The organism is Kribbella sp. VKM Ac-2569 (genome assembly GCF_004216905.1).
Lineage (GTDB): Bacteria > Actinomycetota > Actinomycetes > Propionibacteriales > Kribbellaceae > Kribbella.
Map to the genome: position 1 here is coordinate 1259302 of NZ_SGXJ01000001.1, position 112174 is coordinate 1371475.

At 67.9% G+C, this 112174-nt stretch carries 118 protein-coding genes and 3 tRNA genes (2 of these 121 running past the window's edge); 51 read left to right on the plus strand and 70 right to left on the minus strand.

Annotated elements, in window-relative coordinates; all coding sequences use genetic code 11:
• Positions 1-99, plus strand: partial view of a hypothetical protein gene (locus tag EV649_RS41075; protein WP_198682321.1) — the 3' portion only. Its footprint begins 147 nt before the window's first position; 99 of the gene's 246 nt are visible here — the last part of the coding sequence; its start codon lies off the left edge, out of view; it ends in the stop codon at positions 97-99.
• Between the two features lie 320 nt (positions 100-419).
• On the opposite strand, the gene EV649_RS05770 is transcribed toward EV649_RS41075, so the two are convergent.
• Positions 420-989: a TetR/AcrR family transcriptional regulator gene (locus tag EV649_RS05770; RefSeq protein ID WP_130381205.1), complete on the minus strand. Its 570-nt coding sequence runs from the start codon at positions 987-989 to the stop codon at positions 420-422.
• 84 nt (positions 990-1073) lie between these two features.
• Here EV649_RS05770 and EV649_RS05775 point away from each other — a divergent pair, with 84 nt between their 5' ends.
• The gene (locus EV649_RS05775; protein ID WP_130381207.1) at positions 1074-1997 is read left to right on the plus strand and encodes an SDR family NAD(P)-dependent oxidoreductase; all 924 of its coding nucleotides are present in this window, start codon (positions 1074-1076) and stop codon (positions 1995-1997) included.
• A gap of 422 nt (positions 1998-2419) precedes the next feature.
• Here the strand turns inward: EV649_RS05775 and EV649_RS05785 are convergent, their stop codons facing one another.
• On the minus strand, positions 2420-2836 hold the full coding sequence (locus EV649_RS05785) for a hypothetical protein (RefSeq protein WP_241997739.1): 417 nt from the start codon (positions 2834-2836) through the stop codon (positions 2420-2422).
• Between the two features lie 202 nt (positions 2837-3038).
• On the opposite strand from EV649_RS05785, the gene EV649_RS05790 reads away from it, so the two are divergent.
• Positions 3039-4190, plus strand: a complete 1152-nt coding sequence (locus tag EV649_RS05790) for an AAA family ATPase (RefSeq protein WP_130381211.1) — start codon at positions 3039-3041, stop codon at positions 4188-4190.
• Here the strand turns inward: EV649_RS05790 and EV649_RS05795 are convergent.
• From EV649_RS05795 to EV649_RS05865, 14 genes are all read right to left on the minus strand, one after another.
• Positions 4187-5023 (minus strand): hypothetical protein, encoded by an 837-nt coding sequence (locus tag EV649_RS05795; protein WP_198682323.1) that lies wholly within the window; start codon positions 5021-5023, stop codon positions 4187-4189. The two genes, EV649_RS05790 and EV649_RS05795, sit on opposite strands and share 4 nt — an antisense overlap.
• Positions 5023-5745 (minus strand): CDP-alcohol phosphatidyltransferase family protein, encoded by a 723-nt coding sequence (locus EV649_RS05800; protein WP_130381213.1) that lies wholly within the window; start codon positions 5743-5745, stop codon positions 5023-5025. The genes EV649_RS05795 and EV649_RS05800 overlap by 1 nt, the downstream gene beginning before the upstream one ends.
• 174 nt (positions 5746-5919) lie before the next feature.
• Positions 5920-6360 (minus strand): nitroreductase family deazaflavin-dependent oxidoreductase, encoded by a 441-nt coding sequence (locus tag EV649_RS05805; RefSeq protein ID WP_130381215.1) that lies wholly within the window; start codon positions 6358-6360, stop codon positions 5920-5922.
• 48 nt (positions 6361-6408) lie between these two features.
• Complete coding sequence (locus EV649_RS05810) at positions 6409-6828, minus strand: SRPBCC domain-containing protein (RefSeq protein WP_130381217.1); 420 nt, start codon at positions 6826-6828, stop codon at positions 6409-6411.
• A gap of 17 nt (positions 6829-6845) precedes the next feature.
• Positions 6846-7307, minus strand: a complete 462-nt coding sequence (locus tag EV649_RS05815) for a hypothetical protein (protein WP_241997741.1) — start codon at positions 7305-7307, stop codon at positions 6846-6848.
• Between the two features lie 11 nt (positions 7308-7318).
• Positions 7319-7930 (minus strand): class F sortase, encoded by a 612-nt coding sequence (locus EV649_RS05820; protein WP_241997743.1) that lies wholly within the window; start codon positions 7928-7930, stop codon positions 7319-7321.
• Between the two features lie 62 nt (positions 7931-7992).
• Positions 7993-8982 (minus strand): hypothetical protein, encoded by a 990-nt coding sequence (locus EV649_RS40740; protein ID WP_157996184.1) that lies wholly within the window; start codon positions 8980-8982, stop codon positions 7993-7995.
• A 180-nt stretch (positions 8983-9162) separates the two neighbouring features.
• The gene (locus EV649_RS05835; protein ID WP_241997745.1) at positions 9163-10173 is read right to left on the minus strand and encodes a hypothetical protein; all 1011 of its coding nucleotides are present in this window, start codon (positions 10171-10173) and stop codon (positions 9163-9165) included.
• Between the two features lie 73 nt (positions 10174-10246).
• A complete protein-coding gene (locus EV649_RS05840) occupies positions 10247-11341 on the minus strand; it encodes a PP2C family protein-serine/threonine phosphatase (RefSeq protein ID WP_130381223.1) in 1095 nt (364 codons plus the stop codon).
• A 63-nt stretch (positions 11342-11404) separates the two neighbouring features.
• A complete protein-coding gene (locus tag EV649_RS05845) occupies positions 11405-12232 on the minus strand; it encodes a DNA-formamidopyrimidine glycosylase family protein (RefSeq protein WP_130381225.1) in 828 nt (275 codons plus the stop codon).
• A 47-nt stretch (positions 12233-12279) separates the two neighbouring features.
• Positions 12280-13479, minus strand: coding sequence for an RNA-guided endonuclease TnpB family protein (locus tag EV649_RS05850; protein WP_130381227.1), 1200 nt, complete (start codon positions 13477-13479; stop codon positions 12280-12282).
• A 192-nt stretch (positions 13480-13671) separates the two neighbouring features.
• On the minus strand, positions 13672-14139 hold the full coding sequence (locus EV649_RS05855) for a ribose-5-phosphate isomerase (protein WP_130381229.1): 468 nt from the start codon (positions 14137-14139) through the stop codon (positions 13672-13674).
• Between the two features lie 10 nt (positions 14140-14149).
• Positions 14150-14905: a class A beta-lactamase-related serine hydrolase gene (locus EV649_RS05860; protein ID WP_241997747.1), complete on the minus strand. Its 756-nt coding sequence runs from the start codon at positions 14903-14905 to the stop codon at positions 14150-14152.
• 81 nt (positions 14906-14986) lie between these two features.
• Entirely contained in the window at positions 14987-15583 is a 597-nt protein-coding gene (locus EV649_RS05865; RefSeq protein ID WP_130381231.1) for a DsbA family protein, read from the minus strand.
• 111 nt (positions 15584-15694) lie between these two features.
• On the opposite strand from EV649_RS05865, the gene pepN reads away from it, so the two are divergent.
• From pepN to EV649_RS05880, 3 genes are all read left to right on the plus strand, one after another.
• Positions 15695-18268, plus strand: coding sequence for an aminopeptidase N (gene pepN / locus EV649_RS05870; protein WP_130381233.1), 2574 nt, complete (start codon positions 15695-15697; stop codon positions 18266-18268).
• Between the two features lie 79 nt (positions 18269-18347).
• Positions 18348-18878: a hypothetical protein gene (locus EV649_RS05875; RefSeq protein ID WP_130381235.1), complete on the plus strand. Its 531-nt coding sequence runs from the start codon at positions 18348-18350 to the stop codon at positions 18876-18878.
• A 342-nt stretch (positions 18879-19220) separates the two neighbouring features.
• A complete protein-coding gene (locus EV649_RS05880) occupies positions 19221-19772 on the plus strand; it encodes a hypothetical protein (protein ID WP_130381237.1) in 552 nt (183 codons plus the stop codon).
• Here the strand turns inward: EV649_RS05880 and EV649_RS05885 are convergent.
• From EV649_RS05885 to EV649_RS05915, 7 genes are all read right to left on the minus strand, one after another.
• Entirely contained in the window at positions 19754-20344 is a 591-nt protein-coding gene (locus EV649_RS05885; RefSeq protein WP_130381239.1) for a GNAT family protein, read from the minus strand. The genes EV649_RS05880 and EV649_RS05885 overlap by 19 nt on opposite strands.
• 1 nt (position 20345) lies before the next feature.
• Positions 20346-20747 (minus strand): DUF5130 family protein, encoded by a 402-nt coding sequence (locus EV649_RS05890; RefSeq protein ID WP_241997749.1) that lies wholly within the window; start codon positions 20745-20747, stop codon positions 20346-20348.
• A complete protein-coding gene (locus EV649_RS05895; RefSeq protein WP_130381243.1) occupies positions 20734-21024 on the minus strand; it encodes a hypothetical protein in 291 nt (96 codons plus the stop codon). Before EV649_RS05895 ends, EV649_RS05890 begins: the two co-directional genes overlap by 14 nt.
• A 65-nt stretch (positions 21025-21089) precedes the next feature.
• Complete coding sequence (locus tag EV649_RS05900) at positions 21090-21593, minus strand: hypothetical protein (RefSeq protein WP_130381245.1); 504 nt, start codon at positions 21591-21593, stop codon at positions 21090-21092.
• 81 nt (positions 21594-21674) lie between these two features.
• Positions 21675-22274: a lytic polysaccharide monooxygenase gene (locus EV649_RS05905; RefSeq protein WP_130381247.1), complete on the minus strand. Its 600-nt coding sequence runs from the start codon at positions 22272-22274 to the stop codon at positions 21675-21677.
• A gap of 117 nt (positions 22275-22391) precedes the next feature.
• Positions 22392-24509, minus strand: coding sequence for a 4-alpha-glucanotransferase (gene malQ / locus EV649_RS05910; protein WP_198682324.1), 2118 nt, complete (start codon positions 24507-24509; stop codon positions 22392-22394).
• Between the two features lie 53 nt (positions 24510-24562).
• On the minus strand, positions 24563-25567 hold the full coding sequence (locus EV649_RS05915; protein WP_130381249.1) for a DUF2157 domain-containing protein: 1005 nt from the start codon (positions 25565-25567) through the stop codon (positions 24563-24565).
• Positions 25568-25668: 101 nt separating this feature from the next.
• Here EV649_RS05915 and EV649_RS05920 point away from each other — a divergent pair, with 101 nt between their 5' ends.
• Positions 25669-26400 carry a mechanosensitive ion channel family protein gene (locus tag EV649_RS05920; RefSeq protein ID WP_241997751.1) on the plus strand — a complete coding sequence of 244 codons (732 nt, stop codon included), beginning with the start codon at positions 25669-25671 and terminating at the stop codon, positions 26398-26400.
• Here EV649_RS05920 and EV649_RS05925 read toward each other — a convergent pair.
• The 5 genes from EV649_RS05925 to EV649_RS05945 form a co-directional block, all read right to left on the minus strand.
• Positions 26348-27043 (minus strand): GNAT family N-acetyltransferase, encoded by a 696-nt coding sequence (locus EV649_RS05925; protein WP_157996185.1) that lies wholly within the window; start codon positions 27041-27043, stop codon positions 26348-26350. The two genes, EV649_RS05920 and EV649_RS05925, sit on opposite strands and share 53 nt — an antisense overlap.
• A gap of 77 nt (positions 27044-27120) precedes the next feature.
• Entirely contained in the window at positions 27121-27552 is a 432-nt protein-coding gene (locus EV649_RS05930; protein WP_130381255.1) for an OsmC family peroxiredoxin, read from the minus strand.
• Between the two features lie 23 nt (positions 27553-27575).
• Complete coding sequence (locus tag EV649_RS05935; RefSeq protein ID WP_130381257.1) at positions 27576-27995, minus strand: globin; 420 nt, start codon at positions 27993-27995, stop codon at positions 27576-27578.
• A 15-nt stretch (positions 27996-28010) separates the two neighbouring features.
• Complete coding sequence (locus tag EV649_RS05940; RefSeq protein WP_130381259.1) at positions 28011-28430, minus strand: acyl-CoA thioesterase; 420 nt, start codon at positions 28428-28430, stop codon at positions 28011-28013.
• Positions 28427-28852, minus strand: coding sequence for a thioesterase family protein (locus EV649_RS05945; protein ID WP_241997753.1), 426 nt, complete (start codon positions 28850-28852; stop codon positions 28427-28429). Before EV649_RS05945 ends, EV649_RS05940 begins: the two co-directional genes overlap by 4 nt.
• Before the next feature lie 90 nt (positions 28853-28942).
• On the opposite strand from EV649_RS05945, the gene EV649_RS05950 reads away from it, so the two are divergent.
• Positions 28943-29698, plus strand: coding sequence for an SDR family oxidoreductase (locus EV649_RS05950; RefSeq protein WP_130381261.1), 756 nt, complete (start codon positions 28943-28945; stop codon positions 29696-29698).
• Between the two features lie 23 nt (positions 29699-29721).
• Complete coding sequence (locus EV649_RS05955) at positions 29722-30177, plus strand: MaoC family dehydratase (protein ID WP_130381263.1); 456 nt, start codon at positions 29722-29724, stop codon at positions 30175-30177.
• On the opposite strand, the gene EV649_RS05960 is transcribed toward EV649_RS05955, so the two are convergent.
• Both EV649_RS05960 and EV649_RS05965 read right to left on the minus strand, forming a co-directional pair.
• The gene (locus EV649_RS05960) at positions 30174-31058 is read right to left on the minus strand and encodes a GNAT family N-acetyltransferase (RefSeq protein ID WP_130381265.1); all 885 of its coding nucleotides are present in this window, start codon (positions 31056-31058) and stop codon (positions 30174-30176) included. The genes EV649_RS05955 and EV649_RS05960 overlap by 4 nt on opposite strands.
• Positions 31059-31149: 91 nt before the next feature.
• Positions 31150-32052, minus strand: coding sequence for a GNAT family N-acetyltransferase (locus tag EV649_RS05965; RefSeq protein ID WP_130381267.1), 903 nt, complete (start codon positions 32050-32052; stop codon positions 31150-31152).
• 248 nt (positions 32053-32300) lie between these two features.
• Between EV649_RS05965 and EV649_RS05970 the strand changes: the two genes are divergently transcribed.
• On the plus strand, positions 32301-32831 hold the full coding sequence (locus tag EV649_RS05970; RefSeq protein ID WP_241997755.1) for a hypothetical protein: 531 nt from the start codon (positions 32301-32303) through the stop codon (positions 32829-32831).
• Here EV649_RS05970 and EV649_RS05975 read toward each other — a convergent pair.
• Positions 32822-33793 (minus strand): WYL domain-containing protein, encoded by a 972-nt coding sequence (locus EV649_RS05975; protein WP_130381269.1) that lies wholly within the window; start codon positions 33791-33793, stop codon positions 32822-32824. The genes EV649_RS05970 and EV649_RS05975 overlap by 10 nt on opposite strands.
• Positions 33794-33847: 54 nt before the next feature.
• On the opposite strand from EV649_RS05975, the gene EV649_RS05980 reads away from it, so the two are divergent.
• Positions 33848-34414, plus strand: a complete 567-nt coding sequence (locus tag EV649_RS05980; protein WP_241997757.1) for a TIGR03086 family metal-binding protein — start codon at positions 33848-33850, stop codon at positions 34412-34414.
• Here EV649_RS05980 and EV649_RS05985 read toward each other — a convergent pair.
• The 3 genes from EV649_RS05985 to EV649_RS05995 are packed head-to-tail and all read right to left on the minus strand — an operon-like array spanning position 34411 to position 37553.
• On the minus strand, positions 34411-35163 hold the full coding sequence (locus EV649_RS05985; RefSeq protein WP_130381271.1) for an SDR family oxidoreductase: 753 nt from the start codon (positions 35161-35163) through the stop codon (positions 34411-34413). The two genes, EV649_RS05980 and EV649_RS05985, sit on opposite strands and share 4 nt — an antisense overlap.
• Complete coding sequence (locus tag EV649_RS05990; protein WP_130381273.1) at positions 35163-36383, minus strand: acetyl-CoA C-acetyltransferase; 1221 nt, start codon at positions 36381-36383, stop codon at positions 35163-35165. The genes EV649_RS05985 and EV649_RS05990 overlap by 1 nt, the downstream gene beginning before the upstream one ends.
• 24 nt (positions 36384-36407) lie before the next feature.
• A complete protein-coding gene (locus EV649_RS05995) occupies positions 36408-37553 on the minus strand; it encodes an acyl-CoA dehydrogenase family protein (RefSeq protein WP_130381275.1) in 1146 nt (381 codons plus the stop codon).
• Between the two features lie 97 nt (positions 37554-37650).
• Between EV649_RS05995 and EV649_RS06000 the strand changes: the two genes are divergently transcribed.
• Positions 37651-38250: a TetR/AcrR family transcriptional regulator gene (locus EV649_RS06000; protein WP_198682325.1), complete on the plus strand. Its 600-nt coding sequence runs from the start codon at positions 37651-37653 to the stop codon at positions 38248-38250.
• 40 nt (positions 38251-38290) lie between these two features.
• Here EV649_RS06000 and EV649_RS06005 read toward each other — a convergent pair whose 3' ends face one another.
• Positions 38291-38860, minus strand: a complete 570-nt coding sequence (locus EV649_RS06005) for a YceI family protein (protein ID WP_130381277.1) — start codon at positions 38858-38860, stop codon at positions 38291-38293.
• A gap of 151 nt (positions 38861-39011) precedes the next feature.
• Between EV649_RS06005 and EV649_RS06010 the strand changes: the two genes are divergently transcribed.
• A complete protein-coding gene (locus EV649_RS06010; protein ID WP_130383558.1) occupies positions 39012-39470 on the plus strand; it encodes a MarR family transcriptional regulator in 459 nt (152 codons plus the stop codon).
• Here EV649_RS06010 and EV649_RS06015 read toward each other — a convergent pair.
• A complete protein-coding gene (locus EV649_RS06015; RefSeq protein WP_130381279.1) occupies positions 39467-40813 on the minus strand; it encodes an NAD(P)/FAD-dependent oxidoreductase in 1347 nt (448 codons plus the stop codon). The genes EV649_RS06010 and EV649_RS06015 overlap by 4 nt on opposite strands.
• A gap of 83 nt (positions 40814-40896) precedes the next feature.
• On the opposite strand from EV649_RS06015, the gene EV649_RS06020 reads away from it, so the two are divergent.
• Genes EV649_RS06020 through EV649_RS06030 form a run of 3 tightly spaced genes read left to right on the plus strand, consistent with a single transcriptional unit; the run spans position 40897 to position 43054 of the window.
• Complete coding sequence (locus tag EV649_RS06020) at positions 40897-41343, plus strand: MarR family transcriptional regulator (RefSeq protein ID WP_198682326.1); 447 nt, start codon at positions 40897-40899, stop codon at positions 41341-41343.
• A gap of 40 nt (positions 41344-41383) precedes the next feature.
• Positions 41384-42256: an aminoglycoside phosphotransferase family protein gene (locus tag EV649_RS06025; protein ID WP_130381281.1), complete on the plus strand. Its 873-nt coding sequence runs from the start codon at positions 41384-41386 to the stop codon at positions 42254-42256.
• A gap of 39 nt (positions 42257-42295) precedes the next feature.
• A complete protein-coding gene (locus EV649_RS06030) occupies positions 42296-43054 on the plus strand; it encodes a hypothetical protein (protein ID WP_130381283.1) in 759 nt (252 codons plus the stop codon).
• Between the two features lies 1 nt (position 43055).
• Here the strand turns inward: EV649_RS06030 and EV649_RS06035 are convergent, their stop codons facing one another.
• The 4 genes from EV649_RS06035 to ettA form a co-directional block, all read right to left on the minus strand.
• Complete coding sequence (locus tag EV649_RS06035) at positions 43056-43676, minus strand: dihydrofolate reductase family protein (protein ID WP_130381285.1); 621 nt, start codon at positions 43674-43676, stop codon at positions 43056-43058.
• Positions 43673-44152, minus strand: coding sequence for an SRPBCC domain-containing protein (locus EV649_RS06040; RefSeq protein ID WP_241997759.1), 480 nt, complete (start codon positions 44150-44152; stop codon positions 43673-43675). Before EV649_RS06040 ends, EV649_RS06035 begins: the two co-directional genes overlap by 4 nt.
• Entirely contained in the window at positions 44149-44481 is a 333-nt protein-coding gene (locus tag EV649_RS06045; protein WP_130381287.1) for a helix-turn-helix transcriptional regulator, read from the minus strand. The genes EV649_RS06040 and EV649_RS06045 overlap by 4 nt, the downstream gene beginning before the upstream one ends.
• Positions 44482-44586: 105 nt before the next feature.
• On the minus strand, positions 44587-46269 hold the full coding sequence (gene ettA / locus EV649_RS06050) for an energy-dependent translational throttle protein EttA (protein ID WP_130381289.1): 1683 nt from the start codon (positions 46267-46269) through the stop codon (positions 44587-44589).
• Between the two features lie 149 nt (positions 46270-46418).
• On the opposite strand from ettA, the gene EV649_RS06055 reads away from it, so the two are divergent.
• Both EV649_RS06055 and EV649_RS06060 read left to right on the plus strand, forming a co-directional pair.
• Positions 46419-46913 (plus strand): single-stranded DNA-binding protein, encoded by a 495-nt coding sequence (locus EV649_RS06055; protein WP_130381291.1) that lies wholly within the window; start codon positions 46419-46421, stop codon positions 46911-46913.
• Positions 46914-46994: 81 nt separating this feature from the next.
• On the plus strand, positions 46995-47612 hold the full coding sequence (locus tag EV649_RS06060; protein WP_241997768.1) for an SRPBCC family protein: 618 nt from the start codon (positions 46995-46997) through the stop codon (positions 47610-47612).
• A gap of 59 nt (positions 47613-47671) precedes the next feature.
• Here the strand turns inward: EV649_RS06060 and EV649_RS06065 are convergent, their stop codons facing one another.
• The 3 genes from EV649_RS06065 to EV649_RS06075 all read right to left on the minus strand — a co-directional run bounded on the left by EV649_RS06065 (position 47672) and on the right by EV649_RS06075 (position 54030).
• On the minus strand, positions 47672-49351 hold the full coding sequence (locus EV649_RS06065) for a GTPase (protein WP_130381293.1): 1680 nt from the start codon (positions 49349-49351) through the stop codon (positions 47672-47674).
• Positions 49348-51993, minus strand: coding sequence for an AAA family ATPase (locus tag EV649_RS06070; RefSeq protein WP_241997771.1), 2646 nt, complete (start codon positions 51991-51993; stop codon positions 49348-49350). Before EV649_RS06070 ends, EV649_RS06065 begins: the two co-directional genes overlap by 4 nt.
• A 537-nt stretch (positions 51994-52530) precedes the next feature.
• Positions 52531-54030 carry a PrsW family intramembrane metalloprotease gene (locus EV649_RS06075; RefSeq protein ID WP_130381297.1) on the minus strand — a complete coding sequence of 500 codons (1500 nt, stop codon included), beginning with the start codon at positions 54028-54030 and terminating at the stop codon, positions 52531-52533.
• Positions 54031-54192: 162 nt separating this feature from the next.
• Here EV649_RS06075 and EV649_RS06080 point away from each other — a divergent pair.
• Positions 54193-54266: transfer RNA gene (locus EV649_RS06080), tRNA-Arg, on the plus strand.
• Between the two features lie 211 nt (positions 54267-54477).
• Here the strand turns inward: EV649_RS06080 and EV649_RS06085 are convergent.
• On the minus strand, positions 54478-55122 hold the full coding sequence (locus EV649_RS06085) for a hypothetical protein (RefSeq protein ID WP_130381299.1): 645 nt from the start codon (positions 55120-55122) through the stop codon (positions 54478-54480).
• A gap of 211 nt (positions 55123-55333) precedes the next feature.
• On the opposite strand from EV649_RS06085, the gene EV649_RS06090 reads away from it, so the two are divergent.
• The 6 genes from EV649_RS06090 to EV649_RS41960 all read left to right on the plus strand — a co-directional run bounded on the left by EV649_RS06090 (position 55334) and on the right by EV649_RS41960 (position 60125).
• On the plus strand, positions 55334-55942 hold the full coding sequence (locus EV649_RS06090; RefSeq protein ID WP_130381301.1) for an AAA family ATPase: 609 nt from the start codon (positions 55334-55336) through the stop codon (positions 55940-55942).
• Between the two features lie 72 nt (positions 55943-56014).
• A complete protein-coding gene (locus EV649_RS06095; RefSeq protein ID WP_241997773.1) occupies positions 56015-56857 on the plus strand; it encodes a S1 family peptidase in 843 nt (280 codons plus the stop codon).
• Between the two features lie 111 nt (positions 56858-56968).
• On the plus strand, positions 56969-58102 hold the full coding sequence (dnaN, locus tag EV649_RS06100; protein WP_130381305.1) for a DNA polymerase III subunit beta: 1134 nt from the start codon (positions 56969-56971) through the stop codon (positions 58100-58102).
• A 59-nt stretch (positions 58103-58161) separates the two neighbouring features.
• Positions 58162-58935 (plus strand): maleylpyruvate isomerase family mycothiol-dependent enzyme, encoded by a 774-nt coding sequence (locus EV649_RS06105; protein WP_130381307.1) that lies wholly within the window; start codon positions 58162-58164, stop codon positions 58933-58935.
• A 4-nt stretch (positions 58936-58939) separates the two neighbouring features.
• Positions 58940-59623, plus strand: coding sequence for a YdcF family protein (locus tag EV649_RS06110; RefSeq protein WP_241997775.1), 684 nt, complete (start codon positions 58940-58942; stop codon positions 59621-59623).
• Entirely contained in the window at positions 59568-60125 is a 558-nt protein-coding gene (locus EV649_RS41960) for an acyltransferase family protein (protein WP_130381309.1), read from the plus strand. Before EV649_RS06110 ends, EV649_RS41960 begins: the two co-directional genes overlap by 56 nt.
• Positions 60126-60310: 185 nt before the next feature.
• On the opposite strand, the gene EV649_RS06120 is transcribed toward EV649_RS41960, so the two are convergent.
• On the minus strand, positions 60311-61078 hold the full coding sequence (locus EV649_RS06120; protein ID WP_130381311.1) for an alpha/beta hydrolase: 768 nt from the start codon (positions 61076-61078) through the stop codon (positions 60311-60313).
• 169 nt (positions 61079-61247) lie between these two features.
• Between EV649_RS06120 and EV649_RS06125 the strand changes: the two genes are divergently transcribed.
• The 4 genes from EV649_RS06125 (at position 61248) to EV649_RS06140 (ending at position 64554) form a co-directional block, all read left to right on the plus strand.
• A complete protein-coding gene (locus tag EV649_RS06125) occupies positions 61248-62219 on the plus strand; it encodes a LysR family transcriptional regulator (protein ID WP_130381313.1) in 972 nt (323 codons plus the stop codon).
• A 44-nt stretch (positions 62220-62263) separates the two neighbouring features.
• On the plus strand, positions 62264-63415 hold the full coding sequence (locus tag EV649_RS06130; RefSeq protein WP_130381315.1) for an NAD-dependent formate dehydrogenase: 1152 nt from the start codon (positions 62264-62266) through the stop codon (positions 63413-63415).
• Positions 63416-63520: 105 nt separating this feature from the next.
• Positions 63521-63700 carry a hypothetical protein gene (locus EV649_RS06135; RefSeq protein ID WP_130381317.1) on the plus strand — a complete coding sequence of 60 codons (180 nt, stop codon included), beginning with the start codon at positions 63521-63523 and terminating at the stop codon, positions 63698-63700.
• Between the two features lie 101 nt (positions 63701-63801).
• On the plus strand, positions 63802-64554 hold the full coding sequence (locus tag EV649_RS06140; RefSeq protein ID WP_130381319.1) for a GntR family transcriptional regulator: 753 nt from the start codon (positions 63802-63804) through the stop codon (positions 64552-64554).
• A 43-nt stretch (positions 64555-64597) separates the two neighbouring features.
• Here the strand turns inward: EV649_RS06140 and EV649_RS06145 are convergent, their stop codons facing one another.
• The 5 genes from EV649_RS06145 to EV649_RS06165 form a co-directional block, all read right to left on the minus strand.
• Positions 64598-65116, minus strand: coding sequence for a hypothetical protein (locus EV649_RS06145; RefSeq protein WP_130381321.1), 519 nt, complete (start codon positions 65114-65116; stop codon positions 64598-64600).
• A 3-nt stretch (positions 65117-65119) separates the two neighbouring features.
• Entirely contained in the window at positions 65120-66619 is a 1500-nt protein-coding gene (locus tag EV649_RS06150) for an Nramp family divalent metal transporter (RefSeq protein WP_130381323.1), read from the minus strand.
• A gap of 63 nt (positions 66620-66682) precedes the next feature.
• Positions 66683-68830: an acetate--CoA ligase family protein gene (locus EV649_RS06155; protein WP_130381325.1), complete on the minus strand. Its 2148-nt coding sequence runs from the start codon at positions 68828-68830 to the stop codon at positions 66683-66685.
• Between the two features lie 15 nt (positions 68831-68845).
• Entirely contained in the window at positions 68846-70072 is a 1227-nt protein-coding gene (gene frc / locus EV649_RS06160) for a formyl-CoA transferase (protein WP_130381327.1), read from the minus strand.
• An 11-nt stretch (positions 70073-70083) separates the two neighbouring features.
• Positions 70084-71793, minus strand: a complete 1710-nt coding sequence (locus tag EV649_RS06165) for a thiamine pyrophosphate-binding protein (RefSeq protein ID WP_130381329.1) — start codon at positions 71791-71793, stop codon at positions 70084-70086.
• Between the two features lie 119 nt (positions 71794-71912).
• Between EV649_RS06165 and EV649_RS06170 the strand changes: the two genes are divergently transcribed.
• Positions 71913-72104, plus strand: coding sequence for a hypothetical protein (locus EV649_RS06170; protein WP_130381331.1), 192 nt, complete (start codon positions 71913-71915; stop codon positions 72102-72104).
• 16 nt (positions 72105-72120) lie between these two features.
• Here the strand turns inward: EV649_RS06170 and EV649_RS06175 are convergent, their stop codons facing one another.
• Positions 72121-72693, minus strand: a complete 573-nt coding sequence (locus EV649_RS06175) for a hypothetical protein (protein ID WP_130381333.1) — start codon at positions 72691-72693, stop codon at positions 72121-72123.
• Entirely contained in the window at positions 72690-74033 is a 1344-nt protein-coding gene (locus EV649_RS06180) for an MFS transporter (RefSeq protein ID WP_130381335.1), read from the minus strand. The genes EV649_RS06175 and EV649_RS06180 overlap by 4 nt, the downstream gene beginning before the upstream one ends.
• Positions 74034-74275: 242 nt before the next feature.
• On the opposite strand from EV649_RS06180, the gene sucC reads away from it, so the two are divergent.
• Positions 74276-75421, plus strand: coding sequence for an ADP-forming succinate--CoA ligase subunit beta (gene sucC, locus EV649_RS06185; RefSeq protein ID WP_130381337.1), 1146 nt, complete (start codon positions 74276-74278; stop codon positions 75419-75421).
• A 15-nt stretch (positions 75422-75436) separates the two neighbouring features.
• Positions 75437-76330: a succinate--CoA ligase subunit alpha gene (gene sucD, locus EV649_RS06190; RefSeq protein ID WP_130381339.1), complete on the plus strand. Its 894-nt coding sequence runs from the start codon at positions 75437-75439 to the stop codon at positions 76328-76330.
• Here sucD and EV649_RS06195 read toward each other — a convergent pair.
• A complete protein-coding gene (locus EV649_RS06195; protein ID WP_130381341.1) occupies positions 76327-77316 on the minus strand; it encodes a LacI family DNA-binding transcriptional regulator in 990 nt (329 codons plus the stop codon). The two genes, sucD and EV649_RS06195, sit on opposite strands and share 4 nt — an antisense overlap.
• Before the next feature lie 178 nt (positions 77317-77494).
• Between EV649_RS06195 and EV649_RS06200 the strand changes: the two genes are divergently transcribed.
• Genes EV649_RS06200 through EV649_RS06210 form a run of 3 tightly spaced genes read left to right on the plus strand, consistent with a single transcriptional unit; the run spans position 77495 to position 80707 of the window.
• Positions 77495-78427 carry a sugar ABC transporter permease gene (locus EV649_RS06200; protein ID WP_130381358.1) on the plus strand — a complete coding sequence of 311 codons (933 nt, stop codon included), beginning with the start codon at positions 77495-77497 and terminating at the stop codon, positions 78425-78427.
• Positions 78424-79338: a carbohydrate ABC transporter permease gene (locus tag EV649_RS06205; RefSeq protein WP_241997777.1), complete on the plus strand. Its 915-nt coding sequence runs from the start codon at positions 78424-78426 to the stop codon at positions 79336-79338. The genes EV649_RS06200 and EV649_RS06205 overlap by 4 nt, the downstream gene beginning before the upstream one ends.
• 19 nt (positions 79339-79357) lie before the next feature.
• Positions 79358-80707 carry a sugar ABC transporter substrate-binding protein gene (locus EV649_RS06210; RefSeq protein ID WP_130381360.1) on the plus strand — a complete coding sequence of 450 codons (1350 nt, stop codon included), beginning with the start codon at positions 79358-79360 and terminating at the stop codon, positions 80705-80707.
• 69 nt (positions 80708-80776) lie between these two features.
• On the opposite strand, the gene EV649_RS06215 is transcribed toward EV649_RS06210, so the two are convergent.
• Positions 80777-81748 (minus strand): 2-dehydropantoate 2-reductase, encoded by a 972-nt coding sequence (locus EV649_RS06215; RefSeq protein ID WP_130381362.1) that lies wholly within the window; start codon positions 81746-81748, stop codon positions 80777-80779.
• Between the two features lie 178 nt (positions 81749-81926).
• Here EV649_RS06215 and EV649_RS06220 point away from each other — a divergent pair, with 178 nt between their 5' ends.
• Both EV649_RS06220 and EV649_RS06225 read left to right on the plus strand, forming a co-directional pair.
• Positions 81927-82481 carry a dihydrofolate reductase family protein gene (locus EV649_RS06220; protein ID WP_130381364.1) on the plus strand — a complete coding sequence of 185 codons (555 nt, stop codon included), beginning with the start codon at positions 81927-81929 and terminating at the stop codon, positions 82479-82481.
• Positions 82482-82633: 152 nt separating this feature from the next.
• Positions 82634-82837, plus strand: coding sequence for a cold-shock protein (locus EV649_RS06225; protein ID WP_130381366.1), 204 nt, complete (start codon positions 82634-82636; stop codon positions 82835-82837).
• Between the two features lie 22 nt (positions 82838-82859).
• On the opposite strand, the gene EV649_RS06230 is transcribed toward EV649_RS06225, so the two are convergent.
• Positions 82860-83339 (minus strand): GNAT family N-acetyltransferase, encoded by a 480-nt coding sequence (locus EV649_RS06230; protein ID WP_241997779.1) that lies wholly within the window; start codon positions 83337-83339, stop codon positions 82860-82862.
• Between the two features lie 77 nt (positions 83340-83416).
• Here EV649_RS06230 and EV649_RS06235 point away from each other — a divergent pair, with 77 nt between their 5' ends.
• The 5 genes from EV649_RS06235 to EV649_RS06255 all read left to right on the plus strand — a co-directional run bounded on the left by EV649_RS06235 (position 83417) and on the right by EV649_RS06255 (position 86783).
• Positions 83417-84298 carry a class I SAM-dependent methyltransferase gene (locus tag EV649_RS06235; protein WP_130381368.1) on the plus strand — a complete coding sequence of 294 codons (882 nt, stop codon included), beginning with the start codon at positions 83417-83419 and terminating at the stop codon, positions 84296-84298.
• Between the two features lie 51 nt (positions 84299-84349).
• Entirely contained in the window at positions 84350-84970 is a 621-nt protein-coding gene (gene orn, locus EV649_RS06240) for an oligoribonuclease (protein WP_130381370.1), read from the plus strand.
• A 79-nt stretch (positions 84971-85049) separates the two neighbouring features.
• A tRNA-His gene (locus EV649_RS06245) sits at positions 85050-85122 on the plus strand.
• A gap of 384 nt (positions 85123-85506) precedes the next feature.
• Entirely contained in the window at positions 85507-85995 is a 489-nt protein-coding gene (locus EV649_RS06250) for a SigE family RNA polymerase sigma factor (RefSeq protein WP_130381372.1), read from the plus strand.
• Between the two features lie 14 nt (positions 85996-86009).
• Positions 86010-86783 (plus strand): hypothetical protein, encoded by a 774-nt coding sequence (locus EV649_RS06255; RefSeq protein ID WP_130381374.1) that lies wholly within the window; start codon positions 86010-86012, stop codon positions 86781-86783.
• A gap of 48 nt (positions 86784-86831) precedes the next feature.
• Here EV649_RS06255 and EV649_RS06260 read toward each other — a convergent pair whose 3' ends face one another.
• Positions 86832-87443, minus strand: coding sequence for a MarC family protein (locus tag EV649_RS06260; protein ID WP_241997781.1), 612 nt, complete (start codon positions 87441-87443; stop codon positions 86832-86834).
• A gap of 35 nt (positions 87444-87478) precedes the next feature.
• Here EV649_RS06260 and EV649_RS06265 point away from each other — a divergent pair, with 35 nt between their 5' ends.
• Complete coding sequence (locus tag EV649_RS06265; protein ID WP_130381376.1) at positions 87479-87829, plus strand: hotdog domain-containing protein; 351 nt, start codon at positions 87479-87481, stop codon at positions 87827-87829.
• Here EV649_RS06265 and EV649_RS06270 read toward each other — a convergent pair.
• From EV649_RS06270 to EV649_RS06280, 3 genes are read right to left on the minus strand one after another with little or no spacing between them, the layout of a single operon-like run.
• Positions 87826-88818, minus strand: coding sequence for a cation diffusion facilitator family transporter (locus tag EV649_RS06270; RefSeq protein ID WP_198682328.1), 993 nt, complete (start codon positions 88816-88818; stop codon positions 87826-87828). The two genes, EV649_RS06265 and EV649_RS06270, sit on opposite strands and share 4 nt — an antisense overlap.
• Positions 88819-88831: 13 nt before the next feature.
• Entirely contained in the window at positions 88832-89452 is a 621-nt protein-coding gene (locus tag EV649_RS06275) for a response regulator transcription factor (RefSeq protein ID WP_130381378.1), read from the minus strand.
• Positions 89449-90636: a sensor histidine kinase gene (locus EV649_RS06280; RefSeq protein WP_241997783.1), complete on the minus strand. Its 1188-nt coding sequence runs from the start codon at positions 90634-90636 to the stop codon at positions 89449-89451. Before EV649_RS06280 ends, EV649_RS06275 begins: the two co-directional genes overlap by 4 nt.
• 144 nt (positions 90637-90780) lie before the next feature.
• On the opposite strand from EV649_RS06280, the gene EV649_RS06285 reads away from it, so the two are divergent.
• Positions 90781-91734, plus strand: coding sequence for an SMP-30/gluconolactonase/LRE family protein (locus tag EV649_RS06285; protein WP_130381382.1), 954 nt, complete (start codon positions 90781-90783; stop codon positions 91732-91734).
• Positions 91731-92942 (plus strand): ankyrin repeat domain-containing protein, encoded by a 1212-nt coding sequence (locus tag EV649_RS06290; RefSeq protein ID WP_241997785.1) that lies wholly within the window; start codon positions 91731-91733, stop codon positions 92940-92942. The genes EV649_RS06285 and EV649_RS06290 overlap by 4 nt, the downstream gene beginning before the upstream one ends.
• Here EV649_RS06290 and EV649_RS06295 read toward each other — a convergent pair.
• Positions 92939-94660 carry an aminotransferase class V-fold PLP-dependent enzyme gene (locus EV649_RS06295; RefSeq protein WP_130381384.1) on the minus strand — a complete coding sequence of 574 codons (1722 nt, stop codon included), beginning with the start codon at positions 94658-94660 and terminating at the stop codon, positions 92939-92941. The two genes, EV649_RS06290 and EV649_RS06295, sit on opposite strands and share 4 nt — an antisense overlap.
• Before the next feature lie 92 nt (positions 94661-94752).
• Between EV649_RS06295 and tenA the strand changes: the two genes are divergently transcribed.
• The 3 genes from tenA (at position 94753) to EV649_RS06310 (ending at position 97092) form a co-directional block, all read left to right on the plus strand.
• Positions 94753-95415 (plus strand): thiaminase II, encoded by a 663-nt coding sequence (gene tenA, locus EV649_RS06300; protein WP_130381386.1) that lies wholly within the window; start codon positions 94753-94755, stop codon positions 95413-95415.
• On the plus strand, positions 95412-96959 hold the full coding sequence (locus tag EV649_RS06305) for an NAD(P)/FAD-dependent oxidoreductase (RefSeq protein WP_130381388.1): 1548 nt from the start codon (positions 95412-95414) through the stop codon (positions 96957-96959). Before tenA ends, EV649_RS06305 begins: the two co-directional genes overlap by 4 nt.
• A gap of 60 nt (positions 96960-97019) precedes the next feature.
• Positions 97020-97092 (plus strand) — tRNA-Lys (locus EV649_RS06310).
• A gap of 383 nt (positions 97093-97475) precedes the next feature.
• Here the strand turns inward: EV649_RS06310 and EV649_RS06315 are convergent.
• Genes EV649_RS06315 through EV649_RS06360 form a run of 10 tightly spaced genes read right to left on the minus strand, consistent with a single transcriptional unit; the run spans position 97476 to position 108203 of the window.
• The gene (locus tag EV649_RS06315) at positions 97476-97814 is read right to left on the minus strand and encodes a DUF202 domain-containing protein (protein ID WP_130381390.1); all 339 of its coding nucleotides are present in this window, start codon (positions 97812-97814) and stop codon (positions 97476-97478) included.
• On the minus strand, positions 97811-98179 hold the full coding sequence (locus EV649_RS06320; RefSeq protein ID WP_130381392.1) for a DUF202 domain-containing protein: 369 nt from the start codon (positions 98177-98179) through the stop codon (positions 97811-97813). The genes EV649_RS06315 and EV649_RS06320 overlap by 4 nt, the downstream gene beginning before the upstream one ends.
• Positions 98176-99525 (minus strand): sulfatase, encoded by a 1350-nt coding sequence (locus tag EV649_RS06325; protein WP_130381394.1) that lies wholly within the window; start codon positions 99523-99525, stop codon positions 98176-98178. Before EV649_RS06325 ends, EV649_RS06320 begins: the two co-directional genes overlap by 4 nt.
• A gap of 3 nt (positions 99526-99528) precedes the next feature.
• Positions 99529-101088, minus strand: coding sequence for an arylsulfatase (locus EV649_RS06330; RefSeq protein WP_198682329.1), 1560 nt, complete (start codon positions 101086-101088; stop codon positions 99529-99531).
• 26 nt (positions 101089-101114) lie between these two features.
• On the minus strand, positions 101115-101759 hold the full coding sequence (locus EV649_RS06335; RefSeq protein ID WP_130381396.1) for a TetR/AcrR family transcriptional regulator: 645 nt from the start codon (positions 101757-101759) through the stop codon (positions 101115-101117).
• Between the two features lie 25 nt (positions 101760-101784).
• Positions 101785-103401 (minus strand): ABC transporter ATP-binding protein, encoded by a 1617-nt coding sequence (locus EV649_RS06340; RefSeq protein ID WP_130381398.1) that lies wholly within the window; start codon positions 103399-103401, stop codon positions 101785-101787.
• Positions 103398-104324, minus strand: a complete 927-nt coding sequence (locus EV649_RS06345) for an ABC transporter permease (protein WP_198682330.1) — start codon at positions 104322-104324, stop codon at positions 103398-103400. Before EV649_RS06345 ends, EV649_RS06340 begins: the two co-directional genes overlap by 4 nt.
• 1 nt (position 104325) lies before the next feature.
• Positions 104326-105273 (minus strand): ABC transporter permease, encoded by a 948-nt coding sequence (locus EV649_RS06350; protein WP_130381400.1) that lies wholly within the window; start codon positions 105271-105273, stop codon positions 104326-104328.
• A complete protein-coding gene (locus EV649_RS06355; RefSeq protein WP_157996187.1) occupies positions 105273-106652 on the minus strand; it encodes a sulfatase-like hydrolase/transferase in 1380 nt (459 codons plus the stop codon). Before EV649_RS06355 ends, EV649_RS06350 begins: the two co-directional genes overlap by 1 nt.
• Positions 106653-106682: 30 nt before the next feature.
• Positions 106683-108203 (minus strand): ABC transporter substrate-binding protein, encoded by a 1521-nt coding sequence (locus EV649_RS06360; protein ID WP_157996188.1) that lies wholly within the window; start codon positions 108201-108203, stop codon positions 106683-106685.
• A gap of 134 nt (positions 108204-108337) precedes the next feature.
• Here EV649_RS06360 and EV649_RS06365 point away from each other — a divergent pair, with 134 nt between their 5' ends.
• The 3 genes in view from EV649_RS06365 to EV649_RS06375 are tightly spaced (at most 24 nt apart) and all read left to right on the plus strand, a layout consistent with a single transcriptional unit that may run on beyond the window.
• The gene (locus EV649_RS06365; protein WP_130381406.1) at positions 108338-109765 is read left to right on the plus strand and encodes a sulfatase-like hydrolase/transferase; all 1428 of its coding nucleotides are present in this window, start codon (positions 108338-108340) and stop codon (positions 109763-109765) included.
• A 24-nt stretch (positions 109766-109789) separates the two neighbouring features.
• Positions 109790-111289 (plus strand): sulfatase, encoded by a 1500-nt coding sequence (locus tag EV649_RS06370; RefSeq protein ID WP_130381408.1) that lies wholly within the window; start codon positions 109790-109792, stop codon positions 111287-111289.
• On the plus strand, positions 111286-112174 hold the 5' portion of the coding sequence (locus tag EV649_RS06375; protein ID WP_130381410.1) for a sulfatase. Its footprint extends 773 nt past the window's final position; 889 of the gene's 1662 nt are visible here — the first part of the coding sequence; the start codon lies at positions 111286-111288; its stop codon lies off the right edge, out of view. Before EV649_RS06370 ends, EV649_RS06375 begins: the two co-directional genes overlap by 4 nt.

A 112174-nucleotide genomic window follows, 5' to 3' on the forward strand; every position in this document is an offset into this window, starting at 1 on the left:
GTTCTGGAGCACTACGCCCGCCCCCGCACGAAAGGCCCCGTGATCAAGTCGGCCTACGACTCCGCCGCGGTCCGCGAACTACTCGGCCTGCCCGCATGAGCGGCCCCACGACCACCGCTCACGAGATCCCGGCGCAGCGGCGGCAAGCGAGCACGACTCGTGCAGCGTCCGGGCCGTCGATCAAACTGCGGTCCGCGGGGATGAGTTCGGCAACCTCATGTGGATGCGCCGGCCAGGTGGCACAGACTTGCATTACCTGCGGCCTTCAAGCGCAAATTCTCGAGGCACAGACACCGACTGTCGATCGGCCTGCCTTGGAGTCACCCCCCACAGTGCGGAGCCCGTCCCCCGCTGGGGCGAGGCGGTCGTAGAGGGCGTCCCGGCGGTGGCCGCGACGGCGGCCTACCCCCCGCGGTCGGTCAGCGGGCGGTGAGCCCGGTGAGCAGGAGGGCGAGCCATCGGGCGCGGGCGGTGGGTGGCTGGTCGGCGGGGAGGGTGAAGAGCATCAGGTACAGGTCGTCGACGGTGAAGTCGGCGCGCAGACCGCCCTGGGCTTGTGCGGTGCGGATGAGTTGGCCGAGGGCCTGGGTGACGCGGGTCTCCACCTCCTGCATGGCGGGGTGGGCTGCGTGGTCGGCGCCGAGCGCGTACGCGGCTGCTTTGACGGCGCGGTTGTGGGCGACGGTGTCCATCACGCGGCTGAGGAAGCCGGTGAGCTCCGCCATGGCGGGTGAACCCTGGTTCTCGCGTTGCAGGCACTCTTCGGCGTCGTCGGCGAGTGTTTCGAACGAGGTGGCGACCACGGCTGTGACCAGGTCGCTCTTGTTCGGGAAGTGCTTGTACAGGGTTCCGACCGCGACGCCCGCAGCAGCGGCTATCTGCTCCATCGACACCTCGGGCCCGTGCTCGGTGATCTGCTCATGCGCCGCGGTCATGATCCGGGCGCGGTTGCGGGCCGCGTCGGCACGCAGCGGTCGGGGTGAGGTCATGGAGCCCTCCGGGACCATTTGACGAAAGATGAATGATGCTTCACTCTACAAGATGAAGCATCATTCACGTTATGGAGGTTGATCATGGCCAGCACGACCGACCGGTGGACCGAACAGGACATCCCTGCCCAGGACGGCAGGGTCGTTGTCGTCACCGGCGCCAACAGCGGCCTCGGGATGCAGACCGCGCGGGCCCTGGCCCAGCATGGCGCGCACGTCGTCCTCGCCGTGCGCAACCTCGACAAGGGCGACGAGGCCCTCGCCCGCATCAGCGAGCGTGCCCCGGGCGCCAAGCTCAGCCTCCAGCGCCTGGACCTTGCCTCCCTCAAATCGGTACGCGCGGCCGCCGATGAGCTGCACGCGGCGCATCCGAAGATCGACCTGCTCATCAACAACGCGGGCGTGATGTTCACACCCCGGCAGAAGACCGAGGACGGGTTGGACATGCAGTTCGGGGTCAACCACCTCGGGCACTTCGCGCTCACCGGCCTGCTGCTGGACCTGATGCTGCCCGTGCCCGGCTCCCGGGTGGTCACCGTCAGCAGCTTCGGCCACCGCATCCGGGCCGACATCCACTTCGACGACCTGCAGTTCGACCGCTCCTACAACCGGGTTGTCGCCTACGGTCAGGCCAAGCTGGCCAACCTGATGTTCACCTACGAACTCCAGCGCCGCCTCGCCCCGCACCACACCACCATCGCCGCCGCCGCGCATCCCGGCGCGTCGGATACCGAACTCACTCAGAACATGAGCGGCCTGGTGCGCAAGGGGGCCGAACTGGTCCAGCCTCTGCTGACCCAGCCGGCCGCCATGGGAGCGCTGCCCACCCTGAGGGCGGCCACCGATCCCGCCGTCACCGGAGGCCAGTTCTACGGCCCCAACGGCATGGGCGGAACCCGCGGATACCCCGAGGTGGTCACCTCCAGCAAGAAGTCCCACGACACGACCGTCCAGCAGCGCCTGTGGACCGTGTCCGAGCAGCTCACCGACGTCCGGTTCTCCGTCTGAGGCCTCCACCCGCGATCGGCCGACCAAGAGGAGAGTCGGCCTGCGCTGCTACTCGCGGACCCTGGAGGACCTTGGCCGACTATGCCCCTGGCGGCGTGGGCGCCGGGACGGCGGTAGGGCACACCGGTGACAGCAGGTCAGCGGCGCGCGTCGCCGGGTGCGAGCAGGCTGGTGACCTCGGCGATCGCTTCCGCCGACGGATGGAAGTAGCGCCGTACCTTCTCCGGCTTCTTGTGCCGGGACTTGGCCATCAGCATCGGCAGGCTGGCCCCGGCCTCGCCGAGGTGGGTGAGCCCGGAATGCCGGTATTCGTGCAGGTCCCAGCCCGTGCCCGGTACGCCGCCGACGAAAGGGTGTCCGGCGCGCCACCGCGCTTGACTTGTTCAGTGAAGACAGCCACCACAGTTGCGCTCGCAGCGTCGTCAAGATGCACCCAGGAACTGTAGCCAGTCCCGCGTCCCACCAGCGGGTACTGGCGTTTGCGCACGAGCTCCACCTGGTCGTCGATGGCCCCTGGTCCGTAGAAGGCCGTACCGCATGACAGCGCCACCGATCTTCAGCACGAGGTCCTCGATGCGGCTCAGCGCCTTGAGGCCGACGTACGCCGCTGTTCCCTCCAGAAGGTCCAGCGGGTCCTCCTCGGTCTTGACCCAGCCGCCTTCGCGGATGCCGTTCCAGCTCGCGTAGCCCTGCGCAACGAAGTGCGCGACGCCGACTGCCTCGGCCGCGGCCAGGAGGTGGTCAGTGCCCTCGGTGCGTAGTCTGTTCGTCTTGGCGAACCAGCGGTCCGGGTGCTTGATGTCCGGCTTACCCGCGTGCGTCATCGAGATCGCAGTCATCTGATGCACGATCACATCCGGCCGCGCCAACGCGACAGCCTCGCCGCCAGCCGCCGCCCCAGCACACCGCTTCCACCAGCCACAAACACCCGCATCCTCAACACCCTCCTCATTCGGTTTCGCTCCCGAGACGAGACAGCACCGCCGTCTGTGACATGACGACGGCCCAGAACTGTCGCAGGGCGTCGGTACCGTGAATGGCATGTTGACGACGTTGGCGGTGGAGAACTACCGGTCGCTGCGGCGGGTCGTCATGCCGTTGCGCGGTCTGAACGTCGTGACCGGGGCCAACGGGACGGGGAAGTCGAGTCTCTACCGGGCACTGCGGTTGCTGGCTGATGCTTCGCGCAACGGTGCGGTGGCGGCGCTTGCGCGCGAAGGCGGTCTGCAGTCGACGCTGTGGGCGGGGCCGGAGCATGTCCGGAAGGATCGCCCGACGCAAGGCACCCGGCGGACCGGGCCGGTGACGTTGCGGATGGGGTTCGCGGGGGACGACTACGGCTATCTGATGGATCTCGGGTTGCCGATCCCGAACGGTTCGCAGTTCGATCTGGATCCGGAGATCAAGCGGGAAGCCTTGTGGGCCGGGCCGTTCCTGCGGCCGGCGGCGTTGCTGGTCGAGCGCACCAACCACGAGGTGCGGATCCGTTCGGCGAGTGGTGAATGGCAGCGCGGCGGGCACCAGATCCAGACGTTCGACAGCATGCTGAGCGAGTTCGCAGACCCGGAGCGCGCGCCCGAACTGCTGCTGGTGCGGGAACGCCTGCGGGGCTGGCGGTTCTACGACCACTTCCGCACCGACGCGACAGCGCCCGCCCGCCGAGTCCAGGTCGGCACGCGCACCGCCGTACTCTCCGCAGACGGCGCGGACGTGGCCGCGGCCCTGCAGACGGTTCGGGAGCTAGGTCCTCAAGGAGCTTTGGACGAGGCGATCGAGCTCGCGTTCCCCGGCAGTCGTGTCCAGATCACCAACACCGCAGGCCGTTTCGAGATCGCCTTTCACCAGCATGGGTTGCTGCGTCCGCTCTCTGGCGCCGAGCTCTCCGACGGCACCCTCAGGTACCTCCTGTGGGTCGCCGCGCTGCTCACGCCGAGACCGCCCGAACTCCTCGTCCTCAACGAGCCCGAGACCAGCCTGCACCCCGATCTCCTGCCGGCGCTGGCCAACCTGGTGGTCACCGCGGCGAAGGAGACCCAGGTCATTGTCGTCACCCACTCCCGCCCGTTCATCGCGTCGATGGAGGCCCTCTCCCCCGACCTCCAGACGATCGAACTCGTCAAGGAGAAAGGCTCCACCACCATCACCGGCCAAGGCCCACTGGACGAGCCGCCGTGGAAGTGGCCGAGTCGCTAAGGCTTGACGCTCTCGAAGCGGACGAGGATCACGGATCCGGCCGCGGACAGGACGAAGCCGGCGATTGCGGCCGGCCACCATCCGGCGCGTACGGCGTCGTCGAGGACGAAGACGCCCACGGCGGCCGGGGTGATGGTCTGCAACGCGATCATCGGCGTGGTGGCCAGCGTCACCGAACCGCGTTGCAGGGCCAGCGAGTAGAGGATGAACGCAAGCGCCCCGCTGATCGGCAGCGTGTACAGCGTGGGGCTCCGGACGAGTTCGCTCATCGACCCGTCCTGCAACAAGCGCGCCGAGATCGCAACCCCGGCGTACCCGAGACCGGCGAGCAAACCGAGCAGTGCCGTGGAGACACCGTGCTGCGAACGACTGGCAACGGCGCCCAGTACGGCGAGGACGACGAGCCCCACGATGATGCCGATCGTGAGCCCGTGATGCTGCGCGCTGGCGCCCGCATCGCCTGCCGCCACCGCGAGCAGACCGAGGCCGACGCAGACGCCGATCACCGCAGACCACTCGAGCGCACTCAGCTTGTCCGACATCAACCGAGTCGCGAGCAACGCCGTCACAACCAGACTGACCGCGATACCAGCCTGCGCCAGGTACAACGGCAGCAACCGCAGCGCGACGAAGTGCAGTCCGAAGCCGGCCAGGTTCAGCGCCAGCGCACCGAGGAACGCCGGTTGCTTGAGCAGCGCGACCACGAACCCGCCGAGCCGCCGCGGATCCAGCTCCGACTCGGTCGGCACCTTCCGCGAACCGACGGCTTGCAGGATCGCCCCGACACCGAACAGCACCGCGGCGCCGAGCGCCGCGCCGAGACCGAGAACCACTAGGAAACAGCCCTGCGGCGCCAGGTGAGGTAGAGGCTGAGGCCGCCGTAGTAGACGAGGTAGGCCAGCGAGATCGCGACCACGATCGCGTTCGGGTTCGGCATCTGCGCGAGAAGTACGGCGTACGACGCGAGCCAGATCGCGGTCGTCAGCAGGTTCAGCGAGCGGAACGCCTTCGTGCGCGACGGGTACACGTACTTCACGGGAATGAAGACGAGCACCGAGCAGACCACCAGGATGGTGCCGGTGCTGACCGGGCTGAGGCCGAGCACCACGACGTAGAACGCGACCACGTTCCAGTAGCTCGGGAAGCCGAGGAAGAAGTGGTCCTCGGTCTTCGCGTCGACCCGGCAGAACTGGTAGCTGGAGGCAAGCAGCGGCAGCGCGCCGAGGACCGCGCCCCAGGTCCCGGACGGGAGATAGCCGCCGGTCCACAGCAGCACGATCGGCGCGAACGCGTACGTCAGGTAGTCGACGATGTTGTCCAGCATCGCGCCGTCGAACCACGGGATGGTCTCCTTCACCCGCAGCCGGCGTGCGAGCATCCCGTCGGTGCCGTCGATCACCAGGGCCGCGAGCCCGAGCCAGAGCGCCCGGACGGCGTCGCCGTCGATGGCCGCGATCACGATCAGCAACGCGAGCACCGTTCCGCTCGCGGTATAGGCATGCAGTGCAAATCCGGCCAGACGCAACCGCGTCGACCCGACGAACGGTTCCCGCACCGCGTCGTGTGTGGTCAGGACAACTCCCAGAACTCAGGCGACGCAGCGCGTCGGGCCGGGTCGAGGTGGACCCAGCCGTCGCCAGCGTCTCACAAGCCTGGTCTCGCCCCAGTGACCGACCGTCATCTCCCGCAGATCTTTGCAAGGACTTAGTCAGTCACGGGGCGCGGGGAACTACGCGATCGGGTCGAGCAGGAAGAGCGGGATCTTCCGGGTGGTCTTCGTCTGGTACTCGGCGTACGGCGGGTAGGCGGCGACTGCCCGCGGCCACCACTCGTCGTACTCCGCGCCCTCGATCTCGCGGGCCACGTACTCCTTGGTGGTCTCGCCGTCCTGCAGGGTGAGCTTCGGGTCGGCCTTCAGGTTGTAGTACCAGACCGGGTGCTTGGGAGCGCCGCCGAGCGAGGCGACCGCGGCGTACACACCGTCGTGCTCGACCCGCATCAGCGGGACCTTCCGGATCTTGCCGGACTTGGCGCCGCGCATGGTCAGCAGCACCACCTTCATACCCTTGATGTCGACCGCTTCGGTGGTTCCGGCCGCGGTGACCTTCTCGACCTGGTCCCGCACCCAGCCGGTGGGACTCGGAGCGTAGTCGTCAGTGTTCGATGTCATGTCATCAATGGTAATGGTGACACATCAACATCGACACCCCCGGCGTGGTCAGAGTGTCGGGGCCAGCGTGGTCAGGGTGGTGAGGGCGTTGTCCCAGGCCTGGGCGGACTGGTCGGGGTCCTGCTCGTTGTCCAGGCGGTCGAAGCCTGACTCGACGACCAGCAGGCGGGTGCCTTCGCCTTCCGGGGTGACGGTGAACTCGACCAGGTTCGCATTGCCCGGCGCCGGTTCCACTCCGGGATCGACGGCGTACCGGTAGGCGAACCGCCGGCCCGGCTCGACCTTCTCCACGAACCCGAAGAACTCCCCGTGCTCGTCCCACCGCATCACCAGCCGCCCGCCTGGCCGCAGATCGATCTCCGCGCCACCGAACGCGTACCACCGGGCGAACACCTCGGGTTGCGTCACCGCGGCCCACACCGTCTCCGGCCGAGCCTCGACGTACACCTCACGCTCAACGCTGTCCATGCCGACCATCCTGCCCCTCAAACGGCGCAGGACTTGAGTTGTGTCGCGGTCGCGATCGTCGCCTCGACCCACCGGCGGCGCAGGAAGTGCGCCTTCAGGAGCCGGTGTACGCCGTCCAGCACGACCAGCCGGCCGCGGTACGCGACCAGGTTGATCGGGAAGTCGAGATCCGCGTCCATCACCCGCTGGTAGTGCGCGCGGAAGTTCATCGGCGTCTCGGCGACCTGATGCGGCGTGACCTTGAACCGCTCGCCCTCGAGCTGCCACAGCGGCAGGTCGAACATCCAGACCAGGTCCGCGATCTCGACCGGCTCGACCTTCAGATCGAGCTCCCACAGCTTCGCGAGTTGCCAGCGGTACGGCGGGAACACCTCCCGCAACGCCTCCGGCATCATCGCGACCAGTTCCTCGAACGAGACCTCCGGCGCCGCCCGATCCGCGCGAGCGCCGAACGTGTCGCCCAGCCCATCGATCGTCACGACGGAGCAGGCTACGCCATCGGCAGGGCGAGGACGACCACGTTGCTGAGGTAGACCTCGCCGTTCCAGTCCTCGCACGTCACGAGAACGAGCCGGCCGGGAACGCTCTGGTCGAACAACTGCGCCGCACGCTTCGCCAGCGTGGCCTTCCGGTACGTCGTCACAGTGGCAACCCGGTACGGCAACTGGCCACGAGCCGTCGACACTCGCACAACGGCTCCGGGAACCAACTTGCCGAGGTTGTCGAACGCTCCGCCGCCGTTGTGAACCGTGTGGCCGGTGATGACAGCGGAACCGCGCGTGCTCCCGGGCTCCGCTCCCCCGGACCACCAGCCGACCTTCGACGGGTCGGAAGGCGGGGTCAACGCGGCATGTACGGCGTCGATCGCGACGACCGGCGCGGTCACGCCGAGCCGCGGGATGCTGATGCCCGTGGGCATTCCGGCCCGCGCTGTCGCCGTGCGGCCGGCCGACGATTTCGGCACAACTGCAGGTCTACCCGGACCTTCTGCTGACATTGCCGCAGGGGTCGGCAGAGTCGACGACGCACCGGCTTGCTGGTTACCGCCGAACTGCAGGTACGCGCCGGCTCCGAGTACGCCGACACCCACGAGCGCGACCACCCCACTCCACCGAAGTGGAGCAGGGCGGCCGCGTCGACGGGCAGAGCTCATTCCAGGTCCTGCTAGGCGCTGCGGGTCCCACGTCGACGGAGCGCGACGATTCCGGCACCGGCGAGCATCGCGCCGCCGGCCGCGAGCAGCAGACCGCCCGCGAGACCGAACGGACTGTTGCTGTCGGCAACCGAGTTGGAGGACGGGCCACCGAAGCCGGCGTCGACCTCGGTCGGTACACCGGCCGTCGGGGTGTCACTCGGTACGTCGGAGGCCGGGGTCGACTCGGTGACCGTCGGGGGCGTGTCCGACGGGCTGGTCGACGTACCCGGCGAGGTCGGCGTCGTAGACGGCGTCTCCGACGGGCTCACCGACGGCGTATCGGTCGTCGTGGGCGGTGTCGTCGGCGGCGTGTCCGTGGTCGTCGGAGGCGTGGTCGGCGGCGTGGTGGGCGGAGTGTCCGTCGACGTCGGCTGCGTGGTCGGCGGGCTCGTCGGCGGAGTGGTGGGAGGCGTGGCGTCGCAGCCCTTCACCCAGAACACCTTGTACTTCGTGTCCTTGCCGATGGAACCGGGGGCGTTCACGGTGACCTTCACGTGGTAGCCCTGCTTCGGATGCGGCTGGCCGGTGAACTTCAGCGTGTAGACCTCGCGCGCATCCAGGTCGTTGCCGGTGCCACCCGCCGCGTCTTCGCCGATGAACGGGTGCAGGTTGCCGGACACGACCTGCAAACCACCGTCCTTCGTCGGCGCCTGATCCTTGAAGGTGACCGTCGCGTTGTAGTCGCCCTTGTCGAAGTTGTAGAACTCGACGGTGAACGAACAGCCCTGATGCGGGTTGTTGTTCGGCGGCTTGTCCTGGAGCTCGGCGCCCTCGATCTTCACGGTGCCGTTGTTGCCCGGTGGGTTGCCTTTGTGGCCGCCGGTCGCGACGGTGTGGTCGGTCTGGTCCGCGTTGGCGGAGGGCGCGACGAGCAGTGCCGTTGCGCCGAGAAGCAGGGAAAGGGCTCCGGCGCCGGCGAAGATGCCGGCGGCCCGGGAGCGAACGCCCGTGTGGGTCATGTCCGTCCTCGAACGAGAGTGCAGGGGTAAGCCTAGAGAAGTATTTCGGTTTCGTCACAGCAGTCAAGGTTGTTCGGTAACGATTGGCCCCGTGCCGGACGTGGTTGTCCACAGGCCTTCGCGTTGGGGCCTGTGGACAACCTGCACGGTCGATCGTTGACTGCTGGAGCGTGCTCCGGGCTACCTGGCGTGGCGGCCGTGGCGGCGGAGGGAGGCGATCGCACCACCTGCGAGGAGCATGCCTCCGAGCGTCATCAGAATGCCGCCGGTTTCGCTGGTTCGGCTGTCGGTTGCCGCGACCGCGCGGGTCGGCGGACCGGGCAGACCGGCATCCACGGCAGTCGGTACGCCGGAGGTCGCCGAACTCGTGTGGTGCGTCGAACTCGTCGACGGCGCACTCGTAGGCGGCGCGCTACTCGGCACCGTGCTCGACGGAGGCACAGTCGCAGACGTGGTCGGAGGCGTCGTCGGAGGCGTCGTGGGAGGCGTCGTCGGCGGCGTCGTCGGCGGCGTGGTCGGTGGCGTCGTCGGTGGCGTCGTGGGAGGCGTCGTCGGCGGCGTCGTGGGCGGCGTGGTCGGTGGCGTCGTCGGAGGCGTCGTCGGCGGCGTGGTGGGTGGTGGGGCGTCGCAGCCCTTCACCCAGAAGACCTTGTGTTTGGTGTCCTTGCCGATGGAACCGGGGGCGTGGATGGTCACCTTGACGTGGTAGCCCTGGACGGGATGCGGCTGGCCGGTGAACTTCAGCGTGTAGACCTGCCGAGCGTCCAGATCGTTGCCACCACTCGCCGGATCACCGCCGATGAAAGGCGTGAGGTCGCCTGACACGACCTGCAGCCCGCCGCCGGCCGTCGGCGCCTGGTCCTGGAAGATCACCTGCGCGTTGTACGGCCCCTGGTCGTAGTTGTAGAACTCGACGGTGAACGAACACCCCTGGTGCGGGTTGTTCTCCGGCGGCTTGTCGCCGACCTCCACCCCGTCGATCTTGATGGTCCCGTTGTTCCCCGGCGGCGCGGCCATCGCCGCACCGGCAGGTCCGGAGACCTCGCCCGGCCGGACCAGCATCGCACCGGCACCGATCAGAACCGTGAGCGCTCCGGCAGCTGCCACCATTGCGGCAACCTGAGCGCGAACCCCCATGACGAGCATCCCCAGTCCCCCTGTCGTACCTGCAGCCACAGCACGGTCAGACATCTCATCTGCAGTATGCCCCTCTCGTTGCCTAAGTCAACAAAACGGGGAATTGACAACGAGAGACTTGGTTGCCTTAGGCATGGGCCGTGCGGTGGATGATGACGATCGCCGAGTCGTCGCCCGGTCCGCCGGCCGCTGCGACCAGCTCCTCGGCCGCGCCCAGGAATCCCTGCCCGACCAGCCGTTCCGCGAACCCGGTCAGCCGGTCCGTACCGCGGCCGATGTCCTGCCGCGGCGTTTCGACCATCCCGTCGCTGTAGAGGAACAACGCGTCGCCGAGCTTCAGCACCCCGCGGTTCACCTCGAACGTCGGCGCCTCCATCAGCCCGAGCAGCGGCCCGTCCGCGTCCCGCGTCTGCCACCGCCCCGACCACGCGTCGAACTGGATCGCCGGCGGATGCCCGGCCGTCCGTACGTCGAAGTCGCCGGTCCGCAGGTCCAGCACGACATGCACCACGGTCGCGAAGTCGTCGTCCCAGTCCTGGCGCCGCAGATACCGGTTCGCCGACGACAGGAACTCCTCCACCGGTACGACGCCCAACAGCCCGCCGAACGCACCGGACAGCAACAGCGCCCGCGTCCCCGCGTCGATGCCCTTGCCGGAGACATCGACCAGCGCCACCTCGAGCAGGTCGTCGTGCATCGTCGACACCACGAAGTCACCGGAGAACGTCGACCCGCCGGCGGACTGGATCGCGACCTCGACCCGCCAGCCGGGCGGCAACGGCGGGATCTCCCCCTGCGCGGTGAGCGTGTCCCGCAACTCCATCAGCATCGACTCGCTCCGGGTGCCGGCGACGCCCAGCCGGCTGCGCACCTTGGCGCTGGTGATCATGATCCAGCCGACGATCACGAGCACCAGCACGAAGCCGATCCGGGGCAACGTCATTCCGCGCGACAGCACGACGTACGCACCGAACGCCGTCGTGATCCCGGTCAGCGCCACCAGTTCGCCGAACCGCAGCAGAACGCCGCCGACCACCAGCGGGACGATCAGGAAGGACGCCGGTACCAAGGTCATCCAGACGTCACTGGCGATGGAGATCACCAGCTGCACGAGCACCAGCGCGACGAACGCCACCCGGTGGGAACGACGGGCACGACGACCCAGCGCCTCGACCCGGCGGCCGATGCGTCGTACCAGCGCAAGACCGCCGCTCTTCCTCATGGTGTGAAGAACATAACGGTACCGAACGGTCCGTGCATCAATTCGCAACACAACTGATGGCTTTCAGCCCTTGCGAGTGAGACCGGTTCGTTGGCATCTGGGACACCAGAACAAGTTACGGCCCGCGAGGATCTTCGTCCGGATCACCGACTGGCAGACGTAGCACCGTTGCCCTTGGCGCCGGTACACGTACACCTCACCACCATGGTCGTCCCGGCGCGGGTCACGACCCATCGCCTCCGGCGTGTGGTCGTCGGCAACGGTGTCGATCCGGCCGGTCTCCACGCCGTACTTCATGAGCGCGAGCAGGTCGTCCCACATGCCCTGCCACTCGCGCTTCTTCACCACGTTGCCGGGCGTCATCGGGTTCAGCTTCGCCCGGAACAGCACCTCCGCGCGATACACGTTGCCGACACCGCTCAGCACGTCCTGGTTCATCAGCAACTGACCGATCGGCAGCTTGCTACGGTGGATGCGGTTCCATGCCAGGTCCGGATCCGCGTCATCGCGCAGCGGGTCCGGACCGAGCCGGCCGAGCAGCTTGTCGCGCTCCTCGTCCGTGATCACCTCGCACACCGTCGCGCCGCGCAGATCGGCGTACGACGTGGCGTTCTGCAGCCTGAGCCGGACCTGGCCGACGGGCTCTGGCACCGGCGCCGGCCGGATGTCCATCTTCCCGATCAGTCCGAGGTGGATGTGCAACCAGCCCGCGCCCTCGAAGTCGGCGAGGAAGTGCTTGCCGTGGGCCTCGGTCTGACGCAGCAGGTGCCCGTCGAGCAGCGCGGCGCCCTCGGCGAACCGGCCCTGCGGGCTCGACGACCGGACCGGGCGGCCACCGAACGCGTCCCAGACGTCGTTCGCCAGCCGGTGCAGCGTGTGACCTTCAGGCATCATTCCTCTTTGACGTCCTCCCCGACCTCATGGCCAGGGATTTCTAACTACCACGCGGGCGTAGCGAGTTGGGGTTCACGCTTCGGCGAGACCCGCACTGGCGTCTCTCGGCGTGCGCTGACGGCCCGTCCAGCCGCGATGTTAACTGCCGCGTTCACGTCCGCGTTCACCTGGTGGCCGCAGGCCACGCATCGGAAGATCGCTTGACTCTCGCGGTTTCCCGGTGCGCAGTGCCCACAGGCGGCGCAGGTTTGCGACGTGTACGCAGGATTCACTTTCTGGACCCGCCCCAGCGCTTTGTGCTCCAGGCGCCGGACGAGCATTCCCCAGCCATTGACCAGGATGCCGCGGTTCAGCCCGGCCTTGGCACGGCGCCGGTTCGGCAGGTAGGAACCTGGTTGTTCGGGGCTGGGTTTGGGCTTCGGTCGCCGGGTCATCTGTGCGATCCGAAGATCCTCCACGCGGATGACGTCGAAGCGCCGTGCGAGGTCGGTGCTGGTCTTCTCCGTCCAATCCTTGCGGCGGTCGCCGGCACGGGCATACAGCTTCGCGATTGCTGCCTTCACCCGCCGACGGCGTTTGGAGCCAGGACTGCAGCGGGCAAGGCGGCGTTGCAGGTGCTTGAGCCGCGCCTGCTCGCTCTCAGACGGGCCAGGGCACTTGAGCAGCTCGCCCGTGGACAGTGCCGCCGAGACGGTGACACCGCGATCCACTCCGACTACGGCGCCGGTGCCGGGTCCCGGGATCGGGTCCGGGATAGCCGCAAACGCAATGTGCCAGCGGCCCGTCCGGTCACGCTTGATCCGGTAGGACTTCGCTTCAGGTACGGCTCGGGAGAGCCGGAACCGCACCCAGCCAACTTTGGGCACGTTCGCCGCGGCCCACTTCCGATTCAACTTGACCACTTTGGAGGCCTCGGGGCCAACGATGCGGAATCCCTCGTGGATCTCGACTTTCCGCCAAGTTGGTCGCTGGTGAGTGCCGCGATAGAAGTTCTTGACGGCCTGGTTGAAGTCCCGTAGTGCTTGCTGCTGAATGGTTTGCACCCCGAGGCGCAACCAGCTGAACGCGGCCCGTGCCTCGGTCAACTGCCGACATTGCTTGACATAGCCCGGCGTTGGGCCCTTGTCGCGGGTCCACATCGACCATTGCTCGACCGCCAGGTTCCAGACGTACCGAGCATGCTTGCACTGCTCAAGCAGCGCAGCCCGCTGCGCGGGAGTCGGATACATTCGGAAGCGGGACATGCCCGTATCCCATCAGCCAGGACCGACAGTCCTGATGTTCGAGAGGAGGCAGCCAGTGACAGACGGAGCAAAAGGTCGGCCGCCTACTCCGGCCGTGGTCGGTACTGGGCGGAGTATGCGGGCCCGGGACGTGTCACGACCACGTCAGCCCGTCGTACGCCGTCCTGTGCTGCCGAAGACCGACGAGGACGATCAGGGCAGTGGCGGGAGCTTGCCGGTCGACTCGTAGCCGGACAGCATCTCGATCCGGCGGGTGTGCCGCTCCTCGCCGGAGTAGTCGGTCGCCAGGAACGTCTCGACGAACCCGGTGGCCTCCTCCTCGGAGTGCATCCGGGCGCCGACGCTGATCACGTTGGCGTTGTTGTGCTCGCGGCCGAGCCGTGCGGTGTCGGTGCTCCAGGCCAGCACGGCCCGGACCCCCTTCACCTTGTTCGCGGCGATCTGCTCGCCGTTGCCCGAGCCACCGACCACGACGCCCAGACTGCCCGGCTCGTCGACCACCGCCAGCCCGGTGCGCAGGCAGTACGGCGGGTAGTCGTCGACGGCGTCGTACACCGCAGGACCGTGGTCCACGACGTCGTGCCCGGCAGCGGTCAGGTGCTGCACCAGGTGGTTCTTCAGTTCGAAGCCGGCATGGTCGGAGCCGATGTGCACTCGCATGGCCCGCAATCTACTTGTCAGCCATCTGCACGCGTACGCCGCCCGGCACAGTCAGGGCCGCGGTCAGCTGCGTCACAGCGGCATAGGCCTGCTCGTACGGCGTACCGCTCGGGTGCAGCGTGAACACCGCGACAATGGTCCGGTCATCCGCTCCGACCGTCCCCGTCGTATGCAGAGCGTCGTTGACCAGGTCCACCACGGACCGCGGCTTCGCCTTGTCGGACCGGTACCCGCTGGACCCGTGGAACCCGGACCAGCCCTGTTTGATGCTGTAGCCCGTCTCGAAGACCGATGCGATCCCGAAGTACTGGTCGAAGCCGTCCGTGCCGTGGCGGGTCGCCTGGTGCAGCTGTCCCATCACGTACTCACGCACGGGCAGCGGAGCGTCCTCCAGCAGGTAGCGGTAGATCCGCACGGTGTCGGCGGCCGTGATCGCGACGTACCCCCAGAAGCCCGGGTGACTGGCCGGCGGGCCGGCTGTGTGCGTCAGACCGAGCCGCTTGACCATGCGATCGACAATGGCGGCACCGCCGAGCTGCTCCCAGTAGTAGCTAGCCGCGTCGTCGTCACTGCTCCGCAGCATGACGTCGAGCCGCTCCCGGTCGGCAGGCGGTACGTCGTACTCCGGACCGCGGTCCCAGAAGAAGTCCAGCACGATCAGCAGCTTCACCACCGACGCCGACCGGAACTGCCGGTCGGCGTCCTGCTGGTGGACGAACTGCCCTGCTTCGCGGTCGAACACGGCGATGCCGGCGGTCAAGGTCATCTGAAACCTACTCACAACTGGACGGATTCCTGAGTGAGCAACTTTCACCGGCCGGGCGGTTCCAGTTCAACCCCTGAACCGTCAGTCGAAGATCGGGCCGCGGTCCCGGGTGCGCTTGATCTCGAAGAAGCCCTCGGTGCCGGCCACCAGGCGGACGCCGTCCCAGAGCTTGCCGGCCGCCTCGCCCTTGGGCGCCGGCGTCACCACCGGACCGAAGAACGCGGTGCCTTCCACCGAGATCACCGGCGTACCGACCTCCATGCCGACCTGGTCCATGCCGGCGTGGTGCGACTTCTTGAGCGCGTCGTCGTACCGGTCGGTGTCCGCGGCCTCGACCAGCGACGCCGGCAGACCGACCTCCTCGAGCGCCTCGGTCAGTACGGCGTCGTCCTTGCCGCCGCGGCCCTCGTTGTGGATCCGGCGGCCCAGAGCGGTGTAGAGCGGCAGCAGCACCTCGTTGCCGTGCGCCTGCTCGGCGGCGATCAGCACTCGGGTACGACCGATCAAGCGCTCCCAGTTGGCGTCGTGCTCCATACGCTCGTCGTTCAGGACGGCGAGGCTCATCACGTGCCAGGTCGTCTTCACGTCCCGGACCTGCTCGACCTCGAGCATCCAGCGGGACGTCATCCAGGCCCAGGGGCAGGCCGGGTCGAACCAGAAATCTGCAGAGGCAGTCATATTCACCATCATACAAAGTTGAAGGAATGGTTATACCGACTCGGTATCCAATACCCAATGTCGGGGGGAAACCCGCATCCAAGCCGTCAGCCAGGTGCATAGGATGCCGACATGCCTGGAACCAACCTGACGCGCGACGAAGCGCGTTCCCGTGCGGGCGTGGTCAGTGACGTGAGCTACGCCATCGAGCTCGATCTGGCCAACGCCCCGAGTGGCGCCCCGACGTACCCGTCGGTGACCACCATCACGTTCGCGGCCACCGCCGGCGCGAGCACGTTCGCCGACCTGATCGCGGACAAGGTCCGCGAGGTGACGCTGAACGGCGTCACCCTCGATCCGGACGTGGTGTACGACGGCGCCCGCATCCAGCTCGACGGACTGGCCGAGCGCAACGAGCTCACCGTGGTGGCGGACTGCCTGTACTCACGGACCGGTGAAGGGCTGCACCGCTCGGTCGACCCGGCCGACAAGGAGACCTACCTCTACACCCAGTTCGAGGTGCCGGACGCCCGCCGGGTGTTCGCCACCTTCGAGCAGCCCGACCTCAAGGCCCCGTTCACCTTCACCGTTTCCGCACCGGCCCGCTGGGTCGTCATCTCGAACGCCCCGACGCCCGAGCCCACGCCGTACCAGGGCGAGAACGGCGAGGAGCTGGCCCGCTGGGAGTTCCCGCCGACCGAGCGGATCTCGACGTACATCACCGCGGTCGTCGCGGGTCCGTACCACGTGGTGACGGACGTGTACGAGGGTCCGCACGGGACGTACCCGTTGTCGCTGCTGTGCCGTCCGTCGCTCAAGGAGGCGCTGGACGTCGAGGACCTGTTCGAGGTCACCAAGCAGGGCTTCGCGCTGTTCGAGGAGGCGTTCGGTACGCCGTACCCGTTCCACAAGTACGACCAGGCCTTCGTGCCGGAGTACAACATGGGCGCGATGGAGAACGCGGGCTGCGTGACGCTGCGCGACGAGTACCTGTTCCGCAGCCGTACGACGCACGCGGAGCTGGAGGCGCGCGCCAACACCGTGCTGCACGAGCTGGCGCACATGTGGTTCGGCGACCTGGTGACGATGACCTGGTGGGACGACCTGTGGCTGAACGAGTCGTTCGCCGAGTGGGCCAGCCACTGGGCCCAGGTGGTCGCGACGTCGAAGTACTCCGACGCGTGGACGACGTTCTGCAACGCCCGTAAGAACTGGGCGTACCGGCAGGACCAGCTGCCGTCGACACACCCGATCGCGGCCGACATGATCGACTTCCACGCGGTCGAGGTGAACTTCGACGGCATCACTTACGCCAAGGGCGCGTCGACGCTGCGCCAGCTCGTCGCGTTCGTCGGTGAGGACACCTTCGTCACCGCGCTGAAGGAGTACTTCCACGACCACGCGTTCGGCAACACCGAGCTGACCGATCTGCTGAAGCCTCTCGAGAAGGCGTCCGGCCGCGACCTCGACGACTGGACCGAGCGGTGGCTGCGGACCGCGGGCGTGAACACGCTGCGCGCCGACTTCGCCGTCGACTCCGCCGGCGCCTTCACCTTCTTCGCGATCGAGCAGACCGCGACCGAGAAGTTCCCGGTCCTGCGGCCGCACCGGCTCGCCGTCGGCCTGTACCGGCGTACCGACGAGGGTCTGGTCCGGACCGAACGGTTCGAGGTGGACATCGACGGGCCGCGGACCGAGCTCCCCGAGCTCACCGGAGCGACGCAGCCGGACCTGGTGCTGCTGAACGACGACGACCTCACCTACGCCAAGATCCGGCTGGACGAGCGGTCGCGGGCCACGCTGGTGGAGTCGATCGACCAGCTCACCGAGTCGTTGCCGCGGGCGCTCGCCTGGGGCTCGACCTGGGACATGACCCGGGACGCCGAGATGCCGGCCAGCCAGTACGTCGGCATCGTGCTGCGCGGCATCCGGGCCGAGACCGATCTGACCGGCGTCCGCTCCCTGCTCAACCAGGCGAGCAGCGCCATCAACCAGTACGCCGCCCCGCAGAACCGGCCCGCCCTGCGCGCGCAGTTCGAGGAGGAGCTGGCTGGTCTCGTGGCCGGCTCCGAGCCGGGCAGCGACCACCAGCTCGCCTTCGTCCGGGCCTACAGCTCGGCGGTGTTCTCGAACGCCGGCGGCGACCGGCTCGCCGGATGGCTGGAGGGTCGCGACCTGCCGGAAGGCCTGGTCGTCGACACCGACCTGCGCTGGACGCTGATCGTGGCAATGTCCCGGCTCGGCCGCATCGGTGCGGACGAGATCGACGACGAGCTCACCCGCGACACCACGATCACCGGTCAGGAGCGGGCCGCGCAGGCCCGTGCCGCCCGGCCGACCGTGGAGGCGAAGGAAGAGGCCTGGCGGATCGCCGTCGAGTCCGAGGACACTCCGAACGAGACCCAGTTCCGGACCATCCTCGGCTTCCAGCAGCCGGGCCAGGAGGACCTGCTGCGGCCGTACGTCGACAAGTACCTGAACGCGGCCAAGGACGTGTACACCCGGCTGGGCTCGTCGATGGGCGAGAACGTGCTGGTGTACCTGTCGCCGCGGCACCTGGCCGACCAGGCGGCGCTGGACGCGCTCACCGGCTGGCTGGCCGCGGAGTCGTCGTCCGTCGACGCTCCGACGCTCCGGTACGTCACCGAGGCCCAGGCGGACCTGACCCGCGCGATCGCCGCGCAGGCGCAGGACGACGTCGCCTGATCGATGTTTCTGACAGGGCCGGTCTCATGCGAGACCGGCCCTGTCGCGTTGAACCTCGCAGTGCGGTAAGACTGGACCGGTGCCCGCCTCTGACCCCGCCCTGGCCGGTGCGGCAGCTGTTGCGCTGACCGGACTCGCAGACGCGTACCGACCCCGCCCCATCACCCCACTGATGCCCTGGCGGTACGCCAACCGCCTGGTGAAGCCGTACGTCGTCACGGCACGCGGACGGCAGTGGGACGACCAGATGGTCGACCACGCCCGCAGCACCGCCACGCGGCAGCTCGAGTTCGACGACGCGATGGGGTCCGTCGGACTCGGTGTCGTCGTACTGCACCTCGGCGACGACGGCGTCTACCTGGTGGTGCAGAGCTGGGCGAAGGACTTCCAGTCCCGCTTGAGCATCTTCAGCGGCATGGACGTCGACGACCTCCGGCCGGCTCCGATCGGCGCTGCTCCGTGCGTGTGGGAGCTGGAGGTGCTCAGCCACGAACGTACGTCGTACGTGAACCACATCCTCTCCGCCGACGTCGACGTCGACTCCTGGCTCGAAGACGCCCTGGACACCCGCCCCGAACCGCACCCCCACGGCATCCCCTCCGGCACCTAGGAACATCGCGATTTCGTACCCGCCCGACTGCGTTCGGTGAGGGTCAAACGATTGTTGGTCAGCGGATCGTGAGGTGGCGTGTGCGGTGCGCGATTCCCTTGTGGAGAAAGAGATTCTCGCCACGTGAGAGACGCTCACTTACTCAGTGGTTCGGTTTAAGCTGCACCGGATACCCATCTAAGGGTTGTCTGGGGAGGGGCCCAAGCCGTGACACGCGTCGACCACCGGAAGCCGCCCGCGCGGGCTGCCCGGAGACAGCACAGGTCCGCGGACAGGCATAGTGCGCCCAGCGCGCGCCCGCGGAAGGCACAGCGTTCGCACAGTGCCATCGGAGCGGCGATCGTGGCCAGCCTGGCGATGGTCGCGGTGTTCGCGTTCATCCTCACCCGGGGTACGGCGTCGGACACGCCGGCCGACGGGCTGCGCATGGGTTCGGGCACCGACAACGGTGCGGCTGCACCGGCCGAGCCGACCGCCAGCGCCACGGGGAGCGCCACGAAGGCGGACCGGAAACCACCAGTGTCTGCTGCGGCACCGAACCCGTCGGCGAAGGCTCAGACGACCACACCGCCGGCCGTGAACACCGGACCGACCTCACCGAGGTTCAAGCAGGGCCAGTGGATCGCGATGATGGACAAGTACCCGGCCGACGCGGGTCAGATGGCCAAGGACACCGCAACCAGGATCACGCGGGCCGGCATCCCGGCGAAGGCCATGCTGGTCGACGGCCAGTACCCGGGCATCACGAACAGCTCGCTGGCACCGGTCACCGGCACCTGGGTGGTGTACCTCGGCCCGGGCACGTCCTCGGAGCAGATCCTCAACCTGTGCCTGGACCCGCGCACGCAGGCGGCGTACCAGAGCGCCTGCCCGACCTACGAACCAGCAGGCTGAGGTCCTAGGTCAGGTGCTGTGTCCGTCGCGAGCCGGGCGTGCAGGTGCGAGTCGTGACGCTGCCCCGTCACCTCGACGTAGTAGTCACGCATCACGCCTTCGAGCTGGAAACCGGCGCGTAGTGCGACGTGGCATGACCCCTCGTTGACCAGTGAGTGGTCGAGCGAGATGCGGTGCAGCCGTAGGCCGCTCGTGAAGCCCCACCGCGCGGCTGCGTCGAGCGCGCGAGCGCCCAGCCGGCGGCCACGGGCCACCGGACTCACCCAGTACGCCGCGACGGCCTGGTCGGGGACGCGGTGGACGTCCCGGAGTGCCACGTTGCCGATCACCTGATCGGTCTCCGCGTCGGCGATCGCGAAGACCGCGTTGCCGCGCGCCCAGCCGTCGATGCGCGGCTCCAGCCAGCGGCGGGCACGCTTGTCGGCGGGTGAGCTGATCACCGCCGTACCCGCGGTCCAGCGCAGGATGCCTGGATCCTGCAGGGCCAGCGCCACCGCGGGCTCGTCGGACGCCACGAACGGGCGGAGCACTACGTCGCCCAGGTCGATGCGATGCGGCTCCAGGGCGGCCACGTCAGAGCTTGTGCGCCTCGTCGTTGGCGTGCAGCATCGGCGGCTGATGCGCGTGCGTACCCAGCTGCTGTACGCCGGTCACCAGGCCGCCGGTCAGGTCACCCGTGGCGAACGACGTCTGCATCGTCAGCGCGGCCAGACCCGCGGACGAGTCCGACAGCTGCCGCTTGGCCAGCTCGCCGATGACGATCTCGAGACGCCGGCCGGCCGGGTCGACGTACACCAGGACCGTGCGGTCCGGGTCGTCCAGCTCGTTCAGCAGCTCGATGGCGAACGGACGGGTCTCCGAGTCCGCGCCGCCGACGTACACCGAGAAGTGCAAGCCGGAGGTCTCCTCGGCGTACCGGACCGCTTTCTCGATGTCGTAGAGCTGGTCCGGGGTGAATGCGTCACCAGCTGGCACTTGCGCCTCCGAGCGTGCGGGCGACGCCGGTGGCGGCAGTCGCGGTGGAACCGGGCGCGCTGGTCAGCTCAGGCAGCTCGGGCAGGTTGGCCGGGTCCGGCTTGGTCGCCGTCGGTCCGTTGATCCAGACCGGTGGGGCCCACCACGACAGGCCCGGGCGGTACCGCGGCCCGTTCGCGATCGACGACGCGAACACCAGCAGCGCCAGCACGGCGATGACCAGCACAGGAATCCCGACGAACACCAGCAACGAGTGCCCGGACAATTCGACAATCACGGCCTGAAGCCTAGTACGCGCCGTACGGGAGGAGCCGACGCCCCTCCCGTATGACCCTCAACAGCTCAGCAGCCGCCGCAGTTGTAGTACGTGATGTCCCAGTGGCTTCCTTCGTCGGCGTAGATGTTGCCGGCGCCGGAGCGCCACTGGGCGGCGCCGTCACCGCGGTCGGCGATCCGGGTGAACGTGTTGTGGATGTAGTTGCCGACACACGTGTACTTCGAGATGTCGACCTTGTACCCGTTCCAGTGGCTGTACGTGCCGCTGGCGTGGCCCACCTCGGTGCCACCGGTGATGTTGACCGCGCACCCGCTCGCGGTCTTCAGCGTGCGGACGCCGTACACCGTGCTGTCGTTGATCTGCTCGAACGAGGTGCAGGTGGAGTTGTAGCGGTCGGAGCAGCCGCCGCTGGACGACCAGGTGAGGCCCGCGGCCCGGAAGATCGAGGTCGCCTGCGAATGCGTCAGCTTGGTCAGGGCGGACGCCTGCTCGACCGCCACCACACCGGGCAGCAGGCCGACGACCACGGCGACGAGAGGTACGGCGACGCGACGGAGCAATGACTTCATGGGGACACTCCTTGAAATATGGGGCGGTTATTTCAAGGAGTGCACTGCCCAAGAAAGTTATTGGCGAAACCTCAGGTTGAATCAGAAATTAACATCCGAACACTGGTAGAAGGCGTTTGCGGTATCGGCGATCGTCCAGACCGCGAGGATCATGTGCCGTCCGGACCGGCCGGTCGGGATAGTGCCCGGATGCGACACGTCGCTGGGTGGCCGGGCGCCGTTCATAGCGACGGTGAGGAACGGATTCAGGTCGAGTGCGGACCGGGTCAGCGGCTGCGTCGGATCCCAGCCCTGCTTGGTCATGTAGTACTTGAAGTCGGTGGTCGAGTGCGCCGCGGTCAGGTGCCACGAGAACGTGAACCCCTGACCACCCTGGAGCTGTGTGGCCGGCCAGGCCCCGCCGCGCTGATCGTCGAGCTCGGCGAACTGACCGAGCCCCGCCGAGCAGAGCGTCCCGTCCGCGGGGCCGCTCTGCGGGAAGCCCTTGGGGCCTTCGACACTCTGCGGCTCCCACTGGATCTGCCCGCAGTTCGTGACGACCCCGTCCTGACAGTTCTTGGCCCGGCTGGCCGGCCCGGTGGTATATCCGTGGCCGTAGGCGAGCGGAACCGACGTACACACCGTCAAGGCGAATGCTCCGACGGCAATTCCGGCCATGCTGAGTTTCCGTTTTCGCAGCATGCGAACTCCTGCACTGTTGGGGCGGTGGACAGTGAAGGAAGGGCGCCTCTCCTGCTCAATAGAAAACAACCGTTCAAATCTATTGTCAACGGTTCGTGAGCAGGTGAATACGGAAAGCTAGATATTGAGCGAGCCGATCAAGCGACGGAGACGCTGGTTGTTCGGCAGGTCCTCGACCAGCACGGGCTCGCCTTCCGGACCGCCGAGCGGCACCCGCCAGTTCGGGTATTCGTCCGTGGTGCCGGGCTGGTTCTGCGTACGGCGTTCTCCGACGGCATCCGTCAGCGCGACACCGACGAGCTTGGCCGGCGTGTGCGCGACGTACCGGTGCATGGCCTCGACGATCCGCGCGACGTCGCCGTCCGTGTTGCTGAGCAGATGGCGCTCCCGGAGTGCGTTGAGCCAGGCGTCACGGTCCGCCTCGTCGACTGCGAGTTCCTCGTCCACAGGGCGAGTCAACAGACCAAGGCGGTTCCGCAGCTCCACGTGGTCGCCTGCGAGGTACCCGGCGGTCGGCGGCAGGTCGTGGGTGGTGACAGTGGCCAGGCACAGCTCCCGCCACCGCTCCGGTGCCAGCGGCTTCCCATCGGCATCCCGCTCGAACCACAACACCGACGTACCGAGAATGCCGCGTTCTGTCAGGTAGTCGCGCACCCAGGGCTCTACGGTCCCTAGGTCCTCACCGATCACAGTCACGCCGGAACGCTGCGCCTCCAGCACCAGGATGCCGACCAGTGCCTCATGGTCGTACCGCACGTAGGTGCCCTCGGTAGGCCGCTCCGGCGACGTCACCCACCACAGCCGGAACATCCCGAGGATGTGGTCGATCCGCAGCCCGCCACCATGCCGCATCACCGCACGCACCAGGTCCCGCCAAGCGGCGTACCCGGTCTCAGCCAGCGCGTTGGGCCGCCACGGCGGCTGCGACCAGTCCTGGCCCTGCTGGTTGAACGCGTCCGGCGGTGCACCCACGTGGATGTTCTGCGCGAGCACGTTCTGCAGCGCCCACGCGTCCGCACCATCCGGATGCACACCGACGGCCAGGTCGTGTACGACGCCCAGCGACATGCCGGCCGCCTTCGCACGAGCCTGTGTCCGCGCGAGCTGCTCGTCGAGCTGCCACTGGAGCCAGCAGTGGAACTCCACGGCATCCGGGTTCTCGTTGCGGAAGGCAACAACCTCCGGTGTCGTCGGTTCCTGTAGCTCCTCGGGCCACTTGCTCCACTCGGGCCCGTGCACGTCGGCGATCGCGGCCCACGTGGCGAAGTCGATCAGCCCCTGACTCTCCCGGTCGCAGTACGCGCCGTACTCCGCGATCCGCCCCACCGACGGCTGCACGCGGAACAGCACCTGCAGCGCCTCACGCTTGGCCGCCCACACCGTGTCCCGGTCGAGCGCCGTCGAGTCCTCGCTGAGCGCCCGCGCCTGCAGCGCCAGTGTCCGGACCCGGTCGCGTTCCGCGGGGGCCAGGTCGCCGTACTCGTCGACGTCCTCGATCCGCAGGTAGATCGGGTTCCCGAACCGCCGCGACGCCGGCAGGTACGGCGAGGGCTCCATGCGGCCCGCCAGCTCCGCAGCGTGCAGCGGGTTCACCAGTACGAAGCCGGCGCCCAGGTCATGCGCCGACCACGCCGCCAGGTCGGCCAGGTCATGCAGGTCACCGATACCCCAGGAGCGCCGGGAGCGAACGGAGTACAGCTGCAGCACCCAGCCCCAGGTCCGGTGCAGGTTCTCCGGCTCCAGCTTCGTCGGCGTCACGATCAGCGTGCTGACCGAGATCTCCGGGTTGGTACCGACCCGCGCGCACAACCGGTGGTACCCGAGCGGCAGGTCCCCCGGCAGCTGGAACGTCGCTTCACCGACCTGTACCCCGTCGATCCACTCTGGCTCGACCAGGTGGTCCTGCTGCGGGATGTCCCGCCGCTGACCGCCGTCCTCGAGGTCCACCCACACCTCCGCCGACGACCCGTGCGGCAGGTGTACGGCGAACCAGGGGGTCCAGCCCTCCCTCATCACCACGGTGGCGGGCAGCGTACGACGCCAGCGCGCCTGCTGGTGCTCGGCCAGCGCCAGGGCCGCCTTCTCCGGTGTCGACGCGTCCACACCGAGTGCCGCGAGTACGTCGGCCACGACCTCGCTCGAGACGACCACATGCTCGCCCTGCCAGTTCCAGTACTCCGTCGCCACGCCATGGGCAACCGCTAGCTCGACAAGGGCCGGAGTGGGAGCAGTCACCCCAGCGAGTCTGCCGCATCAACCGCGTCAACGGCCAAACGGCGCGCGTTGCGTTACTCGTTCGAGCGGCGGCGGCTGAGCATCAGTACCGCCAGTAGGAGGACTGCGCTGGCTACGACGAGTCCGATGGCCACGCCGGCCAGGTTGTCGGTCAGCTGGTAAAGCGCCGTCGGCCAGATGACCAGGAGGATCGAGCAGCCCACCACGGCGTACGCCGAACGCCGTGTCCGCCCGTAGGCGACCAGCAACGCCGCAGGTCCCGCCGTACCGACTGCGAGCGCCATGATCTCGCCGCGCTCCTGCACCAGCCAGCAGATCGAGGAGCTGAACATCGCGGCTCCGGCCAGTGACCACGACGTCACCTGATCGCGCACCAGGCCGAGCATCGCGAACACGAACGCCACCAGGATGAATCCGGTCCCGGCGATGCCCGCGCTGTTGGTGGCCGACCCGGTGTCCGGAGTGAGGACATCTGCCGTGATCACCAACACACCGACGGCCAGGATCCCGAACGTTGCCACCAGCAACGAAGGCTCCTTGAGCCACCACAACCCGGCGGCGGCCAGCGCCAGCGCGACCGCCACCCCGACGACCCGTCCGGCCTCCCCCTCGACCGCCACGAACGTCGCGAACCCGGCCACGCAACACCCCAGCGCCGCGAGCGCCGAACTCAACTGTTCCCGGCGCCGCAGCAGCGCCAGCACCACGGCCGAACCGAGCAGGACGACCGCGGCCGCCGTACCGGTGGTGATCCGCGCGGCGCGGCCCATTTCGCCCCAGTTCGCCAAGGTCAGGAGCGCGACCGCACCGAGCAGCAGCGCGCCGCCGATGTAGCCGAGCACCTCGACCAGCGCGCTGGTGTGGGCAGCGGCGGGCGGCTCCTCCTCCTCGGCCGGCTCAGGCCCTTCAGGCTCCCGCTGCGGACGCGGACGGCCCGGGTCGGCGAGCGCTGCGTCGATCTCCGCGTCGGCGGCGTCCCGGATCGACTCGGCCTGGTACTGGCGCAGCACACCAGCACTCACGAGCCTGGACAGCTCGTCGTCCAGCCGGCTCGACATGCGATCGCGTCTCCTTGTCAGCCCTACTAACATCAGGCGGCGAGATGCCTATTCTGACCAGCTACCTTGTGTCCTTAGTCAGTCACCCCCTGTTTTCACCGTTGCTGAGCCTGCCGGACGCCTTCCCGACGTTCTTCCGGACCGGCAACGACGGCAAGCTGGAGGTGACCGACCAGGTCGTGGTCGTGCCTGCCCGGATCGCCGGCCTGATCATCGGCTTCTTCCTACTCCGCTGGGTGCTGCACAAGGTGATCCGGCGGTTCGCCCGGCGAACCGGGAACGGCGCTGTCGCAGGGGTGCTGTCGAAGTCCAGGATCGGTCAGGACTTCGTCGAGAACACGCTCGCGAGTGAGCGCCGCGCCCAGCGCGCCCAGACGATCGGCTCGCTCCTGAGCAGCATCGTGACGATCGTGCTGGCCGCCGTCCTGGTGGTGATGGTGCTGGCCGAGCTCGGCTTCAACATCATGCCGGTGATCGCGTCCGCGAGCATCATCGGCGTGGCGCTCGGGTTCGGCGCGCAGACGCTGGTGAAGGACTTCCTGGCCGGCGTGTTCATGATCTTCGAGGACCAGTACGGCGTCGGCGACCTGATCGATATGGAGAAGGCGACCGGCGTCGTCGTCGCGGTCGGCCTCCGGATCACCACCCTGCGCGGCGAGGACGGCACCACCTGGTATGTCCGCAACGGCGAGGTGCTCCGGGTCGGCAACCTGACCACGCGCGACCCGAACAGCGCCGCCTCCTCCGGCGTCGGCTCCGGCACCGAGAAGGAGGAAGAAGTCAAGACCGACGAAAGTGTGGCGAGCGGTAAGCAGGACGAAAACCAACGCTGAGGTACAGGCGCTCAGCGTCCGAGCCCTCGACCACCTGCAACGTGAGCCGCCCACCGGCCGCGTCGCGGCGCGCCTGCGCGAGCAGCCGCGTCGCCAGACCCCGGCCGCGGTACTGCGGTTTGGTCGCGACCGCGTAGACGCCGGCGACCGGCCCGGTCCGCAGTACCAACGTGATCGCCGCCGGATCGCCGTCCACGCGGAGCAGGTAGAGCGACTGGTCGGGCGCCCGGTAGTTCCGCAGGGCCTGCTCGACGAACATCTGTTGCCACCAGTCGTAGTCCGGCTCCCCCACCTCGAGAAACGCCGCACTCTGCACCTGTGCGAACCCCACCGCGTCCGCCTCCGAGCGGATCGCCGCCACGGGCTCTCCAACCGCTGACCCGGCCGGCGCCTCCATGTGCACCAGCACCTCGGCAGCCTTGAACCCCGCCGCGGCCAACCGCTCTTCCCACCCCGCTCCGCTCCCAGGCACGAGCCGAACCGTCCGCACACCGGCCGGAATCTCCGCATCGGGCGTGAGCGGTATCCACGCAGAGAACTCCTCCGACTCCCCAACCACCTCGATCGCCTCAGCGGACCGCCGTACCGAACCGCGATGGGCAGCGAGGAAGGCGAGGTGATTGTCGAGCAACGCATCGAGCATGCGCAGAGTCTGCACCGCCCCACCGACAAAACGCATCCCGCGCAGAACTCTGCGCGGGAGGCGTTCGGGCCGGTGGCTCAGGCGGTGAAGGTGACGTCCAGGGTGATGGTCGTTCCGGTCAGCGCCTGGGAGACCGGGCAGTTCTTCTTGGCGCCCTCGGCGAACTCGGCGAACTCGTCGGCGGTCAGGCCGGGGACGTTGCCGTTCACGGACAGCTTGATGCCGGTGATGCCCTCACCGGGCTGGAAAGTCACGTCGGCCTGGGTGTCCAACGAGGCCGGCGGGTTGCCGGCCTGCGCGAGCGCGTGCGACAGCGCCATCGAGAAGCACGCCGAGTGCGCGGCGCCGAGCAGCTCCTCGGGGCTGGTCCGGCCGCTGGCCTCCGGCTCGGTGCGCGCGGCCCAGGTCACGTCGAAGGAGCCGAGACCGGACGACTCCAGGTTGACCTGACCGCCGCCCTCCAGCAGCGAGCCTTCCCAGTGGGCCTTGGCGGTACGGGTAGCAGCCATGCTCGTGTTTCTCCTTAGAAGGTTCAGCGGCCGGACACGTCGATCGCGCCCGGGTACTGCGGTTCGTCGGTGTTCACCATGCTGTGCGCGGCCATCACCATGTAGCGCCAGATCTCCTCGTCCCGCTCCGGGGTCAGGCCGAGCTCGTCGAGCGCGGCCCGCATGTGGCCGAGCCAGCGGTCCCGTGCGGTCGGGGTGACGGCGAACGGGGCGTGCCGCATCCGCAGCCGGGGGTGCCCACGCTGCTCGGAGTACGTCTTGGGGCCGCCCCAGTACTGCTCCAGGAACATCCGGAAGCGCTCCTCGGCCGGACCGAGATCCTCCTCCGGGTACATCGCCCGCAGTTCCGGGTCGGCGGCAACACCGCGGTAGAACGCTGCCACCAATCGGTGGAAGGTCTCCGCCCCACCGACGGCGTCGTAGAAGCTCTGCTGCTCAGTCATCTCGGACCTAGTCTCTCAAGTGGTCACAAGATGCTTCAGCAGGGCTGCCCGTTCGGGGTCTCCGAGGGCTCGTTTCGCGTGCGTCGTCCCGTCCACTGCGACGATCACAGACTCCGCCTTGGCGTACACGTCCTCCGACTCGCCACTGCGATCGACGATCCGCGAGCCCAGCGTGTACGACGACGTACCGACGGATGCGATCCACACGTCCACGTCGTACGGCGGGTGCCGCAGCAGGATCGGCCGCAGGTAGTCGACGGTCTGACTGACCAGCACGCACGGGTACTGCGCGAAGAAGTCGCCCGTGGTCTCCATCACCTGCCCGAGGAACGCGATCCGGGCCTCCTGCAGGTAGTCGAAGTACCGCACGTTGTTCACATGGTCGTACGAGTCGATGTCCGACCACCGGACGAGGACAGGATGGGTGAAGGTCATGCGCCCACCAGCTTCTCGAGGGCCTCGCGCTCGACCGGGGTGATCCGGCGCAGGCGGTTGGCCGCGAAGTCGAACGGGACCAGCTTGGTCTTCGCCTCGACATAGGTACGGCGTTCCGGTTCGGCGTCGAGGATCTCGTAGTCGACCGTGAACGACGCGGCCCGGATCTCGCTGATCCAGAGCTCGATCCGCACCGGTTCGGGCCGGAAGTGCAGCGGCGCGCGGTACTGCACCTCGTGCCGGGCCACCAGCAGGCCGGTCTCGAGGTTGTCGGCGCCGAGCTCCTTGGCGGTCCGGAACAGGAAATCGACGCGGGCGTCCTGGAGGTAGTCGACGTACCGGCCGTTGTTCACGTGTCCGAGCGCGTCCATGTCGCCCCAGCGCAACGGGCAGTGGTAGACGTGGCGGTTGTGATGATCCACACGACGATCATGTCATCCGGGGCACTACCCCGGTGACTGACCGTGGGTAATGTCATCTTCGGCAGACCAGTGCACCGATTGGAGTGGTGGATGAGCACGCAGCGGGTGGCGATCGTGACCGGGGCAGCCCGGGGAATCGGCGCGGCCGTCGCGCAGCGGCTCGCGGCGGACGGTAACGCCGTCGCGGTCATCGACCTCGACGAGGGCGCCTGCGACGCGACCGTGAAGGCGATCACCGAGGCCGGCGGCAAGGCGATCGGCGTCGGCGCCGACGTCAGCAAGTCCGACCAGGTCACGGCTGCGGTCGAGCGGGTCGTCGCGGAGCTGGGCGCACCGACGATCCTGGTCAACAACGCCGGCGTACTGCGCGACAACCTGCTGTTCAAGATGTCCGAGGACGACTGGGACACGGTCATGTCGGTGCACCTCAAGGGCAGCTTCCTGATGTCGAAGGCCTGCCAGGCGCACATGGTCGAGGCCAAGTACGGACGGCTCGTCTTCCTCTCGTCGACCTCGGCGCTCGGCAACCGCGGCCAGGCGAACTACGCGTCCGCGAAGGCGGGCCTGCAGGGTCTGGCGAAGACGCTCGCGATCGAGCTGGGCAAGTTCGGCGTCACCGCGAACGCGATCGCGCCGGGCTTCATCGAGACCGACATGACCGCGGCCACCGCGGCCAGGGTCGGCGTCGACTTCGAGGAGTTCAAGAAGGCCACCGCCGCCACCATCCCGGTGAACCGGACCGGCAAGCCGGAAGACATCGCCGCCGCGGCGTCGTTCTTCTGCAGCGAGGAGGCCGGCTTCGTGTCCGGCCAGGTTCTGTACGTCGCCGGCGGACCCCGCAACTAACAGGGAACTGAGGAGAAGCCGACATGCCGCAGACGTTCGACGGCGTCGACGAGGTCGTGCACGCGGTCGGAACGCCGCTCGGCGAGACCGCGTGGCTGGAGATCACCCAGGAGCAGGTGAATCAGTTCGCCGAGGCGACCGGTGACCATCAGTGGATCCATGTCGACGTCGAGCGGGCCGCCAAGGGTCCGTACGGCGGAACGATCGCGCACGGCTACCTGACGCTGAGCCTGATCGCCCGCTTCGGCGAGGAGCTGTTCAAGGTCGAAGGTGTGACCGCGAAGCTCAACTACGGCGTCAACAAGGTCCGCTTCCCCGCCCCGGTCCCGGTCGGCAGCCGGGTCCGCGCCGGCGCGTCGATCGCGAACGCGGTGCAGACCCCGGCAGGCATCCAGGTCTCCCTCAACTGGGTGATCGAACTGGAGAACTCCACCAAGCCGGCCTGCGTCGCGGAAACCGTCGTACTGCTGGTTCCCTAGAGCGGGCAGATGAGCACCGCATGCGTGGCGATGCGGGCGTAGCCGAGCCATTCGTTGACGGCGAGCATCGGCGCGTTGCCGTCGTAGTTGGCGGTGTACGCGCCCTGCACGCCGGCCGCGGCGGCGCGGTGCAGCGCGGCGGTCTTGACCAGCTTGGCGAGGCCGCGACCGCGGTACTCCGGCAGCGTGGACGTCATCCTCGACCAGATCTTGGTGCCGTCGCCGTGGTTGCGGGTGAACGCGATGATCCGGCCCTCGTGCCTGGCGGCGACGCTCACAGCGTGCATCAGGTCGGGTGAGTTCCAGATGTCGGCGAGCCATCCGTCGTACGGCTGGGAGGAGATCTTGGCGTCGCCCGGCTTGGTGCGCTGGGCGACCTCGTCGGCGGCGTGCAGCAAGCGCGGATCGACCTCGGTGAACGGGATCAGCTCCACCTCGCTCGGGACCTCGGGAAGGTCCGGCGCCTTGCGCGGGTCGATGCCCGCGTAGTGCACCTGCCGGGTCTGCCGGTAACCGAACCGCGCCGCCCATTCCACAGTGCCCGGGTCGGCGAACACCCGCGCCGACGTGGCTCCCGCCGCCCGCAGGCCGGCATGGATCTCCCCGAGCAGCCGCGTACCGATCCCTTGGCCGCGGTACTCCGGCCGGACCAGCAACCGCAGCTCGCCGTCCAGCGGGTCGGATCCGCCGATCAGGCCGCTCGACGCCCAGCCCACCAGGCCGCCGTCGTCCACCGCCACGAACGACCCGCGCCCGGCGTCGGCCGGCGTCGCCAGCCGACGGGTCAACGCACTGCGCGTGATCACCAGATACGGAACGAGCGCATCGTGCATCGCCACCGCTGCGTCGACATCCCCCGGACCCGCTGCCCTGATCTCCATCCGAACTCCTTGGGAACTCCAACGACGAAGTCCCCCGGAAGGTAACGTTTCTTCAGGTGCATACCGGAGGGAAACTGATTGCAGCTCTGTTTCAGAGGGTTCTGAGCAGGCCCATCTCGGTCTGCACCCGCCGGTACCCGAGCCAGTTGTTGACGGCAAGCATCGGGCCGTTCTCGTCGTCGTTGGAGGTGTACGCCGCTGTGATCCCGGCGGTCGCCGCACGCCGCAGAGCGACCGACTTCACCAGCTTCGCCAGCCCTCTCCCGCGGTACCCCGGAATCGTGCCGGTCATGCCCGACCACATCCGGTCACTGTGCGTCTCGACCACCGTGAACGACGCCATCTCGTCGCCTGCCATCGCGGCGACACTGAGCGACTTGTCCATCGCCGGGCCGTTCCAGATCTCTTCCAGCCACCGGTCGTAGTCGACCGAGTCCAGCGGCGAGTCACTCGGCTCGTCCAGCGAGGCGATCGCGTCGGCCGTGTACGCCGCGTGCGCATCCACGGTGTCGAAGGCGACGAGTTCGATCCCCTCGGGCGTCTCCGGTGGCTCGGGCAACGACGTCAGCTCGACGCCGGAGAAGTGCATCTGGCGCGTCCCGTCGTACCCGAGGTTGCGGGCGAACTCGAGGCCCTCGGGCTGGACGAACGTCCGCACCCGGATCGCTCCGACCTCGGTGAGGTGCTGGTGCAGTCGCTCGGCGAGCTCGCTGCCGATGCCCTGCTTGCGCTGCTCCGGGTGCACGAAGATGCTCAAGTGGGCCTGGCCCGGATCGCTCGTCCAGACGTTCAGGCCGGCCGACGCCCAGGCGACGACCTCGCCGTCGCGTTCGGCGACCAGCGGCAGGAACCGCTCCCCCGGCGACTGGACGGTGAGCATGTGCCGCGTCGCCGCGGGCGACATGACCTTGTACGGCGCTACTACCCGTCGTACCGCTGCCACTGCCTCGGCGTCGTCTGCCACGGCCTGCCGTACCACCGCCCGGGTCCTCATGCTCCCGGACCTTAGCCAGCGCGCCGTACCCACGCCACGCATTAACAACCAGCAACGTGATCGCAACGGCGGCGAGTCTCTTGTGATTCGGCTGTGTAGCGGACTCGTACTAAAGTGGCGCGGTGCTGTCGGACTGATCGCCCCGACCGCCGGAAGTGCCATCGTGGTTCCACGCGACGGGGTCACCGGCGGCGGGGCGTCCGCATTTACCCTTGACCTCTCGCGGCCGTCAGGCGTAAACAGCCACCATGCAGATGACCGATGGAGCGGCAGCCGCCCGCACCCTCGCCGGCCTGATGGTCGCCGACAACCCGCGCCCCGAGTACGCCGACGCATTCCGGCCGTTCGCACCGCTGATCGGCAGCTGGGACCTCGACGTCGCCTGGTACGACGACAGCGGCGCGATCACCCGGCAGACGAAGGGTGAGTGGCACTTCGCCTGGGCGCTCGACGGCCGCGCGGTCGCGGACGTCTGGATCACCCCGAGCCGGGCCGCGCGAGCCACCGACGGCGACGGTGAGTGGGGGCTGTCGATTCGCATCTACGATCCGGAACTGCAGGCGTTCCGCTCGACCTGGATGGGCCCGAAGGCGGCGTTCGTCATGCCGTTCATCGCGCACGCGACCGCGGACACCATCACCCTCGAGTCACAGATCGCCAACACCCGCTGGGAATTCACCGGCATCACCGCGACCGGCTTCCACTGGCGCAACGAGGACCTCGATGCCGAGGGCAACGTCATCCTGCGCCAGACCTTCGTGGCCACCCGTCAGCCGTAGGTCGCCAGGGCGGCCTGGGCCAGCTCCAGCATCCGGGCGCGCAGATCGCCCGGTTCGAGCACCTCCAGGTCGCCCGCGAATCCGAGCAGTACGCCGCACGCCGCCTCGCGGATCCGGAAGTGCAACCGCAAGTGCGGCCACTCGTCGTCCGACGGCACGTCGCGCGCCACCTCACCCTTGGCGAGCATCGGCGAGGCGATCCGCCGGATCAGCTCCACCTTCTCCGGCCGTACCCGGACCAGTACGTCGACTCCGACGGGTGCCTGCCGCTCGAGTCCGGACCGCAGCCGCTCCCATTCGGCGCGGACGTCCAAACCATCGGGCCGTTCCGCCGCCTCTTCGAGTACGTCGGCCTGCTCGACCCGAGACACCCGGTACATGCGCGCCGCCCCGCGATGCGCCGCCACCAGGTACCACCGCCCCGCCTGCTCGACGAGCCCCCACGGGTCGACAGTTCGTTGCTGAACGCCCTCACTCGCCGACGCGTACCGCAGTCGCACCCGTCGACGCTTGACGACGGCCTGCCGCAGTACGGGCAACGCACCGGTGTCCTCCGCCTCCGCGAACCACCGCCGCCGGTCCACGACGATCGCACCGGACAACGCGTCCACGTCTCCCTGCAGCTCCACCGGCAACGTCGCGGACAGCTTCCCCATCGCCGAGTGCAGCGCATCCTGCAGCCCGAGCTCCTCCGACAACGCCGCCCGCCCAGACCACGCGAACAACGCCTGCGCCTCTCGCGGCGTCAGCTCACTCACGTCGGCGCGATACCCAGGCAGCAACACACAGCCCCCGTTGCGCCCCCGCTCGGAGTACACCGGTACGCCGGCCGCGGACAACGCCTCCATGTCGCGCATGACCGTCCGCGTCGACACCTCCAGCCGCTCGGCGAGGTCCCGCGCGCTCAACCGCTCATGCCGCTGCAGCAACAGGATGATCTGCAACAACCGGTCCGCTCGCATGCCGTCAACAATATGGGACAGAAGATGTCGTATATACCCCTGGAAGCTGTCTCCATGACCAACGACCCACGCGCACTGTTCGTCCGCGCCCTCGACCAGACCGAGCACCTCGTCAACACCACCGGGCCCGACGACCTCGACCTACCGACCCCCTGCGACGAGTACGACGTCCGCACACTGCTGGGCCACCTGCTGACCGTCGTCGCGCGCATCGACCTCGCATTGAACGGCGGCGACCCGCTGACGATTCCGGTGGTGACAACTGGCGTCGACGACGTGCCGGCTGCCTGGAAGGAACGCCGGGTGTCACTGGACGACACCCTCGCCGACGACGCCGTACTCGGCCAGATCTGCAAGCTGCCGTGGGGCACCCTGCCCGGCGCAGCTGCCATCGCTGCGTACACAGGTGAGCTCACCACGCACTCCTGGGACCTGGCGAAGGCCACTGGTCGTCTCGACCAGCTGGACGACGCTCTGGCGACGCAGGTGCTTCCGATGGTGCGCCAGTACGTCCCGGCCGAGCAGCGCGGCGGGCACGTTCCGTTCGGCCCGGTAGTACAGGTGTCTGCCGACGCGTCGCCGTACGACCAACTGGCTGGCTGGCAGGGCCGCCAGCCCTAGGCGATCCCGCCGTTCAGCATCAGGCCGCCGTCGATGGTGATGGTCTGGCCGGTGATCCACGACGCCTCGTCGGACAGCAGGAACCACACCAGCGAGGCGACGTCCTCCGGCCGGCCCAGCCGACGCAGCGGGTACGTCGACGCCACCTTGTCCTCACGCCCTTCGTAGAGCGCTCCGGCGAACTTGGTCTTGACCACCGCCGGAGCCACGGCGTTCACCCGGATCTCCGGAGCCAGCTCGACGGCCAGTTCCTGCGTGACCCGGGACAGCATCGCCTTGGTCGCTCCGTACCACCCGATGCCCGGCGACGGCCCCAGACCGGCCACCGAGGACAGGTTGACCACGGCCCCGCCGTGGGCGCGCATCCACGCGTCCCGGCAGGCCTTCACCCAGGCGATCGTGGCCAGCACGTTGGTGTCCACCATCTTGGCCGCGACCGTCTGGTCGACGTCCAGCAGCTTCCCGTAGATCGGGTTGATGCCGGCGTTGTTGACCAGCAGATCCACCGATCCGTACGTCGCCACCGCCGCGGCCACGACCGCGCCCCGGTGCGTCGGGTCGGCCGCCTTCCCGGCCACGGCCAGCGCGTGCTTCCGGCCGCCCAGGGTCTTGACCGCCTCGTCGAGGGTCTCCTGGGTCCGGCCGGTGATGACGACGCGAGCGCCATCGGCCACCAGGCGCTGCGCGATCGCCAGCCCGATACCGCGGGACGCTCCGGTGACGATCGCCGTTCGGCCGTCCAGCGCCATCAGCTGAGGCGCTCGAGAACGATCGCCATCCCCTGACCGCCGCCGACGCACATCGTCTCGAGACCGAACTGCTTGTCCTCGAACTGCAGGCCGTTCACCAGCGTGGTCATGATCCGCGCGCCGGTCGAACCGAACGGGTGGCCGAGCGCGATCGCCCCGCCGTGCACGTTCAGCTTGTCCTCGTCGATGCCGAGCTCACGCGCCGACCCGATCACCTGGACCGCGAACGCCTCGTTGATCTCGACCAGGCCGATGTCGCTGATGCTCATCCCGGCCCGCGCCAGCGCCTGCTTCGACGCCTCGACCGGACCGAGGCCCATGATCTCCGGCGACAGCCCGCTGACCCCGGTCGACACGATCCGCGCCAGCGGCGTCAGGCCGAGCTCGCGCGCCTTGGTGTCGCTCATGATCACGACCGCTGCAGCGCCGTCGTTCAGCGGGCAGCAGTTGCCGGCCGTCACAGTGCCGTCGGGGCGGAACACCGGCTTGAGCTGGCTGACCTTCTCCAGCGTCGTACCGGCACGCGGTCCGTCGTCCTTGCTCACCACGGTCCCGTCCGGCAGCGTCACCGGCGTGATCTCGCGCTCGAAGAACCCGTTGTTGATCGCCTTCTCGGCCAGGTTCTGCGAGCGGACGCCGAACACGTCCTGGTCCGCGCGGCTGATACCCCGCAGCGTCGCCACGTTCTCGGCGGTCTGCCCCATCGAGATGTAGATGTCGGGGATCAGCCCGTCCTCGCGCGGGTCGTGCCAGGTGTCGTTGGTCTCTGCGTACTTCTCGGTCCGCGCGACCGCGTCGGTGAAGACCTCGTTGAACGAGCTCGGGTCACCGACCCCGGCCGAGCCGAAGTTCTTGTACCGCGAGACACACTCGACGCCCGCGCTGACGAAGATGTCGCCCTCACCGGACTTGATCGCGTGGTACGCCATCCGCGCGGTCTGCGTCGACGACGCGCAGAACCGGTTGACCGTGGTCGCCGGCGTGTTGTCCCAGCCCAGCTGGACCGCGACCCGACGCGCCATGTTGCCGCCGTGCTCGTCGTGCGGCTCCGCGCAGCCGAGCGCCAGGTCCTCGATCTGGTCACCGGTCAGCCCGACCTTGCTGACCGCCGCGTTGATCATCTGTACGGCGAGGTCGTCCGGCCGGATCGTGGTCAGCGACCCCTTGTGCGCACGGCCGATCGGCGAGCGGGCCGTGGACACGATGACTGCTTCAGGCATTGCAGGTCCTCCCTAGAGGCCAGTTCACAGGCCCAAGTCGCGGCCGATGAGTTCCTTCATGATCTCGTTCGAGCCGGCCCAGATCTTGGTCACACGGGCATCGCGCCAGGCGCGGGCGACCCGGTACTCGTTCATGTAGCCGTACCCGCCGTGCAGCTGGACGCACGCGTCCAGGATCTCGTTCTGCACGTGGGCGCTCCACCACTTGGTCTTCGCGGCGTCGACCGCGGACAGCCGGTCCTCGTCGTGCGCGACGATCGCGTTGTCGACGTACGCCTGCGTGACCTCGGCCTTGGTGACCAGCTCGGCGACCAGGAACTTGTTGTACTGGAACGAGCCGACCGGCTGGCCGAACGCCTTGCGCTGCTTCACGTACTCGATCGTCTCGTCGAGGATCTGCGTCGCGTGCGCGATGTTCGACACCGCGGCGCCGACGCGCTCCTGCGCGAGCCGCTCCATCATGTGGATGAAGCCGCGGTCCACCTCGCCGAGCACGTTGTCGTCACCGACGAACACGTCCTCGAAGAAGAGTTCCGACGTACCGGACTCGGTCTGGCCAACCTTGTCGAGCTTGCGGCCGCGGGCGAAGCCCTCCATGCCCTCCTCGACCACGAACAGCGTGATGCCCTTCGCGCCCTTCGACGGGTCGGTCCGCGCGGCGACGATGACCAGGTCGGCCATGTCGCCGTTGGTGATGAAGGTCTTCGACCCGTTCAGCACCCAGCCGCCGTCGGCCTTCTTCGCGGTCGTCTTCAGCGCGGCCAGGTCCGAACCACCCGACGGCTCGGTCATCCCGATCGCGGCGACGTACTCACCGGCGCAGAACTTGGGCAGCCAGCGCTGCTTCTGCTCCTCGGTCCCGAGATCCACGAGGTACGGCGCGCAGCAGTCGTAGTGGATGCCGAAGCAGCTCGACAGCGACGCGGAGACCTTCGACACCTCCTCGGCGAACACCGCGTTGAACCGGTAGTCGCCGACGCTCGATCCGCCGTACTCCTCCGGCACGTCCAGCCCGAGGAAGCCCTGCTTGCCGGCCTCCAGCCAGGCAGCGCGGTCGATCGTCTTCTCTTCGAGGAACTGGTCCATCCGCGGCACCAGCGAGCGTTCGCAGTACTCCTTGGCGCTGGCTCGGAATGCGTGGTGATCCTCGTTGAAGATGACGCGCTCCATGAGGCCTCCCCAAGGTGTGAGATGCGTGGCGCTGTGCACATTTTTCCGCTTCGCTAAGCGCTTGCTTAGCTTCACGCGTTTGGTGCAAGGTGTCAACGTGTCCGCAGTCACCGATCCCCTGGTGTGGGAGCACGTTCAGCCGGCCGCAGCCCGCCGGCTGCTCACCGGCGCCGTCGACGCGTTCGCGGAACGCGGTTACCAGGCCACAACGACCCGCGACATCGCCTCCCGCGCCGGGATGAGTCCGGCCGCCCTGTACGTGCACTACCCGTCCAAGGAACGCCTGCTCTTCGAGATCAGCCTGTACGGCCACAACGCCGCCCTGGACGTACTGCGTTCCGCCGACACCGGCCCGGCCCCCGCGGACCGGCTGCGCTCTCTGGTCGCCGCCTTCACCGCCTGGCACGCGCAACACCACACGATCGCGCGAGTGGTCCAGTACGAGCTGGCAGCACTGAGCCCCGAGCACCTGGCAGAGGTCGCGACGATCCGCCGCGCCATCTCCGCGCAGATCGAGCAGGTGCTGGCAGACGGCGTACAGGACGGTTCCTTCGCCGTCGCCGACCTGCCCGGCACGACTCTCGCCGTACTCTCGCTGTCCATCGACGTAGCCCGCTGGTACACCCCCCACCGCGGCGACCCCGCAGCCCTCGGCAAGTTGTACGCCGACCTCGCGCACCGCATGGTCCAGGCATAGCAAAGCCCCCGCACCACCTGGCGCGGGGGCTTGCCGGAGATCAGGCCTGCAGTGCCGCCTGGACGTCGAGGTGGATGTCCACCTTGTCACCGATCAGCAGCTTGCCGCCCTCGAGCGGCACGTTGAAGTCGATGCCCCACTCCTTGCGGCTGATCGACGCGGAGGCCTCGAAGCCGATGATGGTCTGGCCGTACGCGTTCTGGTCGACACCGAGGAACTCGACCGCGAGCTCGATCGGCTTGGTGACGTTCTTGATGGTGAGCTCGCCGGCCAGGACGTAGTCGTCGCCCTCGGGCTTGATCGCGGAGCTGACGAAGGTCATCTTCGGGCTGTTCTCGGCGTCGAAGAAGTCGCCGGAGCGCAGGTGACCGTCGCGCTGCTCGCTGCGGGTGTGCACGGAGCCCAGCTCGACGGAGACGTTCGTCGCAGAATCCTCGATGGTGTCCTTGACGACGATCTCGCCGCTGAACTCCTGGAAGGTGCCGCGGACCTTGGTCATCAGGTGGCGGACGGTGAAGCCGATCTCGCTGTGCGCGGCGTCGATGGCGTACGTGCCGGCGACCAGGCCGGGGATGCTGCTGGTCAGGGTGCCGGTGGTGGTGTCGCTCATGGGGTCCTCTCGGAAAGTGCTGTTGCTGGTCGGGGGCGACGCAGCCAGGTCTATAGTTAAATCTTCAACCGATGACTACGACAGTAGGGATCAACGGTTTAAAAGTCAACTACATTCCCGCTACACTGTTCCCGTGACGATGGAGACTGAGATGGACCGGGGGACTCGGTGGCTCAACGCCGAGCAGCAGGTCGCGTGGCGTGCGTACCTGCTGGGCACCGCACGCCTGATGGCCAAACTCGACGACGACCTGCGCCAGTTCGGCCTCGGGATCAACGACTACGAGATCCTGGTCCGGCTCTCCGAGGCGCCTGACCGGCGGCTCCGGATGGCCGACCTCGCCGACCGGCTGCACCAGAGCCGGTCCCGCCTGACGCACACCGTCGGCCGCCTCGAGGCCGCCGAGTTGGTCCGCCGTACGTCGTGCACGAGCGACAAGCGTGGCGTGTGGGCCGAGCTGACCGACGCGGGGCTCACCCTGCTCGAGCAGGCCGCGCCGTACCACGTCGAAGGCGTCCGGGAGAACCTGGTCGACCTCGCGAGCCCCGAGGACTTCGCCGCGGTCGGCCGCGTGTTCGACTCTGTCTCCGAGCACATCGGCCAGCGTTAGATCTCCAGGGTCAGCTCATCGCGGTTGGCGCCGCGGTAGGTCATCATCTGGTCGCGCATCCGCCGCTTGGCCGGCGGTAGGTGGTTGACCGTGCGCATCGCCGTACGCATGCCTGCCAGCGCCAGCCGGCCGATGCCCGGCTTGTGCACCGGATCGTCGGACGTCATCTGCGCGCGCGACTTGAGGACCGCGTCGAAGCCGTACTCGATCATCCGGGCCTCGTAGTCACGCACGGCCGGGACGAGTTCTCGCCTGCCGTCACGGACATCGATGAGCTTCCGGCACAGGTTCACGGCGTCGCGGAGCGCCGTGTTCGCGCCGACGCCGCGACCGGGCGTCATGGTGTGGATCGCGTCCCCGAGCAGCGTGACGTTGCTGCTCTCCCAAGGGTCGAGCGGGACCGAGGTCCAGATGTTCACCGGGAAGCAGGTGCCCGGATCGGTCAGCTCGAACAGCCGGCGCAGGTTCGGGTGCCAGCCGGGCGTCACATCCAGCGCCGTCTTGATCAGTTCCGCGCCGCGGAGCTCCATGATGTTCGCGGGCAGCTTGTCCTTGGCCGCCGACAGCCCCCAGTTGATGTAGTCGCGGGTGTTGTCGAACTGCAGTCCCGGCCAGCGGCGGATCAGCTCCTCGGTGTTGCCGCCGATCCCGTCCTTGAGATTCCCGTCGTGGTCCCACTGGAACTCCATCACGTGCAGGATGCAGGCGAACCCCCGCGGCGCATTGACCAGCGAGATCCCCTCGAACACCTTCGGCGGCACGAGTTTGGCGCTCTCGGCGGTGATCGGGAGCTTGCCGGCGATCGCCACGATCCCGGTCTGCTCGGTCTTCGCCTGCGGCAGGTACTGACGGCGTACGCGGGATCCTGAACCGTCGGCGGCGACCAGGAGACCGCCGGTGGCGCTGGTACCGTCGGCGAAGTACGCCGTCACGTGGTCTTCGTGCTGTTCGAAGCGGGTGAACTCCTTGCCGAACTCCACGATGCCGTCGAGGCCGGTCAGCAGCACCTGGCGCAGAGTCATCCGGCTGATCGACTTCTCACTCTCCACCGGGTCGGTCGACTCCGGCAGTTCGAGCGAGAGCAGCTCCTTCAGATCCTCGGTCAGCATGTTGAAGTACTTCGGGTCGCGCGCCTTCGTGGCCACGAACGTGTCGTAGAGCTCCTTCGGCAGCAGCGCATGCAGCGCCCGGCTGCCGTCGGGGTCGATGCCAACCCGGTAGCCGTGCAGGCCGTCCGTCCGCAGCGCGTCGCGCTCGAACACGGATACCTCGATCCCGGCCCGCTGCAGACCGTGTGCCAACGCGAGCCCGCCCGTCCCACCGCCGATTACCAGCACCTTCATGATCCCTCGTCTCTTCAAGTATCTTGGTAAGCCGAGTATCTTGGGGATCCGAGAGAAATGCAAGCCCTATGCTGAGGCGGACCATGACCAGTTCCCGAGAAGAGCTCGCCGGCGAGATCCAGCAGCGGATGGTTCGGTTCATCGCCGGCGTGGTGCTGTTCAACCACGCGGTCTCCGCGAAGGTCGGCCTCGGCGCCAGCGACTCCCAGTTCATGACGCTGCTGCAGACCTACGGCCCGATGACGCCCCGGCAGCTCGCCGAGCACACCGGCCTGACGTCGGGCACCGTGACCGGCGTGATCGACCGGCTGGAGTCACACGGTTTCGTCACCCGGGAGTCCGATCCGCGTGACCGCCGCAAGGTCGTCGTCACGCCGTCGCTGGAGGCGATCCAGGAGAAGCTGGTGCCGTTGTACGCCGAGCAGGGCGAGAGCATGCACGCCGTACTGGCGACCCGCTCCGTCGACGAATTGAAGACGATCTCGGCCTTCCTCAAGGACGCGGTCGACAACGCTGTAGTCCTGGACTAAACACTTTGAGACCGCAGCGAGGTTTCGGGACGCTTGCGCGATGACGGATTTCCATCAGGACGGCCGCGCCGGCATCGACGCAGACCTGGTACGGCGCTTGATCGCGCAGCAGTTCCCGCAGTGGGCCGACCTGCCGGTGACGCCGGTCAAGATCGACGGCTGGGACAACCGGACGTACCGGCTCGGCTCCGGGCTGACCGCGCGGCTGCCGACGCACACGAGCTACGTGGCCGCTGTCGACAAGGAACACCAGTGGTTGCCGGTTCTCGGCCCGCAGCTGCCGGTCGAGATTCCCGAGGCGGTGGCCAAGGGCGCGCCCGGTGAGGGGTATCCGTATCCGTGGGCGATCCGGCGGTGGATCCCGGGCGAAACCGCGTCGGTCGAAACCATTGCCGATCTGGACGAGTTCGCACGGTCGATCGCGGCGTTCATCCTGGCCTTGCAGGACATCGACGCGACCGGTGGACCACTCGCAGGTGCGCACAGCTTCCATCGCGGCGCTCCACCGGAGTACTACCACGACGAGACGCTCGCGGCCCTCGCCGTACTCAAGGAGCGAATCGACACCGATCTCGCGCGTGAGGTGTGGGACGCGGCGCTGGCGACGTCATGGGATCGGCCGCTGGTGTGGTTCCACGGCGACATCGCCAACGGCAACCTCCTGGTCCAGGACGGTCAGCTGTCCGCCGTGATCGACTTCGGTACGTCGGGCGTCGGCGACCCTGCCTGCGACCTGGTCATCGCCTACACGTTCTTCTCCGGCTCGTCCCGCGCCGCGTTCCGGGATGCTGTCGATCACGACCCGGGCACGTGGGCCCGCGCCCGCGGGTGGGCTCTGTGGAAGGCCCTCATCACCGAGGACCTCCGAGTCATCGACAACGTTTTGACCGACTATCAGACTCATACGGTCTAGCACGCAGACGCGAGTGCTCGTCGGCGCTACCGTCGGAAGATGTGGTGGCTGCTGACCGCCTTGGGGGGCGGAGGGTTGGCGCTCGCGGGCAGGTACCTCTGGGACCGACGAGCCGCACAGCGCGGTGACGCCGAGGAACTGGAGGAGATCCGCAAGCTGGCCGACGAGGATGTGACGCTGCTCGGCGAGGAGCTGCGGCGGCTGGACACGCAGGTGGAAGGGCACCCGCTCGACCCCGACGCGCGGTCGGACTACCAGGTCGCGCTCGACGCGTACGAGGCGGCGCAGCGGGCCGTCAAGGGGATCCGAAAGGCCGACGGGATCAGCTCGGTCACCGACACCTTGGCGACGGGACGCTACGCGATCACCTGCGTCCAGGCGCGTATGCGGGGCGTGCCCGTGCCGGAGCGGCGGGTGCCGTGCTTCTTCAACCCGCAGCACGGGCCGTCGACGATCGACATCGTCTGGACCCAGCCGAAGGTCGGCACCCGGACCGTGCCGGCGTGTGCGCAGGACGCCGCCCGCATCCGCGCCGGTGACGAGCCGGAGGTCCGCTACGTCCGGTACGGCAGCCGCCGGGTCCCGTACTGGGAGGCCGGGGCCGCAATCACGCCGTACGGCATGGGGTACTTCACTGCCGGTGCGGGCGCGAGCTACATCGCTATCGCCAGCTTCCAGGCACAAAGTGGTGCGATCGGCGGTTGGGGAGACGCTGGCGGACACGACTTCGGCGGCTTCGACGGGGGCGGCGGGTTCGACGGCGGTGGTTTCGATGGTGGAGGGGGCGGCGACGGCTGACTCAGAGGTACGCCGTCACGCCTTCGTACTCTGCCACCGGAGCAGCACCGACCGTCTCGTACTCGAGCAGCAGCAGACCGCTCGGCGTCGCCTCCTGCGCCGTGAGCCGCAGCCCTGCCGCGTCGACGGGATGCTCGAACAACCGCCTCCCGCTGCCGAGCACGGTCGGCGCGACGACCAAGCGGACCAAGTCGACCACCCCTTCCTTCAGCAGCGCGTTCCCGAGTCGCGCACTGCCATGGATCTGCAGCTCACCGCCCGCCTGTCGTTTCAGCTCCTCGACGTCGTCGAGACTGCGCAGGACGGTCGTCGGATGCCACGTGCCTGCGGTGAGCGTGCTGCTCACGACGTACTTCGGCAGTGAGTTCATCCGCTCGGTGTACGGGTCGTCGGGGTCAGTGATTTGGGGCCAGTCCCGCGCGAAGGCGTCGTACGTGCGTCGCCCGAGCAGTAGGCCGTCGGCGCGTTCCAGCCACTCGGCGGTCCGCCGTACGAACAGCTCGTCGATGTACGGCACGAGCCAGCCGCCGCGGGTGAAACCGTCGCTCGCGTCCTCGGTCGGCGACCCCGGACCCTGACTGACGCCATCGAGCGTGACGAACTCCGTCAGTACGAGCCTCATCGCTCGACCAACGCTGCGAGCTGCTCGATGACGGTGCCCCAACCGTCGGCGAAGCCGAGCTCCGCGTGCCGCCTGCGACTCGTGGGATCGCCATGCCGGGCAACCATCCGGTACGCCGTACCGTCCGGGTGATCCTCCAGGAACACGTCGGCCGTCACCGCGATCGGCTGTGGATCCGCCGGACGCCACGTGCTGTCGATCGCATTCGTGAACGCGATCCGCTCGAGCTTGTCGGCGGCCAGAATCACCGCGTCGAGATGCGGGACGAACTCGCCGCCGTCCTCGCTCAGCCGCGTCACGATCGCCCCGCCCGGCCGCACGTCCAGCCGCTCGACGCGGCAGACTGCCGGAGCCGGCACCCACCACTGCTCGAACCGCTTCGGATCGGTCCACGCCCGCCACACGGTCTTCCGGGGCGCACGGATCACCCGCTCCACCAGCAGATCCAGCTCCGGATCGAACAGTTCACTACTCACGATTCCTCTTCCCTTGTGACGAAACGCTCCAGCCGGTCGGTGCGGTCCTCCCAGATCCGCCGCTGCTCGGCGAGCCAGTCGTCCACCAGTTCCAGCCGTTCACGATTGAGCACACAGGTCCGGACCCGCCCGGTCTTCACCGTGCGGATGAGGCCGTTCGACTCGAGCGTCCGGACGTGCTTCATGAACGAGGGCAACGTGATCGGGAACTCCGCGGCGAGCTCCCCCACGCTCGTCGGTCCTCGTCCCAGCCGCCGGATCACCCTCCGCCGCGTCGGATCGGCGAGCGCCACGAACACGCCGTCGACCTCCGCCGAATACTGTGCCATGAGGCTAAGTATTGTCACGACTCGATAGTTAGCGCAAGGGCTAAGTGTCGGAAAGTACGAAGGACCCCGGCTCCTGCGTGGAGACGGGGTCCTTCGACGGCGTACTCAGTCGCGCTTGAGCTTGCGGTACGTGACGCGGTGCGGCCGCGCCGCCTCCGGGCCGAGTCGCTCGACCTTGTTCGCCTCGTACGAGGCGAAGTTGCCCTCGAACCAGAACCACTTCGCCGGGTCGTCGTCGCCACCCTCCCAGGCCAGGATGTGGGTCGCCACGCGGTCCAGGAACCACCGGTCGTGGGACACGACCACCGCACAGCCCGGGAACTCCAGCAAGGCGTCCTCGAGCGACTGCAGGGTCTCGACGTCCAGGTCGTTGGTCGGCTCGTCGAGGAGCAGCAGGTTGCCGCCCATCTTCAGCGTCAGCGCCAGGTTCAGCCGGTTCCGCTCACCGCCGGACAGGACGCCGGTCGGCTTCTGCTGGTCCGGGCCCTTGAAACCGAACGAGGCGACGTACGCCCGGCTCGGCATCTCGAAGTTCGCGACCTTGATGTAGTCGAGCTCGTCGGACACCTGCTGCCAGACCGTCTTCTTCGGGTCCAGGCCGCCGCGCGACTGGTCGACGTACGAGATCTTGACCGTATCGCCGACCTTGAGCGAGCCGGCGTCCGGCTGCTCCTCGCCGACGATCATCCGGAACAGCGTCGACTTGCCGACGCCGTTCGGGCCGACGATGCCGACGATGCCGGCCCGCGGCAGGCTGAAGCTCAGGCCGTCGATCAGCTTGCGGTCGCCGAAACCCTTCTCCAGCTTCGAGACCTCGAGCACGGTGCTGCCCAGTCGCGGGCCCGCCGGGATGTTGATCTCGTCGATGTCCAGCTTCCGCGACCGCTCGGCCTCGGCCGCGAGCTCCTCGTAGCGGGCCAGCCGGGACTTGCTCTTGGTCTGCCGGGCCTTCGCGTTCGACCGGACCCACTCGAGCTCGCGCTCCAGGATCTTCGCGCGCTTCGCGTCTTTCGCGCCCTCGACGACGAGCCGCTGCTGCTTGGTCTCCAGGTACTTCGAGTAGTTCCCCTCGTACCCGTAGGTCTTGCCGCGGTCCATTTCCAGGATCCACTCGGCCACGTTGTCCAGGAAGTACCGGTCGTGGGTGATCGCCATGACGGCGCCGGGGTACTTCTGCAGGTGCTGCTCGAGCCACAGCACGGACTCCGCGTCCAGGTGGTTGGTGGGCTCGTCGAGGAGCAGCAGGTCGGGCTGCTGCAGCAGGAGCTTGCACAGCGCGACCCGGCGGCGCTCACCACCGGACAGGTTGTCCACCAGTACGTCGGCCGGCGGGCACCGCAGCGCGTCCATCGCCTGCTCCAACTGGGCGTCGACATCCCAGGCGTTGCGGTGGTCGAGCTCGGTCTGCAGGTCACCCATCTCGGCCAGCAGCGTGTCGTAGTCGGCGTCCGGGTCGGCCAGCTCGGCGGAGATCTCGTTGAAGCGGTCCAGCTTCTGCTTGGTGTCGCCGACCCCTTCCTCGACGTTCTCCAGCACGGTCTTGCCCTCGGTCAGCGGCGGTTCCTGCAGCAGGATCCCGACCGTCGCACCCTCGGCCAGCCGGGCCTCGCCGTTGGAGGGCTGGTCGAGCCCCGCCATGATCTTGAACAGCGAGGACTTGCCGGTGCCGTTCGGCCCGACCACGCCGATCTTCGCGCCGGTGAGGAAGTTCAGCGTGACATTGTCGAGAACGACCTTGTCGCCGTGCGCCTTCCGGACGTTGCGAAGCGTGTAGATGAATTCCGCCATACCCCAGAGCCTATGTGCTCGGGTGGCCCGTTTCCCAACCAGGCCGTGGCGGTTGTCCACAGACCCGAAGTTCGGGGCGCCGATCGGGGTGCGACAGGTGCACCTTCTCCGGGTGACAGCACATCGCTCTCCGAACGGAAGGAACCGTCATGAGCCTCGGCGACACCTACCTCACTGTTGTGGGCTGGATCGGCAGCGAACCCGATTTCAAGGAGATCCGGCAGACTCCGCACGCGAGCTTCCGGCTCGGCTCCACTCCCCGCCAGTTCGACAGATCCCTCAACACCTACGTCGACAAGCCGACCACGTGGTACACGGTGCAGTGCTGGCGGAGCCTCGCCCAGAACGCCTTCGACTCCCTCCGGATCGGCCAGCCCGTCATCGTCACCGGCCGCCTCCGCACTCACGAATGGACCGACGACTCCGGCGAACAACACAGCCGCGTCATCCTCGAAGCCTTCTCTCTCGGCCACGACCTCAACCGCGGTACGACGACCTTCGCGAAGAACGCGCCGCGCACGGACTCGGTCCGCACGCCCGTCGAGTCCGCCGAACGCCCGGCCGAGACGACCGCCGCGCCGTTCCCGCCCGACGAGTACTCCGTCGCACCGCTCCCGCTGTCCGCGACGGCGGAGGCGGCATGACTATCTCAATCTTGACTTATATAAGTCCTGCCCGGCATTCTGAGGATCGTCTCAGCAGCCGAGCAGGAGAGGGAACCATCCGTGATCGACATCCTCGAGCACATCAACGCGGTCCAGCGCGAGGTCAGCCGCACCGGCGAGACCGTGACGGTGCTGATGCGCCGCTCCTACCAGGCCGAGCCGGCGGAGGTGTGGGACGCGCTGACGGACCCGGAGCGGATGCGGCGCTGGTTCATGCCCGTCACCGGGGACCTCAAGGTCGGCGGCTCGTTCCAGCTGGAGGGCAACGCCGGCGGCGACATCCTGGAGTGCGACCCGCCGAAGAGCTTCAAGGTGACGTTCGGCGGCCCGAGCAGCCTGCTCGAGCTGCGGCTGCTGCCCGGCGCTGGCTCCTCCACCGAGCTCGAACTCGAACACTCGATGGGCGAGGCCCCGGCGCCCGGTGGCTCCGGCGCACTGTGGGTCGGTCCGGGCTGGGACGGCGGCCTGCTCGGCCTGGCGCTCTACGTCTCCGGCGAGCTGCCGGCCGAGACCGACCCGGTGCAGATGGCCGACTCCCCCGAGGTCATCGACTACAACGAGCAGTCCGTCCGCGCCTGGATCGAAGCCATCCGGGCGTCCGGCACCACCACCGAGGAGGACCTCCTCAGCGCTGCCAAGATCTCCCTGTCGCAGTACGCACCAGACGCCGAGCTCTGATTGCACGTCGTCTCACCTGGGACGTACGGCGGTCGAGCGTCGCCTGCCCGCCGGTAGGACTACTGGCGGGCGACGGCGACGCTGTCGCGGCACTTGGTGTAGGCCGCAAGCTCCTCGCGGGCCGGTGCAACCACGTGGCTGTCGGCGACGTTCACCAGTTCGGCCCGCAGTGCCGTCGCAACCTGCCTGGACCGCCGCAGCGCTCCGCTCGTGGCGGCCAGCCGGCACACGAAAGAGAGCGCCAGCCCCAGGACGCCACCACCGACCAGCATGATCCACGCGTAGGGGATGCCGTTCCACTCCGGCAGCGGCGGATCGTTCCGATCAGCGATCCGCGCCACCAGCAAGGCGATCAGCCAGGCGGCGCCGCCGAGCGTCACGAGGAACAGCAGCCACTGCACCACGCGGGCGAAGCTCCACCACCCGGGATGGCTGGACACACCGAGGTCCGTCCGAGCGACGGCCTGGTCGAGCTCGTCGCCGAGCGACTCCTCGCGCCGCCGGATCGCCGAGCGCACCGAGTCCGCCCACGGACGGGAAAGTCCTTCGGCGGCCTTGTTCGTGATCGTGCGGACCGCCGCGTCCATCCGCGCCCGCTGCACCGGAGTTGCCGCAGGCAACGAAGAGCGGGCGATCGCGACCTCGCTCGCCGCGGACTTGCGCAACGCCCTGCCTTCCTCGCGCGACACCTGGTCGCCGTGCAGCCGCCGCAACGGATCCGGACGGAACCGGCCCAGCCACTTGGTCAGCGGCCATCCCGTCGCAGCCCGGGCGCGCTGCAGGTACGAGCGCCGTACGGCGTCCGACACCACCGTCAACCCACTCGCGTCCGCGAGCGAGTCGACGAGTTCGGTCACATCGGCCTCGGCGATCTCCGGCGTCTTGGCGTTGCCGCACTGACTCGCCATCCGGTCCGCGACCCGATCGACATCGGCCGCGAGCCGCACGCGCGCTGAGCGCTTGTTGCTGACCCGCTTGACCAGAAGGGAGCGAACCTCTTCCAGACCGTCACCGCTGACCGCCGACGTGGCAACGACCGTCGGCGACTTGAGGCCGTCCGACTTGAGCAGCTTGTCCAGGTCGTCGAGGCAGCTCTTGCGCTGCTCCGGCGTCAGCTTGTCCATGTGGTTCAGCGCGAACACCATCACCCCGGAATGCGAGGCGAACGGCTTGATGTACCGGTTGTGCAGTGCCGCATCGGCGTACTTCTGCGGATCCACCACCCACACCAGCATGTCGACCAGCTCCACCAGCCGGTCGACGATCAAGCGGTGCTCCACCTCGGTCGAGTCGTGGTCAGGCAGGTCCAGCAGGACCAGTCCGTCCAGGTCCTCGGACCTGGCGTCCTCGAGCGAGCTGCGGTGCTGCACCTGGTGCCGGCGCGGGATGCCCAGCCAGGTCAGCACCTCACCGGCCGGTTCGTCACCCCAGACACAGGCGAGCGGCATCGAGCTGGTCGGCCGGCGCGTTCCGATCGCGGCCAGATCGAGCCCGGTCAGCGCGTTGAACAGCGACGACTTCCCCGAGCCCGTCGCGCCCGCGAGCGCGACCACCGTCAGGTCGCCCGACATGCGCAGGCGCTGCCCGGCACGGTCGACGATCTGCGTGGCCTCGGTGAGCACCACCGGGTCCAGCCGTCCGTCGCCGGCCTCCGCGGCCGCCTTGAGCGCGTCGATCTTCTTCAGGACATCGGTCTCGGCCCGCGTCGGGGTCTCGACCGTATCCACTGTTTCCGTCACGTGCAGTCCTCCACCGCGCGCGCGGCCTCCGTCAGTAGCCTGGCCGTCTCGGCGTCGACCGGATGCTGGTCAAGGACAGCCAGATAGCGGGCGAATTCGGCATCCATCAGGGCATGAACCTTACCGTCAAGATCCTCGCGTGCCCTATCGACCATGCCCTGAACGGCCTTGTCGCCGAAAACTGCCTCCAGCAGCCGCCTCCCGACGACCGCACTGCCCGTGCCTGCACTGGTCTGAGCACCCTTCGGGATGCCGGCCCCGCTGGCGAACACCACCACCATGAGCGAAAGGCCGAGCCCGTTGACGCCGTACTCCAGGATTCGTGCCGTCGACTTGTTGTCCGCGCCCTCTCGGCGGACCAGATCGAGGACGAACGTCTGCCATTCCCACACCGTGCGGCTCGCCGCTGCCGGGAACTCCTCCGACATCGCGCCGAGCGACCGCCCATCGTTGCCCTCGGCACCGTTAGCGGCTTGGTCGGCCTCGGCTGCAGCCAGAAGCTGGCGACCAGGAGCGGTTGCCTGCCACACCTTCTCGGCGCGCTCCGCGGCGGCAGCCCCGTGCTCACGCAGCAGCGACTCCAAGCCGGACTGGATCGCGTCGCTGACGTCGCGGGTCTCCGCCGGCTTGTTGCCGAGCGAGCTCTTCAACCGGTCCCGCAGCCGGCCGGCATTGGACTGCAGCCCCTTCAGAAGCTCGCCGGTCCCGACGAACTCCTGCCATCGGGCCAGCACCTCGCCACGCAGCAGTGTCCCGTCCTGGCACGCCTTCGCGATGTCCTTGACGCCCTGGTCGTACGCCGACTCCACCGAGGTCCGTAGCTCGACAGCGGTCTCGGCCTGCGCCCGGACTGCGGCCGCGAACGGCGGGGTCTTCTTCACCATCGCACTGACCGCGCCCTGCAGGGTGCGTCGGACGACGGACGCCCGCGCCTCCGCGTCAGCCGCCAGGTCGACCAGCCAGTCCTTGATCGAGGCAACGGACTGCTGCGGCAACATCCCGTTGCCGTCAACAACTGTCTCCTGGATCGAGAACAGCGGCGAGTCGCCGAGCCCGCGCTCGAGCAGCATCTGCGCGAGGTGCCCGGTGATGTCGTCGATCGTCTCGCTCGGCGCCCGGTCGAGCACGACCGCGACCGCCGTACTGCGATCCGAGGCGCTCTGCAGGAACTCCCACGGCACCGCGTCGGAGTACCTGGCCGCCGTCGTCACGAACAGCCAGAGATCGGCCGCCGCGAGCAGCTGCGTCGCAAGATCACGGTTCGCCTCGACGACGGAGTCGATGTCCGGCGCGTCCAGAATCGCCAGTCCGCGCGGAACGCTGTCGGCCGCAACCAGCCGCAACTGTCCCGCGTCTTCCATCCCACCAGGCTCGTCCGAACTCGTCCGCGCCATCCCCGGCAGCACCCGGTCCCCCACGAACCAGTCGGCATCCGCCGGGTGATGGATCAGTACCGGGGACCGCGTCGTCGGCCGCAGTACACCCGGCTCGCTCACGACCTTGCCGATCACGGTGTTGACGAGTGTCGACTTTCCAGCCCCGGTTGACCCACCGACCACCGCCAGAATCGGCGCTTCGAGCTGCACCAGCCGCGGCAACAGGTAGTCGTCCAGCTGATCCAGCATCGACTTCTGCTGCTGCCGAGCCTCGTCAGCCCCCACAACCTCCAACGGCAACTGACTACCGGCCAGCACACCGCGCAACTTCATCAGAGCAGTAATCAAAGCCATAGCAGCCTGCTCAGCCGCCAACCGCTCCCCCAACTGCTCCGCAGTCAGCTCCTCCCCAGCATCCTCCGCAGCGTCTCCCGCCGACTCCTCGCCAGCATCCTCAACACCGTCGGCACCGTCCGCCGCCCCACCACCCGCAGCGCCGTCCTCGCCCTCACCCACCGAGTCGTTGCCCGCAGCATCAGCCGGGGCCGGGTCCTCGTCGGCAGCGTCTGCCTCCGCACCTTCGTCCGCCTGCGCATCTGCGACCGCGCCGTCATCCGCACCCGCGTCGTCTGCAACTTCGGCTTCGGCGTCCGCGTCGGAGGTGCTGTCCGTCGCCGAGTCAGTCGCCGACTCGGCGGAGGCGTCATCCGAATCTGCGGCGTCGTCCTGGGACTGGTCAGCCGTCCCGACAGGAGACTCGTCGGACGAGTCTGCTGATTCATCCGCGGTCTGAGCGGACTCGCTTCCATCGGCCCCGTCCGAGCCGTCGGCCGCAACCTCATCGGCATCGTCATCGTCGGCGTCAGCTGCAACGTCATCTGCGGCGTCATCCGCCGCATCATCTGCAGGCTCATCCGCAGCGACGGGTGCAGCGTCATGAACGGGCTCGTCGTCGCCGGCCGCCGTCGCGTCGGCGCCTGCTGGTTCCTCAGCCTGCACCGTGACCTGCGCGTCCCCCGTCTGCGCCTCGCCCGCCGCGTCCGCGTCGGCCGCTGCTCCGGAGTTCTCCCCCTGCTTGGGAAGACCGACAATGATGTTGCCGAACTCGAGCGGGAAGCCGTCAGGAGACTCGTCAGGTTCGTACACGATGCCAACAGCAGACCGCTGCCGGTCTCCCGGGCTCTCCGAAGGTACGCCGCCGCTCTCGGTCCCCGACGTACCAGTCGAGCCCTCAGCCTCCCCAGCCGCCGACGAACCATCGTCCACGCCGTCCGACCCAGCCGAAGCCTGGCCGTCTGCACGATCTCCTGCTTCTCCGTCCGCGCGCCCCTCAACCTGACCGTCTTCTCCAGGACCGTCGTCCGGGGCACCGTTGGGCTCGGCACCTACCGGCTCAGCAGCGGCCTCTGCGGACGAGCCACCCACAGCACCGTCCTCAGCCGGAGCATCTGCGCCGTCGCCCGCCTGGGTCGCTGAGCCAGACTCGCCTGCCTCGGTGTCTGAGGCGGAGTCGTTGGCTGAGGCGTCGGCGGGCGTGGGCTGGTCGGGCTGAACTGGTTCTTCGGGGGTGGACTTGCGGCGTCGGCGGCGCCAGAAGCCTCGGGGTTTGGGGGTTGACTGGGCGATGAGGTTCGCCAGCTCCTGGGCAGGCTGATCCTGGTTCGGAACCCGCGGTTCCGAACCTTCACCTGCTGCTGACCTGATGTCAGCCACGGTGTCCGCCCACGAGCACAGAGTGCCCGGTCGGACAGCGCAGAAGCAAAGTCATCGTCATCCCCGTTTGGCGGCGTGGACGGGTGGCAGTCACTGCGGTGGTGGATACGGACCGTATCCTCCCGACGGTCCTTGTTGACCAGGGGGTCCCGGTGGGTAACTGGGCTGACCGTCTCCGTGACCGGATTGCCCAGAGGGATACCCGGGCTGAGCAGGCGGATAACCATCCTGCGGCCGCGGATACGGGCCCTGGCCCACCGGTCCGCCACCCGGTCCGGGCATTGGCCCGCCGGGTCCCATCGGCACGCCGGGTGGCACAGGTGCGCCGGCGTACTGCGGGGCGGCCTGGGCGAACGCCGGCATCGGCGGGAACGGGACGCTCGGGCGCCGTCCCCGGAGCTCGTCGAGGAGCGCCTTCTCGGTCTCCAGCGCCTCGGGCCCGATCACCTGGCGGACGATCTTGTCTCGCAGGTACGCAAGTTCGGTGGCGTTGTGCTGGAAGGCCTTCGCGGCCACCTCCGCCTGGGAGCCGTAGCGCCGCGCGTTCTGCCGCAGCGCCTTGCGCCCGCGGAGCGTCGCGATCAGCGGTACGTCCTGCGGCACCAGCCAGCCGAACCGCACATAGTCGTACAGCCTCGACGCGATCATCTGCCCCTCCCGGGACCGCATCACCAGCGCGAAGACCACGAGGCAGATGAAGAGCGGCACCATCAGGCACAGGTACGCGAGGATGAAGCCCCCACCGCCGGCCCAGCTCGCGGACGCGTTCCACGCCGCGTGCGCCAGTACCGCGGCCAGATACCCGACCACCGGTGCCAGATACCGTACGACGGTACTTCGGTGCCGGATCGCGACGCCGATACCGATCGCGGTGAACGACGTGAAGAGTGGATGCGCGAACGGCGAGATCACGCCGCGGATGATGAACAGCGCGAACGCACCGCGCAGACCGGCGTCGCTGCCGGCCTCCTCGGAGAGCGTGTTGAAGACGCGGCCGTAGTACAGGATGTTCTCGGTGAAGGCGAAGCCGACGCCCACCATCCCGGCGTACACCAGGCCGTCGATGATGCCGTCGAACTCCTTGCGCCGGACCAGCGCCAGCAGCAGGATCACCGAACCCTTGGCGAACTCCTCCACGGGCGGCGCGACGAAGACTGCGGACCGGTCGCCGCCGACGCCGGTCTCGGCCAGCCGATGCGACACCTCGGTGTTGATGAAGATGGCGGCCAGCGTGGCGATGAACGCGCCCCAGCAGAGCGCGAAGACGATGTACTTCGTCGGCTCGGGTTCGTACCGGTCCAGCCAGAGGTAGAGCGCGATCACCGGGATGACCGGGACGAACGCGAAGACCAGGCCCCAGGTGAAGCCGCCGGCGCCGGTCGACTTGGCCACGATTCCGAAGATCACCAGACCCGCGATCGCGAAGACCACAGCGATCACGATGCCGATCAGCACGCCACGGTTCCGCCGCTGCCCGGGCACGGGATGTTTCCCGAGTACGTTGGGCTGCGGGTACGGTCCGCCGGGCGAGTACGCCGACCCCGCCGCGGGTTGCGGCGCGCCGGACTGGCCTGGTGAGGGGTAACTCATGCCCCGCAGCCTAGTTGGGGTGCAGATCCAGCGGCAGGACCACCCACTCAGCGTTACCGGGATGGAACGACAGCCCTGTACTTCGCCGCGCCCGGAACCACCACGATCGGGAACCCAGAGGCGAGAGCACCTGGCGATCTGAGAGACTCTTCCCTGCCGTTCGCCCCCGTAGCTCAGCTGGATAGAGCGACAGACTTCTAATCTGTGGGTCGCAGGTTCGAATCCTGCCGGGGGCGCTCCGCGAACACGCAGGTCAGCCGCGGGTCGGGCACCCACAGATCCTAGCCAATCGGCTCCACGTGGGGCTACGGCGACTATGGCGCCGCGTGGTCGTGGCACCGAGGCGGCCTTGGCACGTCGCTTCGTGACTGACGTCGCGGCTCCGGGTGGACAGCCCACCCGGAGCCGGCCCGACGATGACAACGACCGTTACCGGCTAGCCGCCGGCTATCCCGCCAGGGTCGGGCAGAGAGCGCTGTAGTTCTCCGAGTGGAGGCCGTGCTCTACCTCTGTCACGTTGCCGCTCGCGTCAGTCTCGATTCGGTGCATGCCGCTTGAGGCGTAGACCAACCCGACCCCTTCCACCGTGATCATGCCGTCGGTTCCGTGCGCGAGATACGTGATCGAGCCGTCCGGGTGCAGGGTGACGTTGCGACCGCCGGGGCCGGCCGGATGGACGAGCAGCGATTGGCCGGTGGACGGCGCGGAGATGACCGAGTCGATGCGGACGGCGACGTCGTGGATCCGGACAGTGCCGTCTGACAGTTCGATGGTCTGAATCTCGAGTGTCCCGAAGTCGTGCTTGTAGACCTCGAACCCGCAGGTGGCGCTGGTAATCGGGAGCAGATAAGTATCGTCGACCGTGATCGTCTCCCAGGCCGGCGGTTGCGCCATCGCCGAGGTCGACCCGATCCCGACACAGAGCGTCGCGAGCGCTAACGCCGTCAGTAGGCGTCGTCCCGTGAATCTCATGCCTCTGCGTCGGTCGGTCGGCGTGCGGTTGGAAGGTGACGTGATCGCCGCCACTCCGGTGGCGACAATCGTGAAAGCTGCCGTTACCGCGGCGATCACCGCGGGTCGCAAACCTGCCATTTCGGGCCTCCTTTGAGCGGGGTTCCTGGTCGTCCGATACTTGGACGCTAGGAGCCGGGTTCGACGCGGCCCACCGTGTTACCTCGGCATTCGGATGTGGATAACACTGGGGCTGAGGCTCTCAGGGAGTTCCTAGCGACTTCTCAGTTCGTTCTCGGGGCGATCCACGCGTGCCGTTCGTCTTACCGGTACGCGTGGGAAGGACGAACTGATGCATGCAGGAGTCATCGAAGGAGTACTCCGGGGACGGGAGCTGCGGTACGCCGTTGACGCTGTCGTAGTGCTGGCCGGCATACCCGGCGCAGGAAAGAGCACGTTCCTGCGCCGGGTGTTCGCCGACAGCAGCACTGTGCGGGTGCTCGACTCAGCGCACATCCGCGAGCGCTGGATGCCCGTCCTCGGAGCACTCCCCTACGCCGTGTGGCGACCACTCGTGCATCTCATGTACTACGTGACGCTCCTGAACGCGATGCGCCCCGGCCGCGGTCCCCTGGTGATCCACGACTGCGCCACCCGCCCCTGGGCGCGGCACCTCATCGGCTGGCGTGCCCGCCAAGCAGGCCTGCCGCTGCACCTCGTCCTCCTCGACGTACCGGGAGACGTAGCCCGCTCCGGCCAGTGGGCCCGCGGCCGGGTCGTGCGCTCGACCAGCATGGAGACCCATTGCCGACGGTGGCCGGATGTGGTCGCGAGCGCCGCGAGTGACCCGGCCAGCGTGGTGCCGGGGGCACTGTCGGCGGTCGTCCTGTCACGGCGTGAAGCCGATCAGGTGGAGCTGATCGCGTTCGGTAACCAAGGCATGAGGTCTGGTTGCCGCTGACCTCACGCGGGAACATATGTGGATGTCGAGGGACCCCGCCCACTCGGTCCCGTGATGCCTCAGGAGGAACCCGTGAGGATCGAACGTTCGTCACGCGTGCGCCGTACCGGCCAATTCCTTGCCGTCGTCAGTGCGGTCGCAGCATCGCTGTACGCCGTACCGGCGGAGGCGAAGGCTCCGTCTCCGGCTGCGCAGCTGGCCGCGGCGCAGTCCGCTGTCGAGCAGTCCGCCGCACGAGGGGTCGCCTGGTACACCGATGCGGCCGCGGGCAAGGTTGTCGTGACAGCCGACAGCACCGTGTCCGCCAAAGACCTTGCGTCGCTGCAGCGCGACGGTGTGCAGGTCAACCGCACGAGTGGTGTCTTCAGGCCGCTCCTGTCAGCCGGTGACGCGATCTACGGCGGGCAGTACCGCTGCTCGCTCGGCTTCAACGTGCAGAAGGGTGGCAGCTACTACTTCCTGACAGCCGGCCACTGCGGCAAGGTCGCCAAGACCTGGTACACCAACTCCAGCCACAGCACACTGATCGGCCCGACGGCCGGCTACAGCTTCCCTGGCAACGACTACGCGCTGGTGCAGTACACGAACACCTCGCTGAGCCACCCGGGCGGCTTCACGGCGGCCAACGCCTTTGTCGGTGAGAGTGTCACCCGCAAGGGCTCAACGACCGGCACTCACAGCGGCAAGGTGACAGCTCTCAACGTCACGGTGCGGTACTCCGGCGCAGGCAAGGTCGGCGGCTTGATCCAGACCAACGTGTGCGCCGAGCCGGGTGACTCCGGCGGCCCGCTGTACGACGGCATGAAGGCGCTCGGCATCACGTCCGGCGGCAGCGGCGACTGCAGCAGCGGAGGTACGACGTTCTTCCAGCCCGTCACCGAAGCCGCTTCGGCGTACGGCGTGACTGTCTACTGACCTTCGCTCGTTGACGATCCGGCCGCGCCTGGTGTGCGGCCGGATCGTTCGCGTTCAGAAACTGTCGGTGGCGACTGATTGGGTTGGTCCTGTCGATGGGGAGGAGCAGGGATGAAGGTTCGAGTCGGGCGTGAGGTGCTGGCCGAGGCTGTCGGATGGGTTGCGCGTGGGCTGCCGAGCAGGCCGAGCGTGCCGATTCTGGCCGGGATGGTGGTCGAGGCGGCGGACGGGCAGGTGACGTTGTCCGGATTCGACTACGAGAGCTCGGGGCAGGTCAGCGTGCCGGCCGAGGTGGCCGACGAGGGGCGGGTGCTGGTGTCCGGGCGGTTGCTGTCGGACATCTGCCGGAGCATGCCCCGGGACTCGGTGGATCTGAGCGGTGAGGCCGCTCGGGTCCAGGTGAGCAGTGGGGCCGCCCGATTCGTCCTTCACACCTTGCCGCTCGACGAGTATCCGGCGTTGCCGGAGATGCCCGCGGTGAGTGGCGTGGTCGACGGGGACGTCTTCGCGCACGCGGTCGCGCAGGTGGTGAGCGCGGCCGGCCGGGACGACACGCTCCCGGTCTTCACCGGGATCCGGCTGGAGCTCCGCGGGTCGACCATTTCGCTGCTGGCCACCGACCGGTACCGGTTGGCCGTCCGGACGTTCCCGTGGGAGCCGGTCGACGCCGGCGTCGAGGCGAACGTGCTGGTGCCCGCCAAACTGCTCGCGAACGTCGCCAAGGCGATGTCGGGTCACGGGCTGACGCTTGCGCTCGGTTCGACCCGCACCGGGGATGGGTTGATGGGGTTCGCGGGCGGTGGGCGGCGGACGACGAGCCGGCTGATCGACGGCGAGTTCCCGAAGGTTCGCGGGCTGATCCCCGCCGAGGGCGCGATCACCAGCACCGTCACCGTGGAGACGGCCGCGCTGGTCGAGGTCGTCAAGCGGGTGGCGCTGGTGGCGGAGCGGTCGTCGCCGGTGCGAGTCACCTTCGCGGACGGTACGGCGACGCTCGACGCGGGCAACGGTGAAGAGGCGCAGGCCTCAGAGGCCGTCGAGGTCACGCTCACCGGCGAACCGGTCGTGACCGGCTTCAACGCCGGCTACCTGCTCGACGGCCTGGCGTCGCTGGGCACCCCGATCGCACATTTCGCCTTCACCCAACCCACCAAACCGGCCAACCTGACCGGCCTGCGCTCCCCCGACGATGCGCCGACAGCCGACTCGGCCTACATCCTGATGCCGATGCGCCTGCCGACCTGATGTCAAGCTGCCATCTACAGCTCCGACCAGAAGGCACAGACCTAGCGGAGGAGTAGCAGATGGAGTTCGAGCGGCACTGCGCACTGATCGTCGAGCAGGCCGAGCTGCTGGCCGGCCACCTGAGCGAGGGCAAGGACCTGGGTACTGCGGTCCCGTCATGTCCCGGGTGGAACGTCGGGCAGCTGGCCCGTCACGTCGGCGGAGCGCACCGCGAGGCGACCGCGATCGCCAGGACCGGCGAGGCACCGCCCGACGACGAGTTCCGCGACCCGACGCACTGGTACGCCGACGCGTCCGAGTGCACCGACGAAGCAGTCCCCGAACTCGCCGGCTGGATCGTCGACGGCGCACGGGAGCTGGCCGAGGCGCTGCGCACCGCCGGTCCCGACGTACCGATCCGGATGCCGATCGACGAGCCGACGACCCGATTCACCGCGCGGCGGATGGCGCACGAGACCGTGATGCACCGGGCCGACGCGGCGCTGGCGCTCGGGGTGGCGTACGAGCTGGACCCTGAGGTCGCGACCGACGGGATCGACGAGTGGATGGAGCTCGGGGCGCTCCCGCTCCACTTCGAGGTGCACCCGTGGATGCGCGAACTGCTCGCGCCGGGCCGCATGCTGAAGTTCGCCGCGCCGGAGCAGTCGTGGGTCGTCGACCTGACCGGCGACGCGATCCGGTGGCGCCACAGCGCCGAGCCGGCCGCCGTGACCGTCCGCGGCTCGGTCACCAGCCTCCTGCTGCATCTGTACAAACGCCGTGACGAGATGATCGAGGTGGACGGCGACAAGGATCTTCTCGAGTACTACCGGGAGCGCGTCAGCTTTGGATGAGGATGTGATCGCGAGGTACCTCGCGCGGCGCGACCCGATCGAGCAACCGGTCGATCGGGTCGTGTTGATGGGGTCGGCGGTGCTGGAGTCGATCGAGGTCGCCGCGGAAGCGCATCGTGTGTACGGCGTGCCGATCCTGGTGAGTGGCGGGATCGGGCACTCGACGAGTTTCCTCGAAGAGGCTCTGCGCCGACGGGGTGTCGAGGCAGCGACCGGCCGGCCGGAGTCGCACGTGTTTCGCGATCTCCTGATCAGCGCCGGCGTCGCACCCGAGGACGTCGCCGTCGAGGATCGGTCCACGAACTGTGGCGAGAACGCGGCGTTCACCCGTGAGCTGATCAGTACGCCGCAAACGCTGCTGCTGATCCAGGACCCGACGATGCAACGACGTACGCATGCCTGCTTCGAACGATCCTTCGCCGACCTCCCCGGTACGACGCTGATCAGCCGCGCACCGCTGATCCCGTGGATCGGCCCCGACCGGGTGAGCGCCGGCCCGGACGCACCCGAGATCTGGACCCGCGACCGCTTCCGCTCTCTCCTCATCGGCGAGATCCACCGACTCTCACCGGACGTCTACGGCCCCCGCGGCCGCGACTTCATCGACCACGTCGACATCCCCACCGAAGTACTTGCCGCCTACAACCGTCTCGCTGCCGCGTACCCCGCCTCCGACCGTCATCCGTAGGTCCCACGAGGGGCAGGCTCCACGAGGTCGATCTGTTGCGGATTCTCGCGGCGGTCTCGGTCATGGCGTACCACTATCTGTTCTCCGCGTACGCCGGTGGACTCAGCGATCTGCGCTTCCCACACGTGGACGTGGTCGCTGGTACGGGTACCTCGGCGTCGATCTGTTCTTCACGATCAGCGGGTTCGTGGTCCTGCTCAGCGCATGGGATCGCAGCCCACGATCGTTCGTCGTCTCGCGGGCGGTCCGCCTCTATCCGGCGTACTGGATCGCCGTCACGCTCACCACGATTGTCTCGATCGGCCTCAGCCAAGGGCGGTTCCCGGTCTCGCCTCCGCAGTTCCTGGCGAACCTGACGATGTTCAACTCACTGCCGAACATCGAGAACGTCGACGTCGTCCACTGGACGCTGTGGGCCGAGCTGCGGTTCTACGCGATGATCCTGATCCTCACCTGGATCGGCATCACCGCGCGCCGGGTCACGAACTTCTGCTGGGCCTAGCTGGCTGCGCACATCGGCTTCATCATCTTCGAGCGCCTCGGCGACCAGGTGAACCACGTCCTCCTGGTCGCCGCGATGATGCTTCTGATGACCGGCGTTGCCGCCGCCCTGCACGACGGCATAGAGCAGCCGCTGGCGCCACCTCTCAAGCGCCTCCTCGACCGGGTCCTCCCTGGTCGAGCGGTTCACGCACTGAGGAAGTAGTCCGACAGCACCCGCGCCAGCGTCTCCGGTGGCAGCGTGTGGAACGTACCGTCATGCCCCTCCACCGTGCCCCGCGGCAACGCAGCAACCGCCTCCTGCACGGACCGCTGCAGCCACTCCGGACTGGCATTGCTGTACAGCCCCAACGTCGGTACGTCGACCGACGCCAGCAGCTCCACCGGTACGGCGCTGTCCCGCAGCTGCAGCGCGTCGTACACGAGTGTGTGCGCGATGGCCTCCATCCCGGCCCACATCGGCGTCTGCCGGATCTGGTCGACCACCTCCTTCGGCTGCCCGACCGCCTCGACCATGAACAGTTCGGCCGCTCCACCTGGGTTTCCGGCGGCGACGAACTCCTGCAGCCGCTCGAGGTAGCGCTCCGGGGGCGGCGGCGCGCCCTCGACCCGGAACGGCGGCTCCATGATCGCCTGCTTCTCGAACGGTAGTCCGGCCTGCAGCAGCACCATCGACCCAGACGAGTAGGCGCAGGCGAACCGCGCACCGGTCGCCGTGCGCACGGCGTCGAGGTCTTCCCACTCACGCTCCACCGCGTACGGCATCGTGTCGCCGGAATCGCCACGTCCCCGCCGGTCGTAGTTCACGACGGTGAACGCCGCGGACAGCGCCTGGGCGTCCTCGACGTACCGCGCGCGGTCGGTGAATCCGCCGGCCACGAGCACGAGGACCGGCCCGCTGCCGTAGGTGTCGTACGCGAGCTCGGTGCCGTCCTTCGAGACAACCTTCTCCATCACAAACTCCTTTTGCCGAACAGGTCTCTGCCCAACCGTCGAGCGAGCTGTCGCCAGACAGACACAGTGTGATCCACCTCACACGACCGCGAAACCTTCCCGCCGGCCAGAAGCCTCACTACAGTTGGATTATGTATACAGGCGACTGCACACCATCCCGGGGTCGTTGATGCTGCTCCGGCAGCTGGAGTACCTCGTCGCCCTCGCCCGCGAGAAGCACTTCGCCCGGGCGGCGGATGCCTGTTACGTCTCCCAGCCGTCGCTGTCCGCCGCGATCCGCAAGCTCGAGCAGGAGCTCGACGTACCGATCGTGCGCCGCGGCCGCCGCTTCGAGGGCCTGACCCCCGAGGGTGAGCGGGTGCTGCTCTGGGCACAGCGGATCCTCGCCGAGCAGGACGCGCTCCGGCACGAGCTGTCGATGATGCGCGGCGGCCTGAACGGCACGCTCCGACTCGGCGCGATCCCGACCGCGATGCCGGTCGTCTCGCTCCTGACCACACCGTTCTGTGAGCGCCACCCGAACACCCGCGTCACGCTCGAGTCGCTGTCGTCGCGGGACATCACGCAAAAGCTGGCGGAGTTCGAGCTGGACGTCGCAATGACCTATCTCGACGACGACACGCTCGGTCAGGTGCGCAAGACGCCGCTGTACGAGGAGCGGTACCTGCTGCTCACCCCGAAGGACACCGAACTCGCCGACCTGCCAGTGGCGACGTGGGCGCAGGTCGCCGAGTTGCCGCTCTGCCTGCTCTCCCCCGAGATGCGCAACCGCCGGATCATGAACGGGTACTTCTCCGACGACGGCGCAATCGCGACACCGTCGATCGAGAGCGACACGGTCTCCGGTCTCTACAGTCACCTGCACGGCAACCATTGGTCGACGGTGATCTCGCACGCGTGGCTGCACATGTTCGGTGTACCGGACGGGATGCGCGTCGTACCGCTCAAACGCCCGGCGCACGGACCGCGTGTCGGCCTGGTGATCGCCGCGCGGAGTCCGGAACCCGTGCTCGCCCGCGCACTGCTCGACGTCGCCCGGCAAGCGGGCGTCCATGAGGCCCTGGACAGCCTGCTCGACGTGCACTTGATGGGTTCGGGCTATCTCGACATAGCGAGCAAGTCTTTGACCGTCGGTCCTTGATCCGGCGATGGTGGAAATCCCTTCAGAACAAGGAGATTCCCATCATGGCGAAGATAGTGTGCGTGCTGTACGACGACCCCGCCGCCGGCTACCCGACGTCGTACGCGCGCGACAGCATCCCCTCGATCGAGGGATATCCGAACGGCCAGACAGCGCCGAGCCCGAAGTCGATCGACTTCACACCAGGCACGCTGCTCGGAAGCGTGTCCGGTGAACTCGGGCTGCGCGGATTCCTCGAGAGCCAAGGACACACGCTCGCCGTCATCTCCGACAAGGAGGCTGCTCTCGACCGCGAACTTCCCGACGCCGACGTGGTGATCTCGCAACCGTTCTGGCCGGCGTACCTGACGGCCGAGCGGATCGCGAAGGCACCCAAGCTCAAACTCGCGATCACCGCCGGGATCGGGTCCGACCATGTCGACCTGGACGCGGCGATCGGCGCCGGCATGACGGTTGCCGAGGTCACCTACTCGAACAGCATCAGCGTCGCCGAGCACGTGGTGATGATGATTCTCGGGCTGGTGCGGAACTACCTCCCGTCGTACCAGGTAGTGGTCGACGGCGGATGGAACATCGCGGACTGCGTCGCGCGGTCGTACGACCTCGAGGGAATGCAGGTCGGCACCGTCGCGGCCGGCCGGATCGGGACCGCCGTACTGCGGCGGCTGGCGCCGTTCGACGTGAAGCTGCACTACACCGACCGGCACCGGCTGCCGGAGTCGGTGGAGCGCGAACTCAACCTCACCTTCCACCCGAGCGCAGCCGACATGGTCCCGCACTGCGATGTGGTCACGATCAACGCCCCGTTGCACCCGGAGACCGAGGGGCTGTTCGGCGACGAGCTGCTCGCGACCATGAGGCGCGGCACCTACCTGATCAACACGGCCCGCGCGAAGATCGCCGACCGGGACGCGATCGTGCGGGCACTGGAGACCGGACAGCTGGCCGGGTACGCCGGTGACGTCTGGTACCCGCAGCCGGCGCCCGCCGACCACCCGTGGCGCACCATGCCCCACCATGGAATGACGCCGCACATCTCCGGCTCGTCGCTGTCCGCACAGACCCGGTACGCCGCGGGCACGCGGGAGATCCTGGAGTCCTGGTTGAGCGGTACGCCGATCCGGGACGAGTACCTGATCGTCGACGGTGGGCGACTGGCCGGTGCCGGAGCGCACGCGTACTCCACCACGGTGTAAGCGGGATCACGACGTACGTAACCGGGATCACGTCAGACGCGGGCATAACCGGTCAGCACACCTGGTTGAATGTATACAGAAGCCAGAATTCAAGGAAGGGTAGAAATGATCTTCACACGTAGGTTCGGCGCTCTGGCGGCTCGCCCGCAGTTCCCGGATGCCCCGGAGCTGCAGGAGCTGAACAAGCCGGTCGATCTCGATGCCGAGCTCGCCGAGCTGACTGTCCAGGAGGCCCGTGGCGCACACGACGACGGCCGCCGGAACGCGGACGAGTCCGCGGCCTGACCCCGGCGTACCGGGCAACCGGTGCCGGAGGTATATGTCAAGGCATGGCACTTGGTAGACTGTCTACCAAGTGCCATCGCTGTAGGACCGGAAGGGACCTCATGACGACGATCAGTGCGGGGCCAGGGGCGGGTGCGGAACCGGCCGGTGTGCGGCACGTCAAGCGGCCGACGCCGTTGCGGGAGTCGGTGTACGAGGCCCTCACCGAGATGATCATCGACGGCACGCTCGAGCGCGGGCGGCACCTGGTCGAGGTCGAGCTCGCCGGGATCCTGGGCGTCTCCCGGCAGCCGGTGCGTGAGGCCCTGCAGCGGCTGAACAACGAGGGCTGGGTCGATCTGCGGCCCGGGTTCGGCGCGATGGTGCACGTGCCGGCCGAGGACGAGGTCGACCAGTTGCTGGCGGCCCGTGCGGCGCTGGAGTCGGAGTCCGCTCGGCTCGCGGCCAGGCACGCGTCGAAGGACGACGTCGCCAAGTTGCGCGAGCTGTGCAAGGTCGGCACGACGTACCAGGAGGCCGGCGACATCGACGGCACGGTGCGGACGAACGCCGAGCTCCACAGCCTGATCACCCAGATGTCCGGCAACCGTTTCCTGGTCGACTTCGCCGCCCAGGTCGACCGCCGCGTCCGCTGGTACTACACCCCCGTCGCCCCCGTCCGCGGCGCAGCCTCCTGGCGCGAACACAACCGCCTGGTGAAGGCAATCAGCGAAGGCGACGAAGACAAAGCCGCCCAGATCATGCGCGAACACACCGAACACACCCGCAAGGCCTACCACGACCTCCAGGCGAACGCCGACCCCGTCACCGAAGCACCGGACTCGACCCCGAAGCGCCGCCGCCGCACCAGCTGACCCCGAAGAGGGGATGCCCTCCAATGGGCATCCCCTCGAAGGGTTAGCGGTTGCGGCCGGTGGCGGCTTTTCGGGCTGCTAGGGCGGTGGCGAGGTGGGTGTATTGCTCGACCACTCGGCGGGCGTACTGGTTGCGGTCGAGGATGTGGGGCCACCAGAGGCGGCCTATCTGTTCTTGCATCCAGAGGAAGCCGATCGCGAATCCCATGCTCACCAGGGCACGGAAGGCGAGGAACTTCCACGGTTCCGGTGGCAGGCCCGGTGAACCGGTGATCACCCAGGCGGTGACCACCGAATGCACCAGGAGCGCCAGCGGGAACGCGATCACCCAGTAGACCGCCGCCGGCGCGAACACGCCCGCGGGGACCTTGCCCAGTGCAACCAGTACGGCGTACCCGGACCCGAACAGCATCAGTGGTACGCCGAGACCGAGCCCGGTGACGACTGCCCAACCGGCGGGCTGGCCGACGAACGCGGCCAGTCCACCGGCAATGAGCCCCGCCGCCGCGCCGACCGACGCGGCCGGAACGCAGTACTCCGCCAACTGCTTCAAGTCAGTCATGGGTCAGCCCACAGCCACGCCGAAGCGGAACAGGCAGTAGAACAGCATCCCGAGGTAGAACACCGCTCCGAACCCGATGATCACGTTCCGCACCGGGCCGGGACGGATCTTCTTCGGCAGCAGCATGTTGTTGGTCAGCAGCAACACGATGCAGTACGCGCCCATCGCGAACGTGGACAGGAACGCGAGCGTGTCCAGGATCCCGGCCGGGCCGTCGGCGGGACCGAACAGCAGAATCAGGATGCCGAACAGGATCACGCCCCACAGGAACCCGGCGTACAACCGCGACATCGAGAACCGTTTGGCGCCCGGCACGAAGTAGTACGTCATGTCGGCCTGGCCGCGGGAGAACGAGTCGAACAGACCGAGGGTCGCGTTCAGCCCGATCAGTGCGATGAACGCGAAGAACAACGTCCCGAGGATCGGCGAGCCGGCCGACGCGAACGCGTCCGACATCGCCTTCAGCGCTGCATCCCGGTCACCGCCCTCGATCAGCTCCGCCACGTTCGGATTCTCCCGGGCCGCCGACATGGCCAGCACGGTGAACGAGACCGTGACCAGCATCGTGATGCCCCAGAAGAGCAGCAGCGCGTCGAACGTGACCCACTTGCGCCAGCCCTTCCACTTCGCCATCTCGGCCGGGTCCTCGGTGTCGAACATGAACCCGCGCGACGGCATCGACTCCGCCTCGTTCGCGGCCCGCAGCCCGCGGATCTTCGGGATGTGCGCGCCCATGCCGGCGCCGCTGTCCCGCAGCTGCAGCGTGTACCACATCTGTTGCATCCCGGACGGCCCGGCAAAGGCGATCGAACCGACCACGACCGGGAACCACGCCGACGTCATCGCGTCGTCCGGGAAGTACCCGAACGCGAACATCCCGGACAGGGTGCGGCCGAGGTCGTCCCAGTTGCCGACGATCGCCGCGATCACCGACGTACCGACGACCAGCAACCCGATCAGCAGACCGAGCAGCTTCTCGAGGAAGTTGTAGATCACCGACAGCAGGCTGAACAGCACACCGACGAACACCAGAGCCACGCACGCGGTGACCTGCCAGGGTATGCCGCTGATCTCCTCGAACGCGGCCGCGCCGGCGGACAGATGGCCCGGCCACATGTAGATCAGGATCGCCGCCGCGTAGAAGAACCACATCAGCGGTTTGAAGATCCGGGCCGCGCCGAAGAAGATGCTCTCCCCGGTGGCCATCGCGTAGCGCGCCATCTCCAGCAGCACGAACGCCTGCAGTGTGACACCGACCATGAACAACCAGCGGATGTCCGGCCCGAACACCAGGACGAGCCGGGGCCACATGTACGACTCCCCCATACCCACACCCAGCGCGACCAGGAAGACGGTCGGGCCGAGGATGTGCAAGGAGGGCGGTGCGTCCGGAAGTTTCCGGATCGGCATCGGTTCGAGCCTGCCCGCTTTCCAGACCTTCTCGGTCACGGCTGCCGCGGCCGGCTCTTCGGGAACTTCTGAGGTCTTGCTCGTGACGTCCAAGGCGGACTCCTTAGTTCGACGCCAACTAGCGGATCAACTTCCCCCGCGTGCTCCTGCCTCCAATCAACTGATGCCGAGCGGCCCGGCGTTGCGGGCCCAGCGGTACTTGGCACCGAGGACCTGGACCGGGGTCTCGGTGGTGTACGGGTACGCGACCACACCGTGGTCGAACAGGTACTGGCTGGCTTCCTCGACCTCGACGTCACCGGACAGCGAGGCGACCACGGGCTTGTCGATGCCCTTGGCCCGGAACTCCTCGACCACCTCGGCGACCAGCTTCGCGAACACCATCGGCGGTGTCACGATCGTGTGCCAGTACCCCAGGATCAGCGCGTGGATCCGCTCGTCGGACAGCCCCAGCGCGATCGTGTTCCGGTACGTCGACGGCGGCTCGCCGCCGGTGATGTCCACCGGGTTGCCGGCCGCGCCGAACGGCGGGATGAACTTCCGGAACGCCGCGTCCAGATCGTCCGGGATGTCCATCAACGTCAGCCCGGCGTCCACGCAGGCGTCCGACAGCAGTACGCCGGAACCGCCCGCGCCGGTGATGATGACGACGTTCTCGCCCTTCGGCGTCGGCAGCAGCGGGATACCGCGGGCGTACTGGAGCATCTCGTTCAGCCCCGGCGCCCGGACCACTCCGCTCTGCCGCAGGATGTCGTCGTACACCTTGTCGTTGCCGGCCAGGGCGCCGGTGTGCGAGCTGGCCGCCCGCGCGCCCATGGAGGTACGCCCGGCCTTCAGTACGACGACCGGCTTCTTCTTCGACACCCGGGCCGCCGTCTCGGCGAACGCCCGGCCGTCCTTCAAATCCTCAAGATGCATGGCGATCAGGTTGGTGTTGTCGTCGCTCTCGAAGAACGTCAGGAGGTCATCCTCGTCGATGTCGGCCTTGTTGCCTACCCCAACGATCGCGGAAACTCCCATCCGGCTGGACCGGCTGAAGCCGAGGATCGCCATCCCGATGCCTCCGCTCTGTGACGACAGGGCGACGGACCCGCGGACGTCGTACGGCGTGCAGAACGTCGCGCACAGGCTCTCCGGCAGGTAGTAGTAGCCGTAGATGTTCGGTCCCAGAATGCGGACATTGTGCTTGCGGGCGATCGCGACGACCTCGTCCTGGAGCGCCTGCTCTCCGGTCTCGGCGAACCCGGACGGGATCAGGATCGCGCCCGCGACACCCTTCTGACCGCACTGCTCGAGCGCCCCACCGACGAACTTGGCCGGTACGGCGAACACCGCGACGTCCACGTCACCCGGTACGTCGGTGATCGACGGAAACGCCTTCAGCCCGAGTATCTCGTCGGCCTTCGGGTTGATCGGGTAGATGTCCCCGGCGTACCCGCCGTTGACCAGGTTCTTCATCACCGAGTTGCCGATCTTGCCGTCCTCGTTGGACGCCCCGATCACGGCCACCGCGCGCGGCCTCATGATCCGGGTCATCGCGGTCAGGATCTCCTCCTGGCTGAACCGCTCGACCGGCTTGCCGGCCTCGGCGTCCACGATGATCCGGAAGTCCACCGCGGTGGCACCGTCCGGCCCGGCGAGCACCGGGTTCAGGTCGACCTCGGCGAACTCCGGGAAGTCCGTGACCAGGTCGGACACGCGCTTGATCAGATTGCCGACAATCTCCTTGTCGACCGGTCGCGCGCCACGAACGCCTTCGAGCATCTCGTGCGCGTCGATCCCGTCGACCATCGCCCGCGCTTCGTCGTCACTCAGCGGGGCCAGCCGGAACGTGACGTCCTTGAGCACCTCGACGAGTACGCCGCCCAGCCCGAACGCGACCACCTTGCCGAACGTCGGGTCGGTGACCGCGCCGACGATGACCTCCTGCACGTCACCGCCGGTGACCAGCATCTTCTGCACCTGCACGCCGACAATGTCTGCATCCGGTTTGTAGGCTGTCGCGTTGTCGACAATCTGCTTGTAGGCCGCCAGCACGGCATCCTCGGAGTCGACGCCGACCACCACGCCGCCGGCGTCGGTCTTGTGCAGGATGTCCGGCGAGACGATCTTCAGCACGACCGGGAAGCCGATCTCGGCCGCGAGGCCGGCGGCCCCCTCGGCAGTCGTGGCCAGCCCCTCGCCCGGCGTCGGGATGCCGTACGCGTCGGCGACCAGCTTGGCCTCCGGCGCGCTCAGCGAGGTGCGGCCGTCCGCCAGAGCCTGGTCGAGGATGGTCCGGACTGCTGCCTTGTCATAAGTCATGCGTTGCACTCCTGTTCAGATCACGCCGCTGGCTTTGAGTTCCGAGAGCTCGGCCGTGTCGATGCCGAGCGAGCCGTAGATGACGGAGTTGTGTTCGCCGAGGCCCGGTGAGGTCTGCACGTCGACCGGGGAGTCGGACAGCTTGATCGGGCAGCCGACCGTCTTGAACGTGCCGCGCTGCGGGTGCTCGACCTCGACCACCGCGCCGAGGTCGGCGAGCGTCTCGTCCGCGATCAGTTCGGCCGTGGACATGATCGGACCGCACGGCACGTTCAGCGCGTTGAGCTTGTCCATCACCTCAAACTTGGTGTGCTGCTCGGTCCACTGCTCGATCAGCGCGAACATCTTGTCGAGCTTGTCCAGCCGCGCGGTCGGCGTCGCCCAGTCCGGGTCCTCGGCCAGTTCCGGCTTGCCGATCAGGTTGGCGATCGGCGCCCAGCCCGGCGGCTGCACGATCACGTAGATGTAGTCGTTCGGTCCGCCGGGTGCGCAGCGCAGCGCCCAGCCGGGCTGGCCGCCGCCGGACGCGTTCCCGGACCGCGGCACCTCGCCGTTGAAGTTGTCGTTCGGGTACTCGCGCAGCGGACCGTGCGTCAGCCGCTGCTGGTCGCGCAGCTTGACCCGGGTCAGGTTCAGGACCGCTTCCTGCATGGCCACGGTGACCCGCTGACCCTTGCCGGTGTGCGTCCGCTGGAGCAGCGCGGCGAGGATGCCGGCGACCAGGTGGATGCCGGTGCCCGAGTCACCGATCTGCGCGCCGGTCGCGGTGGGCGGTCCGTCCTCGAACCCCGTCGTACTCATCGCGCCGCCCATCGCCTGGGCGACCACCTCGTACGCCTTGAAGTTCTCGTACCGGCCGGGGCCGAAGCCCTTGATCGACGCGAACACGAGACCGGGGTTCAGCTCCTGCAGACGTTCCCAGGTGAAGCCCATCCGGTCGATCGCGCCCGGGGCGAAGTTCTCCACCAGGACATCGGAGTTCTTCACCAGGTCGATGAAGATCTCCTTGCCGCGGTCGGACTTCATGTTCAGCGTGATGCTGCGCTTGTTGCAGTTCAGCATCGTGAAGTACAGGCTGTCGACGTCCGGCAGGTCGCGCAGCTGCTGGCGGGTGATGTCGCCGGTCGGTGCCTCGAGCTTGATCACATCGGCGCCGAGCCAGGCGAGGAGCTGGGTGCAGGACGGTCCGGACTGCACGTGGGTCATGTCGAGAACACGGACACCCTCGAGGGCCTTGGTCATGACGGGTCCCCTTACTTGTACATGGTCTGATTCATGGTTCCGGGGGCGTAGGCGTCCGGGTCGACCCAGACGTTGATCAGCGACGGCAGCCCCGACTCGCGGGCCCGGAGCAGCGCCGGCCCGATGTCCTTCGGGTCGCGAACCTCCTCGCCGTACCCGCCGAGCATCCGGGCGAACTCGTCGTACTTCACGTCGCCGAGGGTGTTGCCGATCCGGCCACGGTCCTTGCCGTACTTGGCTTCCTGGCCGTAGCGGATCTGGTTCATCGAGGAGTTGTTGCCGACGACACCGACGAACGGCAGCTTGTAGCGGACCAGCGTCTCGAAGTCCCAGCCGGTCAGCGAGAACGCGCCGTCACCGAACAGTGCGACCACTTCCTTGTCCGGTCGCGCGTACTTCGCGGCGAGCACGAAGGGGATGCCGACGCCGAGCGTGCCGAGCGGGCCCGGGTCCATCCAGTGGCCGGGTGACTTCGGCTGTACGACGCCACCGGAGAACGTCACGATGTCGCCGCCGTCGCCGATGTAGATCGAGTCCTCGGTGAGGAACTCGTTGATCTCGTGCGCCAGCCGCAGCGGGTGGATCGGGTTCGCGTCGGACAGCTGCCGCGGCAGCCGCTTCTGGTACGCCGCATCCTCCTCGGCGCGCAGCTCCGCGAACCAGGCCTTGCGGTCCGTCTTGTGCAGCCGGCCCGACGCCGCCTGTGTGACAGCCGCCAGGATCGCGCCCGGGTCGCCGACCAGGCCGAGGTCGATGTCGCGGTTCTTGCCGACGGTGCGGTAGTCGAAGTCGATCTGTACGACGGTGGCGCTCTTCGGGAGCCGACGCCCGTACCCCATCCGGAAGTCGAACGGCGTGCCGACGATGAGGATCAGGTCGGCGTTGTTGAAGCCGTACCGCCTGGACAGGTGGAAGTGGTGCGGGTCGCCCGGCGGCAGGGTGCCCCGCGCCGAACCGTTCATGAACGCGGGGATGTCGAGCGTGCGGACGAACTCGGTCGCCGCGTCGCTCCCGCGCGAGGTCCACACCTGGCTGCCGAGCAGTACGACGGGCTTCTCGGCCCGCACCAGCAGGTCGGCCAGCGCCTCGACACTCGCCGGGTCGCCGATGCTCTTCGTCGAGCCCCGGTAGTGCCCGGCCTCGGGGACGGTCGCGGACTCGACCGGCACCGAGTTGTCCAGGATGTCGCGCGGGATCTCCAGGAACGACGGGCCGGGCGCGCCGTTGTAGCACTCGCGGAACGCCATCGAGACCATGTCCGCGGCCCGCGCGGTGTGCGGAACGGTCGCGGCGAACTTCGTGATCGGCGTCATCATGTCGACGTGCGGCAGGTCCTGCAGGGATCCCATCTTGTGCTGGTTCAGGGCGCCCTGGCCGCCGATCAGCAGCATCGGGCTCTCGGCGCGGAACGCGTTCGCGACACCGGTGACCGCATCCGTCGTACCGGGGCCGGCGGTGACGACCGCGCAGCCGGGCTTGCCGGTGACCCGTGCGTACCCGTCGGCGGCGTGCGCCGCGACCTGCTCATGCCGGACGTCGACCACCGCGATGCCCTCGTCCACGCAGCCGTCGTAGATGTCGATGATGTGACCGCCGCAGAGCGTGAAGATCACGTCGATCCCCTCGGCCTTCAAGGCCTTCGCGACGAGGTGACCACCGGAGATGGTCTCCGGCTCCTTGACCACCGCTGTGGGTTGGGTCTCCGACACTGTCTGCGCCATCTGCAGTCAACTCCTCGGAAGGGGCCTGATCAGCCTTGATGTAGATTGCATACCGTATGGTGTAGTCGTAGTCTTATCCCAGGGCGTAGCGGTTGTCCAGAGTTCGCCAGGAGGCTGTGATGACCATTTCCGACGAACTCGACCGGACCCGCGCCGCACTGCTCGCGCTGGAAAAATCCCTTATGGCGTTGAGGAATCGCGTCGGCCCGCATCTCGACGTACTCCGGCTGCTCGACGATCTGAGCGCTGTACGGCGGACCTTCGGCGCCTCGAGCAGCAGGTTCGCGCTCCCCGTCGGCACGAACTGGTAGCGATCCCGGACGGCGACTACGACCACGATTTCTGGGCGGACGCCGAACATGAAGGCTTGGGCTGAGTTGCGAGGCACAGCTTCAGCAGGCTTCGCAGGCGTACGTCGCGGTCACCGTTCGCAGTTCGAGCGGTGACCGCGACTGCTTCTGCTGCGTGTTCCGTGGCGACGAACGTGCGGTAGAACGGTTCGCTCCAGCCCAGGCGACCGAACGCAGGTAACCACCAGCGCGCTGCTCCCCCGGGATCGCCCTCGGAACCGAGCAGGTGCAGCGCTGTCCGATGGGCCGCCGCCATCCTCCGCCGCTCGTCACCGGTCAGCTCGCCGCTCGCGAGCGCAGTGGAAACACACAGTGCGACCAGGCGGGCCGATGCCTCGAAGCCCACACTGCTGGTGTTGATGAAACGTGGTGCGAGCGGCAGTAGGTGCCGACGACCGGCAGAACTGCTGTGGTCGTGGGCTGCACGCGCAACCGAGCTCAGGACGGGATGCACGCACGCGGGGCGGTCCGTCCACGGTTCCCGCGCGAGGCGGGACACCAGTTCCATCACGCACGGATCGGGTCGCGGGACCTTCCCGTAGCCGTTCACTCGCCCGCCACCGGCGTACCGAGCTGGGGCCGCACGGGCAACGCCGGCCGACCGGGTTGTTTGAGGAGGCGCACACTCAGCGCAGTCAGTACGCCGAGCAGTCCGGCGCCCAGGAACAGCGGCCGGTAACCGACCACGGCGATCACAGACGCGGCGACACCGATGCCGACGAGACCACCGACCGCCTTCGCGGAGTACAGGATGGCTTGGTTCTGCAACAGGCTGTTCTCGCCGAAGAACTCCAGCACGAGGTTGGCCATGATCGCGTAGAACGCGCCACCACCCAGGCCCGCGAACATCGCGCAGACGACGAACGCCCAGCCGACGTCAACGGCCACCAGACCGACATGGGCGAAACCTTCGATCATCAGTACGGCGGCCAGCACCCGACGGCGACCGAATCGATCGGATAGGTGACCTGCCAGCGATCTTCCGAGACCGTTGACAGCGGCAAGCATTCCGGCGGCCGTCGCCGCGACCGCGAGACCCAGGTCGGCGCTCACGCCGTAGCTCACCACGAAGCCGATTCCGAGTAGCGACAAGGCGGTACTGATTGCCAGCAGCAACCACATCAGCGGTAGCGCGCCGGTCCGCATCGCCTCACCGGGACGGTACTGCCTGACCGCAGGCGCGTTGTGCGGGATGCTGCGGTTCAGCTTCCGGTCGATCGCCCACACCTGCGCGTCGATCTCCGCGGGCCACCAGTGCCGCGGCGGGTCCTTCAGCAAACCACCGGCGACCAGGACGACCAGCACCGCCACCAGAGCGGTCAGATCGAACACGATCGATTGATCCATCCGCGTCAGCAAGAAGATGCTCGGTACGGCGCCGACCGCGAACCCGCCCGTGACGAAGCCGATGGTCGCCGTACGCCGGTCCGGGAACCAGCGCGCCGACGTGGTGATGCAGGCGGCGTACACGAGACCCGCCCCGGTGCCGCCGAGGAGCGAGTAGCCGACGAGGACCGCCGTGTAGCTGTGCACGAGGGCGAGCGTGACTAGGCCGATCGCCGCGAGCATCCCACCACCGACGACGAGCTGTGTCGGCGTTGCCCGCCGTACTCGGTGGGCCCAGGCGGCTGGGATCGCGACGAGGGCTTGGCAGGCGACGAAGACCGCGAGCAGCCACAGGGTTTGGGCCGCGCCCCAACCACGGTCTGAGGTCAGGCCGAGGGCTGCGGTGCCGAACGAGTACTGCAACGGACTGATCGCGACCATGCAGGCCCAGGCCGCCCAGAGTTGCCAGCGGCGCGAGTGGCCGGTCAGTTCGCGGGCGTCCTCGCCGATCCGGTACCGCCGGCCGTAGACGTCACGTACATCCCGGGGAGTCACGTGATTCATATCGCCTCCTGACTCTGTTGATGCCGCGCATCCGCGCGGTCGTCACGGGGCCTGGGCTCCCGGCCTTCCCTCGTCGCTCCGGTCGCTCCGCTCCTCAGTCCAGGCCGGGGCTCCGTGACTACTGCATACCGTATGAAGTCTGTGGTACTCCTCCGCGCCGGAGGTTGTCCAGACCTGGGCGTCACTCTTGTGACTAGATTGCATACCGCATACAGTCGTCACCACACATTCTTGGAGGCGACGTGGACCTCATGGAGTACCAAGCCAAGGAGCTGTTTGCTCGGCACGGCGTTCCGGTGACGCTGGGGCGGGTGATCGAGGACGCGGCCGACGCCGCGGACGCGGCCCGTGAGCTCGGCGGGCGCGTGGTGGTGAAGGCACAGGTGAAGACCGGTGGGCGCGGCAAGGCCGGCGGCGTGAAGCTGGCCGCCACCCCGGACGAGGCGCAGGCGAAGGCGGCCGAGATCCTCGGGATGGACATCAAGGGTCACACCGTGCAGCGGGTGCTGCTGGCGCCTGCCGCGGACATCGCCGAGGAGTACTACTTCTCGTTCCTCGTCGACCGGGCGAACCGCGAGTACCTGTGTATCGCCAGCACCGAAGGCGGTGTGGAGATCGAGGAGGTCGCGCACACCAACCCGGACGCGATCGCGAAGGTGCGGATCGATCCGGCGACCGGCGTCGACGAGGCGAAGGCCGCGGAGATCGTGACCGCCGCCGGGTTCCCGGCCGAGGCATCCGCGGTAGTGCAGCGGTTGTGGGACGTGTTCATTGCGGAAGACGCGTCGCTGGTCGAGGTGAATCCGCTGGTGAAGCTCGGCGACGGGTCGTTGGAAGCCCTTGACGGCAAGGTCACGCTCGACGACAACGCGGCGTACCGGCACCCGGATCACACCGGCTTCGACGACAAGGGGGCCGCTGACCCACTCGAGGCCGAGGCGCACGCCAAGGGCCTGAATTACGTGAAGCTGGACGGCTCGGTCGGGATCATCGGCAACGGCGCGGGCCTGGTGATGTCGACGCTCGACGTGGTCGCGTACGCGGGTTCGCCGTACGGCGTGAAACCGGCCAACTTCCTGGACATCGGCGGCGGCGCTTCGGCCGAGGTGATGGCGAACGGGCTCGGGATCATCCTTTCCGACCCGCAGGTGCGCAGTGTGTTCGTGAACGTGTTCGGCGGGATCACCGCCTGCGACGCGGTCTCGAACGGCATCGTGCAGGCGCTAGCACTGCTAGGCGACCACGCCGACAAGCCACTCGTCGTCCGGCTGGACGGCAACAACGTCGAGGAAGGCCGCAAGATCCTCGCCAAGGCCAACCATCCGCTGGTGACCGTGGTCGACACGATGGACGGCGCCGCGGCGCGCGCCGCCGAGCTCGCCGCCTAGAAGGGACTGTTCGAGATGGCGATATTCCTGACCGAGAAGAGCCGGGTCGTCGTGCAGGGCATGACCGGGTCCGAGGGACAGAAGCACACCAGCCGGATGCTTGCCGCCGGCACCAATGTCGTCGGCGGCGTGACGCCCGGCAAGGGCGGGCAGTCGGTGGACTTCGCGCGGCGCTCGATCCCGGTGTACGGGTCGTGCGCGGACGCGGTGAAGGCAGCGGACGCCGACGTGTCGGTGGTATTCGTGCCGCCACGGTTCACGCGCGGAGCCGTCATCGAGGCCGTCGACGCGGGGATCCCGCTGGTGGTGGTGATCACCGAGGGCGTTCCCGTCCACGACACCGCGGCGTTCTTCGCGCACGCACAGGCCAACGGGACGCGCGTCATCGGCCCGAACTGCCCCGGCATCATCAGCCCAGGAAGCTCCAACGCGGGGATCATTCCCGCCGACATCGCAGGGCCGGGGCGGATCGGGCTCGTCAGCAAGTCGGGCACGTTGACCTACCAGATGATGTACGAGCTGCGGGACTTCGGGTTCTCGACCGCGATCGGGATCGGCGGCGACCCGATCATCGGGACCACGCACATCGACGCGCTGCGGGCGTTCCAGGACGACCCGGACACCGACGCGATCGTGATGATCGGTGAGATCGGCGGTGACGCCGAGGAGCGTGCGGCCGCGTTCATCAAGGAGAACGTGACCAAGCCGGTCGTCGGGTACGTGGCGGGCTTCACCGCGCCGGAGGGCAAGACGATGGGCCACGCCGGCGCGATCGTGTCCGGCTCATCCGGTACCGCGGCCGCGAAGCAGGAGGCTCTGGAAGCAGCCGGCGTACGTGTCGGCAAAACCCCGACCGAAACCGCAGACCTGATGCGGGCCGTGCTCTCCAACCAGCAAGTCGCCGTCTAACGGGCCGGTGGGGGTGCGGTGCTCTTGCGGATAACGAGTTCGGTGGGGACGGCGACCGGGGCGTGGCGGTGATCGCCGGCCTGGATCTCGGCGATCAGCGCATCCACGCTTCGGCGGCCCACTTCGGTGAAGGTCTGGCGAACGGTGGTGAGCGGCGGCCAGAAGTGAGCCGCCTCTTCCATGTCGTCGAAGCCGACCACGCTGACATCGTCCGGCACAGCGCGACCTCGTTCGTACAAGGCGCGCAGCAGACCGAGCGCCATCTGGTCGTTGGCGACGAAGACCGCTGTCACCTCGTCGTTCGCGGCGAGCGCCCGGCCCGCCTCGTAGCCGGAGGTCGAGGTCCAGTCCCCGTCGAAGACCGGCGGCACCTTCCGGCCGTGGTCGAGCAGCGTCTGTTCCCACGAACGCCGGCGCCTGTCCGCGGCGAACGACGTGGGCGGTCCGCCGAGATGCCAGACCGTCTGGTGCCCCAGCTCCAGCAGGTGCTCCGTCGCCAGCCGCGCACCCTGGCGCTGGTCGCTGTCCACGATCGGATAGTCGTAGTGCGCGCTCGAGTCGACCACCACCACCGGCAACCTCTCGGGGAGCCGAACGCCTGCCTCGTCCAGGGTGTGCGCCTCGATCAGGATGATGACGCCGTCGACGGCCTGCTCGCCGAGGCGGTCGAAGGCGCTCGTCACCGCACTCTGACTCACGTCCAGAACCGGCACGAGGTTGATTGCGTAGCCTCTGTTCGTCGCCGCGATGGCGATCGCGTCGAGGGTGCGCGTCGTACCGTAGCTGTGCAGCTCGAAGACGATGACGCCGATGCTGCGGTACACCCCGTTGCGCAGGGCGCGCGCGGCGCTGTTCGGGCGGTAGCCGAGTTCACGCATGGCGGCCCGGACCCGGTCCCGGGTGGCGGCGTCCACATTGAGCCGGTCGTTCGCGACCCGCGACACGGTCTGTCCGGACACGCCGGCGACCCGGGCGACATCGGCCATCGACGGTCTCCGCCGCCTGGGGCCCGCTGATCCCTCCCCCGTCATCCGCACCTCCTCGGTTGTGTCCGCAGTGTAGACATGTTGACGTAAACACGCTACCGTCACGCCGTCGATGTTGACGTCAACATCGCGCGTCGCGGTGGTCGTCCGCTGCGCGGAAGGCGAGAGGGAGTCGGGCATGACGGAGTCCGTGGTCCAGCAGCCGGTCACCCGGACGGGCGCGCCCGGCCGACGGCGCCGGGGAACGTTCCGGGACAGCAAGGGGTGGCTGTTCGTCGGCCCGTTCCTCGCCGTCTTCGCGGTCACTTTCCTGGCCCCGATCGGCTACGCGATCTATCTGAGCCTGTACCGCGATCAGGCGTTCTTCGGCGGCAGCGTCTTCGTCGGACTGGACAACTACACCGAGACGTTGCAGGACCCGAAATTCTGGGAGGCGTTCGGCCGGGTCGGTGTCTTCCTGGTGGTCCAGGTGCCGGTGATGCTGGCCTTGGCCCTGCTGGCGGCGCTCGCGATCGACAGTGCCCGGCTGCACGCGGCGGGGTTCTTCCGCATCGTCATCTTCTTGCCGTACGCCGTACCGGGTGTGGTCGCCGTACTCATGTGGGGCTACATCTACGGCGACAACTTCGGCCTGGCGGCGAACCTGAACGACCTGCTCGGCACCACCGCGATCCAGCCGCTGAGCAGCACCTGGATGCTGCCGTCGATCGCCAACATCGTCACCTGGGAGTTCGTCGGCTACAACATGCTGATCTTCTACTCGGCGCTGCGCACGGTGCCGGGTGAGCTGTACGAGGCGGCCGCGATCGACGGGGCCGGGACGTGGCGGACCATCCGTGCGGTCAAGTTGCCGGCGCTGCGCGGCGCGATCGTGATCGCGACGATCTTCTCGATCATCGGCAGCTTCCAGCTGTTCAACGAACCCAACATCCTGCGCACGCTGGCGCCGAACGTGATCACGACGTACTACACGCCCAACATGTACGCCTACAACCTGTCCTTCGCCGGGCAGCAGTTCAACTACTCCGCCACCGTCGCGATCGTGATGGGCTTCATCACCGCGATCATCGCGTACGTCGTGCAACTGCGGGGATCTCGGGAGGCATTGTGAGTACGACCATCCGCACGCCCCGCGTAGCGAGCACGACGCTCGGCGCGGAGAAGACCCGGACGTCGCCGCTGCGGCCGAAGCGGTCGCCCCTGCTGACCGGCGTGATGGTGCTCTACTTGATCTACACGCTCGTCCCGCTGGTCTGGCTGTTGCTGAGCGCAACCAAAACGCAGGACGATCTGCTGTCCACGCCGGGTCTGTGGTTCGGCAAGAGCTTCGCGTTCTTCACCAACATCAAGGACACCCTGACCTACAACGACGGGATCTTCCTGCGCTGGCTCGGCAACACCGTGCTGTACGTGGTCGTCGGCGCAGGTGGTGCGACCCTCCTCGCGACCGCGGCCGGCTACGGGCTGGCGAAGTACAAGTTCGCCGGGCGGCGCGCCGTCTTCGCGATCCTGCTCGGTGCGGTCGCCGTGCCGGGTACGGCGCTCGCGGTGCCGACGTTCCTGATGTTCTCGAACCTCGGCTTGACCAACACCGTGTGGGCGATCATCATCCCGTCGCTCGTCAGCCCGTTCGGGCTGTACCTGATGTGGGTCTACGCCACCGACGCCGTACCGGTCGAGCTGCTCGAGGCGGCCCGGATCGACGGCGCGGGAGAGATCCGTACGTTCTTCACCGTCGCGCTGCGGCTGCTCGCCCCGGGCATCGTCACGACGCTCCTGTTCGCCGTGGTGTCGACCTGGAACAACTACTTCCTGCCGCTGATCATGCTCAGCAAACCCAACCTCTACCCACTCACCGTCGGGCTCACCCAGTGGAGCAACCAAGCGACCGGAGTGGGGGCCCGCCCCATCTACAACCTGGTGATCACCGGATCGTTGCTGACGATCGTGCCCTTGGTGATCGCCTTCCTCCTCCTTCAGCGGTTCTGGCAATCAGGCCTGAGCGCTGGCAGCGTCAAATGAGTGCAGTGAAAGGAACACCATGAAGTCACATCGGTGGGGCATCCGGCGGCTGGTGGTCGCCGGAGCCGCGGTCATGGCCTTGGCGGTCGTGGCCGCCTGCGGTGGCGGGTCGGACAACTCAGGCAGCAGCAGTGCGAGCACGGGCTCGGCCGACGCCGTCGACGCCGCGCTCAAGGCCGGCGGCACGATCACCTACTGGAGCTGGACGCCGTCGGCGGAGGCCCAGGTGAAGGCGTTCATGGCGCAGTACCCGAACGTCAAGGTGAACTACGTCAACGCCGGGACCGGCAACGACCACTACACCAAGCTGCAGAACGCGATCAAGGCCGGCTCGGGTGCTCCGGACGTGGCCCAGATCGAGTACCAGGCGCTCCCGCAGTTCGCGTTGCCCGGCTCGCTCGTCGACCTGGGCCAGTACGGCTTCAGCCAGTACGAATCGGCGTACACGGCCTCGACCTGGGCCGCCGTCCACGCCGGCAGCGGGCTCTACGGCCTGCCGCAGGATTCCGGGCCGATGGCGCTGTTCTACAACAAGCAGGTCTTCGACAAGTACGGCATCGCCGTACCGAAGACCTGGGACGAGTACGTCGCGGCCGCGAAGAAGCTGCACGCCGCCAACCCGAAGGCCTACATCACCAACGACGCCGGTGACGCCGGCTTCACCACCAGCATGATCTGGCAGGCCGGTGGCCAGCCGTTCAAGACCGACGGCAAGAACATCGCCATCAACCTGCAGGACGACGGCTCGAAGAAGTGGACCAGCACCTGGAACCAGCTCGTCACGGGCGGCTTGGTGTCGAACATCCCCGGTTGGACCGACGAGTGGTTCAAGGCTCTCGGCGACGGCACCATCGCGACGCTGCCGACCGGCGCCTGGATGCCCGGTGTGATGGAGTCCTCGGTCAAGGCCGGCGCCGGCAAGTGGGCGGTCGCCCCGATGCCGACGTACGACGGCCAGCCGGCGACCGCGGAGAACGGCGGCAGCACGGAGTCCGTGCTGAAGCAGAGCAAGAACCCCGCGCTCGCGGCGGCGTTCGTCCGGTGGCTGAACCACGACGAGGGCGTGAAGCCGTTCCTCGCCAGCGGTGGCTTCCCGGCGACGACGGCCGACCTCAAGGACCCGGCGTTCGTGGACAAGGCCAGCACGTACTTCGGCGGCCAGAAGATCAACCAGGTCCTGACCGGTGCGGCCGGCTCGGTCGTGAAGGGCTGGAGCTACCTGCCGTACGAGCTGTACGCGAACAGCATCTACGGCGACACCGTCGGCAAGGCATACCAGTCCAAGTCCGACCTGAACACCGGACTCAAGGCCTGGCAGGACGCGCTGGTGACCTACGGCAACCAGCAGGGCTTCCAGGTCAACGGCTGACCACCTCGCGACCAAGTCCAGAAGTGGAACAGGTGGGTCCGGCGTCGCTGTTTGCCGGACCCACCTGGTCTATATGCCGACCTTGCTGGCCAGGAGGTCGGCCACTGCGTGGACGGCTCGGAGGGTGGGGGCTTTGACGCCGGTGAGGTCGGCGAGTTCGACGACCGCGGCGAGGATGACGTCGAGTTCGAGCGGCTTGTCCTTCTCCAGGTCCTGCAGCATCGAGGTCTTGTGCCCGCCGACCCGTTCCGCGCCGTCGAGCCGTTTGTCCACGGAGATCTCCGGGTGGCAGCCGAGCGCGGCGGCGATCTCCAGCGACTCCTCCATCATCAGCCGGACCATCTGCCGGGTGCCCTGATGCGTCGCTATCTCCACCATCGTCGCCCGGGCCAGCGCGCTGATCGGATTGAACGCCGCGTTCCCGAGCAGCTTGATCCAGATGTCGTTGCGGATGTCGTCCTCGACCGGGCACTTCAGTCCGCCGGCGATCATCGCCGTGCTGAAGGCCGCACAGCGCTCCGACTGCCCGCCGCCGGGTTCGCCGATCGAGAAGCGGGTGCCTTCCAGGTGCCGTACGACGCCTGGACCTTCGAGCTCGGTCGAGCAGTACACGACGCAACCGATCGCGCGGTCGAGGTCGAGCACCTCGGTGACGGCGCCACCGGGGTCGACCGATTCGATCCGGCGGCCCTCGTACGGGCCCTTCAGACCGTGGAAGTACCACCAGGGGATGCCGTTCTGCGCCGCGACCACGACCGTGCGGTCGTGCAGCAGGGGCTCGAGCAACGGGCCGGCGTTCGCGTACGAGTTCGCCTTGAGCCCGAGGAACACGTAGTCGACCGGGCCGATCGCGACCGGGTCGTCCGTGGCCGGTGTCCGGGCCGTGAAGTCACCGCGTGGGCTGAGCACCGTGACACCGTCCGACCGGATCGCTTCCAGATGCGCGCCGCGGGCGACCAGGTGGACCTCTGTCCCACCACGGTGTAGCGCCGCGCCGACGTACGCACCGATCGCACCGGCGCCGAGAACCGCAACCCTCATAAAGGTCCCTGCCTTCCGGGAGGCTTGTATACCGCATACAGTAGGCTGGAGGCTGAATGCGGTCAAGATCACACTCTCCGGCAAGCGCTCGCCAAAAATGTTCGGTGCGCGGCGATGAATCGGGGCCTGCTCGGCGGTATGTACCGGCGTGAATCACTCGACACAAGGAGCAGGAACCATGAGCCACGTCATCGTCACCGGATTCGTCAGCCTCGACGGCATCGTCACCGACCCGGACGGCTCCGGCGGTACGCCGGCGGGCGGCTGGGCGTTCCGCCACGGCCCCGAGACCGTCGGCGGCGACAAGTTCCGGCTCGGCGAACTGATGGACACCGGCGTACTGCTGCTCGGCCGGACCACCTGGGAGCTGTTCAGCCGGCTCTGGCCGAACCGCACCGACGACTTCTCGACCCGGATGAACAAGATGGCCAAGGTGGTCGCGTCGCACTCACTGACCGACCTGTCGGCCTTCCCCAACTCGACCCTGATGGAGGGCTCGCTGACGGACTACGTGCGGACCGAGTCGCGGACCGTTGCCGTGACCGGCAGCCTCAGTGTGATCCGGGCGCTGCAGGCAGCTGATCTCGTCGACGAGTACCGGCTGATGACCTTCCCGTCGATCGTCGGCACCGGCGAGGGGCTGTTCGGCCCGTCCGACACCCCCGTCCACTTCCAGCTCGCCTCGGTCGCCCAGACCGGCGCAGCATCGCTGGCGACGTACGTGCGGCCCTAGCAAGATGAGCCGGTGGCGTGGCGAGGGGTGGCTGACGGCTCATCCAGCGTGCTAGGGTTTTGACTCGATAGCAGTTTTGCAGTTCCACGTTCGTGTCGAAGCGCCCGCGGATTTGTGATCCGCCGGGCGTTTTGTCGTATCAGGAGAAAATCATGGCTTTGGGAACAGTGAAGTGGTTCAACGGCGAGAAGGGCTTCGGCTTCATCTCCCAGGAGGACGGCGGCGCCGACGTATTCGTGCACTACTCGGCGATCCAGACGCAGGGCTTCCGCTCCCTGGACGAGAACCAGCGGGTTGAGTTCGAGATCGCGCAGGGCCCGAAGGGCCTGCAGGCGGAGAACGTCCGCCCGGTCTGATGCTGTAAGCGGCAGACCCGGCTCACGCCGGGTCTGCCGTGTTCCACAGGTACTCGCCGTCTTCCAGTACGTCGGTGCGGGCGAGACCGATCGCGGCTGCGACAGCCGCCGATGCGGTGTGGTCCGGATGTACGTGCGCGATGATCCGGCCGATTCTCTGAGCCCGTAGCCAGGTGACCATCCCCTGGGCGGCCTCCTTCGCGAAACCGCGGCCCTGCCAAGCGGTGCCGATAACCCACGCGATCTCCGCCGTACCGGCGATGACTGTCGCCTGGACGTAGCCGATCAGCCCGTCGTCGTACTTGATCACCCAGTTGAGCCACTGCTCGTCCGCACGTCCCGGACCGGCCAGTTGGCGGCGGTAGCGTGCCTCGAGCGCCGCTACGGACGGCGGTTCGCCGCCTGTGAAGGTGTAGAGGGCGGGGTCGGACAGGACTTCTGCCATCGGTTCGGCGTACTCGACCTCGAGCGGCAGCAGCGTCAGACGGTCGGTGGCGATCACCCACGCAACGGTAACGCCATTTGCCGGACCGGCAACATGACGTGGGTTTCGTCGGCGGCGAGGACGAGACTGTCGTCATGATCGAGATCGATTGGGCTGGAGAGGCCGGACGGTTGCGCGCGTCGGCCGAGGGCGAGACCGACTGGAACGCGGCCGTGGCCCGCAGTCTGGTGCGCGAGGGCGACAAGGTCGTCGCGGACATCGGCTGCGGCGGTGGCGGGATGGCCAAGGCGCTGGCCGAGGCGTTGCCCGGTGCGACGGTGGTGGCGATCGACGCGGATCCCGACGTACTGGAGCAGGCACGGGAGCACACCGCCGGCCTCGTGCGGTGTGAGCTGGCGTCGATGGACGACGGGGCGGAGCCGTTGCGTCGGGCAATCGACGCTCCGGCCGACCTGATCTGGGCATCGGCCTCCGTTCACCATGCTGCCGACCAGCAGGCCGCAGTGGACGCGCTGGCGTCGCTGCTCGCGCCCGGTGGACGGCTGGCGCTCGCGGAGGGCGGACTGCCCGCACGGCACCTGCCGTGGGACCTCGGAGTCGGCGAGCCCGGTCTGGAGCTGCGGCTCGATCTGGCGCAGGACCGATGGTTCAAGGTGATGCGGGACTCACTGCCGGGGTCGGTGCCGATGCCGTACGGGTGGACCGAGGCGCTGACTCGGGCTGGACTGACCGGGGCGACCACGCGGAGCGTGCTGACCGAGGCGCCGGCCCCGTTGCCGCCGGAGCGGCTGGAAAGCGTCGTACGGGCGTTCCGGACGCGGATCGAGCGGCTCACCGGCTCCTCGCAGGGACACGGTCACGGGCACGTGGTTTCTGACGAGGAGTGGCTGACTCCGGAGGATCTGGACGCCTGGCGGCAGTTGCTGGACCCGGACGGGCCGCACTACCTCGGGCAGCGTTCCGACCTCGCCGTACTGTCCGTCCGGAGCGTCCACCTGGGGCACGCGCCGCGCTGACAGGGCACGCCGTCGCCGCACTGTCGGCGCGTCACCGTAAGGTGGGTGCCCATGAACGACCGGCTGGTGTGGATCGACTGCGAGATGACCGGCCTCGACCTGGTGAACGACGCCTTGATCGAGGTTGCGGTTCTGGTCACCGACTACGAACTGAACGTGCTCGGTGACGGGATCGACCTGGTGATCGCGCCGCCACCGGCCGCGCTCGACCAGATGGGCGACTTCGTCCGCGACATGCACACCGCGTCCGGGCTGCTCGAGGAGCTCGCCAACGGGATCCCGCTCGCCGACGCCGAGGAGCAGGTGCTCGACTTCATCACGTCGTACGTCAAAGAGCCCCGCAAGGCCGCCCTCGCCGGCAACTCGGTCGGCACCGACCGGACCTTCCTGGTCCGCGACATGCCCCGCGTCGAGTCACACCTGCACTACCGCAACGTCGACGTCAGCTCGATCAAGGAGCTCGTACGGCGCTGGTACCCGCGCGTGTACTACGCGACGCCGGCCAAGACCGGCAACCACCGCGCCCTCGCCGACATCACCGAAAGCATCTCCGAACTGCGGTACTACCGGGAGACAGTGTTCGTGCCCCAGCCCGGCCCCGACTCCTCCACCGCCCGGGCCGCCGCCAGCCTCGTCGCAGCACCCACCGAGGACAGCACAACCGGCGCCTGACCTGCGGATCCGCCCTCGATTTCAGGTCCTGACAGTTCGTCGCTATGATTGCTCAGCCGTCGCAGTTCGGACGGCAATGGTGGGTGTAGCTCAGCTGGTAGAGCACCTGGTTGTGGTCCAGGTGGCCGCGGGTTCGAGTCCCGTCACTCACCCGATGGCCGGCCATGCCCGCAGATTGCGCGGGTTTGGTCGGCTTCGTCATTTTGTGCGGCTGCGCTTCGCTTGCCGCCGGCGGGGGCTCCGCCACCCGCACCCCCTTTTGCCTTCGCTTCGCTCGGCTTCGGTGGTCCTGTTCGGCGGTTGGCTCGGCTGCGGTGGTTCAGTTCGTGTGTCGCTGATACGCCTCGTGGGAGGATCTACTCGTGAAGTTGAGCGGGAGCGCGTGGTTCGGGTACGGGGTCGTTGTGCTGGTGACGTTTGTGGTGGGGTTTTTGGCGTTCTCGGTTTGGGTCTTGTCGAAGGTCTTTTGAGTTGGGTGTGATCTGACTGCCTCCTCAGTGCGTCTCTTCAGGCAGAGGCGCCTACTGGAGGTGTGGATGGGTACGACTGAGGACTTCGAGGAGTTCGCGCGGGTTCAGATACCGCGGCTGTACCGGACTGCTTGGTTGCTGGCTGGGGATCGGCATCATGCTGAGGATCTGGTGCAGGAGACGCTCGCGAACCTGCTGAAGGTTTGGCAGCGGATCGACAGTCCTGCTGCTTATGCGCGGACTGCGTTGGTGCGGACGTATATCTCTCAGCGACGGCGACGTAGTTGGTCCGAGCGGCCTACTGCTGAACTGCCGGAGAGTGCTGAGCGGGTTGGGGATCCGGAGCTGCGGATGGCTTTGCAGAGCGCTTTGGCGGAGCTGGCGCCGTTGGATCGGGCCGTGTTGGTGCTGCGGTTCTTCGAAGATCGCAGCGTCGAGCAGGTGGCGCTCGATCTTGGCAAGAAGACCAGTGCGATCACCACTCGCACCGCCCGCGCCCTGGACCGTCTGCGGGCGGTTCTCGGTGACGGTGCCGACCACTTGATCGCGCTCTGACGCTGAGGAGAACCATGAACACCCAACTCACCGATTTGATGCACCGTGCCACCGAGAACCTCGAGCCGGTCACACCTGATCTGCTGGAACGCAGCGTTGCGCAGGGGTTGCGGCTGCGGCGTCGGCGTACGGCGATCGCCACGGCGTCCGGTGCTGGGGCCGTGCTGGCTACCGCGGGGCTGATCGCCGGCGGGATCCACCTGGCCGGCTCCTCCACGAACACCGCGGTCGCTGGCTCTCCGGTGCCGATCGCCAAGCCCTCGACCAACTCGTCGGCCAAGGCCACCCCGACGACCAAGCCTGCGGGGGTCAACCCGAAGCAGACGCTGGCGACGCTGAAGGAGCTGGTCGCGGCGCCAGGCCGGACCTTCTCGAACCCCGAGAGGTGGGGCGGGGGCGACTACGCCGGTGCGGCGTACGTCGTCAATGACGGTCACGGGGCCGCGCGGGTCGACGTACTGCTCTCCGGCGGGGGCGAGGGGAACCCGTGCGTGCCCAAGCGCGCGGGGTGCAGCACGCTGCCTGACGGGTCGGTCCTCTACGTCTCCAAGGAGTCGCCTGAGTACACCGACAGCCGCCAGGCGGAGTACGGCGTCGTCAGCAACTACGTGGTCCTGTTCCGTCACGACGGCCGCAACATCAACCTGACCAGCTACAACGGCCCGGCGGAGAAGGGCAAGCAGCACACCCGCTCCAAGCCTCTCCTCTCGGTCGAGGACCTCTCGGCCCTCGCGAAGAGCAAGGCCTGGAAACTCCCTCCGGTCTCGCCCTCCAAGGGCATGAAGTAAAGGTGGGGTGAGCCCATCGCGTCCCCTCGTTGGAGGACGCGATGGGCTCTATTTCGCCGCGAGTACGCCGTGGGTAACTAGTTCGACGCCGATCGCCAGCGTGAGGAAGCCGATGATCCGGCTGAGGGCACCCAGGCCCGTAGGGCCGAGCTTGTCGACGAGCGGCGTACCGAAGCGCAGCAGCGCCGCCACGAGAGCGGCGATCACGACCGACGCCACGATCACGCTCAGCCGGTTGGCGATCCCGGGGTGCCGTGCGGTCAGAGCGATCACCACGCCGATCGCACCCGGACCGGCGATCAACGGCAGCGCCATCGGCGAGAACGAGACGTCCGGCTTGGCCGCCCCGTGCGTCTTCTCGTCCTCGGTCAGGGTCTCCCGGGCCACGATCATGCCGAAGCCGGAGTGCGCGACCACCAGACCGCCGGCGATCTGCAGTGCGGGCAAACCGATGCCCAGCCCTTCCAGCACGAGCGTGCCGAGCAGCGCGAAGACAGTCAGGATCGCCAGGACGTAGACGCCGGTCATCACCGCCTGGCGTTTCATCGCGGCGCGCTCGACGCCGTCCGTCAGACCTGCGAAGGTGGCCAGCGCGCCGATCGGGTTCATGATCGGCAACAATGCAGCCAACGCCGAAACCGCAACGTGTACGGGCTCCACGGTCGGGAGCGTACACGGCTCAGAGAGGACCTGCCGTGCGCCACGAGGTGACCGCCGCCGACACCGCACTCGCCGTGGGCAGCGGCGACGTCGAGGTCCTCGCGACTCCCCGCCTGATCACCTGGCTGGAGTACACGACCGCCCAACTCGCTCTGAGCGCGCTCGATCCCGGCCAGACCTCGGTCGGTACGTCGGTTCGCATCCGCCACCGGTTGCCGACCCGGGTCGGCGACACCGTGGACGTCGCTGCGGACGGCCCTGAAGTGGACGGCCGCCACCTGCGCTTCCAGGTCCGCGCGACCAACTCGGCCGGCCAATTGATCGCGGACGGCGAGCTCGAACGCGTCGTCGTCGACCGCGAACGCTTCCTCGCGAACGTCCCCTAGACGGGTCGCTCGACGTACCAGGTAGGCAGCTCGCCGGGCTGGAGGCTGGTCGGGTCGCCGGGACGGGAGAGTGTGAGGATCGCCTGCTGGATCTCCGGGCGGGCGTTCAGCGCGTCCTCGATCGCGTAGAGGCGGGCGGCGACCTCGGACTCGACGTCGTTGCCGACGACGTCGACCGCGGCGACCAGGAAGATCCGGTCGGCGCCGACCCACTCCATGTGCAGGAAGCTGATCCGCTCGATGTCCTGGTGCGCGAGCAGGGCGCGGAGCACCCGGTTCCGGGCCAGCGGCGTGACCGCTTCACCGGTCAGGAAGTCCATGTTCCGGCTGATCAGGAACAGCGCGACACAGCCGAGCAGGATCCCGACCACGATCGAGCCGATCGCGTCCCAGACCGCGTTGCCGGTCAGTTGATGCAGCAGGATCGCGAGTGCCGCGATCAGGATGCCGATCAGCGCGGACAGGTCTTCGACGAACACCGCCCGGAGCACCGGGTTCGACGTCAGCCGCACGTACCGCCACGGGCGCAGCATCCGCTCCAGCGCACCGGCCTTCGTCTGCCGCAGCGCCTGCGTGAACGAGATCCCCTCGAGCACGAACGAGACCCCGAGCACGGCGTACGCCCAGCTGTACGACGTGCCTTCGGCCTCACCGTGCTGCAGCGACTGGATGCCGTGCCACACCGAGACCGCGGCGCCGACCGTGAACAGCCCGAACGCGGCGAACATCGACCAGATGTACCCGACCCGCCCGTACCCGAGCGGATGCGACTGGTCGGCCGGCTTCCGCGCCCGCCGCTCCCCCACCAGCAGGAACACTTCGTTGCCGGTGTCGGCCCATGAGTGCGCCGCCTCCGCCGTCATCGAGGCGGATCCGGTGATCACGGCGACCACCGTCTTGGCGACGGCGATCAGCAGGTTCGCGGCGAGCGCGACCAGCACCGTCAGGAGGCTCTCGCCACCGGACGCGTCGTCCTCCGAGCTGCTCACAGTCAGACCTTACTCAGCTGACTGGCCGGATGATGCGCTGTTCGATCGCGCGTGCCACGGCCGCTGCTCTGTTGTCCACCTCCAGCTTCGAGTAGATGTGCGCCAAGTGAGACTTGATCGTCGCCTCGCTGACATAGAGCTTCTTGGCCATTTCGCGGTTCGCCTTGCCGGTGGCGAGCAGGCCGAGGATCTCCACCTCGCGCTCGGTCAGCGTCGGGCCGGAGCGTCGTACCAGCCGTGCAGCGACGGCCGGAGCTAGCACTGTTTCGCCGCGGGCGGTGCCGCGGATCGCGCGGAAGAGGTCCTCCGGCGGCGCGTCCTTCAGCAGGTAGCCGGAGGCCCCCGCGTCGATCGCGCTCATGATGTCGGCCTCGGTGTCGTACGTCGTCAGCACCAGCACGTACGGCGGCTCGGCCAGGGCACGCAGGCGTGCGGTGACCTCCGCTCCGCCGGCGCCCGCGCCGAGGTTGAGATCCATCAGCACGACGTCCGGGTGCAGGGCCGCGACGAGTTGCTCCGCGCTGTGCGCATCCGAGGCCTCGCCGACAACGGTCAGGTCATCCTGCCCCTCGAGCAGCGCCCGGACTCCCGCGCGCACCACGGGATGATCGTCGACCAGGGCGACCCGGATCATGGGCGCTCCGGCGTCGTTGGTGGCGCCATCGTAGGTAGCGGGATCGATGCGGCCAGCGCCGTACCATCTCCCGGTTCACTCTCCAGCACCAGCGTTCCTCCCAGTTGTCTCAGCCGTTCTCGGATTCCGGCCAGTCCATGACCGCGGTCGGAATCGATCTTGACATGAGATCGCGGAATGCCCCGGCCGTTATCCACAACGTCGAGAACCACCGCGTCCGGGTGGTAGGTGAGCGTCACCACGACCGCTTTCGCGTGCGCGTGTTCGAGGACATTCGCGAGTGCGCCACGGGCTGTGCGGAGCAGTGCTGTCTCCACCTCCGAGTCGAGCGTGACCGGCGTACCGTGCACCTGCACGTTGACGTTGACGTCTGCGTGGGCCGCCCAACGCTCACAGGTCTTGCGGAGTGCTTCCGGTAGACCAGCCGCGAGCTCAGCCGGTGCCAGATCGCGGACTACCCTCCTGGCCTCGTCCAGTCCGTCGCGTGCCGTGGCTGCGGCCTGGGCTGCGTGCTCACGTGCGGCGTCCGGTCTGTCGTCCCACTCGCGTTCCGCGGCCTGGAGCAGCAGGTTGATGCTCGACAGGCCTTGCGCCACGCTGTCGTGGATCTCGCGCGACAGCCGCGCCCGCTCGGCTATGACGCCGGCCTGGTGCTGTGCGTCGGCCAGATCGCCTTGTGCTGCGTGCAGCTCGTCCAGTAGGGCCTGTCTGGCCAGTGCGTCCCGCTCCAGCGCCCGATAGGCGCCTACGGCAAGCACTGCGACGCAGACCGGGCCTAGGACGATGGTCGGGTCCAGCCGGTCGGTCATCCGGGTCCACTGCACCACAGTGACGACCACCATGCCCGCAACGACCAGACAGGCCGGCCGGAACGACAGGATGCGCAGGGCAACGAAAGACAGCGGCACTGCGCACCAGGCGAACGACGGCGCCAGTAACACCAGCGCGCACCACTCCACGACCAGCAACGCCAGCCAGACCCAGCTGGGCAGCAGGCGGTAGGCGGCGTACGTCGCCAGCAGCACTACTGCCCCGACCAGCACCCACGGTCCACGGTCGTCGAACCCGTGTCCTGTGAGGTACCGGATCGCCGACGCCAGCACGAGGACCACCAGTGCCGCGTGCAGTGCGGTCACCAGCCGGGTCGCGTGACTCAGGATCGACGGGGTGTGTGCAGTAGACATGTTCAGCTGATCGTAGGCCGCGTAGACCCGGTTCCGAATCATCCGTTCGGCTATCGATTGGTGGCCGAACACCCGTCGTACGGCGAGCCCGGCGGACGGAGGCTGGAGGCAGCTCGAAATCCACCGACCGATTCAGGGGTCCAGATGTCTGTCCGTTCGCTGTCCGCCACCCTCGCGCTGTCCGCCACGCTGCTCGGCGCCGGGACCTCGACGGCCTTCGCCGCCCGGCCGACGACTTACGAGCTGCCCGGTGACGCCGGCGGCTCGAAGTTCGAGGGCATCGGGTACGACGCGCGTACCAAGAACTATTACGTGTCCGAGACCACCGGCGGCGAGATCCACCGCGGTCAGCTCCGCTCCGGCGACGCTGTCGAGTGGCTGAAGGGCGACGGCACCGACGGCCGCTGGACCGCCCGCGGCGTGAACGTCGACTCCCAGGGCCGGGTGTACGTCGCCGGCGGGCCGAACGGGATCGACCACCCGGGCGCGCCGGACCTCTGGGTGTACGACCGGGACGGGCAACTGCTGGCCGCGCTGCGGACCGGCGTACCGAACGCATTCCTGAACGACCTCGTGATCGGGCCGGACGGCGCGGCGTACTTCACGAACTCGAACGCTCCGCAGATCTTCCGGGTCGCCGAGCAGCACGGCCGGTGGACCGTCACGACCTGGGCCGACGCGACCGGGACCATCGAGACGGCGACCGGCTTCAACCTCGGCGGGATCGTGCTGTCACCGGACCGCCAGGCACTGGTCGTGGCCCAGGGCAACGTCGGCAAGCTGTGGCGGTTCGACCTGCGGACGGCGAAGGCCAGCGCGATCGACACCGCCGGCGCGGACCTCGTGAACGCCGACGGCCTCGTCCAGCAGGGCGACAGCCTCTGGGTCGTGCGCAACTTCTCGAAGGTGCTGAGCACGCTGCAGTTGTCGGCCGACGGCCGGACCGCACGGCTGGTGTCCGCGACGCCGACCGACCCGGACCGGGTGCTGACGACCGCGAAGCTCGCCCAGGGACGCCTGTTGGTGGTCGACAGCAAGTTCGACGAGGCGACCGCGATCCCGCCGTACCAGGTCATCACCCTGAATCCGCGCCGATGAAGCGCCGTCCGATCACCGTGGTCGCCGTCCTGCTGATGGCGGTGACCACCGCATGTTCCACGGAGACCAGCAGCGCGCCCGCTGCATCACCTACTAGTTCGCCCTCTAGGAGTGCCGCTGTGCCGTCCGCCGTCGACCGTCAGCTGATCGCCGCCGCCTGGAAGAACGACGTGGCCGAGGCCAAGCGCCTGATCACCGCGGGCGCGAACGTCAACGCAGTCGACGACACCGTCCAGAGCGCGTTCCTGATCGCCGCGAGCGAGGGCTACCTTGAGCTCCTCGACCTGACCCTCGCGCACGGTGCCGACGTCCGCAGCCTCGACAGCTACCACGGTACGGCGCTGATCCGGGCGGCCGAGCGCGGTCACGCCGCCGTGGTCGGCCGACTGATCAAGGCCGGCGTGGAGGTCAATCACGTCAACAACCTCGGCTGGACCGCCCTGCACGAGGCAGTCATCCTGGGGAAGGGCACGCCGGCGTACGTCGACACCGTGCGGCTCCTGATCGCGGGCGGGGCCGACCGCACGAAGCCAGCCGTCAACGACGGCGCCACGCCGGTGCAGGCCGCGAAGGACCGCGGCCAGACAGGGGTCAGCGCTGCACTCGACACCCAGGCAAAGGCCGACGCGCTGCTGGATGCTGCGTCCACCGGTGACGCAAACAAGGCCGCGGCGGCGCTCGCTGCCGGTGCACCGATCGAGTCCCGCGACGACCAACGCCGTACGGCGTTGTTGCTCGCCGCACTCAACGACCGGGTCGAGGTCGCCAGGCTGCTCGTCGCACTCGGTGCCGATCCCGACGCACAGGACGACCGGCAGGACTCCGCCTGGCTGGTCACCGGCGTCACCGGGAGCGTGGCGATGCTGGAGACGCTGCTGCCCGCGAACCCGGACCTGACGCTGCGGAACCGCTTCGGCGGCATCTCGGTTATCCCGGCCAGCGAGCGCGGCCACGTCGACTATGTCCGGCGAGTCATCAAGATGAAGATCAACATCAACCACGTCAACAACCTCGGTTGGACGGCTCTGCTCGAGGCGATCATCCTCGGCAAGGGCACAGAGCAGTGGCAGGACATCGTCAAGATCCTCATCGACGCCGGCGCCAACCCCAACCTGCCCGACGCCGAGGGCGTCAGCCCGCTGAGGCACGCCGAGTCCCACGGCTACGACGAAATCGCAAAAACCCTCCGCGCCGCCGGGGCGCGCTAGTCGCGGGTGAGGCAGCGGGACGGGAGTTCGAACCAGCGGAGGTGGTCGAAATCGGTGTTGACGTGACCCTCGGGGTCGGTGCTGTCCTGCTGACAGGTGGACAGGAGGTCGCGGGCCTCGGCGAGGTAGTCGTCGAGGGCGGACTCGGGAGCCGTGTGGTCGTGGCGCGGATACCTGAGCTTGCCGTCGGCGTCGTACCCGACCTGGGAGAGCCGCAACGGCGGCTCCACCGGACCGCGGCGGTGCCGCCACAGGCCGTTGGCCGGGTCGAAACGGTAGTCGCCGAGCAGCCGCCAGCCCTCGCGGGCGACAAGCTGGACGGCCTCGACGACGTACGTGAAGACGGCGTCCGAGATGAAGTAGTTGAAGTTGACCCGCACCCAGCCGGGCTTGATCCCCTCGCAGCCGTGCAGGATCTCCTCCTCGAACTCGTGCGACCGGTCGAGGTCGATCCCGAGCAGAAGGTGACCGTACGGGCCCGCACACGAGCAGCCGCCGCGGGACTGGATGCCGAACAGGTCGTTCAGCAGCGCGACCACGAAGTTGTGATGCAGGTACCGTCCCGACGGTGCCTTGACTACGAACGACACGATCGACAGCCGCTCGGCGTCCAGATTGCCGAGGATCTGCAGATTCGGCTCCGCCTTCCACGCCTCGACCGCGCGCCGCAGGTACGCGTCCTCGTGTGCGCGGATCACGTCGATTCCGACCGCCTGCTTCAGCTGGAACGCCAGCCCGGCACGGATCGACCCGATGATCGCCGGCGTCCCGCCCTCCTCGCGGTGCACCGGGTCGTCCAGGTACCGATGCTCGAGCGGGTTCACATACGCAACGGTTCCCCCACCCGGTACGTCGGGTACCCGGTTGCGGAGCAGCTCGCGGCGCGCAACGAGTACGCCGGGCGTCCCCGGGCCGCCGATCAACTTGTGCGGGCTGAGGAAGATCGCGTCCTTGTACGACAACGGGTCCTGGTCGCGTCCGCCGTACATCTCGATCTCGACGTACGGCGCGGCCGCGGCACAGTCCCAGAACGACAGCGCGCCGTACCGATGCAGGAGCGCGGAGACGCGCTGCGTGTTGCTGACGATGCCGGTGACGTTGCTCGCCGCCGAGAACGAGCCGATCTTGAGCGGACGGTCGACGTACTCGCGCAGTCTCGCCTCGAGCTGGTCGATGTCGATATGACCGTCCGTGTCCTGGGAGATCACCACCACGTCGGCGATCGACTCGCGCCAGGGCAGCTCGTTCGAGTGGTGCTCGTACGGGCCGATGAACACGACCGGTCGCTGCTCCAACGGGATCTGGTCGGTCAGGTGATACGTGTCGTCGAGCTCGGCCGGGATCCGCAGGCCCATGATCCCGATCAGCTTGTCGATCGCCCCGGTCGCGCCGGAGCCGCAGAAGATCACCGCGGTCTCGTCGTCCCCGCCGACGCTGTTGTGGATGATGCGCCGGGCGTCCTCACGCAGCCGGGTCGTCTGCAGACCGGTCCCGCTCGACTCGGTGTGAGTGTTCGCGTACCGCGGGAGAACCTCTTCGCGGATGAAGTCCTCCAGGAAGGTCAGGGCCCGCCCGGACGCGGTGTAGTCGGCGTACGTGACGCGGCGCGGACCGTACGGCCCCGGCATCACCTGGTCGTCACCGATCACCGATGCCCGGATCCGCCGCAGCAACGGCGACTCCGGCGGCATCGCCGCTGTTTCCCCCTGGCTGTTCATGTCTCAGAGTATGGCCAGGAAGTGATCTGCGTCTCGTCCTGACAGCCTGCCCTCTGGATAGGGTCGGTGCCAGTCGACGGCGAGGAGTGGGGATGACGTTTTCCAGCGAGCTGTGGGAACGCGGGGCGGCCTCCGTGTACGACGAGATCGTCCAGCACCCGTTCATCACCGGGCTCACCGACGGCACCCTCGACCACGACGCGTTCCGGTACTTCATCGTCCAGGACAGCCACTACCTCCGCGCGTACTCGCGGGCGCTCAGCCTGATCGCCGGCCGCGCACTCGACGAGGACGCGGTCAGCATGTTCGCGCTGCACGCCGCCAACGCGATCGCGGTCGAGCGGGAGTTGCACACGTCGTTGCTGGCGTCGCTGGGGCTGACTGCGGAAGACGTGGACAGGGCCGGCTCCGGTCCGACTACCACGGCGTACATGTCCTACCTGACGGCTGTGTGCGCCACAGGCACGTACGCCGAGGCCGTGGCCGCCGTACTGCCCTGCTACTGGATCTACCGGGACGTGGGGCGGGAGCTGCTCAAGCGGTCGTCACCGGACCCGGCGTACCGCAAGTGGATCGAGACGTACGGCTCCGAGGAGTTCGACGCTGTAGTCGAGTCAGTGCTCGCCGTCACGGACAAGCTGGACGTGGGAGCCGCGGAGCGGGAACGTTGTCACCAGCACTTCGCTATGACGTGCCGCTACGAATGGATGTTCTGGGACGCCGCGTACCACAAGCTGGATTGGCCGGTGGGATGAAGGACTTCTACGACGTCGTCATAGTCGGCGGTGGGCACAACGGTCTCGTCGCTGCCGCGTACCTGGCTCAGTCCGGTCTCTCCACGCTGATCCTGGAGCAGCAGTCGCACACCGGCGGCGCAGCGGTCAGCGAGCGGGTGTTCCCGGGTGTAGACGCGCGGCTGTCGCGCTACTCGTACCTGGTCAGTTTGCTGCCCGACAAGATCGCCGCAGACCTGGGCCTCAACCTGGAGCTCCGGTCCCGCGCGGTCGCGTCGTACACCCCGGTACGCCGCTCTGGACGCGACGTCGGACTAATGGTCGAGCGGCCGGAAGGCGCCGGCACCAGGGACTCGTTCCGCGCCCTCACCGGGAGCGACGCGGAGTACGAGGCCTGGACGGACTTCTACGGCTCTGTCAGCTCACTGGCCGCTGCAGTTGCTCCTACTCTGCTGGAGCCACTGCAGTCGGCGGCTGACCACCGCTCCCGTGTCGACGGCGCGCTGTGGGACGAGCTGATCGAGCGGCCACTCGGCGAGGCCATCGAGCGACGGTTCGCCGACGACACGGTTCGTGGGGTCGTCGCGACGGACGGCGTCATCGGGACGTTCGCCGGGCTGCACGACGAGTCACTGATCCAGAACAGGTGTTTCCTGTACCACCTGATCGGCAACGGCACCGGTGAGTGGCGGGTGCCCGTCGGCGGCATGGGCGCGGTCACTGACGCACTGGCTGCTGCTGCGCGGCGTGCTGGTGCCGCACTCGTCACCGACGCAGCAGTCACCGCGGTCGAAGCAGACGGGACCCGTGGATCGGTCACGTGGCTCGGCGGCGACGGTGAACGATCCGTCGACTGCTCCTGGGTACTGTCGAACGTCGCGCCGTCGACACTGGCTGCGCTGCGTGGTCAGACGGGTGTCGAGAAGCCGGAAGGGTCGCAGCTGAAGATCAACCTGCTGCTGCGTCACCTGCCGCCCTTGAAGTCCGGTGACGACCCGACAAGGGCGTTCGCCGGCACGTTCCACATCGACGAGGACTACAGCCAGCTCGAGACGGCGTACCGATCCGCCTCGAGCGGCGAGCTGCCCGCCGTACCGCCGTCCGAGGTCTACTGCCACTCGCTGACCGACCCGTCGATCCTCTCCCCCGATCTGGTTGCCTCCGGCCACCACACCCTGACCGTCTTCGGCGTGCACTTCCCCGCCCGTTTATTTGCCTCCGACAACGACTCGGCCCGGGCCGAATCCGCGCGGCGCGTGCTGGCCGGACTGGAGTCGTACCTCGCCGAGCCGCTCGAGGACTGCATCGCCCGGGACGCAGACGGCAACCTGTGCATCGAGGCCAAGACGCCGTACGACATCGAGGAATCCGTCGGCATGCCCGGCGGCCACATCTTCCACGGCGACCTCCAATGGCCCTGGGCCACCGACCCCTCCGACGCCGGACGCTGGGGCACCGAAACCGACGTCGCCAACCTCCTGATCTGCGGCTCCGGCGCCCGCCGCGGCGGCGCCGTCTCCGGCCTCGGCGGCCACAACGCCGCCATGACCATCCTCACCCGCTAACCGATTTCGCATCTCCCCGATCCCCCTGCTACGATCCTCTTCGTTCGAAAGCAACACCAAGCGCCGCTAGCTCAATTGGCAGAGCAGCTGACTCTTAATCAGCGGGTTCGGGGTTCGAGTCCCTGGCGGCGCACAAAAGCCCAGGTCACGATGGTGGCCTGGGTTTCTTCATGCCCGCAGGTCACCTTTTATTCGACGCTTTCACTCGCACGTCTCTCTCACCGACCGATGTGCTGACTTCATCTCGTCGTGACTGTGCGTCACGTCACAGGCGTGCGAGACATGTCCCGACTTGCCGACTCTCTGCACCGGCCACGCGTTGAACAGGCAACGCTCACGGCTGGAGGAGACACATGCCGAGGACACCACTGCCCATCGGAACCTGGGGAGAGATCTCAACCAGGACGGCATCCTCCAGACACAATTCTGGAAGTGGTGCGACCCCAAAGCCATGACAGATGCCGACGATCACCGTCCATGGACCACGGATGTCTGAGCCACCGACCGCTGGCGCCGTCAGGCAGCACGGGCGAGTACGGCAACGGAAACGAGGCCGCAGGCGGTCGTGAACACGGTCACAGCGAGGAGTTGCCTCCCACCGGGGAAGCCGATCGGCGAAGTGGCGCGTGCGCAGCGGTTGAAGTGCACATATCGGCGCCGTGCCGCGGACCACAGGTAGACCGAGAACCCAGCGCCGACGAGTCCGAACAATGCCCACAGCGGGCTCCCGAGTAGCTCTGGGAGGACCCGGACGGATACCAACGATGCCGAGGCGAGAGACAAGGCGGTCCGGCGCCAGGCGAGTTCGGTTCGCTCCGGCTGAAGGCCGACGTCGAAGAGTTCGCGGTCTGTCATCGCAGCCAGACTGCGCAGACCACCAGTGCACCGACAACGGTCACAGCAACCGCCAGGAGGAGCCCGAGATGTGCTCCGGGCAGAGGACGCGCGAGGCGGAGCGCGCGTTCGGTCTTCATCCACTCGGCCCAGGCAATCAACGGCGTGAGCGTTCCGGTGGCGACCAGGACGAGCGATGCCGCCAACCGGAACCCCGGGTGCAACTGCAGACCCAGGCTCTCCAGCGCGACCCCACCGGCGATGAGTGCGAGGGCGGTGCGGGTCCAGGCGAGGAAGGTGCGCTCGTTGGCGAGAGTGAAACGTGGGTCAGGTTCACTGCCCGCGCCGAAGACCGTCCGGGGGAAGCGGTCTCGTACGGTCGTCATCGCCGCGGTCCCTCGACCAACGCCCCGTACCGCTCCAGCTGTGGGTCTGCGGTGCGGATCATCCAGTCCCGCAGTACGGCGCGCATCGCGTCCAGCCGCATCCCGTGCTGCGGCTCACCGGCGAGATTCGTCAGGCTGTTCGGGTCGGCGATCAGGTCGTAGAGCTCTTCGACGGCACGGTGCTGGTAGAACTCGACCCGCGCAGACACCGCACGGTCGGTTGCCGCGGCTTCCTGCATCGCGGGCCACGACAGACCCGACATGTTCTCCGCCTGGTACGTCGTGCTGCCGTCCGCCCAGCCGTTCCAGATGTAGCCGAAGCGATCGTCCTGGACACAGCGCATCTCGTAGCGGCGCTTCATCGCGGTCTCGTGGAACACCGTCACGGCGTACTCGCGAGCAGGGACGGCTTCACCGCGCAGCAGCGGCACCAGGCTCTCCCCGTCGGTCTCACCCACCTGCACTCCGGCCACTTCGCAGAACGTCGGGAACAGGTCGAGCATGGAGACGAAGCTGCCGGTCTCCTGCCCGCCCGCGGCCACCTCGCCTGGCCAGCGAACGATGAGCGGCGTCTGCGTCGACTGCAGATAGCAGTTCGCCTTCGAGAACGGGAACGCCATTCCGTTGTCCGACAGGAAGACCACCAAGGTCGACTCCGCGAGTCCAGCCGCGTCCAACCGGTCCAGGACTGCCGCGACCACGTCGTCGCACCGTCGCGCCGAGCTCAGGTACTGCGCGTACTCGTCGCGGACCGTCGGCAGATCCGGAAGGTACCCGGGCGGCTCGGCATCGTCCGCGTCGAAGACGCGCGAAGGCTCCGGGATACCGGCACTTGCCGCCCCGAACCTGCGCTCCACGTCCGCTGAGCCATGGAACGGCCGGTGCGGATCGTGCGCGTTGACCATCAGGAACCACGGACGGTCCGCGGCGCGCACGAAAAAGGCGGCCGCTTCCTCGGCGTACCGGGCCGGGTCGCGTCCCAGACCCAGGTCGCGCATGTCGACGATCGTGTCCCAGCCGAAACGGTCCACGGGCTGCAGGTGGTTGACCTTCCCGAGGATGCCGACCGCGTATCCGGCCCTGGCCAGCAGATTGGTGAGCAGTGGTACGTCGTCCCGGATCGGCTGGAAGCCTTCAGCTCCGTTGCGATGCGGCCACTGACCGGTCATGATCGCCGACCGGCTCGGCTGGCAGACCGCGACCGCGACGTGAGCCCGATGGAACACCGTTCCTTCGGCGGCCAGCCGGTCCAGCGCAGGCGTCACGCCGGCCGGGCCGCCGAACGCGCCGGGCGTCGTCCCTTCCAGGTCGTCGGCCGTGATCAGCAGAATGTTCGCTGAGTTCATGGGTCAGCCGACCGCCCGCGCGACAGGGATGCCCCGGGCTGCGTAGTCGTCGAGCACGTCCTGCCACGGAATCACGGCATGCGACTCCGCCCACTCGGTGTACGCCGCCGTGAGCTCCTCGACGAGCTCCGGCTGCTCGGCCGAGAGATCGGTGGACTCGATCCGATCGGCTTCGATGTCGTAGAGCTCCCACGGGCCGCCCCACGCGCGCACCAGCTTCCAGCGGCCACGGCGGATCGCCGCGTTGCCGATGTGCTCCCACCAGACCGTGCGCTCGGCGCCACTCGTCTCGGGGTTTCGCCAGGCTTCGAGGAGACTCTCGCCCTCCCCGGGATTGGGTGCACCGAGCGCATCCATCACGGTCGGCACGATGTCCGTGACATGACCGAGGCTGTGGCTGATCCGGCCACCGCGCGGAACCCCGCCTCCGGGCCAGGAGGCGATGAAGGGCGTCGAGATACCGCCCTCGTGAACCCACCGCTTCCAGAGCCGGAACGGGGTGTTCGACACCGTGGCCCAATCGGGGCCGTAGCTCTGGTACGTCGATGCCGGGCCCGGCAGCACCGACGCATCGTTGCCGAGTACAACCTCTTCGCCCGACGGCGTCGTCCGTGGGCAGACTACCTCGGAGAGGAACGGGATCTCCGGGGGCAGCTCCTCCGCACAACCGCCGTTGTCGGAGAGGAAGACGATCATCGTGTCCTCCGCGGCACCCGATGCGTCCAGCGCGTCCAGGACCCGCCCGACGCCGCGGTCGAGCGCCTCCACCTGAGCCGCGTAGACCGCCATTCGCTCCACCTGCCACGCGGTGTCCTGATCGGGCCACTCGGCAGCCGTCTGTGCGTCCGGCAGCCGATCGACACCAGGCACCAGGCCCTCCTCCTGCAAGCGCCGCAACCGCTCCTTGCGCACCGGTCCCCAACCCGCCGCGAACCGCTCCCGATACTTGACGATGTCCGCTTCACGAGCATGCAGCGGCCAGTGCGGAGCGGTGTAGGCCAGGAACAGGAAGAAGGGTTCCTCCTGCGCGGCGTGCCGGCGGACGAAGTCGGCACCGTGCTCGGAGATGTCGTCGGTGAAGTAGAAGTCGTCACCGACCTGATCGGGCACCCGCTCCTCGCCTTCGACCAGCGGCGGTTGGAAGAAGCTCGACGCGCCGGGCAGGATGCCCCGGAACTCGTCGAATCCACGCCGGGTCGGCCAGGTGTCGCTCGGAGTGCTGAACTCGCTCGCGAGGTGCCACTTGCCGAACAGGCCGGTCGCGTATCCGCGCCCGCGCAGCATCTCCGCGAGGGTCGGCACGTCCGTGCGCAGCGAGCCGGCGTATCCGTTGGGGCGGTTGTCGGTGGTGAGCACGCCGATGCCGACCGAGTGCGGATGACGTCCGGTGAGCAGGGCGGCGCGGGACGGGCTGCAGCGCGGCGTCACGTAGTACGAGCTCATCCGGACCCCGCGGTCGGACAGTCGCTGCAGCGAGGTGGTGTCGATCTCGCCGCCGAACGGTCCGATGTCGGAGTAGCCGAGATCGTCGGCGACGATGACGATGACATTGGGTTGTGGCACAGGGAGTCCTTCGATCGTGTGAGTCGTCAGGGACGCATGTAGGGCTCGAGGAGCCTGAGGAAGAGCCGCACGTGCTCGGCACGCGCGAAAGCGCTGGTGTCGAAGACCCACTGGGCGCCGAGCCCGTGCGCGAGGCCGAGCATCCAGCGGGCCACCACCTCGGCGTCGATACCGTCCGGCAGCTTCGATTCGTCGACGGTCTCCTGAACGAGACCGATCATGGTCTTCATCAGGTCGATGTTGCGCTGCACGAACCACTCGTGGCCCGCGTGGCCTTCCGCGGTACTCTCGGCGGCGAGAATCACGAAGAGCTGCACGAGCTCCGGGTTCCGGTCGTTCTCGGCGAGTGTCTCGACGTACGCAGCGAGCGGGGACTCGCCGTGCTCCTGACGTTCCTTGCGGGACACCACGTTGCGCGCTTCGCGCTCCTGCAGAACGGCGAGCAGGAGTGCGGCCTTCGTCGGGAAGTAGTGCAGGATCCCGGCCTGAGTGATCCCGACCTCGTTCGCGATGTCCGCCAGACTGACAGTGTTGAACCCGCCGACGGAGAACAGCGACATGGCCGTGTCGAGGATCGCGCGCCGGCGCGCGATCCCCCGGGCCTGGGTCGACCGCCCGGCACGTCCGCGCTGTTTGGTGCTCTCGCCGTCCAGAGCCGTGTCCTTGGTCATATGCCCCTCCTACCGGGAACAGCGCTCACGCGATCGCCTTGTCGAGATCAGGTGTGGCGGTGAGCAGCGTGCGGGTGTACGGATGCTGCGGATTCTCGAAGACATCCTCGGTCGTGCCCTGCTCCACGATCTCACCGTGGTTCATGACGGCCACCCGGTGACTGATCTCCCGGACGACGGCCAGGTCGTGGGAGATGAAGAGGTAGGCGAGATCGAAGGTCTTCTGCAGGTCGGTGAGCAGGGTGAGGATCTGGGCCTGGATCGAGACGTCGAGGGCCGACACCGGTTCGTCGAGGATCAGCAGCCGCGGGTCGGAGGCCAGCGCGCGGGCGATGCCGATGCGCTGCCGCTGACCGCCGGAGAACGCCCACGGGTACCGATCGAGGTACTGCGGACCGAGACTGACTCGCTCCAGCAACTCGACGCTGCGGTCCCGGACGTCGGCGCGTGGGACGCCGGCGATCCGGAGCGCCTCCTCGAGCGACTGTCCCGCAGTCCGGCGCGGGTTCAGCGACGAGTACGGGTCTTGGAAGACGTACTGGATCGTTCGCGCGAGCGCCCGGCGTTGTTCGTCGCTCCGCGCCGACACCGCCGTACCGTTCACCAGGATCTCGCCGCCGGCCGGTTCGTTGATCCCGACGACCGTCCGCGACAGCGTCGACTTCCCGCAACCCGACTCCCCGACCAGCGCCAGGGTCTCGCCGGCCCGCACCTCGAGCGACACTCCGTTGACGGCATAGAACGGCTTCGGTTTGCGGAACCAGCCGGGTCGCGCCGTATTGACGTCGGTCTTCAGCTCACGGACTTCCAGGACCGTGTGCTCCTGCTCGGGCGCGTCGTCCCGCAGCGGCGAGTCCATCTTCGGAATGGCGTCCATCAGGCCGATCGTGTAGGGATCCTCGGGCGCGGTGAGCACCTTGCGGACCGGCCCGCGTTCCACGATCCGGCCGAGGTGCATCACCACGACGTCGTCGCACAGCTCCGCCACCACGCCCATGTCGTGGGTGATGAACAGGATCGCCACGCCCAGCTCGTCCCGCAGGCGCCGCAGCAAGTCCAGGATCTGGGCCTGGATCGTCACGTCGAGGGCGGTCGTCGGCTCGTCGGCGATCAGCAGCGACGGGTTGTTCGCCAGGGCGATCGCGATCACGACGCGCTGGCGCATGCCGCCGGAGAACTGGTGCGGGAACTTGCGTGCCGCTTCCGGCACGTTCGGGATCCCGACCTGTTCCAGCAGCTCGAGCGCCCGTGCCTGCGCCGTGGCACTGTCCACGCCGTGGATGTGCAGGGCCTCCACGACCTGGTCCTTGATCCGCATCACCGGGTTGAGCGCCGCCTGTGGGTCCTGGAAGATCATCGCGACCTCCTTGCCCCGGACCGCGAGCATCTCCTTCTCGTTCAGCCGCAGCAGGTCGCGGCCGTTCAGCCGCACCTCGCCGCCGGTCACCTTCCCGGGATGCCGGATCATCTGCATAATCGCGCGTGAGGTGACGGACTTGCCGGAGCCGGACTCACCGACGATGCCGAGGATCCGGCCCGGCCGGACGTCGAACGATACGCCGTCGACGGCCTTCAGCTGTTCGTCCTGGAGATCGAAGGTGACCTCCAGGTCGTGCACGCGCAGCAGGGGTTCGGTGCTCATTTGCGGATCACCGTTTCGTTGAGGGCGTCGGCCAGCAGGCTGAACGACATGGACAGCAGGATCAGGACGGCCGTCGGCCCGAGGATGTACATCGGCGACTGCTCGATGAAGCGGATTCCTACGTTCAGCAACGAGCCCAGCGACGGTGTCGGCGGCTGGATCCCGAGACCGATGATGCTCAGGCCGGCCTCGATGAACACGGCGACGACGACGAAGATCGCCCCGCCGACCAGGATCGGATCGACCGCGTTCGGCAGGATGTGGCGCCACAGGACGGCACCCTTGCCCACTCCGAGGGTGCGCGCAGCCACGACGTACTCGCGTCCCATCTGCTCGAGCAACGCGGCCCGGGCCTGGCGCCCGAAGTACGGCAGGCCGCCGATCGCAATGGCGACGACGAGCGCCGACCAGCCCGGGCCCATGATCAGCACGACGCAGACGCCGAGCACCACGCCCGGGAACCCGAGGATGATGTCGAGGACTCGCTGGACGACGGCCCCGGCGACGCGCGAGAGTGCGCCGACCAGCCCCAGTGCGGTGCCGGCGATCATGCTCAGCGGTACGGCGACGACGATGATCGAGAAGTCGGTGCGCAGCCCGTAGACGGTCCGCACCAGCAGGTCGCGGCCGAGTTCGTCGGTGCCGAGCAGGTGCCGTCCGCTGCTGCCACGCAGCGAGTCCGCCGTCTGCTGGTCGTACCCGTGCGGGAAGATCACCGGCGCGAGGACCGCGGTCAGGAGCAGGACGGCCAGGATCGTCAGCCCGATCACACCACGAGGAGTCCGGAAGGCCGCCAGGTACCTCCGCACCGTCGCGTTGCCACCAGGCGTCCGCGTCCGCGGCGCCGGCCGGGCTGACGTGTCCGTGGGTGGCGTGTCCGTGGGTGGCGCCGCGCCCATCGTCGTGACGTCGTTGTTCCTCATCTCAGGCGTCCAATCTGACTCGGGGATCGAGGGCGGCGAGGATCAGCTCGGTGACCAGTTGGGACAGCACCGCGACGAGTACGGCGCCCATGACGAGGATCTGGACCAGCTGGTAGTCGCGGGCGTTGACGCTCTGGACCGCGAGCTGCCCGAGCCCGTTGCGGGCGAAGATGGCCTCGATGATGATCGCGCCGCCGAACAGCTCACCCACTCTGATGCCGATGGCAACGACCGCCGCGCCGAGACTGGTGCGCAGGACGTGCCGGAAGGTGATCCGGCGCGGCGAGGCGCCCTTCGCACGCGCCAGATCGACGAACTCCTCGCCCCTCGTGCTGCGCATCGTCGTCTGCAGCAAGCGCGATATCGACGGCGCGTGGGCGAGGCCGAGCGCGAGCGCCGGCAGCAGCAGGTACTGGATACCGATCTCGGGGTTCTCCGACAGCGGCACCTCACCACTGACCGGCAGCAGCCGCCAGGTGACGCCCAGCAGAACGATGAGCAGCAACCCGACCAGGAACGCGGGGGTGGCCAGCAACAGCGTATTGGCCGTGTCCACCGCCATCCGTCCCGGCCGCGACCGCGTCGAGCCACCGAGGACACCCAGGCCGATGCCGATCAGGATCATGAAGACGGAGGCGAGGACGGCCAGCTCGATCGTGCTCTCCATCCGCGACAGGATCAGGTCGCTCACCGAGCGGTTGAAGATGTACGACGTTCCGAGGTGACCGCGCAGGACGCCTCCGAGCCAGGTGAGGTACTGGACGAACAACGGCCGGTCGAGCCCGAGAGACTGCCGGATCGCCTCGGTCTGCTCGGCCGTCGCGTCCGGCCCCGCGATGGTCTGGGCGGGGTCGCCCGGAGCGAACCGCGGCAGCAGGAACGCGATGATCGACGTCGCGAAGAGCACCAGCAGGATCGACGGCAGCTTCTTGACCAGGAACCTGAGCATCAGACACGCTCCCCGGCAGTGACAGCCAGCAGCCTGCGTACCGACTCCGGACGCTCCGCGGCGAGGTCGTGTTCCTCGTGCGGATCCGCGGCGAGATCGACGAGATGCGGATGGTCGAGGTCAGGGCTCACGATCAGCTTCTCCTCGCTGGTGGTGACCGTTCGCCAGCCGCGCAGACGCACCCACTGGTTCGCGCCGTAGTGCCGGGCCGCCATCTCGATCTCGCGTTCGGAACGGTCGAGCCCTGACACGACGTACTCCCGATGGCTGTCGCTGTCGCCCCGCAGGACGCCCAGCACCGAGCGGGCGGTCATGTCCGCCGGCGTCTCCAGCTCCGCGATCTCCAGCGCGGTCGCCGCCAGATCCTCTAGCGACACCAGAGCCTCCGACACCGCGCCCGGTCGCTCGACGAGCGAGCCGGAGATCACCAGGGGGATCCGGATGCTCGGATCGAGGGCGATCTGTTTGCCCCAGATGCCGTGGTCGCCGAGCATCTCGCCGTGGTCGCTGGTGTAGATCACCACGGTGTTCCCGAGCTCGCCCTCCCGTTCGAGCCGATCGAGGAAGGACCCGAGATGCCGGTCGATGTTCTCGATCATCGCGGCGTACCGCCGCCGTACCTCGTTGTGGTCGCCGTCGAACTCTGTCGACCCGTGCGGCGGCGGGAAGTCCACCTCCGCCCAGTCGGCGCGCATCCGCTCGGTGACGTCCATCGGGTCGTGCGGACCCGCGAAGTTCACCACCAGGTGCCACGGTGCGTCTGCTGGTCTGCGGTCGAGCAGCGCGTGCGCGTTCGCGGCGATCCAGTTGTCCAGGTACGACTCCTCGGGCAGCGGGCTCAGGGAGGTGTCGCCGTACGGCGACTTCGCCCGACGCGAGAAGTCCGCCAGATGGGCCTCGGCGAGCCCCTCGTCGTACAGGTGCTTCATGTACGGCCCGTGCGGCTCCTCGCGGCCGGACCAGAGCGAGTCGAACTTGCCTTCGTTGTCGATGCCGGCCGTCATCCCCCATTCTCCGAGCAGGCGGGAGCCGTCGAGGTTCCAGTCGAACGTCGCCTTGTGCAGATCGAACTTGCCGACTCCTGCGACGAAGTACCCGGCATGGTCGCGGAGCCGCCGGTAGTACGTGTCCGAGTCGACCGGCAGGTCGTGGAAGTTGTTCGGTACCGGCGTCGAGTCGTAGTCACGACCCGTCGCGAGGCAGGCGCGCGCCGGCGCGCACAACGGCGACGGTGTGGTCGCCCGCCGGAATGTCACACCGGCGTCCTGCAGTCTGCGGATGTTGGGTGTTCGCACCGGCAGGTCGCCGGTGCCCTCGAGCCAGTCGAAGCGGTGCTGGTCGGCGATGACCAGCAAGATGTTGGGGGTACGACGGTTCACGGACTCCTCCTGAGCAGACGGAACCACGGGTCAGTGGTCGACGTAGGCCGACTTCGCATCGAGGTAGGAGCGGCTGGTCCACGTCAGTTCGTGCGCGGACTTGGCCACCACGTTCTGGCCCAGCGCCTGAACGACCGCCACCGTGAACGCCTGATCGAGGATGTACTCGGACAGCTTGTGCAAGGCCGTGGCGTAGGCGGCGTCGGTGTCGGCCGCAAGCAGATTGTTGCGCAGGGCCTGGTACTCGTCGGTCCAGAACTTGGACGAGTTTCCCCTGCGCAGTGAGGGAAGCGAGTCCATCAGGGTGGAGGCGCCGAGACCGTTGAGACCGTGCAGCGGCATGAAGGCGGTGCCGAGCTTGCCGGCGATCTGGATCTGGTCGAACCCTTGCGTCTCCTGGACCTTGATCACGGGCTTCAGCCCGACCTCCTCGAGGTTGCGGCGCACGATCTCCGCGACGCTGGTGTTCTGCGGCAGGCCGATCACGGTGATCGGCACGGCCGTTCCCTCCGCCCCGGCCGCGGTGAGCATCTGCTTGGCCTTCGCCGGGTCGTAGGTGTAGCGCTGCTCGAGATCCTTCGGGTATCCCGGCGACGTCGGATCCCAGAGCAGGTCGGTGACGACACCAGCGGCACCGAAGATCTGCTTGGCGATCCGGGCCCGGTCGATGGCGTAGTTGACCGCCTGCCGGGCCTCCAACTTGTCGAACGGCGGCTGGGTGAGGTTCAGGCCGAGCGGATAGACACTGCCGCTGGTGTTCACGACGGAGAACGCACTGTTGGACGCCATCGACTGGATGTCGACCGGGTTCATCCCGATCGCGATCTGGGACCGGTTGCTGCGCACCGCGTTCAGCATCGCGGTGCTGTCGTTGATCACGGCGATCGTGATGCTGTCCAGGTGCGGCTTCGGTCCCCAGTACTTGTCGTTGCGGACAAGCTGCGCCTCGGATCCCGGCGACCAACTCTTGAACAGGAACGGCCCGGTGCCGATCACCTTCGAGCCGTCGGCGAGGCCCTTGACGCTGTCCTTGTCGACGATGAAGGCGTACTCGAAGAGATCGAAGATGTTCGGGATCGGCTTGCTGAACCTGATCGTCAGCGTCGTCGGACCGGTGACGTCGACGCTGCTGAACTTCTTGGCGATGAAGGCGACCTGCGAGCTGGACTTCACCAGGTGGTCCAGAGAGAACTTCACGTCGTCGGCTGTCATCGGACGACCGCTCTGGAACGTCACGCCCTCGCGCAGCGTGACACTGATCGAGAGCTTGTCGTCGGCAACCTTCCATTCCTTGGCGAGCAGCGGTTGCGGTTTCCGCTGATCGTCGTACCGGGTCAGCGTCTCGAACACGTTCGCTGCCCAACTGGCGTTGCCCAGCCGTCCGGCCAGCACGTTGTTGGGCTGGATGTCGGAGGCCTGGGCGATGGTCAGAACGCCGACGTCGGTCGGCTTGGCGCCGGCGGAGGATGCTTCCTGCTGCTTCACCGCGGACTGGCAGCCGGTCACGGACAGTGCGAGCGCCACCGCGCCGGCGACCACCGCTGACCGCACCCTGGATCGTCGTTGCACTTCGCGCATCCTGGTTCAACTCCTCGAACGATGAGAGTGACCCCGAGGATTGAAAACCTAGCGAGCACTTAGTAAGTTTCGCAAGAGTTCGATCCCGCCCAGCGAAGGATCTGGTGATGTCGACACCGAACGTCCTGTGGATCATGGCCGACGAGCTGCGGGCCGACGCCCTCAGTTGCTACGGCAATCCCCACCCCGAGATCGCGACGCCCCACATCGACTCTCTCGCCGACCGCGGTGTGCTCTTCGAACGCGCCTACGCGTCGTCACCTGTCTGTGTACCGGCCCGTCACGCGATGCTGAGCGGACAGAGCCCACTGGCCTCGGGCGTGCTCAACAACGAGGGCTATCTGCCTGAGGACTTCACACCGCCGGAGATGTTCCCGGAGACCTTCGCGGCCGCCGGGTGGACGACCTCCAACTACGGCAAGGAGCACCTGCCAGGAGGCCGATCTCCATGGCAGCACGACGATCACGCCGGCTCCGGCACGCGGGAGATCCTGCAATCGGCCACGGAGCACGGCGTCGAGGTCCGGCGCTCGCCCGGAATCGGTCACGTCTTCTCGGCGGTTCTGCCCGCAGACGCGGAGGTCGGCTCCGAGGCGATCACCCGGTCCGTCGTCGACGTACTGCGATCCGCCGACGGACCGTTCGTACTGCGTGCCAGCTACGTGCAGCCGCACAAACCGATGGTCGTCCCGGAGCCGTGGGCGAGCCGGTACGACGAGCTGGACTTCGCGGCGCCTCGATCACCGGAGGGATCAGGGAACCGGTTCGAACGTGAATGGGGTCTGCTCACGCGCGGCGCCGAGCTCTCAGCCGCGGATCTGAACCGGTCGTTCAGCCGGTACTACGGCTGTGTCTCGTGGCTCGACAGCCAGGTCGGACAGATCCTGAACGCCCTCGACGAATCCGGACTCCGGGAGTCGACGATCGTGGTCTTCTCCACGGATCACGGTGCGTCGCTCGGCGAGTACGGGATCCTGGCGAAGCACACGTTCACGCCCGAGAGCCACCGGGTTCCGTTCATCGTCTCCCGGCCAGGCGTCCTGCCGGAGGGAACCCGTCGGTCCGATCTCGTGCTGAGCGAGGATCTCGCACCCACGCTCCTTGCGCTGGCCGGCCTCAGCCGCCCAGCGACGTGCACCGGGCGCGATCTGTTCGGTGAGCCCGCCCCACACGTCGTCCTCTCGGCGATCGGCTATGGCGACAGCACCAGCCGCGCCTTCCCCAACCGGGACGCCGGCGGCTGGGCGGACGGCCTCGGCTGGCCGCAGCGGATCTGCGCCCGCACCGATCGCTACCGGCTCGACCTCAACACCCGGCGGGCCGGCAAACCTGTCCCACCCGACGAGGCGGACCTCTTCCTCGCCGACAGCCTCAACGATCCGCAGGAACGTACCAACCTCGTCGATGATCCCCGCTACGCAACAGTCCTCGCCGAGCTCCTGCCGATCGCCACCGCGGCCGCCGCACGCATTCCGGCGGCCGTCGTCCGCACCGACGAGTTCCGTCGTACCCGAACTGCCACCACCCCTGTCTGATCCCCCCGCCAGGAGCCAACGCCCATGCCCGATTCCAGTGCCCGCCGACCGAACATCGTCTTCGTACTCACCGACGATCACGCCGCACATTCGATCGGCGCCTACGGATCCGTGGTGAACGAGACGCCGTACATCGACGAGATCGCCGCCCGCGGCGTACGGCTGAACAACTGCTTCGTCACGAACTCGCTGTGCTCCCCCAGCCGGGCGTCGATCCTCACCGGCACGTACAGCCACATCAACGGCGTCTCCACGCTGTGGACGCCGATCGACGCCTCCCAGCCCACCTTCGTCTCCCAGCTGCAGGCCGCGGGCTACCGCACCGGCATCGTCGGCAAGTGGCACATGGGTGAGGAAGCGGCGTCGAATCCGCAGCACTTCGACTACTGGGACGTGCTGATCAACCAGGGCGAGTACTTCGACCCGCGGTTCCTGTCCGCGGACGGCGTACGCCGCGAGCCGGGATACGCCACCGACGTCATCACCGACCTCGCGATGCGTTGGGTGGAAGGGCTCGACGATGACGCCCCGTGGTGTCTGCTGGTCTGGCACAAGGCACCGCACCGTCCGTGGGAGCCGGACGAGAAGCACGCGGACATGTATTCCGACCCGATTCCGGTACCCGGGACGTTCTGGGACGACTACAGCACCCGATCGGCCTCGGCTCGCCGCGCGCTGATGCGGATCGCCGACTACATCAACAGCGAGGACCTGAAGGCCGAACCACCGAGCGGCCTCAGCTACGAGGAACTGGCGTTGTGGAAGTACCAGCGCTACATGGAGGACTACCTGCGCTGTGTGGCCTCGATCGACGACAACGTCGGCCGGCTCACGGACTGGCTACGCGAACGCGGCGAGCTCGACGACACGCTGATGGTGTACTCGTCCGACCAGGGCTTCTTCCTCGGCGACCACGGATGGTTCGACAAGCGGTTCATGTACGAGGAATCGCTGCGAATGCCGTTGATCATGAGCTATCCACGAGCGATCGCCGCCGAGAGTACGCACGACGGCATCGTCACGAATGTGGACTTCGCCCGTACCTTCCTGGAAGCCGCCGGCGTCGTGCCCCACGAGCGGATGCAGGGACGCAGCTTCTGGGGAGATCTCGTCGGTGAGCCGACATCGCCACCCGCGGAAGGCATGTACTACCGATACTGGGAGAACGACGACTGGTTCCACAAGGCGCCGGCGCACTACGGCTACCGCGATGCCCGCTACAAGCTGATCTACTACTACAACACCGGCTACGGACTTCCGGGCAGCGGCGTCTTCGAGTACCCGCCCGAGTGGGAGCTCTTCGACCTCGACACCGATCCTCACGAACTGCGCAACGTCTACGACGATCCCGCGTACGCGCAGATCCGCGAGGAGCTCAAGATCAAGCTGTACGCCGCGCAGGCCGCGGTCGGCGACGAGCCCGCGACGAACGACCAGCCGGCACAGGACGAGCGGGCCTCCGTGCTCGCACGGTTCACGGGCAGCTCGGCCATGAACCCCGTCGTCCCGGGCGGCCGGAAGTGACCGGCACGACCCCGGCCGCACCGCCCAACATCCTGTGGATCTCGACCCACGACATCAACCCCCACCTCGGGTGCTACACCGGCGTCTGGCCTGGTGCCGAGGTCGCGCGAACACCGAACCTCGACGCGCTCGCCGCCGCCGGCGTCCGCTTCGACCAGGCGTTCGCGACGACACCCGTCTGCGCACCGTCACGGTCATCGCTCATGACCGGCTGCTTCCCGACCTCCATTGGCACGCACAACATGCGGTCCAAGGCAGTGCCACCCCCTGAGGTCCGCTTGCTGAGCGAGTCCTTCCGGATGGCCGGCTACTACGCGACCAACAACGTGTTCACCGATTTCCAGGTACCGGTGCCGGGTACGGCGTTCGACGACTGCTCGGCGACGGCACACTGGCGCAACCGCCCGTCCAGCGAGACGCCGTTCTTCGCGATGTTCCACGGTATGACGACGCACGAATCGCAGTTGTACGTCGACGACGCGCGGTTCGCCGAAGTGACTCGCGAGCTCCCCGACGAGCACCGGCACGACCCCGGCTCGACGCCCGTCCCGCCGTACCACCTCCACAACGACGTGTTCGCGACGGCCTGGGCTCGGTACCACGATCTGATCTCGGTCATGGACGCCTCGGTCGGGCGGTTGCTGGCCGAGCTCGAAGACGACGGTCTCGCCGACAACACCATCGTCGTCTTCTGGAGCGACCATGGCGCAGGCTTCCCACGAGCGAAGCGCTGGGCCACCGAGGCGGGTCTTCGCGTTCCGGTCATCGTCCGCTGGCCGGCACGCATCGCCGCCGGCCAGGTCCGCGACGACGTCGTACACCTCGCGGACCTGGCTCCGTCGATGCTGCGGATGGCTGGACTCGACGTCCCTGCACACGCGCAGT

Coding starts and splice junctions, on each gene's coding strand:
- EV649_RS05960 (WP_130381265.1), bottom strand. CDS start 31,058: ATGGAGATCAGGGCAGCGGGTCCGGGGGATGTCGACGCAGCGGTGGCG.
- EV649_RS06305 (WP_130381388.1), top strand. CDS start 95,412: ATGAAGGACTTCTACGACGTCGTCATAGTCGGCGGTGGGCACAACGGT.
- EV649_RS06320 (WP_130381392.1), bottom strand. CDS start 98,179: ATGACGACCGTACGAGACCGCTTCCCCCGGACGGTCTTCGGCGCGGGC.
- frc (WP_130381327.1), bottom strand. CDS start 70,072: ATGACCAAGGCCCTCGAGGGTGTCCGTGTTCTCGACATGACCCACGTG.
- EV649_RS05900 (WP_130381245.1), bottom strand. CDS start 21,593: ATGAAGTCATTGCTCCGTCGCGTCGCCGTACCTCTCGTCGCCGTGGTC.
- EV649_RS06090 (WP_130381301.1), top strand. CDS start 55,334: ATGCATGCAGGAGTCATCGAAGGAGTACTCCGGGGACGGGAGCTGCGG.
- EV649_RS06315 (WP_130381390.1), bottom strand. CDS start 97,814: ATGACAGACCGCGAACTCTTCGACGTCGGCCTTCAGCCGGAGCGAACC.
- dnaN (WP_130381305.1), top strand. CDS start 56,969: ATGAAGGTTCGAGTCGGGCGTGAGGTGCTGGCCGAGGCTGTCGGATGG.
- EV649_RS06020 (WP_198682326.1), top strand. CDS start 40,897: ATGACCAGTTCCCGAGAAGAGCTCGCCGGCGAGATCCAGCAGCGGATG.
- EV649_RS06140 (WP_130381319.1), top strand. CDS start 63,802: ATGACGACGATCAGTGCGGGGCCAGGGGCGGGTGCGGAACCGGCCGGT.
- EV649_RS06345 (WP_198682330.1), bottom strand. CDS start 104,324: ATGAGGAACAACGACGTCACGACGATGGGCGCGGCGCCACCCACGGAC.
- EV649_RS06015 (WP_130381279.1), bottom strand. CDS start 40,813: ATGAAGGTGCTGGTAATCGGCGGTGGGACGGGCGGGCTCGCGTTGGCA.
- EV649_RS05810 (WP_130381217.1), bottom strand. CDS start 6,828: ATGGACAGCGTTGAGCGTGAGGTGTACGTCGAGGCTCGGCCGGAGACG.
- EV649_RS05965 (WP_130381267.1), bottom strand. CDS start 32,052: ATGAGGACCCGGGCGGTGGTACGGCAGGCCGTGGCAGACGACGCCGAG.
- EV649_RS05925 (WP_157996185.1), bottom strand. CDS start 27,043: ATGCTCGATGCGTTGCTCGACAATCACCTCGCCTTCCTCGCTGCCCAT.
- EV649_RS06235 (WP_130381368.1), top strand. CDS start 83,417: ATGATCGAGATCGATTGGGCTGGAGAGGCCGGACGGTTGCGCGCGTCG.
- EV649_RS05790 (WP_130381211.1), top strand. CDS start 3,039: ATGTTGACGACGTTGGCGGTGGAGAACTACCGGTCGCTGCGGCGGGTC.
- EV649_RS06035 (WP_130381285.1), bottom strand. CDS start 43,676: ATGAGGCTCGTACTGACGGAGTTCGTCACGCTCGATGGCGTCAGTCAG.
- EV649_RS06120 (WP_130381311.1), bottom strand. CDS start 61,078: ATGGAGAAGGTTGTCTCGAAGGACGGCACCGAGCTCGCGTACGACACC.
- EV649_RS05770 (WP_130381205.1), bottom strand. CDS start 989: ATGACCTCACCCCGACCGCTGCGTGCCGACGCGGCCCGCAACCGCGCC.
- EV649_RS06335 (WP_130381396.1), bottom strand. CDS start 101,759: ATGACCAAGGACACGGCTCTGGACGGCGAGAGCACCAAACAGCGCGGA.
- EV649_RS05915 (WP_130381249.1), bottom strand. CDS start 25,567: ATGTCGAGCCGGCTGGACGACGAGCTGTCCAGGCTCGTGAGTGCTGGT.
- EV649_RS05905 (WP_130381247.1), bottom strand. CDS start 22,274: ATGCTGCGAAAACGGAAACTCAGCATGGCCGGAATTGCCGTCGGAGCA.
- EV649_RS06325 (WP_130381394.1), bottom strand. CDS start 99,525: ATGAACTCAGCGAACATTCTGCTGATCACGGCCGACGACCTGGAAGGG.
- EV649_RS06255 (WP_130381374.1), top strand. CDS start 86,010: ATGAACACCCAACTCACCGATTTGATGCACCGTGCCACCGAGAACCTC.
- EV649_RS06045 (WP_130381287.1), bottom strand. CDS start 44,481: ATGGCACAGTATTCGGCGGAGGTCGACGGCGTGTTCGTGGCGCTCGCC.
- EV649_RS06085 (WP_130381299.1), bottom strand. CDS start 55,122: ATGGCAGGTTTGCGACCCGCGGTGATCGCCGCGGTAACGGCAGCTTTC.
- EV649_RS05775 (WP_130381207.1), top strand. CDS start 1,074: ATGGCCAGCACGACCGACCGGTGGACCGAACAGGACATCCCTGCCCAG.
- EV649_RS05845 (WP_130381225.1), bottom strand. CDS start 12,232: ATGCCTGAAGGTCACACGCTGCACCGGCTGGCGAACGACGTCTGGGAC.
- EV649_RS06005 (WP_130381277.1), bottom strand. CDS start 38,860: ATGAGCGACACCACCACCGGCACCCTGACCAGCAGCATCCCCGGCCTG.
- EV649_RS06075 (WP_130381297.1), bottom strand. CDS start 54,030: ATGAGTTACCCCTCACCAGGCCAGTCCGGCGCGCCGCAACCCGCGGCG.
- EV649_RS05930 (WP_130381255.1), bottom strand. CDS start 27,552: ATGGCTGCTACCCGTACCGCCAAGGCCCACTGGGAAGGCTCGCTGCTG.
- EV649_RS05955 (WP_130381263.1), top strand. CDS start 29,722: ATGCCGCAGACGTTCGACGGCGTCGACGAGGTCGTGCACGCGGTCGGA.
- EV649_RS06340 (WP_130381398.1), bottom strand. CDS start 103,401: ATGAGCACCGAACCCCTGCTGCGCGTGCACGACCTGGAGGTCACCTTC.
- EV649_RS06350 (WP_130381400.1), bottom strand. CDS start 105,273: ATGCTCAGGTTCCTGGTCAAGAAGCTGCCGTCGATCCTGCTGGTGCTC.
- EV649_RS06290 (WP_241997785.1), top strand. CDS start 91,731: ATGAAGCGCCGTCCGATCACCGTGGTCGCCGTCCTGCTGATGGCGGTG.
- EV649_RS06195 (WP_130381341.1), bottom strand. CDS start 77,316: ATGGCCGATGTCGCCCGGGTCGCCGGCGTGTCCGGACAGACCGTGTCG.
- EV649_RS06125 (WP_130381313.1), top strand. CDS start 61,248: ATGCTGCTCCGGCAGCTGGAGTACCTCGTCGCCCTCGCCCGCGAGAAG.
- EV649_RS05985 (WP_130381271.1), bottom strand. CDS start 35,163: ATGGCGCTGGACGGCCGAACGGCGATCGTCACCGGAGCGTCCCGCGGT.
- EV649_RS06130 (WP_130381315.1), top strand. CDS start 62,264: ATGGCGAAGATAGTGTGCGTGCTGTACGACGACCCCGCCGCCGGCTAC.
- sucD (WP_130381339.1), top strand. CDS start 75,437: ATGGCGATATTCCTGACCGAGAAGAGCCGGGTCGTCGTGCAGGGCATG.
- EV649_RS06220 (WP_130381364.1), top strand. CDS start 81,927: ATGAGCCACGTCATCGTCACCGGATTCGTCAGCCTCGACGGCATCGTC.
- pepN (WP_130381233.1), top strand. CDS start 15,695: ATGCCTGGAACCAACCTGACGCGCGACGAAGCGCGTTCCCGTGCGGGC.
- EV649_RS06210 (WP_130381360.1), top strand. CDS start 79,358: ATGAAGTCACATCGGTGGGGCATCCGGCGGCTGGTGGTCGCCGGAGCC.
- EV649_RS06030 (WP_130381283.1), top strand. CDS start 42,296: ATGTGGTGGCTGCTGACCGCCTTGGGGGGCGGAGGGTTGGCGCTCGCG.
- EV649_RS06180 (WP_130381335.1), bottom strand. CDS start 74,033: ATGAATCACGTGACTCCCCGGGATGTACGTGACGTCTACGGCCGGCGG.
- EV649_RS06165 (WP_130381329.1), bottom strand. CDS start 71,793: ATGGCGCAGACAGTGTCGGAGACCCAACCCACAGCGGTGGTCAAGGAG.
- EV649_RS06200 (WP_130381358.1), top strand. CDS start 77,495: ATGACGGAGTCCGTGGTCCAGCAGCCGGTCACCCGGACGGGCGCGCCC.
- EV649_RS06295 (WP_130381384.1), bottom strand. CDS start 94,660: ATGAACAGCCAGGGGGAAACAGCGGCGATGCCGCCGGAGTCGCCGTTG.
- EV649_RS06025 (WP_130381281.1), top strand. CDS start 41,384: ATGACGGATTTCCATCAGGACGGCCGCGCCGGCATCGACGCAGACCTG.
- EV649_RS05865 (WP_130381231.1), bottom strand. CDS start 15,583: ATGACTGCCTCTGCAGATTTCTGGTTCGACCCGGCCTGCCCCTGGGCC.
- EV649_RS05935 (WP_130381257.1), bottom strand. CDS start 27,995: ATGACTGAGCAGCAGAGCTTCTACGACGCCGTCGGTGGGGCGGAGACC.
- EV649_RS06250 (WP_130381372.1), top strand. CDS start 85,507: ATGGGTACGACTGAGGACTTCGAGGAGTTCGCGCGGGTTCAGATACCG.
- EV649_RS06105 (WP_130381307.1), top strand. CDS start 58,162: ATGGAGTTCGAGCGGCACTGCGCACTGATCGTCGAGCAGGCCGAGCTG.
- EV649_RS06275 (WP_130381378.1), bottom strand. CDS start 89,452: ATGATCCGGGTCGCCCTGGTCGACGATCATCCCGTGGTGCGCGCGGGA.
- EV649_RS06225 (WP_130381366.1), top strand. CDS start 82,634: ATGGCTTTGGGAACAGTGAAGTGGTTCAACGGCGAGAAGGGCTTCGGC.
- EV649_RS05840 (WP_130381223.1), bottom strand. CDS start 11,341: ATGAGGAAGAGCGGCGGTCTTGCGCTGGTACGACGCATCGGCCGCCGG.
- EV649_RS05990 (WP_130381273.1), bottom strand. CDS start 36,383: ATGCCTGAAGCAGTCATCGTGTCCACGGCCCGCTCGCCGATCGGCCGT.
- EV649_RS05860 (WP_241997747.1), bottom strand. CDS start 14,905: ATGACCTTGACCGCCGGCATCGCCGTGTTCGACCGCGAAGCAGGGCAG.
- EV649_RS05940 (WP_130381259.1), bottom strand. CDS start 28,430: ATGACCTTCACCCATCCTGTCCTCGTCCGGTGGTCGGACATCGACTCG.
- EV649_RS06285 (WP_130381382.1), top strand. CDS start 90,781: ATGTCTGTCCGTTCGCTGTCCGCCACCCTCGCGCTGTCCGCCACGCTG.
- EV649_RS05970 (WP_241997755.1), top strand. CDS start 32,301: ATGCAGATGACCGATGGAGCGGCAGCCGCCCGCACCCTCGCCGGCCTG.
- EV649_RS05805 (WP_130381215.1), bottom strand. CDS start 6,360: ATGACATCGAACACTGACGACTACGCTCCGAGTCCCACCGGCTGGGTG.
- EV649_RS05950 (WP_130381261.1), top strand. CDS start 28,943: ATGAGCACGCAGCGGGTGGCGATCGTGACCGGGGCAGCCCGGGGAATC.
- EV649_RS06155 (WP_130381325.1), bottom strand. CDS start 68,830: ATGACTTATGACAAGGCAGCAGTCCGGACCATCCTCGACCAGGCTCTG.
- tenA (WP_130381386.1), top strand. CDS start 94,753: ATGACGTTTTCCAGCGAGCTGTGGGAACGCGGGGCGGCCTCCGTGTAC.
- EV649_RS05995 (WP_130381275.1), bottom strand. CDS start 37,553: ATGGAGCGCGTCATCTTCAACGAGGATCACCACGCATTCCGAGCCAGC.
- EV649_RS06145 (WP_130381321.1), bottom strand. CDS start 65,116: ATGACTGACTTGAAGCAGTTGGCGGAGTACTGCGTTCCGGCCGCGTCG.
- EV649_RS05835 (WP_241997745.1), bottom strand. CDS start 10,173: ATGTCTGACCGTGCTGTGGCTGCAGGTACGACAGGGGGACTGGGGATG.
- EV649_RS05785 (WP_241997739.1), bottom strand. CDS start 2,836: ATGACTGCGATCTCGATGACGCACGCGGGTAAGCCGGACATCAAGCAC.
- EV649_RS05850 (WP_130381227.1), bottom strand. CDS start 13,479: ATGTCCCGCTTCCGAATGTATCCGACTCCCGCGCAGCGGGCTGCGCTG.
- EV649_RS05975 (WP_130381269.1), bottom strand. CDS start 33,793: ATGCGAGCGGACCGGTTGTTGCAGATCATCCTGTTGCTGCAGCGGCAT.
- orn (WP_130381370.1), top strand. CDS start 84,350: ATGAACGACCGGCTGGTGTGGATCGACTGCGAGATGACCGGCCTCGAC.
- EV649_RS06170 (WP_130381331.1), top strand. CDS start 71,913: ATGACCATTTCCGACGAACTCGACCGGACCCGCGCCGCACTGCTCGCG.
- EV649_RS06365 (WP_130381406.1), top strand. CDS start 108,338: ATGTCGACACCGAACGTCCTGTGGATCATGGCCGACGAGCTGCGGGCC.
- EV649_RS06370 (WP_130381408.1), top strand. CDS start 109,790: ATGCCCGATTCCAGTGCCCGCCGACCGAACATCGTCTTCGTACTCACC.
- EV649_RS05855 (WP_130381229.1), bottom strand. CDS start 14,139: ATGCGAGTGCACATCGGCTCCGACCATGCCGGCTTCGAACTGAAGAAC.
- ettA (WP_130381289.1), bottom strand. CDS start 46,269: ATGGCGGAATTCATCTACACGCTTCGCAACGTCCGGAAGGCGCACGGC.
- EV649_RS06215 (WP_130381362.1), bottom strand. CDS start 81,748: ATGAGGGTTGCGGTTCTCGGCGCCGGTGCGATCGGTGCGTACGTCGGC.
- EV649_RS06055 (WP_130381291.1), top strand. CDS start 46,419: ATGAGCCTCGGCGACACCTACCTCACTGTTGTGGGCTGGATCGGCAGC.
- EV649_RS06280 (WP_241997783.1), bottom strand. CDS start 90,636: ATGTCTACTGCACACACCCCGTCGATCCTGAGTCACGCGACCCGGCTG.
- EV649_RS06010 (WP_130383558.1), top strand. CDS start 39,012: ATGGACCGGGGGACTCGGTGGCTCAACGCCGAGCAGCAGGTCGCGTGG.
- EV649_RS40740 (WP_157996184.1), bottom strand. CDS start 8,982: ATGACCCACACGGGCGTTCGCTCCCGGGCCGCCGGCATCTTCGCCGGC.
- EV649_RS05980 (WP_241997757.1), top strand. CDS start 33,848: ATGACCAACGACCCACGCGCACTGTTCGTCCGCGCCCTCGACCAGACC.
- EV649_RS06135 (WP_130381317.1), top strand. CDS start 63,521: ATGATCTTCACACGTAGGTTCGGCGCTCTGGCGGCTCGCCCGCAGTTC.